Source organism: Pseudoalteromonas rubra (genome assembly GCF_005887115.1).
In the GTDB taxonomy this organism is placed as follows: domain Bacteria; phylum Pseudomonadota; class Gammaproteobacteria; order Enterobacterales; family Alteromonadaceae; genus Pseudoalteromonas; species Pseudoalteromonas rubra_F.
The window spans coordinates 57,356-163,509 of record NZ_PNCJ01000019.1 but is presented as its reverse complement, the minus strand read 5'-3'; the positions used below and the strand labels follow the sequence as shown (position 1 = coordinate 163,509).

Here is a 106,154-nt window from a genome sequence, read left to right as displayed (position 1 = left end):
TTATCGAATGAGTTGGTACGACCGAGTGGATCCGAATCACTGACTGTTGGACCGGGTCATAGAGAGTGGTGGTGCTCTAACCAACTGAGCTACGGTCGTACAAAGGTATGCGTTTTAACTTATCGTATGAGTTGGTACGACCAAGTGGATCCGAATCACTGACTGTTGGACCGGGTCATAGAGTGGTGGTGCTCTAACCAACTGAGCTACGGTCGTACAAAGGTATGGGTTTTAACTTATCGAATGAGTTGGTACGACCGAGTGGATTCGAACCACCGACCCCCACCATGTCAAGGTGGTGCTCTAACCAACTGAGCTACGGTCGTACTGAGATATAAGTTTTAACTTATCAGATAAGTTGGTACGACCGAGTGGATTCGAACCACCGACCCCCACCATGTCAAGGTGGTGCTCTAACCAACTGAGCTACGGTCGTACAATGTTGAACTGATATGACTGTTTTGTTGCATTAAGTCACTTGTCAACGGCCGATAATATATAGCGAGCGTTCGGTAGGATCAAGTAAATTTGCTAAATTAATGTTTGTTTGCACTTTTTTCGTTCATACCGGTGCAACTTTACACACTTTATAGAAGCGCTGCCACCACTGTGCATGCTGTCGGCTTGACGTTTTCAGTTCATCCATGAGCACTTCAGCATGATTTGGGTAGGGAGGATTGGGTATCGCCGCCGAAATTTTATCCACAGAGTCACTTAATTCCTGCAGTTGATCACTGAGTTGAGCCTGATAAGGTTGCAGTGTTGAAATCGAAAATTTATTAAATACATTGTGCAATATCTCGGCTTTGCGCTTGTTTTTTCCCTCAGGACATACGGCTGTTTGTAGCTCGACTTGCGATAGCCATGCCGTTAATGCTTGGTTCCAGTCTATTTGCTTGCGTGCACTGGTCAGCAAAGTCTGAACATAGTGGTTGTTATTAAGTTTCTCGAGGGCGGGTGTGACGCGCTCCGGGTCAATTTTTTCTGGCGTTGACAGGGTGCTCGCGATGGATGCCAAAGTGGCCAGGCCTTCGTTAGCTTGAATTTCATTATCGGTGCCGCGCTTATCGATTTCGCCAAATGTCAGTCTGGTAAATTGAGTCAGCTCAGCCTCTGCCGACAGCATAAAAGCGAAATACTGGCTTAAAGCCGAGCGTTTGTGTGCTGCGGCTTGCGCTAGGACTTGTTTAACTTCTGGGTCGCTGGTTCTGCTGTCCTCTACGCATTGATCTGCAAGCTGGATAAAGCGCAGCTGATATTTAAAGACCTCGCTGGGCACGGCCAGCTTGCCAAGCTGGTTATTATGCATGGCAACGTCCTGTGCCAGCGCGCAGTGTCCCAGATTAGCAAGCTGCAAAACAGAAAGTTTAAAGGACGCTAGAGGCCTGGAGGCTTTATATGGCGCCAGGGGATCAGGCTTTTCAACTTTTAATGGCGACAAGCCCAGCACATGGGCCAGTCTGTCCGCATATTCCTGGTTGGTATCACTGGCCACCGGACTGCAGGCGGCCATTGCGAGACTAAACAGGATCAGGACGTAACGCATCAAGCCGTTTCCTCACAAAATACAAAAGTAATATAGCTGCACAGGTCAAGCCGACAATAATACCAACCCAGAACCCTCTTGCTCCCATAGCCGACGTCAGGATATCCGTCTTTGCCAATACAAACCCCAGGCTGAATCCAATCAGCCAGTAAGAAACAAAGGTCACGATTGTGATGGGGCTGGTGTACTTAAGTCCGCGTAACACCCCGTTTGCAGCAACTTGCAGAGCATCAGGGAGCTGATAAATACATGCCAACACGATTATCCCGGAAGCCAGCACGGCAACCTCGGCGTTTTGAGTATATACCCAGGCAATTTCGTTGCGGATCACATAAGTAAAGGTTGCAACAATGACTGAGACTACTACGGCACAGATAAAACTGGTGTAGACTGAATTTACCAGTTGCGAATAATTGCCTGCTCCGGATAGTGTTCCAATACGTATTGCGATCGCCATAGATAAGCTTAGTGGCAGCATAAACAAAATGGTTGTTACACTGGCTGCAATTTGATGCCCAGACACTGCAATTGCACCCAGGTCGGCTATGAACAGCGGAATACAGGCAAATAAGGTCACCTCGAAAAAAGTAGCCAGGCAGATGGGCAGGCCTAATTTTACAATCTGGATAAGCGTAGTCACGTTTGGGCGCGCAAACGATTTTATTAGCCACTTTCCATCCAGATATTTGTTGTTAAAGCTATACACCAACTGAGCCGTTGCCATTACCCAAAACACCAGGGATGTCGCCAGACCACATCCCGCACTGCCAAGCGCGGGCATTCCCAGCTTGCCGTATATAAACACGTAGTTGGCTAAGACGTTGACTAACAGCCCTAACAAGCTGATGTATAGCGCAGCCTTGGTATTGCCAACCCCCTCAGTCACATTGCGATAGACTGAAAAGAGCAAGAAAGCTGGAAGTCCCCACTTTACAAAATCGATGTATTGCTGCGCTAAGCTTGTTATGGCGTCGGCGGCTCCAATTTGCGCAAATATCAATGGCGTAAATGCGCTGGCGATAAAGCCGAGTGAAGACAAAATTAGTGCCAGATATATACCTTGCTGAAAATAGCTTTTGATTCCCTCTCGCTGTTTAGCACCATCACAGTAGGCAACCATACTGGTGATGGCGAGCAAGATCCCCTGTAAAGAGAAAATCATTGGATTCCAGGTGCCGGTTGCAATTGACAGAGCAGCGAGGTCCTCTGCACTGACTTGCCCCGCCATCATGGTGTCGACAACGGACATAAGCACTAAGGTTATCTGGGCAAAAAAGACGGGGGTGGCAAGGCGTACCAGGCGCTTAGCTTCCCATAAAGCGAATTTCATACTGAATCTGAACTTTCTAAAACGTTAATCTTAAATAACTTCTCAGAAACTTACCACTTTTAACCGATGAAAGGGCTGTTTTATCTGGTGACTGTTTACGATAAACTGCGCACCATTATTCTCGAAAATCTGAGTGTTATGTTTACTGGAATTGTACAGACTCAAGCGACGGTGGTCAGTGCCGTATTGCGTAAAGGGATCATGAAGTTAGTGCTATCAGTTGATAGCCGATACCTGGAAAAGCTGACTCATGGTGCAAGTATTGCGATTAATGGCTGTTGCCTGACCGTTACTGACTTTGAAGTGAGAGGAGCTGATGTCGTTGGTCAGGTATCTTTTGATGTGATCGATGAAACGCTCACACTGACCAATCTCAGTGATTTACAACAGGGTACCCGGGTTAATTTTGAGCGCTCTGTGACGTTTGGTACTGAGTTAGGTGGGCATGTTGTCTCTGGCCATGTACATTGTCAAGCTGAAATTGAACAAGTCATTCAGGATGCAGACAATTACCGGATCAAGCTTACCCTCCCTGAACAGTGGCGAAAGTATATTCTTTATAAAGGGTTTATTTGCGTCAATGGTGCTAGCTTAACCGTTGGTAAACTAGAAGAAGGGGGTTTTTGGCTTCACCTTATCCCTGAAACCTTAGCGCTGACCAATATAGGTGTGGTTAACGTTGGTGATGCGTTAAACATTGAAGTGGACCAGCAAACGTATACGACCGTTAACACCGTTGAGCACTATCTACGTAAAAATCGAGGAAACTTCTCTTTGTAATATCAATCCCTGCTTATTTTTGTGAAATATGTCGACGAGATATGAGACTGAGGTTCGTTGTGCTTGTCAGTATAATTAAATAGCCAGTCTCGAGACGGTTAAATGTTGGCAATAACGTCGTTCACGGGTTCTGCTATTGCTGAGGTGCTGTATCTATCCGGGCGAGGCAAAGATTTGCGAACTAATGCATCAGGTAAGTGCTAAATGAGAAATCTTAGCACTGTTATCGGCAGACTTAATCTCTCCAATTGGTTATGCATTGATGCGGCTTAGGCTTAATTAAAGGTGCTTGTACACATATCGAAGAAGTATTTTAGATACGGGTGTATAAGCAGACTTGGGTTAGCACATACAGGTCCCTTCAACCAGTAGAGCGGGTGATGTAATGGCTTTTATTGATATGAAACAGGCACTGTTCGTGCCTGCTAAAACACTTGCTCGTCGTCCGAATCTACCTTCAGTTCAAGTTTGTTGATCGCATAGTCGATATGCATGTTCAAGTGAATTGGGTTGCAACAGGCTGCGCAATCTTCATAGTAGTCCTGATCACCTTCGCTGGCGTCGAGACTAACAAAGATATGATGACCGCAATGCGGGCAACTAATACGTTGGTCATACAGCTGCTTCATGAGTTTACTCCAACGAGTTTTCCATTTTTCGCATTAATAACTATAGCAGCATTGTCGATTATTACAGTAAAGTTGCACTTATTTGTATAGGGTTTCGATGTGACTGGCCGCTTGTTTCAGGTAGTCTCCTGCAAACATATTGGCATGGCACAAAAGTGGGTAAAGTTGATAGATACGGCGACGACCCTCGTATCCATCCAGACGCGGATAAACACTGTCGTATCCTTCGTAAAATGCCGGGGGTAACGGCGCAAATAGCTCACTGGCGGCCAAATCAACCTCTCTGTCGCCATAGTAACAGGAAGGACAAAACAGGCAGGGCTTACCTTGAGCAAAAGCAATGTTCCCGCGCCAAAAGTGGCCGTGCAACAAAGAAGGGGCGACCTGATGAGGGAGCATAGGCTTAACTTCCTCAACAAACTTGTCTATGTCCACAAGCTTGATGCCTTTCTCAGCCAATAGTTGTAACTGCCAGGCTATCCGTTCTTCAGCGAAAAACACTTCCCACTTTTTGTGCCATTGGTTTGGCTGCGCCAAATCAAAAAAGTAGTTGTCTTCCTCAAGGCCATACATTTGTTGTTCGTGACGTGCATGCAATTTCGCTAAAGTCGTCCCACAGGTAAACCAATCTTCTATCTCTCCCGACGTTTCTAGCCACTCAAGTACTAAAAAGCAAAACTCTATACTTGAGCCAATTGCAATCGTATCTGCTATCAAAAAATCACTATCTCGGATCAGAGTATCATGGTTTTTAGCTTCACACTCAAAACGTTCGAGCGCTTGAATGTGGTCTACTTTGACCAGGTAGCGGTGATGATCATTCTCTATCTTGAACAAGCGAGCTTGCGCATTGCAGGGCAACTGCGTTTTGCGGGTAAACTCGAAATGTTCATGAATTGCTTCACTGATATACTGATTTACGAGATTCCACATAGTACCGTCACAGATTGAACACCACACATATCCTAAACTATGGTCGATTTTTGCTATAACACAAATACTTGTAGACAGATTTAAATTCACTACAATATGCGGCCGAACAAAATACTCAGATCACAAGAGGCAATAATGAGTAAAAGTCTAGCGACGAATATCCTGGCCGCCGCGGTCGTACTCATTGGCTGGTTATTGAAAGTCGATGTTCTGTTAACTATGGGGTTGTTTGCCCTATCCGGAGCTGTGACAAACTGGCTAGCAATTCACATGCTATTTGAAAAAGTCCCCGGTTTGTATGGGTCGGGAGTCATCACTATTAAATTCAGAGAATTTAAAACGGCGATCCGCAAGCTCATACTGGAAGAGTTTTTTAATGATGACAAGCTTCGAAGTTTTGCCAAGAAGAACGAAATTCAACTGGATCTAAAGCCGGTCATAAAACAAACAGATTTATCTCCTGCATTCAATAAGTTGGTACAGGTTATTGAGGCTTCACAGTTTGGTGCTATGTTGGCGATGGTGGGTGGAAAAGAAGCCATTGAACCGATGAAAGACAGCTTTACGGATAAAATGAAAGAAGCCCTATTCGAGATCAGTGAAGGGCCCGAATTTCAACAGCAACTATCAGGGTTGCTGACCAGCGGGCAGTCGGTTGATGCGATAAAAGTTGCCATTGAACATGCCGTAGAAGAGCGTCTGGCTGAACTGACACCTGCTATGGTTAAAAGTATCGTTCAGGATATGATCCACACCCACTTGGGCTGGCTTGTAGTCTGGGGGGGCGTATTCGGCGGCCTGTTCGGCCTGATTGCAGCCTTGGTTTGAGCAGGACAGAGTGTTATCCAGAATCTAGTGATGGCGCACTGCGGTATTGCTTTTATGATATACCGTAATGCGCCAATGTTGGCTGACACTTACTTAGAGCCGTATAAGACGATGGTTTTTTGCTGTTCAGACATAGCGATATCACGGATAGAGGTATCTGTTGTGTAGTCGATATGCAGAATTCGCGCAGACCTGTCGAGGCCAAATTTTTTGGCAAACTGAGGCACGCTCATATCGTTACAGGCAAGCTTATCAGTGACGACCTTGCGGCTAATTCGATGCTTATCAAGCTCCTCGAGTAAAGTCGGGCGGTGATTTGCTCCGACAGCAACACACAGTTGGGTAGCAACACTGTTGTCTGTTCCAACAAATTTAACCCCTCCGGCATTGGCTGATATGCTTGTTGCCAGAAGTAATGGTGACAGGATTAGGATCTTAGCAAGTTTCATGATGTTCTCCAGATTTAGGTAAAGCTCACAACAAGTATTGATGCGAATAATGCAAAATGCTGTAACGGGACAATATCTGAATGTAAGTAACCATGTCGGCAGTAAAAAATTTAAGTAACGATATGATTTTAATGGTATAGTTGTGTTTGGCGTAAGTGAGTGCGGGGCGTTTCCTGGAAAAGTTTTTTTCGATTAACCATTTCTCTTTATTTCATTATAGTATTATTTTCGTTTGCTTGAACTTAGATTAATACCTGTTTCAAAGCTATGTCTATGGTTCTCAGAGTGTGTCAGCAAGGCAGGATAAAAAGGTATTCATACGAGTGTGTTGCACAGTCAAGATATTCATTTACCGCTGACAGTATTAATACAACTACTTTGTGTAATGTGGTGCACAGCTTATCTGAGTAAGTGAAACAAGACTGAGCCATTGCAAGCATATACGTTAAGCAAGAGGCGGTTAATCTGGTCGAACAAACGAGCTTAAAGTTTAGATAAATATATATTAAAGAGAGAAAACTCGAAATGTGCAGGTGGCCGAGCTATATTGTGAACTGTCGAAACTAAGTTGCAATTTTACGTCAATTGTTAGCCAATAGCCTGCGGGGTGTTCAATCACGCAGAACAATAAGAGAAAAATGATGCAAAAATTCAAGCCAACGGCGATTGTACTTGCATTAAGTACAGTTCTTCTTGGGTGCCAAGACAACGGCCCTCAAAAAGAAAAAGTCACCATTGAAAAAAATCCGTACCCAAGCACCTACCAGCCGCTGAGCAAGGGCTCTACACTTATCACCAACGCAACGGTTTTGACCGGCACAGGTGAACGTCTTGAAGAAACAGATGTTTTACTTAAAGATGGCAAAATCAGCCAAATAGGTCAGGACTTGTCTGCTCAGGCTGATGTGACTATTGATGCTCAGGGTAAGTGGGTTACGCCTGGGATCATTGACGTGCACTCGCATTTAGGTGCCTACCCCAGTCCTTCCGTTGAATCACACGCGGATGGCAATGAAATCACGAAACCGAATACCGCTCAGGTGTGGGTGGAACATTCAGTTTGGCCACAGGATCCTGGTTTTAATCGCGCCCGTGAAGGGGGGATAACAACTTTGCAGATCCTACCTGGTTCTGCCAACTTGTTTGGTGGTCGCAGTGTGACATTGAAAAATGTGCCATCACCAACAATGCAGGGTATGAAATTTCCAGGTGCACCTTATGGCCTGAAAATGGCCTGTGGTGAAAACCCTAAGCGTGTATACGGCGGCAAAGGTGTTGCGCCTTATACTCGTATGGGTAATATGGCTGGTTATCGAGCTGCCTGGGCAGAGGCGAGTGAGTATAAGCAGGCGTGGGAGCAATATGAAGCGGCCTACGCTGCAGGTCTGAATCCGGACGCGCCAAAGCGCGATATTCGTCTTGATACGCTTCGTGGTGTACTCGACGGTGAAATCCTGATCCATAACCACTGCTATAAAGCAGAAGAGATGGCGATGATGATTGATCTTTCTAAAGAGTTTAATTATCACGCAGGTACTTTCCACCATGGTATCGAAGCGTATAAAGTTGCGGATCTGCTTGCTGAAAATGGCAACTGTGCTGCGTTGTGGCCAGACTGGTGGGGCTTCAAGATGGAAGCGTACGACATGGTGCCAGAAAACGTGGCAATCGTAGATGCTGTTAAGAATTCCTGTGCGGTTGTTCACTCAGATTCAGGCACAACGATTCAGCGCCTGAATCATGAAGCGGCTAAAATAATGAATACTGCGAATCAGGCTGGTTTCTCACTGAAAGAACAAGATGCGATTAAGTGGATCACCTTCAATGCTGCCAAATCACTTGGCATTGAAGAGATAACTGGCTCACTGAAGCAAGGTAAGCAAGCAGACATCGTGATCTGGGATAAAAACCCGTTCAGTGTTTACTCTAAAGCTGAAACTGTTTATATCGACGGTGCCAAAGTATATGACCGCCATGACGAAAAATACCAGGCTGTAAGTGATTTTATGCTGGGTCAGCGCTAAGGAGTAAATGATGAAAAAGTTTAATGTTTCTTTATTGACTGGCGCACTGATGGCTTCTTCAGCTGTTTTCGCCCAGACGACGGCCATTACCAATGCAACAGTTCATACAATGACTGAGGCAGGTGTGCTTGAAGGTGCAACGGTTGTTATTGAGAATGGCACCATCACGGCAGTCAACCCAAGTAATGTGTCTGCTGATAAGACAATCGATGCACAAGGCAGAGTGCTGACACCCGGGTTTATCGGTTCTATGAATCAACTGGGATTAGTAGAAGTCAGTGCGGTTGCCGGCTCAAGAGACGGCGGGGATGACAAAGCGGGGATTGACTTTGATGCCAGCCCGGCATTTAACCCCAGGTCGTCTTTGATCCCTTACGGCCGCAAAGGGGGTATTACGCAAAATGTTGTGATCCCTCATGGCGGCAAGAGTATTTTTGAAGGGCTTGCGTTTGTCGTTGACCTCTCCGGAGAGTTCAACAGCGTACTAAAAACCAGTACTGCATTAGTCATCGATATGGATGCCAGCGGCAACGGTTCTCGTGCTATCAAGTACAAGACCTTGACCGAAAAGCTGGAAGCGCAGCAAGAAAAGTTGTCGAAAGATAAAAAAGACGACAAGAAAGACGCTAAAAAGCCAAGTCGTGAAGAGCAGGTATTGAGTGCAGTACTCAAAGGTGAGATCCCTGTTGTTGTTGAAGTCGAAAGGGCGTCGGATATTCTTGAAGTTCTCAAGGTTAAAGAACAGTTTGATTTGAAACTGGTATTGTGGGGCGTCAATGATGCTGTGCTGGTGAAAGACGAAATCGCCAAAGCTAATGTACCAGTGGTGATTAGTGCTGTTTCAAATTTACCGAATAGCTTCAGCTCATTGCATGCCGATCTTGCTAATGCAGGTGAGCTTGAAAGTGCCGGTGTTAAGGTATTGCTATCAGGGTTTGCCTTCGAAGGGGCGCATAACTTATACCAGTTGCGATTTGATGCTGGTATTGCTGTTGCCCACGGCATGAGCTATGAAGGCGCATTGAAAGCGGTAACCAGCAATATTGCAGAGACGTTCGGTCTTGATGGCGGTAAGATTGCCTCTGGTCAGCGTGCTGATTTAGTATTGTGGAGTGCTGATCCATTCGAGTTTAGTACAACCTTAGACAAACTCTGGATTAATGGAGAAGAGGTAAGTACCGAGTCTCGCCACGATAAACTCAGAAAGCGTTATACGACTGATTCAGATATGCCAAGAGCGTACACTAAGTAAACGTTAAATGTGAAAAGGCCCGGCAGGGCCTTTTTTATTATTTTGGTAACTTAATTTCGCTAAGAAATTTGCGTTTAACCGTTAGAAAAGCAAGACCGCTGGCGCTGTTGAACAAGGCCGCCATAGGATATAATTTGGCTAAGTCTTAAGAGGTTATAGCGTTTGAAGTGGCAAGCTCTGGTCGATAATCGACAGCGATTTTTCTGGGTTTTACAAATTGCAGGCTGGATAGGCTATGCATTAGTAAACTACATCGGTTCAAAAGTATTCGAAATGCGCGATATTTACGTATTTGTGATCGTGCTAAATGCTTACGCCGGTTGTTTGATGACGGTACCATTGCGCTATCTTTATCGTAAAGTATGGAATGCTAAGCCTTTATTACTCATCTTTGTCGTTTTTAGTGCTTCCTACTTCACCGGTACACTGTGGTCTGTTGTTCAAAAGTTTAATATGTGGGAAATATACCGACACGGCTATCGGCCTGAAGAGTGGTACTATTATCTGCAGCAAGGGCTAGACTCAGTTTATATTATTCTTTGCTGGAGCGGCCTCTATTTCGGTATCAAATACTATCAGTTGCTTCAGAGCGAGCGGCAGAAAGCACTCAAAGCAAATACGATGGCACATGAAGCGCAGCTGAAGATGCTACGTTATCAACTTAACCCTCATTTTCTTTTTAACACATTGAACGCTATTTCGACTTTGATTCTGGTTGAGGAGAACAAAGATGCGAATCAAATGGTGTCCAGGCTGAGTGATTTCTTACGATACACGCTAAATACTGATCCAATCAAAAAGGTGCCATTGGAGCAAGAGTTACACGCGCTGAAGCTTTACCTGAATATTGAAAAAGTGCGTTTTGATGAGCGCCTTGAAGTTGAGTTTGACATTACTGAGGACGCTAAACAGGCCTTGGTACCCAGTTTAATTTTACAGCCTTTAATTGAAAACTCGATCAAATATGCTATTGCGCATATGGCTAATGGTGGCAAAATTGAGATAAGGGCTCAGGTCTTTGCCAATGAGCTATTGTTAGAAGTAGGGGATAACGGGCCCGGTGCTTCAATCGAAAATGGCCAGCTAAGCAATGTACAAGGAGTTGGCATCGCGAATACTCAGGACCGGCTAAAAACCTTGTACGAAAACAACTATTCATTTGTGCTTGCGCACAACGCACCTTCGGGGTTGAAGGTGAACATACGAGTTCCTTTTGAAAAGGCTGAGAAGTAAAGTAATGAGCAAAATCAGAACACTAATTGTAGATGATGAGTCCCTAGCCAGAAAAGGCCTGGCGGTGCGCTTAAAACAGATTGAAGAGATAGAAGTTATCGAGTTGTGTAGCTCAGGAGAGCAGGCGCTTGAGTTATGCGCAAGTCAGCAGATAGATCTCGTATTTCTAGACATTCAGATGCCAACCATGAATGGTTTTGAAGTAGCCAGGGCGCTTAGTGAAAGTGTGAAGCCACTGCCTGCCATCGTGTTTGTCACTGCTTTTGATCATTATGCAGTAAAAGCCTTTGAAATTCATGCTTTAGATTACATCCTAAAGCCCGTAGATGACAACAGACTAAAACAGGCGGTTGAAAAAGTGCATAGCTATTTGAAAACACAACAAGACAATGCTCACAAGAAAAAGCTCGCCAGCTTCGTTGCCGGTATCACTGGTAATAATTGCGAAGAAATCCTGCGTAAACTGGCTACAGGCGACACCATTGAAGACAAGAAGTACCCTGAGTCGATTGCAGTAAAAGAGCAAGGAGAGATCATTCGTGTATCTGCTGCATCGATCCAGTGGATTGATGCAGCTGGAGATTACATGTGTTTACATTGCTCTGACGGTCAGACACACATTCTGCGCAAAACAATGAAAGAACTTGAGCAGGAATTAGACCCTAAGTTGTTTGTACGTGTTCATCGTTCTGCCATCGTTAATACCAAGCAAATTAGTAAGCTGGTAACACAAAGTAGCGGAGAGTACTTATTAGTACTGGAGAATGGTCAGGAGCTTAAAGTAAGCCGTAGTTACAGAGACAAAGTAAAAGCTGCTTTAGCAAGCTAATACGTATTAGGCAGCTCTTTGATTAAATGGTGAAGGGTAGGGTATATCCGGGCAGACATGCCACCCGGACCATCATTATTTAAACGGTGACAATTTTCATTGTATTGGTTGCACCAATAGTTTCCATAACGTCGCCGTGAGTCAGGATCACCGTGTCGCCTTGTTCCAGCGCACCTGTTTCTACCAGTGTATTTAGCGCATCGCGAACGGTTGATTCTTCACTGCATTTAGTAGAGTCAAAATAAACCGGATAAACGCCTCGATAAAGTGCGGTCTGTCCTAACGTTCTGGCATGTCGTGATAATGAGTAGATTGGCAAGCCAGAGCTAATTCTAGACATTAACTTCGCGGTATTCCCTGATTCTGTGAGTGCCACTATCGCTTTTACTGAAGTCAGGTGGTTGGCGGCATACATTGCAGACAGAGCCAGAGTCTCTGACGTGTCGGTAAACATGCTGTCCAAACGGTGCTTTGAAATATGGGTTTGTGGCTGAGATTCAGCACCCAGACAAACACGCGCCATTGTTGCAACAGTCTCTTCCGGATAATCACCAGCGGCCGTCTCAGCTGACAACATAACGGCATCTGTTCCGTCAAGAACGGCATTCGCAACGTCCATTACTTCAGCGCGGGTTGGCATGGGGTTGTCTATCATAGACTCCATCATTTGTGTTGCTGTGATCACTGTTCTGTTCAGTGAACGAGCACGACTAATGATTTGTTTTTGTTTACCAACTAATGCAGCATCGCCAATTTCAACCCCCAGATCACCACGGGCAACCATCACGGCATCCGAGGCCAATACAATGTCGTCAATCGCTTCAACAGACTCAACGGCTTCTGCGCGTTCAATTTTAGCGAGTAACTGTGCATCTGACCCTGCTTGTTCTGCAAGCCCGCGTACATAGCGCATGTCTTCACCGCTTCGAGGGAAAGAAACTGCAATGTAATCAACGCCTATCTCTGTGGCGGTGAGTAAGTCCTGCTTGTCTTTTTCAGTAAATGCAGGTGCTGTTAATCCACCACCTAGTCGGTTAATCCCTTTATTGTTCGACAGAGCGCCACCTACAGTGACGGTGCAATGTACTTTGTTACCTGCTACAGAGTCGACAGTTAATTGAATAAGTCCGTCGTTTAATAGTAGCAAATCACCCGCTTTAACATCATTCGGCAGCTCTTTGTAGTCGATACCAACTGACTCGATGGTACCTTCGCCTTTTTCTAGCTCTGCATCCAGTGTAAATTTAGCGCCTACAGCCAAATCTACCTTGCCGTCTTTGAACGTCGATACCCGAATTTTTGGCCCTTGTAAATCTGCCAGAATTGATACGTGTTTATTGAGTTTTTTTGCGATCTCTCTGACCGCCTGAGCCCGGTCTTTGTGATCTTGTGCGACTCCGTGGGAGAAGTTTAAGCGGACAACGTTTGCGCCTGCGCGAATGATTTTTTCTAAGTTATTATCTCTGTCTGTAGCTGGCCCAAGTGTTGCTACAATTTTTGTGCGTCTAAGCATCAGGTTCTCCTGTTGGCTTGTCTCGGTGACTTTTCTGGTTAACTTGCTGGGTTTTAAGAAAGAAATATCTTATAGCCCTTTTTAACATGCAAATTAAATTATATCATCTATATGAACTGATTATGACACCGGTGTCAGGTGTCGTCAATCATGACTTTTTGTCAATGACTAGCCGCACTTATTTGGTTTTGTCTGATTTTCAAACAGTTGTGTGGGTCGGTTAGGTAAGTTGTGCACTGCTGTATATCCTACTCAGCTGGGGTATAATTAAGGTGCGTTACCGATATAGTATAGAATTTGTTACCGAGGAGGAAACTTAATGCAAGTTGCATTAGTTGGTTTGGGTGTGATGGGGAAAAACCTCGCGCTAAATTTAGTAGAACAGGGCATGACATTAGTCGCCTATGATAAAAACCCGGATGCAGGCGCCGAGTTGTTGAGTTGCGCGCAGTCATTGGGTATTGCCGAGCGCCTTCACATAGTTTCCGATCTTGCTGACATGGTAAAACGGTTGGACACACCTAGATCCGTTTTGCTGTTGGTACCGGCCGGTGAGCTGGTGGATAAGGTGTGCCAGGATTTAATCGAAGCCGGTGTAGAAAAGGGTGACATTATTGTCGATTGTGGTAACAGCAACTACAAAGATGGTATTGCTCGTAAACTTAAATACCAGAATAAATTTGAGTTTGCCACAATGGGGATATCCGGCGGTGCGGAAGGTGCTCGACATGGTCCAGCCATGATGGCCAGCGGGTCAGAAGGCGGTTGGGAACGTTTGATCCCTTGGTTTGAAAAAGTGGCGGCCACACATAACGGTGAATCCTGCTTCGCGCGTGTCGGTCAATCTGCCAGCGGTCATTTTGTAAAAATGGTACACAATGGCATTGAGTACGCATTGATGCAATTGATTGCGGAGATGTATCAGTTGTTGCGGATCGGCACAGGTCGAACGCCGGCCCAGGTCGCTGAGGTATTTAAAGAATGGTCAGAAGGGCAACTCAACAGTTATCTTCTGGCAATATCCAGCCATATTCTTAGCCTGGAGAATGAAAAAAATGAGCCTATTGTTGATCTGATTGATAATAAAGTAGGTGCTAAGGGCACGGGGCTTTGGACAGCACAAAATGCACTGGAACTGGGTATTGCGGTACCTTCTTTGGTTGCAGCGGTGCAGGCAAGGCATTTGACTAATACGATAGACACACCAGCTGCGAAAGAAATGACCTATGCTAATCGTGATACGAATAGCGTAGAGCTGGACCTTTCCGAGCTACGAGATGCATTCTATTTTGCCAGCCTGCTTTGTTATCGTCAGGGCCTTGCACTTATCAAAGGTGCATCCAGATCTCACCAATGGAAAGTAGATTTAGATAAGACGCTTCAAACATGGCGCGCGGGTTGTATCATTCGAGCAGATTATCTGGATGATATCGCCAAAGGGGTTGAATTCATTGATACTCTGCAAGGGCCTGCAAATGCCCTACGTAAAGTAGCTGGGCAAGCTATTCAAAGTGGCCTTGCATTCCCTGTACTCACTTCAACGCAAACCTACATTGCGACACTGAGCACACCTAGTAATGGTCACTTAGTACAAGCACAGCGAGACTACTTTGGTGAGCATGGCATCAAAACGCACAGTGGAGAGTCATGCCATTTGACCGACCTGACAGAGATAGCTGCTAAAGTGAGATAATTGCAGAACTTCTAAAAAGCCCGGAGGTTGAAACGACTTCCGGGCTTTTTATGTATCGAGGAACTTGTTTATCGGGTCAACTCACCACGCAGGTTGTCCTGCATAAGATGGCGAACTGTCTCTAGTTCAAGGTCTTGACTGAATAGATAGTGTAATTTAGTCAAACAGGCTTCAAGTGTCATGTCGTAGCCACTAATAACGCCACAGTTAAGTAGAGCATTACCAGTCGCATAGCCACCCATATTGACCTGGCCCTGAATACATTGGGTTAAATTCACAATAACAACGCCTTTATCTGAAGCCGCTTTCAGCGCACTGAGAATATCCTCTTGCTGTGGCGCATTACCGACGCCAAAGCTGAGCAGAATAAGTGCCTTAATATCACTTTGCAGGACATTAGTTACTATGGTACTGCTTATCCCGGGGTAAAGGTGCAATACGCCGATTGGTTGTGACGCTATAGATGTAACCCGCAAGGCTTGATCGACGTATGGACTCAACTGACCTTCGATCAACTGAATATTAATACCTGCTTGTGCAAGCGGTGCCATATTCGGTGATGCAAAAGCGTCAAACCCGTCAGCATGCGCTTTTATAGCTCTGTTGCCACGGAACAATTTATTATTGAAAAACAGGCTCACCTCAGCAATGGGATAATTCGCAGCAAGGTACATTGCGTTAAGCAAATTAACCTGGCCGTCAGAGCGAAGCTGAGACAAGGGGATCTGAGAGCCCGTTATGATCACCGGTTTAGTCAGATTCTCAAACATAAATGACAATGCTGATGCTGTATATGCCATGGTGTCTGTGCCATGAAGCACTACGAACCCGTCATACTCTTCGTACTTGCTTTTTATGTCATCAGCTATCAGTTGCCAGTGCAGTGGGGACATATCCGACGAATCTATAAGCGGGCAGTATTCATGAATGTCGAACAGGGGCATTTCTTCTCGGGTAAATTCGGCATTACTTTTGACCGTTTCAGTCAAATAGCCGGCAACTGGGACATAGCCCCGGCTGGATTGCTTCATACCAATTGTACCGCCAGTGTAGGCGATATAGATTTTTTTTCTTTTCATTCTGCTACCTAAAAAAAAGCCCGGAATTCAGTCCGGGCTAATTATATCAACTGCAGCATCACAATGCAGTCAAATCAAAGAGACATTCTCTATTCTGCGACAACACACGTTGTACACAAGGTATAGATGTTGTTCGGATCATTAAACTGTGCAATTACGGTGGCACTATGCTTGACCTGATTTAGGAGCCGGTTTACGCCCTGATTTGCTAAGGAGCTTATCTGAGTTGTTTGATTGTCCGGCGTTGACAACAGTGACTGGATTGTCGCAGAGCCGAAAATATCCTGGAGCAGCTGTTCTTTTTCTGACAGCGTTTGCTCAACAGTGTAGACATCATAATGCTCAAGGTTCGCTAATTGAGCGGCTGCCTCGATCGCATCTTGTTTGGTTCCCAGTTTGTCTATTAACCCAAATTCGTGTGCCTGAGTCGCAAGCCACACTCTGCCTTGAGCAACATTATCGACATCTGAGACAGCCAGGTTTCGTGAATCTGCAATAACAGAAATAAATTTGTTATAAGCGTCTTCTACGCCCATCTGTAGTACATGTGCAAATTTAGGATCCAAGCCTCGAGCCAAAGAGGAAGATTTTAGCTCAGTGGTGGCGACACCATCTGAATAGATCCCAAGTTCTTTTAGAGAGTTTTCAAAAGTTAGAATAGTGCCGAATACACCGATCGAGCCGGTAATCGTACTAGGCGATGCCCAGATTTCATTGGCTGAAGCGGCAATCCAATATCCACCCGATGCTGCGACTGACCCCATAGAGGCAATAACAGGTTTTCCTGCGGCTTTAATGGCCAGTACTTCATTACGAATGATTTCAGATGCAAACATGCTCCCGCCACCGGAATCGATTCTTAACACAACGGCTTTTACTTTTTCGTCCAGCCTTGCTTTGCGCAGTAGTGCCGCAGTAGAGTCGCCTCCTATCATGCCAGCCTTACGTTTACCGTCAACGATGTTACCTTTGGCAACGACTACGGCCACTTTATCTGTAAATGGGTTTACGCCAAAGCCATCAGTCGACACGGCATTATAATAGTCTTCAAATGCGACTTGTTTGAACCGCTTTCCGTTGTCCTGAGTCCCGACCAAATCAATGAGCTTTTGATTGAACTCCTGATCAGTTTCAAGCTTATCAACCCAGCCATACTTGACGGCAAACTGCGCAGAGTCACCGGTCACAGAGGCCATTTTATCAACAAACTGGGTTAATGTTTCGTCAAAGTTTGCAGTATCAAATCCGCGCTTATTCGCTACATCTTGCTTGTACTGGGCCCACAGGGCATTGAGCCACATTTGATTGGCTTCTTTAGCTGCCTCAGACATATCATTACGAATAAAAGGTTCTACCGCTGATTTATAAGTGCCAACGCGGAAGATATGCTGAGTGACTTTGAGCTTTTCAAGAGCATCTTTAAAGTACATAGGATAAGAGCCATAGCCACTGATATTAATACCACCGTAGGGATGGATGGAAACTTCATCAGCATGGGCAGCCAGATAATACTGAGACTGACTAAAATAAGGGCCATGTGCGAACACTTTTTTATTAGCGGCTTTAAATACCTCTATGGCACTTGCAATGTCGCGTAACTTGTCGAGGTGAGCGTAATGCATATGTCGTAAATCTAAATAGAGTGCCTTAATACGAGCATCATTTGCGGCAATATTAATGGTATCAACAACGTCATCAACCAACATTTCTTTTGGCATGTCTTGCTTACCAAAAATGTCTCCCATTGCTGCATCAACTGGATCCACATAAGTGAGCTGCTCAACCAGTTTTCCGGATAGGTTAAGGCGCAATACACTGCTTTGTGCAATCTGTGGTTCTTTTTCCGCTGGGAGTGCAGCTATGACTGCCGCGATGATGAGGAAAAAGAACAAAAAGTTGAGAACCAGGCGGCGTGAAAAGTTCAGCGCGTGCCAGATACCAAGAAAAAATTTACCGATCAATTTCAAAGCCGTACCTCTGAATGTCTAAGTGGAATGTACTCAATATTAATCATAACTTAGTTGCTCTTCAGTCGTTAGAACAAAAACGTAACTAAGTATTATTTTGCTGATGATAGAGTGAAAAATAGCCAGGTTTTACTCTCTATATGCTATTTCAAAGAAATTAGTCGCGGTTTTTGCTTGCGAAAAAATATAAAATCGTTAATGTTCACAGGTAAGACCAGTTACATTGGGGCACGCAATGTTAGAACAAAAACTACAATTGAAGAACACTGATTTGCGAAATCGCTTGGTCATGGGCTCTATGCACACGGGCCTGGAAGAGGGATGGCATAACAGGAAACGACTTAAAGCCTTTTACGAGGAGCGCGCGAAAGGCGGTGTTGGCTTGATCATCACCGGAGGTTATAGCCCGAATTTGCGCGGCAAACTCACCCCGATATCTTCTTCGTTTAATAGTCGCTATGACATTATTAAGCACAGAGCATATACAGACGCTGTGCATGAACACGGCGGCAAGATTTGCCTTCAATTGTTACATGCCGGACGCTACGCTTATCATCCTTTTAATGTTGCACCCAGCGAAATTAAAGCACCGATTAACCCTTACACACCCAAATCTATGTCGCTGAGCATGATCCGCAACACAGTTAAAGATTTTGCAAAATCTGCGAAAATGGCTGAAAAGGCAGGGTACGACGGTGTTGAAATTATGGGATCTGAAGGCTATCTGATCAACGAATTTATGGCCGATCACACAAACAAGCGTCAAGACTTGTACGGCGGTACACTGGAAAACAGAATGCGATTGGCCGTTGAGATTGTCCGTGCTGTACGTGAAAAGGTTTCGGCCAAGTTTATCATCGTATTTCGTTTGTCAGTCATGGATCTAATCCCTAATGGTTCAACTGCACAGGAAGTTACGGCTCAGGCCAGAGCGCTGGAAGAGGCAGGTGTAGACATTCTTAATACGGGTATTGGCTGGCACGAAGCACGTGTTCCTACAATTGCCAGTATGGTGCCGGCCGGGGCTTTTCGTGAAGCCTCTAAGCGTCTTAAAGATGTCGTGAATATTCCCGTCGTTGCGGTTAATCGGATCAATACCCCAGAGCTTGCTAATGATATTCTCAACCAGGGAGAGGCGGATCTGATTTCTATGGCGCGCCCTTTACTTGCCGACCCAGAGTTTTTTAATAAGTACGCACAGAACAAGGCTGAACAAATCAATATTTGCATTGGCTGTAATCAGGGGTGTCTGGACCATGTGTTTAAAGGTAAACGGGCTACTTGTCTTGTTAATCCGCAGGCAGGGTACGAGCTGGATTATCCTTTGGAGCGCACAAACAGCCCTAAACAAGTGCTGGTTGTGGGGGCGGGACCTGCAGGGTTGTCTGCAAGCTGTTATCTGGCTAAAAAAGGCCATAAGGTGACACTGATTGACAAGAATGAACATGCAGGAGGGCAGTTTAATCTGGCCATGCGGATACCTGGCAAAGAAGATTTTAAATACACTCTGAACTACTTCCTGAAAGAAGTTGAGCGTTTAGGTGTCGAGTTAAAACTTGGCTGCGAGTATGAGTCATCCATGGCGCAGTCATACGATGACATCGTATTTGCAACTGGGGTCAGCCCTCGACAATCCAGAATTACCTGTAGCGATGGTAAGCGTGTTTTTGCTTACGATGAGGTGATCCGCAAAGAAGTTGAGCTTGGTGATAAAATCGCGATTCTTGGTGCCGGTGGAATTGGCTTTGATATGGTCGCTTTTTTGGCTGAACAGGCAGACCAAAGCATAGAAGAATTCAAAGCGCAGTGGGGAATTGAATGCCAACCGTCAGACAGTGCGACAGGTAAGAAGCTCTATATGCTTAAGCGCAGCGAGGGTCGGTTTGGTAACAACTTGGGTAAAACGACTGGGTGGATCCATCGGGCGGTCGCCAAGCACCATAACGTTGAACAGATTGCCGAGTGCGAGTATATTTCATTTGATAATAAAGGCCTGCTGGTTAAACAAGGCGGTGAAGAGCGCGTTCTGGACGTAGATACCGTGGTTGCCTGTATTGGTCAGACATCGAATGATGCTTTGTTCGACAAAGACGCGATGTCTGCTAATCAACATGTCATCGGGGGTGCCAAGCTTGCGGCCGCTATCGACGCCAAAAGAGCTATCTATGAAGCCTTGCAGGTAGCAAGAAAAATCTAATCTATGCGCCAGGCACAACAAAATACGGGTGGACTTTTTTGATGGCACCCGTATTTTGTACCAGTTAAAAGCATATCTGTTGCAATAAAAAACGGTGATTTAAGGTCTACACTCATAACATCAGTGATAACAGACTTTATATATGCTTAAATCATTCTACCTCCTTTATCGTACTCTTCTGGACAAAGTGTCTTTTCTGGATGGCGTTGCTCCTTTAATGCTCAGACTAATCTTGGCACCTGTCATGATCATTGCTGGATTCAGCAAACTGAATTTGACCAATACGGATCTTGTCTGGTGGCAGCGAGTGCTGGCCGATGAAAACGTCGTTGCCTGGTTTGGTAACGCGCAGTGGGGGCTTGGCTTACCTGCCCCAGACTTTTTAGCTTTTTTGGCTGGGTGGACGGAGTTTCTTGGAGGCTGGTTGCTATTGATAGGCCTGGCCACACGCCTGGTGTCTGTGCCACTTGCTGTGACTATGTTCGTCGCAGCAACTCAGGTGCACTGGCACAACGGCTGGTTTTCGGTGGCCCCAAGCAACCCAGATACCAGCGCTGCACAGGTATTTGCCTGGCTTGGAAGTGATGCTGCCGAGCAGAGCTTGGAAGCCAGTAAAGAGGTGGCAGAGCGGTTGTCCCGCATCAAAGAAATTGTTGAGGCCAATGGATTACCAGCATACCTTTATGAGTATGGAAACCCGGTGATCCTGAATAATGGCATTGAGTTTGCTGCCATTTACTTTGCGATGCTGATAAGCCTGATATTCACCGGCGGTGGGCGTTACGTCAGCCTTGATTACTGGATTCGAAAGTACTTGGAGCCCAATAAGAATTATTTGTCGTAAATGGTTTTTAGCAACTGCTACTAAACTTTTTGACCCTTGTCGCGTTAGAATAATGAGCGAACAAAATTTTTAGGAATTACAGATGGATGCCATTGAATTATTATTAACGCGACAATCAGACAGCAACTTGTCGTTTCCGGGGCCGAATGCAGATCAGCTTGAGGTGATAAAAAAAGCGGCGCTTAAGGTACCTGATCACGGTGGCCTAAAGCCATGGCGGTTTATTTTGGTCGAGGAGCAGGGCAGAGAGAAACTGGGAGAGATATTCTATCAAGCTGCAGTAGAGGAACAGCAAGAGCAACGCATTATCGACCGTGCAAAAGCACTGCCTGAACGTGCACCTATGCTGATCATTGCTGTTTCTCCTTATACGGAGCATCCCAAAGTGCCCAGAATCGAGCAAATTGAAAGCGCAGCCTGTAGCGTGTTTGCGATGCAGCAGGCGGCTTTTGCTCAGGGGTTATCCGGTGTCTGGAGAACAGGTTATTTTGCTCAGAGTGCATCTGTGAAGCGCCTGCTTGGCCTGAACGAACAGGATGAAATTATTGGCTATCTGTACCTGGGTACGCCGACAATTCAATGTACTAAGCCTGTCAGACATCAGCCAGAAGACTTTTTTACTCAGTTATAGTTAAATCGCCCCAGTATAGCGATGAGACTTAGTGTCAGGTTGGGGCGATTGCACCTTTCTTGTGCCTGGTCGATTTCAGGCGCATTCATCGTCTTTTAGGAAGGGTGGGCGTCTGACAAAGAAAATGCCGCCAGATGGCGGCATTGGGCTCAGATAGGAACTGTTTGTCTTTGGCTATTAGCATGTAAGATAAACAGAGCCTACAAACTTAGAAATATCCACGGATCCCTAACTTGAAGTTACGTCCTGGCAGCGGCGCTTGCTCTTTGATAAACGAGCTGTGTACGAAGCCCAGTTCATCTGTGATGTTGTCAACATTCACATAACCAACCAAGTCTACACCCGACAAGCTGAAATCATAACTGAAGCTGGCATTAAGCAAAGTATAGCTGTCCGTCTTCGTTTCTGACTGCGCCAGTTTGTCTTGTGTCATGTAATGCGTGGCGCTTAGCTCTGCTGAGAAATCTTCCAGCTCAAAACGGTAGCTTGTACCGAGCTTATTGGCTGGAATACGCGGCAGATATTCACCAGAGTCAAGCTCAGCTCTCAGGTGATCACCAAACACCTTGATGCGGTTACGGGCATCAATCTGATAGTGGGCATCAAACTCAAATCCGTATAGCTCTGCATCGGCGCTTTCGAACTGGTAGACAGGTAACGCACCATCATGGTGGTGGTCAGCCAGCTCTATTCCATGCTCGCCTGTGTACATATAACCTGTGTTGCGCTGGTAGTAGTAGTTCGAAACGTCATTGTAGAAAAAGTTAACCGTATAACCAAAATCACCAATGAAGCGTCTGAGGCTGATATCCAGGTTAGTCGATCTTTCCTGCTCTATATTTTCTGGCTCGAAATGAATCTCATCACCTTCGATGTGATAGCCAAGGCCAAGCTCATAGGTAGATGTCGCAATATGCAGGCCATTTGACAGCAGTTCGGCAGTCAGAGGCGCACGCTCAGAACGTGACAGGTTTACAGCAACATTTTGACCTTCTGCAAAATCATATACGGCGCCAATTGAAGCACTGAAGTTGGTGGTATCCAGTGTATAGTCGATAATTTCAGCCACATGTTCATCTTCATGACCTTCATGATCGTGCTCTTCGTGCTCATCATGATCATGTTCGTCGTGCTCATCGTGACCCGATGTAAAGTTGCTCGACAGTGCAAAGTCCTCAATGCGTGCGCCCAGCTCCAGAGTTACATCACCAAAACGACGTTCTTCCAGGACGTAAAAGGCATGTGTTTTGGTGTTGGTAGCAGGGGTGAATGCTTCCGCACCTTCTGCAGCATAGTCACTGTCAGAGAAGTGATAGCCAATAATGCCGTGCCACTCGCCCAGTCTGTGCTCGATATTGGTTCTCAGCTCAGTTGTTTCGTTAGTGAACGTTGTACCAACGGTACCGTGTTCAATCTCAGAGTGTTCATAATCGGTAAACCCTGCACGCACCTGAATAGACTCGATCCAGTTGTTATGCAATGCATAGTTAAATAGCGCCTGCCATCTGTCTTGTTTAACACGCGCGAAGACTGATTCTTCCTCTGCGCCATGTGCATGATCGTGCTCGTCTTCGCTATGGTCATCATGGTCATCGTGGTCGTCATGAGCATGTTCGTCGTGGTCATGGTCATCATGATCATGCTCGTCGCCATGGTCGTGATGTTCATGCGAGTGGGCAGGGATCCCATAGTCTGTTTCAATGCGACCGTACGACAAACCAACTGTCAGGTGATCGCCAACGAAGCTGGTACCGATATTAAACTGCTCAGAATCGATGAAGGTATTAGCTACACGCTCTGCGTACTCTGTTTCGCCGTGAGTCTCTTCACTGTGCTCGTCTTCACCATGCTCATGGTCGTCGTGATCATCATGGGCATGTTCATCGTGATCATGCTCATGATCTTCATGTTCTTCTCCTGGCAACGCAAAACGCGGTGTGTCGTAGTCGCCGCCTTTACGCGTTACGCCATCAAAGTGGAAGTTAAAACCGTCGTTGCCCGCTTCAAATAATGCTGCAACCGTATTGGTGTTTGAATTAGTGTCGTGGCTGAACTCAGCAGCGCCCTGAACACCCTCAATGACATCAGTGGGGATACGGTTATCTACCACATTAACTACACCACCAATAGCACCTGAGCCGTATAGTAATGTTGCTGGGCCGCGCAGCACTTCAATTTGCTGTGCTGCCAAAGAATCGTTGGTGTTTGCGTGATCAGGACCAACACGAGATGCGTCACTGCTGTCCAGGCCATTCTGAGTGATTTTAACGCGCGGACCGTCTAAGCCACGGATGATCGGACTTGAAGATACTGGTCCGAAATAACTGGCATTAATGCCAGGCAATTGCTTAAGGGTTTCGCCCAGTGTTGGTTTTGCACTGTTTTTAAGCTCATCACCACCTAACACGGCAACCGGTGATGCCATTTCGATGTTACTCTTGTGCAATGCAGAGGCATATACAACAACACTTTCTACCGAACTGGGTGCCAGTTTAACGGTCACGTAAGGAGAATCGGGGGAGACGTCAATGCGCTCATTGATAAAGTTGTCTTTGCTGACATGCAGCTGTGAATCCTGATCGACATTAATGCTAAACTGACCGTTAATATCAGTTTTCACGGACTGTGACTTACCGTGCAAATGTACGGTGGCATTAGGAACAGGTTGATTGTTGGTATCCAGCACTTTACCTTTCAGTTGTGCGGCAGAGGCTTGAGAGGAAAAAATTGCGCTGGTAATGGCAAATGTGATTAAAGACTGCTTAAACATAACACTCATTCTGGATTGTTTATACTTGCAATAATATAACACTGCATTATTGCGGTTTCAATGATGTTATACTATCTCTTTAAGTTTGCATTATTTTGACGGCTTCATATAGTTAAAGTAATAGGTTCAGGTACACATATCATGGCTGATCTCTTTGTTTTTAAAGTGCGGATGAACATTGCAGACTTGTTTCATCACTCACATCATCAGGAAGTGTTCACCGCAGCGTTGCAAAAAGCCGAAACGTTGGAGCATTTTGTGTTGAAGCTAATCGGTTTCTGTGGCTTATCGTACCTGGATAACGTGCACTGGCTGGGGGTGAAAGAGAAAAACCAACCCGACGTTTGGCTTGAAAATGCACACGGGCAAATCGACGTTGCGCTGTATGTTGGTGAGCCTAGCTTGAGCGAACTGCAAAAGTATCGTAAGCATGCAGATAAAGTGGTTTGTCTGGTAGCCGACGCAGACGCCTGGTACAAGGAACTCTCCCCCCATCTGATAGCGATGCAGGACATTCGAATTTTTTCTTTATCGGCGGACTTTGTGAGTCAGCTGGCTGGTGCGCTATCACGCAGTCTGCACTGGGATGTGATGATTGATAATGGCGTGATCAGCGTCAGTGATAAAGCAGACTACTATCAAAGTGAGATCATTAAACTACACTAGCTTAATGATCACATCGGTCACGGGCTTGCTGCAACAGAGCAAAATTTCTCCGTCACGCACAAACGCAAGTGGTTCCTGATTGTAGGCTATCTTTCCCCGGCAAAGCTTGGCACGACAAGCACCACAAAACCCCTCCCGGCATTGATAGGCAACCTCAACTTGATTCGCTTCTAGTGTAGCAAGGAGTGAAGGGGAGTGAGCCGCATGTAAAAGCGGCTCCTTTTCTGGGTCTAGAAAGATTTTTTTGACTGGCCTGTCTGTCATTACAGGTCAAAATCACCAAAGTCAGAGGCATCGACTTCTGAATCAATCTGGCCAACCAGGTATGAGCTAATCTCGGCTTCTTGTGGGGCAACCTGAACATTGTCAGAGACCAACCAGGCATTGATCCAGGGGATAGGGTTGCTGTTACTTTCAAATTGCGCAGGTAAACCCACCGCGGTCATGCGGACATTGGTGATGTATTCAACGTACTGGCACAGGATGTCTTTGTTCAGGCCAATCATAGAACCATCTTTGAACAGGTATTCTGCCCATTCTTTTTCCTGCTCTGCGGCTTCTACAAACATCTGAATTGCCTGCTCCTGACATTGCGCAGCAACGATGGCCATTTCAGGGTCGTCTTTGCCGTCTTGCATAATGTTCAGAATGTGCTGAGTACCAGACAAGTGCAACGCTTCATCGCGGGCGATCAGCTTGATGATTTTGGCATTACCTTCCATCAGCTCACGCTCAGCAAATGCAAATGAACAGGCAAAGCTCACATAAAAGCGGATGGCTTCCAGAATGTTCACCGACATAATGCACAGGTAGAGCATTTTTTTCAGCTCAAACAGATTAATATGCACTGTCTCGCCGTTGATTTCGTGCTTACCTTCGCCGTACAGATTGTACAGAGAGACCTTCTCGATTAACTCGTCATAGTGTTTAGTCACGGCCTCTGCACGCTCACTGATCTTATCGTTCTCGACGATATCATCGAAGATAAGTTCAGGCGATTTAGTCACATTACGAATAATATGTGTATAAGACCGACTGTGAATGGTTTCACTGAATGCCCAGGTTTCAATCCAGGTTTCCAACTCGGGGATAGATACAATAGGCAACAAAGCCACATTAGGTGAACGTCCCTGGACACTGTCTAACAGAGTTTGGTACTTCAGGTTACTCAGGAAAATGTGTTTTTCATGTTCGGGTAATGCCTGAAAGTCTAACCTGTCTTTGCTCACATCGACTTCTTCTGGTCGCCAGAAAAAAGACAACTGTTTTTCAATCAGCTTCTCGAAAATAGGGTACTTCTGCTGATCATAACGGGAGACATTAACAGACTGACCGAAAAACATCGGTTCCTGTAATTGATCGTTGTGGGTTCTGTTAAACGTAGAATACGACATAGATATTTCTCGACACCAAAAAAGAGCGGGTAAATTACCCGCTAACCATGATTAGATTTTACAAGCGCCGCCTGCACAATCATCGTCTTCAGCCTCAGGCTTCATTTCGTCCTGAGCATCCGATGCACCGTCACGGGTGTTGTGGTAATACAGGGTTTTTACACCCAGTTTGTATGCAGTAAGCAAATCTTTAAGCAACAGCTTCATAGGTACTTTACCACCCTCAAACTTAGTAGGGTCGTAGTTCGTGTTTGCTGAGATAGTTTGGTCAACAAACTTTTGCATAATACCTACCAGACCAAGGTAGCCATCGTTTGATGGGATATCCCATAGCAGCTCGTAGTTGCCCTTCAGTCGCTCGTACTCAGGCACAACTTGCTTTAGGATACCATCTTTACTGGCCTTAACGCTAATGTGACCGCGAGGTGGCTCGATGCCGTTAGTTGCATTTGAGATCTGTGAAGAGGTCTCAGATGGCATCAGTGCAGACAGGGTCGAGTTACGCATACCGTATTGCATGATGTCCTGACGCAGTGCGTCCCAGTCAAGGTGCAGTGGTTCGTTGCAGATATTGTCGACATCTTTCTTGTAGGTATCGATTGGCATAATGCCTTTTGCGTAAGTTGTCTCATTGAATTTAGGACATGCGCCGCGTTCCTGAGCCAGCTTGTTAGACGCTTTCATCAGGTAGTACTGAATCGCTTCAAACGTTCTGTGGGTCAGGCCGTTTGCACTGCCATCTGAGTATTTAACGCCATTTTTTGCCAGATAGTAAGCAAAGTTGATAACACCGATACCCAAAGTGCGACGACCCATAGTGGCATTTTTTGCAGCCGGTACAGGGTAGTCCTGGAAGTCCAGCAAGTTGTCCAGCGCACGAACAGCCAGCTCAGCAAGCTCTTCCAGCTCATCCAGGCTGCTAATAGCGCCGAGGTTAAACGCAGACAGAGTACATAATGCAATCTCGCCTTCTTCATCATTTACATGACTGAGCGGTTTAGTGGGCAGTGCAATTTCAAGGCACAGGTTAGACTGGCGGATAGGTGCAACTTTGGCATCAAACGGACTATGCGTGTTGCAGTGATCTACGTTTTGCAGGTAGATACGACCCGTGCTTGCACGTTCCTGCGCAAACATAGAGAACAGCTCAAGTGCCTTTATGCGCTTTTTACGGATAGACTCGTCTTGTTCGTATTGCACATACAAGCGCTCAAATTTGTCTTGGTCTTCAAAGAAAGCATCGTACAGGCCTGGGACATCCGACGGGCTGAACAAAGTGATGTAGTCATCTTTAATCAGGCGAGAGTACATGGTTTTATTGAACTGAACCCCATAGTCGAGGTGTCTGACTCGATTTTCCTCAACACCACGGTTGTTCTTCAGAACCAACAGGTTTTCAACTTCAAGGTGCCAAAGCGGGTAGAACAGCGTTGCTGCACCACCACGTACACCACCCTGTGAGCAGCTTTTAACAGCCGTCTGGAAGTGTTTGTAGAATGGAATACAACCAGTATGGAAAGCCTCTCCGTTACGGATAGGGCTGCCCAGAGCACGGATCCGGCCCGCATTGACGCCGATCCCAGCGCGCTGGCTGACGTATTTTACGATTGCTGATGAAGTAGCGTTAATCGAATCCAGGCTGTCTGCTGTTTCAATCAGGACGCATGAACTGAATTGACGCGTTGGCGTACGTACACCAGACATAATAGGTGTAGGCAACGAAATTTTGAACTGCGATACCGCATCGTAAAAGCGCTTGATGTAGTCAAGGCGCGTTTCTTTTGGATAATCTGAGAAAAGACTGGCAGCAACCAGAATATACAGGAACTGAGCGCTCTCATAGATTTCGCCAGTCACACGGTTCTGTACCAGATATTTACCTTCAAGTTGTTTTACCGCTGCATAACTGAACGACATATCACGATCGTGATCTAGAAAGTCGTTAAGTTGCTCATATTCTTCACGGGTATAATCAGTCAGCAGACCAGCATCATAGCGCTTGTCTTCAACCAGTTTTGTGACGTGGTCGTAGAGGTGAGGCGGTTCGAACTGACCATAGGCCTTTTTGCGCAAATGGAATACCGCCAGACGTGCCGCGAGATATTGGTAATCTGGTGTGTCTTTTGAAATAAGGTCGGCAGCTGCTTTGATGATAGTTTCATGAATGTCTTCTGTGCGAATACCATCATAAAACTGAATGTGAGACTTAAGCTCTACCTGAGAAACCGATACGTTATTCAGGCCTTCGGCAGCCCAGTTTATCACTCGATGAATTTTATCTAAATCAAGCGGCTCTTTACGGCCGTTTCGTTTACTGACAGATAATTGTTGGTTCATAGCTACGCCTGTATTCCCCCGGAATGCGGTAATTTTCATCGCATATTCATAATTGCTTAGCATTTCACCACTATATATGGTGTCCGCTAGAAAGAGGATCACAAGATAGTGGGGTTAGCGTCATTTTGCAATAGAACAACTTTCTATGGATTGTGGATAACATAGGGATAATATTTTTATGTTAGCAAACACTAACCTTCTGCTATCCAACGACGCTGTAAGCAAAAAAAAATCAACTCGCACCAGCCGATTTTTCGCTTTTTTTAAGAAATTTTCGCAAACTGCGCGACTGTTTTTTTTCTGCGCAAGTTTGTACTCAATATAGTATAAAACACAATATATAGTGGTGTTTTTTTACTACTGGCACTAAATATGAGGAAAGATCGATTCTGGGTTAGTAAGATCCAGATCCGCAGACCAGCTTTGTGCCTCTTCCAGGGATGGAATGAAACCCCATAAGGCGGCGGCTGATCTCATCCCTGCGGCTTTGGCTGCGGCAATATCGCGAGCAGCGTCCCCCACATATATACACTGCTCAGGGTTAACCCCTAGTTTCTCCGCCACAAGCAGTAGCGGTTCAGGGTGGGGTTTAGCAACTTCTAAGGTATCGCCACAGACAACAACCTCAATGTCCCTGAGCACGGTGATTTGTGCCAGTAAGGGTAGGGTCAGAAAAGTTGGCTTATTGGTCATTATGCCTGTTTTGATCCCTTTATGTGCAAGAGTCTCTAATAAAGACTCAACGCCTGTAAAACAGTGAGAGTGAACCGCCAGATTCTGTGCATAGTAGTCGAGCACTTCCTGCTTGAGGGTTTCGAAGTCGAATTCGCTTAGTTTATTACCGAAGCCCACTTCCAATAATGCTTTCACACCATTTGAGATAGCGGGACTGTAAACAGCAGGTTCTACTTGCGGCATGCCATGTCTTTGCAAGACATCGTTAAGTGCGGCGCCCAGGTCATCACTGGTATCAAGCAAGGTACCATCGAGGTCAAAAATTACAGCTTGTGTCATGCGAGTTTCTCGAAGTGGAGGAGGTAATTCACACTGACGTCATCGCTCAGTGTAAAAGTTTTTCCAAAGGGGTTGTAGTTGATCCCCGCAGCGCGGCGTATCTTCAGCCCTTCGGCTTCTGCCCAGCCAATTAAAGTAGAAGGGCGAATGAACTTATTATGGTCATGGGTACCCGGCGGCACCATCTTCAGTACACGCTCTGCGGCAACAACGGCCAGCAAAAAGGCTTTGTGGGTCTTATTCAGTGTGGAGAAAAACACATCGGCGCCGGGCTTGGCTGCTTTTGCCACTGCCGCAACAATAGAGGCCGGGTCGGGCACATGCTCAAGCATTTCCATGCAAGTGACGACATCAAACTGTTCACTGTGATGCGCTGCGAACTCTTCGGCTGAAATTTTGCGATAATCAATGGCGACTCCGGCTTCAAGCGCGTGTAACTTGGCTACATTGAGCGGCTCCTGGCCAAGGTCGATACCATGCGCTTTGGCACCCATTTTGGCCATGCTTTCCGTCAGAATGCCACCGCCACAGCCTACATCCAGTACTTTTTTCTCAAACAAGCCACCACTACGATCATTGATAAAGTCTAATCGTAGCGGATTGATGTCATGCAAAGGTTTAAATTCACCGTCGCGGTCCCACCAGCGCTCAGCTATCTCTTCAAACTTGGCAATTTCACTTAAATCTACATTTTGATGTTCGGTCATAAAAAACTTCCTCGTTGAACTGAGGGCATTCTATCGGTATTGGATGAAATTTCCGAGTCATTTAGCCACTGCATTAACCCAGAAACTATGATAGTATCCCCAGTCGAACTAATAATAATTGAGCCTTTTGATGTCCATAGTGTGACACAAAAGGGAAAGACTCTGAAGGAAAGTGGTATTAAATGACTGATCTTGCCAATGAAATCCTCCCGGTCAATATCGAAGATGAATTGAAAAATTCCTACCTTGATTACGCGATGAGCGTTATCGTTGGACGTGCGTTACCGGATGTCCGCGATGGCCTGAAGCCTGTACACCGTCGCGTGTTATTTGCAATGAACGAGTTGCGTAACGACTGGAACAAACCTTATAAGAAATCAGCCCGTGTTGTGGGCGACGTGATCGGTAAATACCACCCGCACGGTGATAGTGCGGTTTACGATACTATAGTTCGTATGGCACAACCGTTTTCACTGCGTTACATGCTGGTAGATGGCCAGGGTAACTTCGGTTCAGTCGATGGTGACTCGGCGGCGGCAATGCGTTATACCGAAGTGCGTATGGCGAAAATGTCTCACGAGCTATTGGCAGACTTGGAAAAAGAGACCGTAGATTATGTGCCTAACTATGATGGCACAGAGCAAATTCCTGATGTACTGCCAACAAAAGTCCCCAATCTGTTGGTGAATGGTTCGTCTGGTATCGCGGTTGGTATGGCGACAAACATTCCGCCTCACAACCTGACAGAAGTAATCAACGGCTGTCTGGCTGTGATCCAAAACCCGGACATCACAATCGATGAGCTGATTGATTATATCCCGGGTCCGGATTTCCCGACCGCAGCTATCATTAATGGTAAGAAAGGCATTGAGCAGGCTTATAAAACCGGCCGTGGTAAAGTCTATATTCGTGCCCGCGCAGAAATCGAAACCGACGAAAAAACTGGCAAAGAAACCATCATCGTCAATGAGATCCCATATCAGGTTAACAAAGCGCGTTTGATTGAAAAAATCGCTGAGCTGGTAAAAGATAAAAAGGTGGAAGGGATCAGCGCACTACGTGACGAATCTGACAAAGACGGTATGCGTATCGTTATCGAGATTAAACGTGGTGAAGTGGGCGAAGTTGTTCTGAACAATCTGTATGCCCAAACTCAGCTACAAACTGTGTTTGGTATCAACATGGTTGCGCTGGATAACAATCAGCCGAAGTGTTTCAACCTCAAAGAAATGCTTGAAGCCTTTATTGTACACCGTCGTGAAGTGGTAACGCGTCGTACCGTTTATGACTTGCGTAAAGCTCGCGACCGCGCACATACGCTAGAAGGTTTGGCGATTGCACTGGCAAACATCGACCCTATTATTGAGCTTATTCGTAAGTCACCGACTCCGGCAGAAGCAAAAGCAGCACTAACCGCACGTTCATGGGAGCTGGGTTCAGTACGTTCTATGCTGGAGCGTGCTGGCGAGGAGAACGTGGCGCGTCCAGACTGGCTTGATGCTGAACTGGGGATCCGTGATGGACAGTACTATCTGTCAGAGCAACAAGCTCAGGCTATTCTTGATTTACGCTTACACAAGCTAACAGGCCTTGAGCATGAAAAGATATTGGGTGAATACCAGGAGCTACTGGATCTAATTGCAGAGCTGCTATTTATTTTGTCTTCACCTGATCGTCTGATGGAAGTGATCCGTGACGAGCTGGCGGAAATAAAAGAAAACTATGGCGATGACCGTCGTACCGAAATTTCTGCGGCAGCGCATGATATTAGCCTGGAAGATCTAATCAACGAAGAAGATGTGGTTGTGACCTTGTCTCACGAGGGCTATGTGAAATATCAGCCTCTGTCTGATTACGAAGCGCAGCGTCGCGGCGGTAAAGGTAAAGCTGCAACTAAGATGAAGGATGAGGACTTCATTGAACGTCTGTTGGTTGCTAATACCCACGACACTATCTTGTGTTTCTCAACATCAGGACGCTTGTACTGGTTGAAAGTGTATCAATTACCACTGGCATCGCGCGCTGCACGTGGTAAACCAATCGTAAACTTACTGCCACTGGAAGCCGATGAGCGTATCACCACGATTCTGCCGGTTAAACAGTATGAAGACGATAAATTTGTACTGATGGCGACGGCCAATGGTGTAGTGAAGAAGACGCCACTGACGGCATACAGCCGCCAACGTGCAAGTGGGATTATCGCTATCAACCTAAATGACGGTGATAACCTGATCGGTGCAGATATCACTGATGGCACAAACGACATCATGCTATTCACTGACCATGGTAAAGTCGTTCGCTTCAACGAGAAGCTGCGCGATTCAGAAACCGGTGAAGTGAAGATTGACCCTGAAACAGGTGAAGAAATGCTGGCATTGCGTCCAATGGGTCGCACTGCAACAGGTGTTCGCGGTATCAAGATGCCAGATGATGTGAAAGTTGTTTCGTTAATTGTACCTAAGAATGACGGCGCCATTCTGACCGTGACTGAAAACGGTTATGGTAAGCGTACGCCACTCGACGAATACCCAGCTAAGAGTCGTGCAACCCAGGGGGTTGTGTCAATTAAGGTGACTGAGCGTAACGGCCGTGTAGTTGGCGCTGTTCAGGTTCAGGACAACGACGAGATCATGCTGATTTCGAACCGAGGCACACTGGTACGTACCCGAGTGAACGAAGTATCGACAGTTGGACGTAATACGCAGGGCGTTATTCTGATCAGAACGGTTGACGACGAGCAGGTAGTTGGTTTACAACGTATCGAAGAGATCGAAATCGACGACACCCTGGAAGGGGAAGCAGAGCTTGTTGAAACGCCTGACACTGACGAGCAGGCACCGGAGTAATCTGGTTCAAGACAAAAAAGCGGCTTAGGCCGCTTTTTTATTCTCCGACATCTAGATTCTGGGCACACAACACCATACAACGTGTGTCCATAAAAAATAATTAAGTACACTGCCTGGTGCAGTATAAAAACTGGAATGAGGAAACTATGAGCGTTTATAACTTTTGTGCAGGGCCGGCAATGTTGCCACCTGCTGTTATGAAAAAAGCCCAACAAGAATTTATTAACTGGCAAAACCTGGGGGTCTCTGTGATGGAGATCAGCCACCGTTCGGCACCGTTTTTAGAACTGGCACGCGAATGCGAAGCAAGCCTGCGCCGTTTGATGAATATCTCGGATGAATTCGAAGTGCTGTTCATGCACGGTGGTGGTCGCGGCCATTTTGCGGCAGTGCCTCTCAATCTGCACCTGGATGATGCGCCCGGTGTTTATATTGAAAATGGTATATGGTCCTGCGGGGCGACCAAAGAAGGTCAGAAGTTCACTCAGGTTGAAGCGATTGATATTCGTCGCGATCAGGATGGCGTTTTTGATGTACTGCCTGTGTCACAGTGGGATTTACCTGAAAATGCAGCATATATTCATTATTGCCCTAATGAAACCATTGATGGCATAGAGTTATTTGAGGTACCAAAGCATCCAACCGCGCCGATTGTCGCAGACATGTCATCTAATATTCTGTCGCGTGAAATGAACGTGGATGACTTTGATTTGATTTACGCTGGCGCACAGAAAAACATTGGTCCATCAGGGTTGAGTATTGCAATTGTGCGTAAGACTCTGCTTGAACGAAAAGGCCTGCCAAGACCTGCAATTCTGGATTACGCGATTGAAGCGCAACAGCAAAGTATGTACAACACGCCACCTACGTTTGCCTGGTACCTGGCCGCTGAGGTCTTTAAATATCTGGAGTCAATTGGTGGTGTTAAGGCGATGGAAGCACACAATAAAGAGAAAGCAGCGCTTCTGTATGATTACATCGACAGCTCGTCTTTCTATATGAACAAAGTTGCTAAACACTGTCGCTCCTTGATGAATGTACCATTTTGGCTGCACGATGAGACATTGAATGAAAAGTTTCTGACACAAGCGCAGGAAAATGGCCTGATTGCATTGGAAGGCCACCGTTTTGTAGGCGGCATGCGAGCCAGTATCTACAATGCCATGCCTATAGAGGGGATCAAAGCCTTGATCGCATTTATGGAAAAATTTGCCCGGGAGAATAGCTGATGGAGCAACTCAGGCTAAACGCGATTAACAAAGTGAACGGCAGCGTTACCTTGCCGGGATCTAAGAGCCTGTCAAACCGGGTTTTATTACTGGCGGCCTTGTGTGATGGTGTGACAGAGGTGAATAATTTGCTCGACAGTGACGATATTCGTCATATGTTGTTAGCACTTGCAGAGATGGGCGTGAATGTTGAGTTAAGTGCGGATAAGACGTCTGCTCGTGTGTATGGTCAGGGTGGACGTTTCAAAACACCGTCTGAAGCTTTGTTTTTGGGTAACGCGGGAACTGCATTCAGGCCACTGACTGCCGTACTGGCGGCATCAAAGGGCCAGTTCACCTTGATAGGTGAACCCAGAATGGAGGAACGTCCTATTGGCCACCTTGTTGATGCATTACATACCTTAGGCGCAGACATAAAATATCTGAAAAATAAAGACTACCCACCACTGCAGGTCAATGGAGGAGCAATTGAAGGTGGTGATGTTGAAATAGACGGAAGTATATCAAGTCAATTTTTAACCGCGTTGCTTATGGCTGCTCCACTTTTTGTAAAGGATACAACCATCCGCATCAAAGGTGAGCTCGTTTCAAAACCTTACATAGACATCACACTGGGTGTAATGGCGCAGTTTGGCGTCACGGTTGAGCATGATAACTATCAGGTATTTCATGTTAAAGGCCAGCAGGGTTATGTTTCTCCAGGCAGTATCATGGTTGAAGGGGATGCATCGTCGGCATCTTACTTTATTGCCGCAGCTGCCATCGCCGGCGGTGAAATCGAAATCAATGGTGTCGGGCGTAAGAGTGTTCAGGGAGATATCGGCTTTGCTTCTGTGATGGAGCAAGTAGGTGCGGTTATTGACTGGCATGACGAAAAGTTGGTGGTACGTAAAGGTGAACTCAACGGGGTTGATATTGACGCCAACGCGATTCCTGATGCTGCAATGACATTGGCGACCGTTGCCTTGTTTGCAAAAGGCAAAACAGCAATTCGCAACATCTATAACTGGCGTGTGAAAGAAACGGATCGTTTGTACGCGATGGCAACGGAGCTTAAAAAGGTTGGTGCTGAGGTGATAGAAGGGCACGATTTCATCGAAATCACTCCGCCTGAGGCTTTTCACCTGGCTGAGATCGATACCTATAATGACCACCGTATTGCCATGTGTTTTTCAATGGTGGCAGTAGGTGGGGTGGATGTGATCATTAACGACCCCGGCTGTACGGCGAAAACCTTTCCAACTTATTTTGACGTTTTGTCTTCGGTTAGTCAGTAACATCGAACTGGCTGTTTAGTCGTTTTAGATAACTGATATTTGTCCGCACTCTGGTAACTTGTTCCCGATGAACAGGTTGCCAGAGTGCGTTTTCACGCTGTAAATTTAAAATCAAACAAAAAGTTACATGTCAATAAGGATCTATTCAGCAAACTTGCGTATAATACTGCCGTTAATTTTTGGTGTGCATTTCGGGAGGTTTAAATGCAGGCTGCAATGCCAGTAATCACCGTAGACGGTCCAAGCGGCTCAGGTAAAGGAACGGTTTGTCGTTTACTTGCCGAAAAGCTCGATTGGGACGTGTTGGATAGTGGCGCTATTTATCGCGTTTTATCTTTGGCCGCTATTCATCATCATATTGCACTCGATAACGAAGAGGCTTTAGTCCCTCTGGCCGCGAATCTGGATGTTCAGTTTCCAATCGATGGCGTTACGAAAAAAATTAAAGTGATCCTTGAAGGTGAGGACGTTACACATACCATCCGTAATGAGGAAGTGGGCGCAGCCGCGTCAAAAATAGCCGCTTTACCCCGGGTTCGTGAAGCGCTACTGCGTCGCCAAAGAGCATTTCGCAGTGAAAGTGGTCTGATTGCCGATGGCAGAGATATGGGCACTATCGTTTTCCCAAAAGCTGAATTGAAAATTTATTTAACAGCCAGTGCACAAGAGCGTGCAAAGCGTCGTTATCTGGAGTTGAAGGATAAAGGCCTGGATGTTACACTAGATGGTCTTTTAAGCGAGATTGAAGCTCGTGATGACCGTGATATGAACCGCAAAGTCGCGCCTTTGGTGCCTGCGGATGACGCTATCGTGGTCGATACAACAGAACTGGATGCTGAACAAGTGTTTGCGAAAGTAACCACTTTGGTTCAAGAGGCGATTGCCTCCGGCAAATTGCCCGCATCGTTCTAGATATTTTTACTGCGTTGGCAGGACGCCGACGTTATATTAACCACCCCATGCAGCATGGTTGCTAATTGGAATGTTTATTTATGAGACGTATTTAGTATGTCAGAAAATTTTGCGCAGTTATTTGAAGAAAGCCTAAAGGGTTTTGAAGCAGAGCAAGGCTCTATCGTTAAAGGTACAGTTATTTCAATCGAGAACAACATTGTTCTTGTTGATGCCGGCCTTAAGTCTGAAAGTGCAATCCCTGCAGAGCAATTCAAAAATGCTGCTGGTGAACTAGAAGTTGCTGTTGGCGACGAAGTAGATGTTGCACTAGACGCAATCGAAGATGGTTTCGGTGAAACTATTCTTTCTCGTGAGAAAGCGAAGCGTCACGAAGCTTGGATCCGCCTTGAGAAAGCTTGTGAAGAACAAGAAACTGTTGTTGGTATCATCAACGGTAAAGTTAAAGGTGGTTTCACTGTTGAAGTTGATTCAATCCGTGCATTCCTACCTGGTTCACTTGTTGACGTTCGTCCAGTACGTGACACAACACACCTTGAAGGTAAAGAGCTTGAGTTCAAAGTAATCAAGCTTGACCAGAAGCGTAACAACGTAGTTGTTTCTCGTCGTGCTGTTATCGAGTCTGAAAACTCACAAGAGCGTGAAGAGCTGCTGGCTAACCTTGTTGAAGGTCAAGAAGTTAAAGGTATCGTTAAGAACCTTACAGACTACGGTGCGTTCGTAGATCTGGGCGGTGTTGACGGTCTACTTCACATCACTGACATGGCTTGGAAGCGCGTTAAGCACCCAAGTGAAATCGTAAATGTTGGTGACGAGATCGCTGTTAAAGTACTTAAGTTCGACAAAGAGAAGACACGTGTTTCTCTAGGCCTTAAGCAACTTGGCGAAGATCCTTGGGCAGCTATCGCTGGTCGTTACCCAGAAGGCGCTAAGCTAACTGGTCGTGTTACTAACCTAACTGACTACGGTTGTTTCGTTGAAATCGAAGAAGGCGTAGAAGGTCTGGTACACGTATCTGAAATGGACTGGACTAACAAGAACATCCACCCTTCAAAAGTTGTTTCACTAGGTGACACTGTTGAAGTGATGGTTCTTGAAATCGACGAAGAGCGTCGTCGTATTTCTCTTGGTCTTAAGCAGTGTAAAGCTAACCCTTGGCAGGAATTTGCTCGTCTACAGAACAAAGGCGACCAAGTTACTGGTAAGATCAAGTCAATCACTGATTTCGGTATCTTCATCGGTCTTGACGGTGGTATCGACGGTCTTGTACACCTGTCTGACATTTCTTGGAACACGCCAGGCGAAGAAGCTGTACGTGAATACAAGAAAGGCGACGAGATCTCTGCAATCGTTCTTCAGGTTGACCCAGAGCGTGAGCGTATCTCTCTAGGCGTTAAGCAAATCGAAGCTGATCCTTTCAATAACTACCTAGACGCAAACAAAAAAGGTGCTATTGTTAAAGGTAAAGTGACAGACGTTGACGCGAAAGGCGCAACTGTAGAGCTTATCGAAGGCGTTGAAGGCTACATCCGTGTTGCTGACATCGCACAAGAGCGCATCGAAGACGCAACTAGCGTTGTTTCTGCAGGCGACGAAATTGAAGCTAAATTTGTAGGTGTTGATCGTAAGAACCGTACTATCAGCCTATCTGTTAAAGCTATCTTCGAAGCTGAAGAGAAAGAAGCGCTTGAGAAGCTGAAGAAAGAAGAGCCAGCATTTGAAAATGCAATGGCTGCAGCTTTCAAAAACGCTCAAAAAGACTAATATTCAGTCTTGAATAGAAGGGCACTTTTGCCCTTCTTTTTTATCTAAAGGAAACGCTATGACAAAGTCAGAACTAATCGAAAAACTTGCTGAGCAACATATTCACGTTCCAGTCAAAGACGTTGAAAATGCGGTAAAAGAGATTTTAGAGCAAATGGCAGGGTCACTTTCAAGCTCGGATCGTATCGAAATCCGCGGCTTTGGCAGCTTTTCACTCCACTATCGGTCACCTCGTACGGGCCGTAATCCTAAAACTGGTGAAACTGTAGAGCTGGATGGAAAGTATGTACCTCACTTTAAACCTGGTAAAGAACTTCGCGACCGCGTAAACGCCAGTCTTGAAAGCTGAATAATGAGGTAACGCTTGATCCAGGTAGTAAGAAAAGGATTATTTTTGGTACTGGTGATAATCGCTTTTGTACTGGGAACACAAAACCCAGCTTTGGTTAGAGTAGATTATATCATCGCCAGTTCAGAAGTGCCGTTGGCTAGTTTAATGAGTCTATGCGTGGTCTTTGGTTTAGTGCTAGGGTTGTTACTTGGCATTGGCAAAATAACGCAGTTAAAACGGCAAATTCGCCAGCAGCAGAGAGCCAATCATTCGGCGCAAGTGCAAAGCAATAAATGATTGAGTTACTTTTCCTATTGCTTCCGGTAGCAGCTGCTTATGGCTACGTCATGGGGAAAAACAGCGCTAAGAATCAAGCTCATGAACAAAACCGAAAAATCACTTCGGAATACAGCAAAGGATTAAAGTTTCTTTTAGATAGAGAAGAAGATCAGGGCCTTGAGCATCTGATAAAATTATTAGAGGTCAGTGCTGACTCCGTTGAGCACTACCTCATACTCGCCACCTTATTCCGCAAAAGGGGGGAGCTAGATCGAGCCATCCGTATTCACGAACTTTTACTCAAACAACCCAGCCTGGATAATCACGTTATTCAATCTTGCAAGCTTGCTCTTGCCGAAGATTATATCATGGCAGGTTTGTTAGACAGTGCCGAAGAGCATTTAGTCGAGTTGGTTAAAGCAGATTATGAAGAAGCACTCACGCCCATTATTCAGCTTTACTCACAAACGCGTGAATGGCAGAAAGGCGTCAATATGTATGAGAGCCATTCAGATCTGTTTACCGAGCAAGCTTATTGTGCAGCAATTGCAAATTTCTATTGCGAAGCTGCTCTTGATAGCCCTTCGCTGGAACAATGTGATACGGAGTACTTGGAGCGAGCACTCAAATTACCAAAGACGACAATCAGGCCGCTCTACGAATTAGGCCACGATGCACTGGGAAAAGAGGATAATGTCAAAGCCATCTATTATTGGCGTAAGCTAGTTTCACAATTTCCCTGTGCCGTCCCGCTTGTATTGCAAGACCTGCAAACTTGCTACCAACGTCTTAATATTGAGCATGAATTTTATACGCTGGTAAATGATTTACTTAAAGCCAGTGGTGTGCTTGTGAAAATAAAGCATTGCGAAGGTCTTGTGGAAGCGGGTCACACAGAGCAAGCGGTTGAATATCTTACAGACACGTTAAAGCGAGAACCATCAATTCGTGGTTTCAGTTTTTTACTTAAATTGCTCGCGCACAGACAAGACAAGTTTCAGTCTGTATTAAATGAAGTAGACAACCTGGTGTCTGCCTATGTAGCAACAAAACCAGACTACCAGTGTCGCAACTGTGGTTTCACCAGCCACAAACTCTATTGGTTATGTCCTTCCTGTAAATCTTGGGAGTCAATACTGCCAAGCCAGGGTGTGGACGGGTATTAAAATCGACATGTTAAAAGGTGAAATAGGTCAACTATGTCAAACACTGAAATGAAAAAGGTGCTTATTGCACTGGATTACGACAATGAAGCTGCCGCGCTGGCATTTGTATCTCAGCTTTCTCCGAATGAATGTCGACTAAAAGTTGGAAAAGAAATGTTCACCTACTTCGGTCCTCAGTTTGTCTCAAAGCTGATCGATAAAGGGTTTGACGTATTTCTTGATTTGAAGTTTCATGACATCCCGAATACTGTGGCAAAGGCTGTCACAGCAGCAGCTGAGTTGGGCGTATGGATGGTTAACGTGCATGCCAGTGGTGGCACTGAAATGATGAGCAAAGCCAAACAAGCACTTGAGGCTTATGGAGACAAAGCTCCCTTACTGATTGCAGTAACAGTACTGACTAGTATGGATCAGGCACAGCTCAGCAAATTAGGCGTGGACAAAACCCCTCAAGAACAGGTGCTTTACTTAGCCAAACTGGCAAAAGAGTCAGGGCTGGACGGTGTAGTGTGTTCTGCTCAGGAGGCGCAATCACTCAAGGCTGCATTAGGTAATGATTTCTGTTTGGTTACGCCTGGGATCCGCCCGGCGGGGAGTGATGCCGGAGATCAGAAACGTATCATGACACCTGAGCTGGCAATAAAATCGGGCAGTGACTATCTTGTGGTTGGCAGACCTATTACCCAGGCAGCCGATCCTGTTCAGGCCCTGAGCGCCATCAACGAGTCAATTAAAGGTCTTTAAACCCAAACCAAATACGACTTCTCAGACCAGCTAACTTCAGGGAGCTGGTCTTGTTGTTCTAACCCTTTTAGCTAGGGCAGCTACCTCATTTCCTAGGTCACCTCTGGATCGATATTGCGTTGGTTACTTGATCAAGAGTAGAAAAAACGACCCAATATCTATTAGTCTGCTACACTGATATTGTTACAGGAAATTTACGCATTGGTATCAACATCAAGGAGCTGATATGGACCAGCAACAAGTGGCCAGTATAGTGCATGGCCTGGCTAATGGCATTGATCCCATCACAGGAGAAATCCTGCCCGCTCAATCGCCTTATAATCACCCAGACGTGATTAGGGCGCTTTTCCAGTCTTTACAGTGGCAGCCAAAGGCCAGAAAGGTAAAGAGAACCTTGGCTCAAAAGCAGCAAGAAAACCTTGAGAAAGGACTACCGAAAAATTACGGTTTACCCTGGTCAGAAAAAGATATAGCGCAGGTGCTGGAGCAATATAAAGGGAATACAGGGATTGATAAGATTGCAGTCAACCTGGCCAGAAAACCGGGTTCAATTATTGCTGTACTGAACAAACAAGGAGTCGTTGACGATGTGCAGGCTCAACAACTGAACCAGCAATACAGGTATCAGGTGCAACGTTAATTTTGTTCTGATGGCATCACCGAATCCAGAGTTGGGCTATTCTTATTTTGTCCTCAATTGGGTGCTAATTTGAGTGTTATTGAGGATACAGGGTCTTCAATATGCAGTAATCAACATCAGGAGTGCAACGATGGATAAATTTTTAGCGGCCGCGATTGAAGAAGCGAAAAAGGGTCTTGATGAAGGAGGGATCCCGATTGGTTCTGTTCTGGTCCATAAAGGTCAAATAATTGGACGTGGGCATAACCAGAGAGTTCAGAAGGGCAGCACAGTGCTACATGGCGAAATGGATGCTCTGGAAAATGCTGGCCGTTTGAGCGCTGCGGTATATAAAGAGTGTACATTATATACCACATTGTCGCCTTGCCCAATGTGCTCAGGAACTGTCATGCTTTACGGTATACCGAAAGTAGTGATAGGGGAAAATAAAAACTTTATGGGCAATGAAGCGTTACTTCGTGAACATGGCGTAGAGTTAGATGTCCGCCAGGCTCCTGAGTGCATCACTATGATGGAAGACTTTATCAAAGCTCGCCCGGACTTATGGAATGAAGACATAGGCGAATGACTTTATCGAAAGTGAATCCCTTATCTCGACAGCAGGCAGGTCTTTGAGACTATGATGTACGTCATTAAAAAAGGAACTTAGTCCACTAATTCTTCGTCTTGCGGTTGTTTTGTGACCTGAATATTTGTTAGGCTAAAGCTTAGCAGTCTCAGAACACAATTATAAGAAGAATAGTAATGGGCAATCTATTTTTAAAAGAACGGGAGAATTGGTGGACCTGGATTGTCTGGGGTATTTTAGGGTGTGTTTCTACTGGTATCTTACTGCCGCACATTAGCGAGGTGTGGCTAGCATTATTATCGCCAGCTTGCTTCCTGCTTATTTTAACAAGTTGGATGAGTTACAGTCGACGCTTTGACTTTAGTCGTGCATTTAAGGTGCTCAGTTGTGTGACGGTCATGTCTGTCATTCCTATTTTCATTGAACATCTGTTTCCAGTCATTGATCCAACGCAGGGCATCGTGGATATGGCTTTTGTGATACTCGTATGTGTTGGGGTGAGCCTAATCGGTGCACTGTTTGCGAGAAGACCAAAGCAGTATTATTAGCCGCTAACCCCTAAAAGTGAGCAAAATGAATGAAAGATAACCAACTAAGTATTACTTTTGCAAAATCTTGAATTAAGACTTTACATTTACGCCGCAGCACAATAGAATGCGCGCCAACAACGGAGAGATGGCTGAGTGGTTGAAAGCACCGGTCTTGAAAACCGGCATACGTTAATAGCGTATCTAGGGTTCAAATCCCTATCTCTCCGCCACCTCATTCCCAAAACCGCCTATACGGCGGTTTTTTTCGTTAGGAGGCAGTGATGACTAAGCAAGTTGTTATTCATAGTTCGTTATGGGTGATTTTCAGTTTCTTCTATTTAAGTGGTCTGCAGGCTGCGTTGGTATTGGCAATTGATGGTCAGGAGTATCCCAGTATCTGGATAACTTTGTTGTATACTTTTGCCTTCAACCTGTTGGTGGGTCACATCATCACCAAGTATGAAAAGTTATTCCCTATGATTGCTGGTGCTGTTATTTCCGTGTTTGGCGTAGTTGGCTTTGGTTGTTATTTCACCGAGCGTTTGGTGGGTTATAGTAGCGAGCTAATCATAGGTTTGACGCTCAGTTTACCGTTTGCCACTTTCATCGTCAGAGAGTTCAAACAGAAAAGTTACAGCAAAACGCAATAGGCGCAAGCTACTGGCTATAGTCGCAGGCAGTCAGGCTGCCTGCACATTACCTCCAACCCTGCTGTTTCTATAAAGTTATTCGCCTCCCTGTTAGTCATCTGTGTGCTGTGATACACTGCCGCTTCTTTTAAACTGATAAATAAGTGGATCTAATATGTCAGATTTATTCAACACAGATGCTGAAAAGGCAAGTTATGGTATTGGTTTGCAAATGGGTGAGCAGCTTAAGTCTAACCCGTTTGAAGGTTTGAACCTGAACTCGGTATTTGAAGGTATGAAAGATGCCTACGCCGGTGAAGCATTCCGTGTCGAGATCCCTGAGATCCAGGCTGCATTCGAAAAAATCAATGCAGAAATTCAACAGCGTCGTGAAGAAGAAGCTAAAGTACTGGCTGCTGAAGGCACTGCATTCCTGGAAGAAAATGCCAAGCGCGCTGAAATCACAGTCACTGAGTCTGGTCTGCAGTACGAAGTGATCGAAACAGGTGAAGGCGACAAGCCAGCAGCTGATTCAACTGTTCGTGTTCATTACCACGGTACTCTGATCAACGGTAACGTATTCGACAGCTCTTACGAGCGTGGTCAGCCTGCTGAGTTCCCAGTAAATGGCGTAATCAAAGGTTGGACTGAAGCACTACAGCTAATGTCTGTTGGCTCTAAATGGCGTCTGTATGTACCACACGACCTTGCCTACGGCGAGCGTGGTGCCGGTGCATCAATCGCACCTTTCTCAACATTGATCTTCGATGTTGAGCTGTTAGAAGTACTATAATCTAACGCCAGAGGCCGTTTAATGTTAGCGGCCTTTACTTTTACCCCTGCAGTGCTTGGCTATTCTCTCCCATTATTATAAATCTTCAATTTTAAATTTTTTGTTAACGTGATATTTGTTGTGTTTAATATTTATACAACATGGAGCACGTTATGTTTAAGAAAACCTGTCTTACTTTAGCTGTGGCTATATCTGGCCTGTCAATGCAGTCTGCATGGGCACAAGAGGCTTTCTGTCCACGAGTTGAAGGCTTTTATTCTACCTGGGATTACCCTGCGGGAGGTCAACTGGATGTTCAGGACCTGGCTACCGATAAGCTCACCCATATTATAGTGGCATTTGCCTATCCCAATGCCGATGGTACGCTGAATACACTTGAAGCTGATCGCTATATTGATGATATTGTGGCACATGCCCATGCTAACAACACAGGCGTCATGATCTCAGTAGGCGGTGCCGGCGTCGACTTTCTGTCTATGGATGAGCAGGCACGGGCCAACCTGGTAAAAAACCTGGTTGCTTACGCTGAGCTGCACAACCTGGACGGTATCGATGTCGACTGGGAAGACTGGAGTACCTACAACCAGCCAAACCCGGTAGAGAGCGGTTATTTGCTTAACCTGGTCAAAGATCTCAGAGCCGCATTACCCGCACATCTTGAAGTGAGTGTTGATGTTCAGGCCGGTGGTTGGTCGGGGATTAACTTCCACCCGGACTTAGATGAGCATGCCGATTACATACGCTTCATGGCTTATGACTATACCGGCGGCTGGGGTGGCTCACCGAAAAACCACCATGCCGCCTGGTCTTATATCCACGATGGCTTGGTTAATCCTGCACAGTGGAGCCAAAGCATGATCACTAAGTATGACGTGAGTAAAACCAGCTTAGGTATTCCTTTTTATAATAAGTCCTTCCCAGACGGGGTGAGTGGCCCTGTGATGACTTATACGGCACGAGACATTGTCGAAACCTTTGTTGACGGACTTGGCGTTGATTACAACGCGGGCTTTTATGAGCTGGATAACTATCTGCATTTTTGGGAGACACCGGAGCTGGTGCGTACCAAGTCACAGTTTGTTGCCGACAATGGTTATCCGGGCATTTTTATCTGGGAGCTGCATCAGGACGCGCGCGGTGAGAATAAGCTCCTGGATGCCATTGGGGACGTTCTACCTAAATGCCAGCCTTGTGCCGAGTCCTGGCAAGCTTACCCGAGTGTGTACCACACAGGAGATGTCGTGAGCTTTGCAGGAAAAAACTGGCGGGTTAACGGTGGTCCTTTGCATGGTGTTACACCTATGACTGAAGGGCATGCGCACAGGTACACCGAATTGGGTGCGTGCCAGAACTATGCTGTAGCCCAATAAGTCCAACAGGCATAAAAAAAGCCCCAAGCGGGGCTTTTTAAAACTAAATCAGATTAGTAAGTTGCACTACCTTTGGTGCGCGGGAAGGCGATAACGTCACGGACGTTGCCCATACCGGTTACATAAGCAACCAGGCGCTCAAAGCCTAGACCGAAGCCTGAGTGCGGCACTGTGCCGTATTTACGCAGGTCGCGGTACCAGCTGTAGTCTTCTTTATCCAGACCCATTTCTTCCAGACGCTTATCAAGCACATCCAGACGCTCTTCACGCTGAGAGCCACCGATGATTTCACCGATGCCCGGTGCAACAACGTCCATTGCGGCAACGGTTTTGCCGTCTTCGTTCTGGCGCATGTAGAAAGCTTTGATGTCACGCGGGTAGTTCTTGATAACAACCGGCGCGTTAAAGTGCTCTTCTGCCAGGTAACGCTCGTGCTCTGATTGCAGATCTACGCCCCAGTCAACCGGGAATTCAAACTTCTTACCACAGTTTTTCAGGATCTCGATCGCATCGGTATAATCAACCTGTGCGAAGTCTTTGTCGATAAAGGACTCCAGACGTGTGATTGCCTGTTTTTCGATACGTTGTGCAAAGAACTCCATGTCGTCACGGCGCTCTTCCAATACCGCTTTAAAGGCATATTTCAGCATGTCTTCGGCAAGGGCTGCAATGTCGTCCAGATCGGCAAACGCCACTTCCGGCTCAACCATCCAGAATTCCGCCAAGTGACGCGAGGTATTCGAGTTTTCAGCGCGGAACGTTGGGCCAAACGTATAGATTTTTGACATGGCGCTGGCATACGTTTCGCCGTTCAGCTGACCAGAAACGGTCAGGAAAGCTTCTTTGCCAAAAAAGTCTTCGCTGTAATCAATGTCGCCTTTGTCTGTGCGTGGTAGGTTTTGCATATCCAGTGTAGAAACACGGAACATTTCGCCGGCACCTTCACAGTCACTTGCTGTGATGATAGGAGTGCTGATCCACATGTAACCTCTTTCGTGGAAGAAACGGTGGATAGCTTGCGACAAACAGTTACGAACGCGAGTAACCGCGCCAATAACGTTGGTGCGTGGACGCAGGTGTGCATGTTCACGCAGATATTCGATGCTGTGACGCTTTGCTGCCATCGGGTAAGTATCCGGATTCTCAACCCAGCCCAGTACTTCTACTTTGTTAGCCTGAATTTCAAAAGCCTGCCCCTGACCTTCAGAGGCCACCAGAACACCGGTCACGGCCACAGAGCAGCCAGCGGTAAGACGAGTCACTTCTTCATAATTATTAAGCGAATTAGGGACTACGGCTTGAATAGGATCGAAACAAGAACCGTCATGGACGGCTAGGAATGAAATACCCGCTTTTGAATCGCGTCGTGTACGGATCCAGCCTTTTACAGTAACTTGGCTGTCTACCGCAACGGTGCCTGCTAGTAGCTCCGTTATCGCTGTGTGGCTCATCTTTACTCCAAAATGATTATTTATAATTAGTCTGTTGCGTGTGTTGTTTAACTCACTGCCATGACCACGCTTTTTGCGCAGTCAGCTATGTCGTATCTTACCTGCGATAGACGCATAAAAAAACCATCAAATGCGGGTGCAGGGTAATTTCTTTGGGCTTTTTTGCACTTGGCTGCGGTCAGTGCAAAACTATTGATTGATATTTGCGCAATATGACGTTTTGTTGTGGAAAAGTGCGATCAGATTGAAGGGCTGACACTAAAAAAGCGCGGCCTTTTGTCTGATGAATTACTTAAATGCAAAATTTATGGCATTATATCCTTCTACTACTAAGAAAAACTGGATATAAGTCGTTCAATAGATGAAACAGGCATTTATATTACGGGGATTACCTGGCTCTGGGAAAACACATTACGCTTACGCACTGGCAGATGAGCTGGTAGCAGGTGACGAAACGCAATTCATCATTTGTTCAACTGATGATTACTTTCATAATGAGCAGGGCGAATATCATTTTGAAAAGTTCAGACTGCCGGAATACCATAATCTGAACCTGGCACGCTTTATCAATGCGCTAGCTGAGGGGATCCCGCTGGTGATAGCTGATAACACCAATATCAAGCGCTGGGAGTTTGTTGCTTACACCAGTGCAGCACAGGCGATGGGGTATCAGGTCAAAGAAGTGATAGTCGGCGAAGTGAAAGATAAGTCAATGCAGCACTTATATGCCAAACGTAACACGCATGGTGTGGCACTGAGAACCATCAGTAAAATGGCCTATATGTTTGAGTGGTAGTTGCAATAAGCGATTATCTGAAAAGAAAAAGCCGACAACGTTGTCGGCTTTCTTGTAACTTGAACCCTTACATGGCTTCGTATTCGTCCTGCCAGAAGAATTTTTCCTCGCCAAATGCCGGCTTAAGGCCATCCAGCCAGGTCGCTTCTTCATCGTATTTGGCAAAGAAAGGTCTTTGCACCCAATCCGGGTTACGGGCCTGAATAAAACGTAATACAAACACTTTTTCGCCGTTGATTTCTGTTACACCAGAAACTTCAACCTTACCCGGTCCGGCACTCATGGAAGGTCCACGTACTGTGCGGCTCACACCCGATACTTCTTTATAGGCATCGCGGAAGATTTCCCAGGTCTTGTAAAGCGGTAATTCAAAGTAACGCTTTGCACCGGTATCACGCTCAATGAACATGTAATAAGGGATCATGCCCATTTGTGTTTGCTCTTTCCACATCTCAGACCACATCTTAGGGTCGGTGTTGAGGTGGTTAAGCAAAGGTGCCTGAGTACGGATCTGTACACCAGTCTTACGTAGCAATTTAATCGCTTCTTTGGCAATGTCAGTGCGTAGCTCTTGTTTGTGATTAACGTGCGCCATAATAGACACATGCTTACCGGCGTCGACCAGCTCTTTAAGCAGGGCTAACAAGTCTTGCGCATCTGGATCGGTCACATAACGGAATGGCCAGAAAGTCAGAGACTTAGTACCAATACGAATAGTACGAATATGATCAAAGCGCGGCTCTTTCAGCGCTTCCAGGTATTTACGTAGCTTAACAGTACGCATTACCATAGGGTCACCGCCTGTCATAAGCAGATCGGTCACTTCTGTGTGCTCTTCCAGATAACTGTGTAGCAGATCTTCGTCGTTGTTGTTGAAGCGGGTTGCTTTACCAACGAACTGTGCCCAGCGGAAACAGAAAGTACAGTAAGAGTGACAGTACTGGCCCTGTGCCGGGAAGAACAGCACGGTTTCTTTGTATTTGTGCTGAATACCCTCAACGCGCTCACCGTCAAAGGTGGGGACGTTTTTGTCCATCTGACCGGCTGGATGCGGATTAAGCTTTTGTCTTAACTTGGTTGATAGCTCAAAAACTTCTTCTGGCGTGTGCTCACGCTTAAGCAGTGCGGCCATTTCTTCGTACGACTCGTCGTCCAGCATGCCACGCTGCGGGAAAGTAAGCTGAAAAACGGGATCGTTAGGTACTTTGTCCCAGTCAATCAGTTCATCAATAACATAGTTGTTCACGCGGAAAGGGAAAACGTTTGCAACCACCTTCATCTGGAAGCGCAGGTGCTCAGGCAGTTTTTCAAGTTGCTCAATTTTATCAATCTGACGGTGTTGATAAACAGTAAAGCGCGGTGGCTGATAAGCTTCAGCTGGCTGCAATTTGACGGTTTGTTGCATAGTTACTCGATTCTCAACTCTATTTCGAAATTTACAATCAAAGTCGCCTAGTCTAACAAAGCCATGAAATGATTTCAGGTACAAACGATGAAATATCTTAAATAATTGCAAAATTGGCAAAAAAAGTGCCAATTTCGCTTTTATTGTCGCACTTTTTAGCTGTGCTGAGGAAAACTAGTACGCGTTCTGTGCGATGGCGTCATAAACCCCATCAGCCAGCTGCGCGATATCTTCATCCGGTGTGATATACGGAGGCATCAGATAAATCAGCCTGCCAAACGGGCGGATCCACAAGCCTTTTTTAATAAAAAAGCGCTGTATCTTTGCCACATCTATAGTGCGGTTTACTTCAACCACCCCGATTGCGCCCAGCACTCTGACATCCTGCACTGCCTCCAGTGTTTTACAACGCTCGAGCAACGTTAAACTATTTGCCAGGCGCTGGACCTGTTGTTGCCAGGCATTACTTTGTAGCAGGGTCAGGCTTGCATTTGCAGCAGCGCAGGCCAGCGGATTACCCATAAAGGTGGGGCCGTGCATCAGTACTTTGGCTTCGCCCTGACTGATCCCAATGGCTATCTCATCTGTGGTGAGCGTTGCCGACAGTGTCATGGTGCCGCCGGTGAGGGCTTTACCCAGGCACAGAATATCCGGGCTAATGTCGGCGTGCTCGCAGGCAAATAATTTTCCGGTACGGCCAAAGCCGGTCGCTATCTCATCGAGGATCAGCAAAACATCATATTGGTCGCACAGTGTGCGGAGCTTTTTCAGGTAATCCGGGTGATAGAAGTTCATCCCGCCGGCGTTTTGTACGATAGGCTCAATGATAAATGCGGCAACCTCCTGATGATGGGCTGCAAATGACGCTTCAAGTTGCGCAAGCTCTTCTTCACATGCCCGTTCATGAAAGCGCCCGGAGGGTGCTGGCACAAAAACATGCTCCGGCAGAAAGCCCTGATACATGCTGTGCATAGAATTCACCGGATCGCACACACTCATGGCGGCAAAGGTATCGCCATGATAGCCTTTTTGCGCTGTCATCAGTTTAGTTTTGCGTGTATGGCCCTGGCTCAGCCAGTACTGCAGAGCCATTTTAATCGCCACTTCAACGCTAACCGATCCGCTGTCTGCCAGGAACACTTTATTGAGGGGGGCCGGGGTCATGGCAACCAACTTTTTACACAACTCAACCGCTGGTGCATGGGTCAGTCCGCCAAACATTACATGACTCATCTTGCCTGCTTGCTCAGTAATTGCAGTGACAATGTCGGGGTGGTTATAGCCATGAATGGCGCTCCACCAGGATGCCATACCATCAATTAATTCTTCGCCTGTTTCCAGGTGGATACGGTTGTCCTGGGTATGGCTTGCCGGGTAAACGGGCAGAGGATCCTGCATGGAGGTGTAGGGGTGCCAGATATGGGCTTTATCAAAGGCTAAATCAATCGCGTTAATATTGCTCACTTGTAAACCTTGCTTGAGTGGTCCGTGTTGACAATGTTAAAGCAAGAAGTAGACTAAGCCAATCACCGTCATAACAACTGACTAAAAAATGTCAGTCAAAAGAAGAGAATAATTATGGAATTGGGCACAGTACGTCACGATTGGACGCATAAAGAAGTTAAAGCACTATTTGAAATGCCATTCAATGATCTGTTGTTTCATGCTGCGAGCATCCACAGAAAAAACTTTAATCCCAATGAAGTACAGATCTCTACACTCTTATCGATAAAAACCGGTGCGTGTCCGGAAGACTGCAAATACTGCCCTCAGTCGGGTCATTATAAAACCGACCTGGAGCGTGAACGTCTGATGGAAGTAGAAAAAGTGGTAGCACAGGCCAAGGTGGCCAAAGAAAAAGGCGCAACGCGTTTTTGTATGGGTGCAGCCTGGTCTGATCCGAAAGATCGCGACATGCCTTATATCGAGAAAATGGTGCGCGAAGTCAGAGAGCTGGGCCTGGAGACTTGTATGACGCTGGGCAAGCTTGATAATGATAAAGCCCATGCACTCAGAGAAGCGGGCTTAGATTACTACAACCACAACCTGGATACATCGCCTGAGTACTATGAGCAGATCATCACCACGCGGACTTATCAGGATCGTCTGGATACACTTGATCATGTGCGTGATGCGGGTATGAAAGTCTGTTCCGGTGGTATTGTTGGTATGGGTGAGCAAGCTTCTGACCGCTATGGTCTGCTGATGCAGCTGGCTAACTTGCCAAAACAACCTGAGAGTGTGCCAATTAACATGCTGGTGAAAGTCGCGGGCACACCACTTGAAGACGTAGAAGATCTGGACCACTTTGAGTTTATTCGCACCATTGCTGTCGCACGTATTATGATGCCGTACAGCTATGTGCGCTTGTCTGCGGGCCGTACTGCCATGAACGAGCAGATGCAGTCGATGTGCTTCTTTGCCGGTGCAAACTCGATTTTCTACGGTGATAAGCTACTTACAACGGAAAACCCGGAAGCCGATGCAGACATGAACCTGCTGAGAAAACTGGGTATGCAACCGGAGAAGCGTCAGGATTACTCAGACGAAGCTTATGAAGCGTCTCTGAATTCTGCCATTGCAGACAAAGCCACTTCTGAACTGTTCTACGAAGCCAACTAAATGGCCTTTGAGTTCATCGATGCGGCTCTGAATACCAGAGCTGCGGCATCTTTGCTGCGTCATCGTCAGTGCTTTGATAAGGTCTCTGCCCGTGAAATAGAAGTGGATGGTAAGCGTTACCTCAACTTCGCCAGTAACGATTATCTGGCACTGGCCGACCAAACACTGAACCTGACAGGTCAACCAGGCAGTCGTAGTTCCGCACTGGTGACCGGATTTCAGTCAGTGCATGCGGCGTTTGAATCGCAGCTGTGTGAAGCCTTTGGTTATGACAAAGCATTGCTGTTCGCAAGTGGCTTTGCGGCTAATACCAGTGTGCTTCAGGCTCTATTTAACGACCCGGCGGTTGGGCGCGAGTCAGAGCTGTTTCAGGATAAACTCAACCATGCCAGCTTGCTCGACGGTGCGTTGCACAGCCAGGCCAAACTCACCCGATTCAACCACAACGATGTGGGGCATTTGCGTGCCCGGCTAGAAAAATCCAAAGCAAAACATAAACTGATTGTGACGGAGGGCGTGTTCTCGATGGACGGGGACTGTGCGCCTTTAGCTGATATTGCACAGCTTGCAAAAACCCATAACGCCTGGCTGATGGTCGATGACGCCCACGCGCTGGGCGTGGTAGGCGACAACGGGCTGGGCAGTATTGAACGTGGCGTAAAACCAGAGCTTTTGGTGATCACCTTTGGCAAAGCCATGGCCTGTCAGGGGGCTGCGGTGTTATGCAGTGAACGGGTTCAGCAGTATTTATTACAGTTTAGCCGCGAATATATTTATTCCACTGCGTTGTCGCCCATGCTGACCGGCATAGCAAGCAGCCAGTTTGCTCAGTTACGCGGTGCAGTGCCACAAAGAACGGCATTAAAAAATAACATTGCCTATTTTACGCAAACCGCTGCGCAATTAGGCATTGCTGTGATGCCCTCAGATACAGCCATTCAGCCTATTGTGCTGGGCTCAGCAGAAAACGCACTGGCGGCACAACAGCAGCTCAAAGAGCGGGGCATTTGGCTCACTGCCATTCGCCCACCCACGGTGCCACAAAACGCTGCCCGGCTGCGTGTGACGCTGACTGCTGCGCATACAACACAAGATATAAATGCGTTACTCAATGCACTTAAGGAGGCGATATGAGTGCGTCTGTTAAAGCGCTGGTCGCTTCACGTTTTTCTCGCGCGTCTCAGGTTTATGTACAGCATGCCAATGTCCAGCAACAAGCCGCGGAGATCCTGCTCAGGAAAATCACCCAACCCAGTACAACCTTGTTAGACCTGGGCGCCGGTCCTATGCAGCACTATGACGCGCTAAGTGCACGCTGCGCTCAGCTGGTGGCGCTGGACCTCAGTTCAGGTATGTTAGAGCAGGGGCCTCAGGATGCTTATAAAGTCTGCGCGGATATGGACAATTTACCGCTGGCAGATAACTGTGTAGATGCCATTTTCAGCAACTTTGCTATGCAATGGAGTCAGGATCATCCGGCATTGTTTAAGGCGCTGAATCGAATATTAAAACCCGGCGGTAAAGCCTATCTGAGTGTTGTTGCCGACGGCTCGCTGTGCGAAATACAGCAGGCCTGGCAGAATGTAGATGCGCACTGTCATATTAATCGGTTTACACCCTTCGACAGTTTGCTTACCTATAGCGAAGAAGCTGGGTTTGCACTAGATGATGCCCAGCTGATGTGCCTTAAAGAAACCTTTGCAACTGCACAGGCAGCTTTTAAATCTGTGAAAGCCATCGGTGCTAACCAGTTGCAACATGAAGGCCAGCGCCGTGGCTTGCTGGGCAAGACACAATATCGTAAATTACTGGCAGGATATCCACTTACCAATGGCCGTGCCCAGTTAAGTTATCAGGTTGCGTTTATGGAGCTGACTAAATTATGAGTGCATTTTTTATCACTGGCACAGACACCGAAGTGGGCAAGACCCATGTCTCTTCTTTGCTGCTAAAACTATTGGCCCAGCGGGGGAAAAAAGCGGTGGGCTTTAAACCATTAGCGGCAGGTGCCGAGGAAGCCTTTGGCCAGCTGGTTAATGAAGATGCACTAAGCCTGATGGAAGCGGCGTCAGTGCACGGTAAATACGAGCAGATCAATCCGTTTTGCTTTGAACCGCCCATTGCACCACATATCGCTGCCCAGCGCGCAGGTGTGACTATTAGCTGTGAAGCCTTAAGTGAAAGGTATCAGGAGCTAAGCAGCTTAGGTGCTGAGTATACGCTGGTGGAAGGCGCCGGTGGCTGGGCATTGCCGATCAACGATACTCAGTTTTTGTATGACTGGATAAAGCAAGAAGAATTGCCCGTGATCCTGGTGGTGGGTATGAAGCTGGGCTGTCTGAACCATGCATTTTTGACCGAGCAGGCAATAGCCGCCGCAGGGCTAAACTGTGTTGGTTGGGTGGCCAATCAGGTAGACCCCGAGATGCAGGAATACGACGCCAATCTGGAGACCTTAAAACAGCGGTTAAAAGCACCATTGCTTGCTGTCGCACCATACAGCGAAGGCACAGCCAAACTACAGATCCACAGTGCATTGCTTGATTTACTGGGTCTTCAGCACAGCGCCAAAGCGTGACCCGAGTGCGTTGTCAGCACCCTAGTGATAACTCAGTATTGTCTGTACTGAGCTATACGGGCCTGAGTTTGGCATTTCTGCTATTGCTGTTCGTTACTCCGCGACAGCCGTCAACTCAGGCGCTTTCTGTTATCAAAGGAAAACCAATCAACCATTGCGACTATGGTTGTGCCCACGACAGAGCGATTAAAGTAAAATTGCTGGCGAGTGGCCATCTATACTTTATGTATGAGAAGGTCAGTTACCCTCTGAATGAGATCCGCGAGCTTGGTAAACTAGTAGATAAGTTGCGCATCGAAAGCCCTACGGAAAGTGTTTGGTTTTACATATCACCAGACGCGTCAGTTGAAGATGTCATTACGGCGTCAAACTTGTTCAGACAGCACTCAGTGCACCAGATAGTCATGGGCACACTTGGAGCAGGAGAGTAAGCGTATGATCAGTTGCAGTGATTATGACTACTTTGAAATTGTCTGTTTGTTTCGCTATCCGGTGACACTGAGTCTGCGAAATGGTGAGCAAGTCTCGGGCATTGCCGCTGATCTATGTCGTGATATGAACAGGGACGAATGTATTCAACTGACTGTTTCAGGCACAACCAGGCAAGTTCTGTTCACGCACATTACTAAGCTGACAGTGACCGTGGCCAACCCTCATTTTTATGAAAAACAATTTAATTAACCCATCGACTTTCTCCTTAAATTAATGAAAACTGTGTCTGAGCGTACCCATTATTGTTTTAAGGAGCATGCATGACACTCAGATTTAACGTATTTGGCAAGCGCATGTCTGTGAGCCGTATTGGAGCACAATGGCAGTTGTTTATTGACTCAGATACAGGGATCCGAGCACGCGTGTACGATGTGGTGATCCCGCCTGAGCTTGATGACGGGGAGCTGGCGAAGTATCTGGATGATATTTATCATGAACTGTCTTGTGAACGTTACCCCAGAGTCACGCAGGTTGATTAGGAGATCACTGAGGCAAAAGCCTGCCGCTCCTGTGCCTGCCACGCTAAGGCCACCCAACTAATGTCGCAGTACAGTTATTGTTGATTTTGCAGATTTTTGACTATCTTTAGTATCAATAAGGATGGCCAGTCATGGTGTACCAGATTGGCGTCATTAAGTGATCACCGGAGAAATCATGAATCTGCTTAAGCGCTTTTCCATTATTCAATTATCCATTATCAGCTCTACCGCCTTACTTATTTTCATTCTGATCTTACTTAGCAAAGTGGTTTACCAATATTGGCAAGATATTGAAGCCACCAAAAAAGACATTGCCTACATAGGGTTACTGGATGCGATGGAAAAAGTGGCACATCATCATGCTGTGGAGCGGGGCTTAACGGCGGGCTTTTTGGGTAACCCGAATGGACAAACCCGCCAGGCCGTTGCCGCACAGCGGATAAAAGCCGATGCCTCGGTTGCTGCACTGGAAGACTTATATCGCGGTGCATTTAAAGAAGATAACAAGGTGCAAAAGTGGCTACCAAATTTGTTCACCTTACTGCGAGAAAAAGATGCACTACGCCGCGAGGTGGATCAGCAACAAGGTAAGAATGCGTTCAATTATTACAGCCATGTAAATCAGCTTGCGTTAAGTACTGCGATGCGCATGCAGGCCTATGTAACTAACCGCGAGTTATCTTCGAATTTATCCATTGCTTTCTTAATGGCACAGAGCAAGGAGCGAAAAGGTCAGTTGCGGGGGAAAGTGAATGGCGTGCTGGCAAGAAAATCAGTCAATGAAGCTGTGGCGCGGGATCTCGCTTATTACCAGCTACAGCTATCGCTTCTGAAAGAGCAGCTTGAGACTGCGCTGTCTGGCGACGTGCTGAATACGTATAAACGGATCATGTCTGACAGCCGTGCACAAACACTGGATAGCGTTATCACGACGGTTTCGACGGCCGATAACGTCGATTTTTCGCGATTGCCCGATAGCAGCCAGTGGTTTGCCCAGGCAACAGGGCAAATTCAGGATGTAAAAGCGTTACTCGACAGCCAGTGGGCACATACACGAGAAATCAGCGAGGCGTATAAAGCGGATCTGGTCAATCAAATGATCTGGCTGTTTGTATTATTTCTGATCTTTATGCTCATCATCATAGTGATCAACACGCATTTGTTTACGTCGTTGCGAGACGAGCTGAACGAGTTGACCAGCATATTGACCAAAGTGGCGAATAACGGCGATCTCACTTTAGATGTAAGATTAAAAACCAGTGATGAACTGGGCAAAATATCGGAATCCATTCACAATACGGTGTATGCCTTTAAAGATCTGCTGGTTGGGTTATCTAAGTCTATTAATGTAGGTACTAAGCTTGGTAATCAGATGGAAAAAGCGGCCAGTCATGTCACGGAAGATGCTCAGCGCACGCAGAGCCTGGCAACCAATATTGCCGCGGCGATAGAGCAAATGGCCGCAACCAGCGAAGACATCGCCAAAGCGGCCTCAGATACGCTGACAGCCAGTGATCAGCTTAACGACGAATCTAAAAAGTTGCTGGAAGATAATCAGCGCAATCTGGATGCCATGAATGTGCTATCGCAAAACATGGAGCAGGTAAACGAAATGGCACTTAATATGGAGCAGCAGGTGGAGGAGATTAACACCATACTGGACTCTATTCGCAGCGTAGCTGATCAAACCAACTTGCTTGCCCTGAATGCAGCCATTGAAGCGGCCAGAGCGGGGGAACATGGCCGGGGTTTTGCGGTCGTTGCCGATGAAGTCAGAGGGCTTGCAAACAACAGTAAGGGGTCGTCAGAGCAGATCTCTACATTACTCAGCAATCTGAATGACATCAGTCGCAATGTGGTCAATGCCATTAAGGAAAATACCGGCCTGGCGAGTAGTATTATGAGTGAAGTAGAACAAACTCGCCAGGTTTCTATGCAGGTGAGCGATCACAGTAATCACGTAGAGCAACTGACTACTTCAGTGGCCACGGCGGCGCAGCAGCAGTCTGTGGTTGCACAGGATATCTCCAGTAATACCACTGCGGTATTAGATGCGGCAAATGAAGAACTTAAAACCTCTCAGGCACTGAAAAAACTCTTTGATGACATGAAACTAAACAGTGATACACTGCAACGCACGATGGACAATTTTAAAATTGACTAAAGGCGCAGTTTCAACAAGACGATCTCTGCGCAGGCGTTTAGAGAGTGCAGGTATGTTGAATAAGTTATGGCGCTGGGAAGCGGGAAGGCAAGACTCGGGCTACGATAAAATGCTGTTATGCGGCGCAATCTGGCCCATTAAATTCGACTGTTACCTGATCCATTTCCCGGCGGGCAGTGAAATTAAACAGCATGTGGATCAGGTCGACTCTGGCAAACACTACCGGCTCAATATTATCCTCAAACACGCTAAACAAGGTGGAGAGTTTATCTGCCAAAATACCCTTGTAAACTGGACAAGGGTTAAACTGTTCCGGCCCGACATAGAAGCCCATGCCGTGACTAAAGTTACGCAAGGCAGCCGCTATGTGTTAAGTGTTGGTTGGGTGAAAGAATAATAGTGACCATATTGTTTGGCCAGCCAGCTCTTTGTTCCTCAAGTAAATCTAAGTCGTGCAAAGCAAAGAACAACTAATGACTCAGCTTTAAAGGATGTTGGTCATCAATTTAATTTTCTCGCATTCAATAAGGAAAATGCATGGTCGTAAAATTCGTAAATCGTTTGATATTACTTACTCTGTTGCTCAGTACTTCCTACGTCTATGCAGATGAAGTCTATCGGCTCAGGCTGTTCTTTGGCCTGTCATTGCCAGGTGGCGGAGGCGTGTCGTTAGAGCAATGGCAAGCGTTTCAAAACGATGAAATCGTGAAGACGTTTGATGGTTTTAATGTTGTCGATTCGGTAGGTTACTATAAAGGCAAACCAGAGCGCTCGAAAGTGGTGACCGTGATAGTGGACGAGCAGGGTGTTGAAAAGGCCAAGGTGTTGGCATCTTTATATGCCCGTCGATTTGGCCAGGACTCGGTAATGCTGGTAAAAGTACCGGTTGCTGAGTGGGATTTTATCGGGCCAGATTATAAAAGCGCTACGAACGGGCAATAGTCCAAGATATGAGTGAAAAGGAATGAAATATTTGCGATCTTGCTTGAAGCGCTTTGTTGCTCTGATGAAGCTTACGTTGCTTATTAGTTGTGCCCTCTGGTCAGCTCAGTCATACAGCCAAAGAGAAATCAGTATCGAGGCTTCTTTAACAATAGAGCCAACGTATCTTGAGGAAAGTTTGGTAAAGGGGCGAGAGGTTGTTAACCAGATGGTTAAATCGGGCGTTTTCTCACCAGAGCCACAGGAAAGATTTGACTATCTTAATTTCCACTTTCCTGAAAAAGAAACGCGTGTGTTAGGGTATCAGCTTGTTTATTTTAACTACGAATATGCTGATAAGTATATAGGGTGCTGTATAAACCCTGGCGCTGCGGTTGTTCTCAGGCTCCCTTCAAATGAAGATGATGCCTATTTGCAAAGCGTAACTACTGCAATATCTCAAGAGGCAATCACATTTATATGCCAAGGGAAATACAAAAGATGATCGTCAAGCTCGGAATCTCTACTGTGAACCTGGTAGAGTTATCTTGCAAAGAGCGCGATAGGCATGAGTTTGAGCAAGAAATTATGGCTGACGGTATGTCTCAAATCGTCGATGAAAATAGCTAACTAATAAGGGCATTAGCTGTAGACCTATTATGATTAGCATGAGTGTAGAAACTGCTGTTTTATTGAGAATGATTGGCTATCTGTTTTTTTTAGTATTGCCGATGGTCATGCTCTTCTTTAAAGGCTTCAGTCGAAAACCTTTGCCGATTTTGACTAAGTATGTGCTCAGTGTTGTACTGATGTACCTCGTTATTGTTGTGCCTTTGTATAACCTAAATTATCAGCTGGATTTGGTCGTTGCACAGCTAGACAGAGATGGAGATAGGTTTATCAGCCCAAGTGAAAAAGCGACCTGGACTGAAGCGGAATCAAGAGCCAGTAAAATGTTTATCGCTGATGGTGGCAGAAATGTGGTCGGCTACTTGTTAACGCCTTATCTTGCAGCGGCCTATAGCGCGGTCGTGTTTCTGTTTAGCTACCTTTGCATATGGTTCTTCAGGAAAATCAAAGTGCGATTTTATGCCTAGCACATTAATGCGTAAAAAATTCTACCTTCTGGCACTTATGTGTGCGCTCTGTCAATCTACATCGGTAGAAGCAAAACCCTGTAAAAATGTTTCTGGTACATTATCGGTTTGGAACGGACACCCTCCGAGTTTAAGGATATCGGATACAGCGGATGGCAATATATATGGTGTTGAAGAAGCGGGAGAAGGGCCAAGCCCGGAGGCGTTACCTACTGGGCTTTATGCGCGCATTTTATCGGGCGAAAATCACATCACAGCCACTTTCTGCCTGGACATACTGAAGGAAAATCGTCGCGTTGTATACGAAGGTACGGAAATCAGATTAATGAGAATTACCAGTTATACAGAATGAAGATATTCGGTATGGTTGCGGCGTATCTTTCTTAGTTAATATTGTGCGGGTGAGCTGATGAACTCACCCTTGCTCTTTCTCTCTTGCCTGATAATTTGGCAGCAGTTCTTCGACAATGGTCTTTGCCGGGATGGTGTAGCGGACGCCACTGAACATTACTGAGGTGTTTTCTTCAATACCGGTGATCCCGGTCAGTGTCCAGCCTTCGCCTTTTTCCGGGCACCATACTTTGGTGGTGGGGGGAATGACAATATACTCTTCGCTCATATTAACGACTCCTGACGGCTGTTACTTAAGGCCCGATAGTTTATACTAATTTAGCGAAAAAGAGAGGGCTTTATTGAAAGCTTTTGGATGACGGAACCCGATGCAAATTAAAACCCCGAGATTGCTGCTAAGGCTGGTGAACTATCGTGATGTACCGGCGCTGGTGGCGCTGCTAAACGACCCCTTGGTAAGCCAGTACAATGACTATGGCGATAAGCTAACCCAGCCAGAAGTCAGGGCGATGTTGCAGGCTGATCTTGAAGAATTCTACGAAGGGCGAGGCGGGCGCTTTGCGATAGAATACAACGGTAAATTCATTGGTACGCTCGGGTTGTACGATTACGACGTCAATACAAAACACATTCATCTGGGAATTGAGCTCGCTCCGCTGTTTTGGCGCTTGGGTCTGGCCTCTGAGGCACTCAGCGCGGCTTTAAATACGCTGGAACAACTGGCTCCCGATTGCGAGGTTTCCCGGGTTATTGGCAAGGTTTCACAGGAGAACACCGGCTGTCAGCGTTTATTGCTGGGGTGCGGTTTTAAGCAAATCAGTTGCGGGCGACTATGCGTTTTTGAGCTGCACACGAGCCAATTGCCTGTGTAGCTATAAAAAATACCCGGCTATTCAGCCGGGTATCTCAAATGCGTATTAAATTAAGCGTAACGCTTATTCAAGCCCTTTTTTGCTATACAGCGTGACCTTATCCGACACCAGCGTCACTTTAATATGTTTGCTGTCGTTGCCCCAGGTGCAGTTAGTGTGCAGGGTTTTTTCTTCGCACTGATCTGCTGAGCCCAAGAGTTGTTCTAGTTCAGTTTTGTCCATACCCACTTCGATTTTGTCGTAGTTTTCCATGCTTACTTTAGAGCAGGCGGCCAGGCCGAGGAGCGCAGTCAGGATTAAAATTTTTTTCATAGTAGTTTCCGTCAGTGTCTGTATTTTCTGATTTGGAAGATAATCCCCATTTTGGGATGATCTAAATAATGGATGTCACCGCTGTATACCCGGGTAAACTGAGACATTCTGGCGCTTTCTAAATCGCCTTCATCACTTTTATAATGATAGTCAAAGTTACTGGTGACGTATAAGTAATGCCGTATATGGATTTTCATCCAGCCCTGTAGTTGCCATAGCGCAGGATCTTGCTCCCTTAGTGCACGCTCTTTGGGCTCACCCAGCAGGCTGATAAAGCCATCATCGGGCGTATCTAAGCGAGCCACATAGCTGGCGGGCTGCTCGAACTTTTGTCCGCCATAGACGAGTATGTTCGGCGCACGCTTTTTACTTTGGTCGGGAAAGCGCCAGCCGGTGTGCAGAATGGGTTCAAGTCCTTTCTTTTTTAGCTGATTGAGTACGCTGTCGAATTTAAGTTGCTCTTCGCTTAACAAGTAGATGCTTTGTTTATGCTCCTGTGGCTCGGCATAGGGCGTCAACGGCAGCTGCTGATATTTTTCCATATAATTTATGCCGTCGGCACAGTGCCAGGAGGTATCCTGCTGAACAAAGCGACTGGTTACCGTGCGAGGGTCAAAACGACTGTCACCATTCAGACAAGCCTGCTGACCTGCGCTGTTATAGCCCTTTGTCAGCAAGTCCAGTGTCCGGTTTAAATCCAGCTCAGGGTTTTCAATCGTAAAGTCTTCATTCAGCTGATCGTTTTTTTGCTGGGCAAAGGCGATCAGCTCAACTTCATACCAGCGTTTTGCACTGGCCGGCACAGAGGCCAGCAGCGCTGTGCTTAGTATCGTCAGTGAAAGGGCTGTCCTTATCATGCCACCGCCTTTTTCTGAAAGTCGTCTATCATTGCATTTACCAGTTTTAAGCGTTCCTGACCATTTTTCTCTTCGATATTAAAGCGTAACTTACTGGCACCTTCCATGCGGTACACAGCCGGGTTGCTTTGTATCAGAGCAATGATGAATGTCGGGTTAACCGTGGTACTGGCACTGAATTCAAAGTAGCCGCCTTTTTGGTTGGCTTCTACTTTGGTGATCCCAAGTTTAGCCGCTTTTGATTTCAAAAGTTGGATACTAAAGAGGTTTTTCGCTGCATCCGGCAACAGGCCAAAGCGGTCGATCAGCTCAACCTTTAGCTCGTCCAGTGACTCTTCATCATTGGCGCTGGCAATGCGCTTGTACATGCTCAGGCGCATATTGACGTCATGGATATAGTCATCAGGCAGCAGGGCGGGGATCTTCAGGTCCACATCGCTTTGCTGTTGCAACAGGTTCTCGAGCGTCGGCTCTTTGCCCTCTTTAAGTGCCTGAACGGCCTGTTCCAGCATTTCCATATACAGGGTAAAGCCCACAGTCTGGATCTGACCACTTTGTTCGTCACCCAGTAGTTCACCCGCGCCCCGGATCTCTAAGTCATGGGTGGCCAGAGCAAAGCCGGCACCAAGATCTTCGAGCGACTCAATGGCCTGCAGGCGTTTCACCGCATCTTTGGTCAGTGTCTGGCTGTTGCGGGTTAGCAGGTAGGCATACGCCTGGTGGTGGCTACGGCCAACCCGACCACGCAGTTGGTGCATCTGCGCCAGGCCCAGCTTGTCTGCGCGGTCCATGATGATGGTGTTGGCAGACGGGATATCAATGCCGGTTTCTATGATGGTGGTACACACCAGCACATTGTGTTTCTGGTGATAAAAGTCACTCATCAGTTGCTCAAGCTCTTTTTCACGCATCTGGCCGTGCGCGATGGCAATGCTGGCTTCGGGCACTAATGCGGCAATGTCAGCCGCGGTTTTATCTATGGTCTCTACATTGTTGTGCAGGAAGTACACCTGACCACCGCGTTTAATTTCCCGCAGAACCGCTTCGCGAATAACCTCATCATTGCGCTCCTGCACAAAGGTTTTAACCGCCAGGCGTTTTGCTGGTGGCGTGGCAATGATAGACAGGTCGCGCATGCCGCTCATGGCCATATTCAGGGTTCTGGGAATAGGTGTTGCGGTGAGCGTGAGTATATCTACATCCGCGCGCAGTTGCTTGATTTTCTCTTTTTGTCTGACCCCGAAGCGGTGCTCTTCGTCGACGATCAGTAGCCCTAAGTCTTTATACTTGATGCTCTGCTGCAGCAGCTTGTGCGTACCAATGACAATATCGAGTTGGCCATTTTCGAGTTTATCCAGGGTATCTTTTTGCTCTTTGGTGCTGTTAAAGCGAGATAATACGCCTACCTCGATAGGCAAAGACGCAAAGCGGTCACGGAAGTTTTCGTAGTGCTGTTGGGCCAGCAAGGTGGTCGGCACCAGCACGGCCACTTGTTTGTTGTCGTTAATGGCCACAAACGCGGCGCGCATTGCCACCTCGGTTTTACCGAAGCCAACGTCACCACAGACCAGCCGGTCCATTGCCAGCGGGGTTTGCATATCACCCAGTACGGCATCAATGGCGTTGCGTTGGTCGTCGGTTTCTTCAAACGGGAAGGTATCACTGAATTCCCGATAGGCCTGACCATCGAGCTTAAACAAATGACCGGGCTTGCTCTGGCGCTTAGCGTAAATGTCCAGCAGCTCAGCGGCAACATCACGGACTTTTTCGGCCGCGCGGCGCTTGGCTTTTTCCCATACATCAGAGCCGAGCTTATGCAGCGGCGCCGAGGCTTCTTCACCACCAGAATAGCGGCTTAGCATATGCAGCGCCGATACAGGTACATATAACTTGGCGTCGTTGGCATAGATGATGGTTACAAACTCAGTGGCAACACCAGCGGCGTCAATCGTTTGCAGGCCAAGGTAACGCCCAACACCATGGTCCAGGTGCACAATTGGCTGGCCTTCTTTAAGTTCGGCCAGGTTGCGAATGAGGGCATCCTGACCCTGATCGTATTTATGCTTGCGACGGCGGCGCTGCGACACCTTAATACCCAGCAGCTCTTGTTCCGTCAGTATGCTCAGTGGTTTGGTACCATCAAGCAATACTGAACGCTCAAGGGGGCTGACGATCAGGCCCACATCGTTGCGTGCAGCGACAAAGTCACTAAAGCTGTCGAATTCTTTGAGCTTAAGACCGCTTGGTTTGAGCAAGGTCATCAGGGATTCACGACGACCATCCGACTCAACACTGAACAGCACACGGCCTTTGTTCTTCTTCTGAGTGGTAATGTAATCCAGCAGTGGCTTGTATGGGTCGCTCTGTTTATGATCAACACGGACATCGGTCACTAAACTGGCACCGAGGTTAGTATGACCCGCCTTAGTGCCTAAGCTTGCTTCACTCAGGCGAATTCTGGGGTAACGTGCAAAGCCTTCAAACAAGGTTTCGACATTTTGATACAGGCGCGCCGGATCCAGCAGAGGGCGTAGTGGGTCAACCCGACGGCTTTCATAGCGTTTGTTAACATCCAGCCAGAACTCCGAGGCGGCTTGCTCAATATCACCCTGATGCATAAACACTGCTTGCTCGGGCAGATAGTCAAAAATCGTCGCAACTTGCTCATAAAACAACGGCAAATAATATTCGATACCCGCCGGCCAGTTGCCCCGGGTAACCTGCATATAAATGGAGTCCTGTTCGCTGCTTGCGCCAAAGGTCTCCCGATACGCAATCCGAAAACGCTCTATGTCTTCGTCATTAGTGGGGAATTCATGGGCCGGTAGCAGGTCTATTGACTTGATCTGCTCACTGGAGCGTTGGGTTTCAATATCAAACAGCCGGATGCTGTCGAGCTCATCATCAAAAAAGTCGAGTCTGAATGGCGTGGTACTGCCCATCGGGAACAAGTCTATGATAGAACCGCGCACGGCAAATTCACCATGTTCCATCACCTGTTGTACGTTACGATACCCCGCCTGTGCCAACGTTTCTTTCAGCTTTTGTGCATCCAGCGAGTCGCCAACTTGAAACTGTAAGGCATTGCCGTAAATAAACTCTGGCGGTGCGGTGCGCAACATTAAGGTCGACACGGGCAGCAACAAGACGCCCTGATGTTGATGGCGTAAAGAGTTCAGGCTGGCAAGACGCTGTGAAATAATGTCCTGGTGCGGCGAAAAGTGATCGTAAGGTAAGGTCTCCCAGTCGGGAAAAACATGGACTTTGTCTTCGCCCAGCAAGTAACCCAGCTCAGTTTCCAGGCGCAGCGCGCTTGGTGTGTCAGGGGTTACGACCACAACTAATGCATCATGTTGTCTTACGCCTTCACTGATGGCAATGGACATGCTGCTACCGACCAGCTGGCCCCAATGGATTTTATCCTTTTGTGATTTGACCCAGGGAAGTTGGTTCCACTGCGCTGTTGCCATTCATATACTCCTGTTACTGCACGTTGTTTTTATTACACTGCGTTCTGTTCACCGCGTTTTCGCGATGATAAAACAGAACGGCCTGACAGAGTGTCTAGGCCGTTTGATGGGATGGTTTAGTCCCGATAGATTTTGCAAAGATCCTGATAGTGGTCAATGCGACGATCTCTCAGGTACGGCCAGATGCGTCGTACCGACTCGCTACGGCTCTGGTCCAGCTCAACGACTAATAGCTGCTCTTCTGTCTCATTGGCGTGTGCCAGTAGTTCACCCTGAGGCCCGGCGACAAAGGAGTTACCCCAGAACTGGATCCCTTCGCTTTGGGCGCTGGGGTCGGTTTCGTGACCGACACGGTTGACACTCAATACTGGCAGGCCATTAGATACGGCGTGAGCGCGCTGTGCGATCATCCAGGCGTCGCGTTGACGAACTTGCTCGTCCTTATCATCGCGCGGATCCCAGCCAATGGCGGTGGGGTAGATCAACATGTCAGCACCGGCCATCGCCATCAAGCGTGCGCCTTCCGGGAACCATTGATCCCAACATACCAGCACACCCAGTTTACCGACTGAGGTTTGAATTGGGGTAAAGCCCATGTCGCCCGGTGTAAAGTAGAACTTTTCATAAAAGCCCGGGTCGTCAGGAATGTGCATTTTACGATATTTACCTGCAATGCTGCCGTCGGCTTCAAACACGACCGCCGTGTTGTGATACAGGCCGGTCGCGCGTTTTTCGAAAAGCGAGGCAACGATCACCAGGTTCAGCTCTTTGGCTAGCTGGCAAAATAGGTCTGTACTTGGGCCTGGAATGGTTTCTGCCAGGTCAAACAAATTGGTGTCTTCGGTCTGGCAAAAATACAGGCTGCGATGAAGCTCTTGCAATACCACAAGTTTAGCGCCCTGGGCCGCCGCATCGCGGATCCCCGCAATGGACTTGTCCAGGTTGTTTTGTATATCTGCACTGTTGCTATGCTGAACCAGTGCGACTTTTAACGTGTTGTTGCTCATTAAAATTAGTCCTGTTTTAAAAGTCCGGCGGGTAGTTGCATCGTAATGCAGTGCAGGCTGCCAAACTGATGAATAATAGGCAGGCAGTCAATGCCAATCACGGTACGTTCCGGGTGAGCGCTTTGCAATTGAGTCAGTGCTTGGGCATCTTTGTCATCGCCGTACAATGGCATTAAAACGGTATCATTGATGATCAGATAATTTGCATAGGTGGCAGGTAAACGGTCGCCCTCATCGTTAAAGACCGCTTTGGGCCAGGGCAGGGCAACCAGGTTGTAAGGTTTTCCTTGCGGGGTACGAAACGACTTAAGTTGTTTTTCCATGGCGCTCAGGGCCGCATAATGCTCATCCTGCGGGTCATCACAGCTGACATACACCAAAGTATCATTGGGGGCAAAGCGCACCAGCGTATCAATATGGCTGTCGGTATCGTCACCTGCCAAAAACCCGTGGTCGACCCAAAGGAACTGTTTTGCACCCAGTGTGTTAGTTAGCTCCTGCTCAAGTTCGGTTTTGCTCAGGTGCGGATTACGGTTTGGATTGAGCAAACACTCAGAGGTGGTTAACAGAGTACCTGCTTCGTCAATTTCAATACCGCCGCCTTCAAGTACCAACTCGATGCGTTCGTAGTGGTTCGCGGGGTTGACGACTTGAGCGTGAAGCTGCGCGTTTATCTGATTATCCAGCTCGGCGGCAAACTTATTGCCCCAGCCATTAAAGGTGAAGTCTTTCACTGACAGCTGACCCGATGCGTCACGTGTGGTGAGTGGGCCATGATCGCGGGCCCAGGTGTCATTGCAGGGTGTATTCACGAACACAATTTGCGTCATGTCGACGTCGGCTGCAATCAGCGCTTCAGTAATGTGTGCTCTGAGCTCGTTGCTGTGCGCCACAATAACCACTTTCTCTACCTGAGAGATGTGCTGACATAAGGCGATATAAACGGGTTCAACCTGGGGTAAAATATCTGCCCAGTCGGTATCTTGATGTGGCCAGGTGAGCATCACCGCATCTTGCGGCGCCCACTCAGGTAAAAGTGTAAAACTCATGGTGTTATCAATCAAAATTAGTAGACGACTAGTTTAGCACTGACAGCTTGGCTGTCAGCTATTTTGTTCGTTTTCGTCAGGCGACTGACGCTTTTTTAGCTGCCGGGTCTGTGCGTGTAAACTGGCTCGGACCAGCAGTTCCTGATCGTTATCGCGGATCTGGGTAAAAGCCAGGGTATAGCGAAAGCCCGAGTCTAGGGTTTCTTTGTCTATGGCCTGCGCATAACAGAATATGGCGCTGGCTTCGTGTTGCAGAAATACCTTGGTCCTGAAGTCTTGGCCAATGTCATAGTCCTGCTCAAGCGTTGCCGTAATGCCGCCTCCGCCGTAACTGTCGCATCTCAGCAATTCGTCTTCAGGTTGTTCCGTGGCCAGGATATGGCTCATGATTAAGTCGATTTTTCGTGACTGGGCCTGCAGATAGGCGGCGAGATCACTGGCCACATCGCCAAGGTTACGCAATGGCCTTAGCGCATTTAAATCTAGCTCATTGATTTCATTTGCCAGCCTGAACAAAGGCGGAATGGCAGCTTCAAGCTGTGCCTGGCTCTTTGGTACCATGTTGGCATCTACCGGGTACAAATTGATTTGGTTTGATTCGGCAATCTGGAAATATTGCTCGAATGTCTCTTTAAGGTCGCTATGCATATGCCGAAATGATACTGATACTGTCTTTATATCCATATACTAGCGAGTTTTGAGCGCACTCGCTAGTATTATGCTGTGGCAAATCAGACTCTGAATTGTTCTAACATATTTTCCTGCTTGGCAATTTTCTCTACCTGAGACTGCATGGTGTGATCAACGGCCTTAGCTTCATCAAATACGGTGTCTGACAGATTGCGAATTTGCGAGGCGTTATTATTCACTTCCTCTACTACATGCTTTTGTTCACTGATCATACCCGCAATACTGACGTTTAAATCCACAATGCTTGCTATAGACTGGCGGATCGACTCAAGGGCTTCACGGGTGTCGTTGGCTTTATTGACCGACTTCTCTACTATGGTCTGACTCTGATTCATCACACCTACCGCACTTTGAGCACCACTTTGTAGCTGATCGATCATGGCCTTAATTTCTGTGGTGGCTTCCTGAGTGCGCTGTGCCAGAGTCCTGACCTCATCGGCAACAACGGCAAACCCGCGACCCGACTCGCCAGCACGAGCGGCCTCAATGGCAGCGTTAAGTGCCAGTAGGTTGGTTTGTTCGGCAATGCCATTGATCACAGACAAGATCTGTTCAATGCCTGAAGAAGAGACTTCCAGCTCTGCCACAACGTCAACCGCACGTTTAATTTGCACCGACAGCTCGGTGATGGCATCAGTGGACTCAGCGACGATGGTTTCACCGTTACTGGCAAGGTTGTCGGTGTTCTGTATGGCATCTGCAGCCTGTTGAGCGGTATCCGCTACTTGCTGCTCTGTATTTGACATATTACCTGTTGCGGTGGCCAGCGTATTAAGCGCATTAAGCTGCTCTTCGATAGCCATGGTTGCCTGGTTTGCACCTGTTGAAGTCTGACGGGCATCTTCTAAGACTTCATGACCAAGTTGCTGGATATCCGCAATCAGATTTTGCAGACGAGAAGTAAAGCGATTGAAATTCTCTGCCAATGAGGCGAATTCTGGCTCGTTAGAGGCCTTTAAACGCACAGTTAGATCTGCGTGGCCTTGCGCGATATTCGCCATGGCGACATTGATGTCTTCAAGCGGTTTTAGTAGCAAGTTTATGACTAAAGAAAGTACGACCACCGCGGCTATCACGGCGATAATTGAAAATAAAGTGGCGTCTTGTGCCATGGTATCAACTGCACTAAATACTTTGTCTTTCTCTAGCGCCACACCAACATACCAGTCCAGTCCTTCCACATCTTTAAAGGTGACCAGATAGGTGAGGTTGTTCATCTCAACTTCCTGCACCATTTGTGATACCTGGGTACGGCCCAAAAACTCGCTAGCTTGTTGGCCATTAAGCTCAGTAGTGGGGTGAGAGATAATAGTGCCATCTTTACTGACCATAAAGGCAAAACCTGAATCGAACAATTCGAAAGAATTGATCATGTTACCGAGCTTTGCCAGACTGACATCAAAAAAGATAGCGCCATGGAAGCGGCCCCCTTTTTTTACTGGCGTACCCACAGACACCACAATTTCTTTGGTGACTGAATCTGCATATGGGGCTGTAACTATCAGCTGATTTGCTTGTTTTGCGCCGGCAAACCAGGGTCGCACCCGCGGATCCCAGGTCGAGCCTGGATCCCAACCCGGATCACTGGCTACATAGTTGCCGGTTGCGTCTTCGCCATAGCCTATCAGTAAAAAGGTCTCTTTCAGCTTTGGCTGTGAGATCAGTGGCAGCGCATCTTGCAGTGTATCGCTTTGCTCTACCAGGCCGGTGGTCAAAACTGCCAAATCAATGGCACCTTGCATTTGTGAGGTCACCGTATTGCTGATCCCCTGAATGATTTCTCCCACACTATCATTAACTTGTTGTTGTAAATTATCTTTCAGCAAAAAATACTGTTTGAGTGATAGTAGTAACAAGGCCAGAAAGAGCACTGAGGCTGAAACGGCAATTACCTTAAATTTGAACTTCACAGGCATATCTCCTAACTGCTTCCCTCTATAAAGGTAAATCATTGAGGGAAACTTTCAATTATTTAGGTATTTAAATAGCCTGGAACGTGACTATTCACCCCAAAGTTCATCCAGCTCTTCATCGGATATTTCCAAATAATCCATCACATCATCTTTGATCACTTGCCACTCGGGGTTTTGTTCGCTTACAGGATTAGTAGACAAATACGTTTTGTGACGGGCTATCTTTAAAATGGATAGCAAGTCGTTGCCAAGACTATCTAGTTCCCCTGAAGTGAGAATCCCGTCAACGTCATGTTGATAATAAATCACATTAATGACTATCTTTGGCAAACGCCATTGCTGCGCCAGTAAAGCGCCTATGGTGCCATGGCTGGTATGATATTGTGCGAATTCAAACTGGCTTGCCTCGGTCCAGCCATCGGTTTGCGCTTTGTCTAATACACTCTGATAGTCATCAAAATGCTGACATAATATCGGAATGCCAACACCATGAAACAATCCAAGCATATAGGCATGATTGGCCAGTGCTGGGCGATTAAGGCGATTGCAGATCAATGAAGCATGCTGTCCTATTTCAGACTGGGTTTCCCAGAAATCACTGAGCGCTGGTGGCAAGTCAACGGATGACTTCAAAGCAACGGCCTTAACCAGGGGAATCAGACGCTTTAAACCCAGAATCATGACGGCCTGTTCGATGGAATCAATCTCGCGAGAGCGCCGAAAGGCAGCGGAATTGACCACTTGCAAAATGGCCGCACTGATCGCTACATCGCTTTGTAAAATCTCGGAAATCTTAGTGATGTTAGGTTCGGGAAGTTTCGCTTCTTCTGAAAACTGCAACAGTGCCTGGGGGCGCGGAGGAATATTGACCGTTTTTAAAATAAGTTTTTCTTGCTGTGTGAGGGAGATGGCCATGCAACACTACCTGTACGACTGACTATTATAAAAAGATAGTCAATAATCTGTGGTGCAGGCAACTCTCTGTTTCAGGGTGCTGTAAAAAGCAAAAAGCCCCGCGTGAGCGAGGCTTTTGAAACGCTATGCGTATCGATTATACGTTAGCAAGCGCTGCACGTGCGTCAACATACTCCATGTTGAAACCCTCAGCGACTTCTTTACAGGTGATCTGACCTTTCATGACATTCAGACCATTCAGGAAGTGCTGATCAGCAAGCAGGGCTTCTTTGTAACCCAAGTTTGCAAGCTTGATGATGTAAGGCAGAGTTGCATTGTTCAGTGCGAATGTAGAAGTACGAGGTACGGCACCTGGCATGTTAGCAACACAGTAGTGAACTACGTCGTCAACAATGTAAGTAGGCTCTGCGTGTGTAGTTGCTTTAGAAGTGGCAATACAACCACCCTGGTCGATAGCAACGTCAACAATGGCAGCACCTGGCTTCATTGCTTTGATGTGATCCGCAGTAACCAGCTTAGGTGCAGCAGCACCCGGGATAAGTACACCACCGATAACTAAGTCAGCTTCCAGTACGTGCTTCTCAAGCGCATCAGCAGTTGAGTAGATCACTTTTGCCTGGCTGCCGAACTGAGCGTTCAGGCTGCGCAGTACGTCGATGTTACGGTCAAGGATAGTAACGTCAGCACCCAGACCAACTGCCATTTGTGCAGCGTTACGGCCAACCATACCACCACCGATAACAACTACTTTAGCAGGCTCTACGCCTGGTACGCCGCCTAGCAACATGCCACGACCTTCACGAGATTTTTCAAGCGCCTGAGCACCAGCCTGAATAGACATACGGCCAGCCACTTCTGACATAGGTGCAAGCAGAGGTAGACCGCCACGTGCGTCAGTCACTGTTTCGTATGCAATACAGATTGCGCCGCTCTTAACCAGGTCTTCTGTCTGAGGCAGATCAGGTGCCAGGTGCAGGTAAGTGAACAGGATTTGATCTTCACGTAGCATCGCGCGCTCAACAGCCTGTGGCTCTTTCACTTTCACGATCATGTCTGCTTCTTCAAATACCTGCGCTGCCGTATCACGGATCTCAGCGCCTACCTGAATGTAGTCTTCGTCAGTGAAACCGATACCGATACCGGCATTTGTTTCTACTATTACCTGGTGGCCGTGATTAATCAGTTCACGAACACTTGCTGGAACCATACCAACACGGTACTCGTGGTTTTTTATTTCTTTAGGTACACCAATAATCATAACAATTCGCCTCAATTAAGAACGGGGTAAAAATTTTCGACCATTATAGATATGGTTTGCTAGTATGTCCTACCTTTTTTGATATACTCAGTAGTTATTAACACTGTATTAAGTAAATATTCAGGATAAAAAACTGATCATGCATACTCAGTTAGATAGAACCGATAGAAAGATTTTAGTTGAACTGCAAAAAGACGGACGAATTTCTAATGTAGAATTGGCCAGAAGGATAGGGCTCAGTGCAACACCTTGCCTGGAGCGGGTCAAAAAGCTTGAGCGTGAAGGCTATATAAAAGGTTATAAGGCGGTTGTGGACCCGGTAAAGTTGGGTCAGGGTTTGCTGGTGTTTGTTGAGGTCACGGTCAACAAAAACTCGCCTGATGTATTTGATCGGTTTAATCAGGCGGTAAAGCAACACGACGAAATTATTGAATGCCACCTGGTATCCGGTAACTTCGACTATCTATTAAAAACCCGGGTAACAGATATGTCTGAATACCGAGGTGTTCTGGGTGAGATACTATTGAAACTGCCTAGTATTAGCGAAAGCCGCACTTATGTTGTTATGGAAGAAGTCAAAGGGGAGCAAGGTGAAGTGATAAAACCTTGTGCACCCTAAGGAAATTCTTGCTAAGGTGTGCAAAAAGTCATGTTAGAATTAACTAAACAGTATTTAGGTATTACACAATGCGCTTAAATGGTATCCAGCGCCTGCTGGAGACTGGCCTGATCATCAGTACGGCGGCGGCAATTTTTACGCTGTGCGCACTCATCAGCTTTGATCCGGCCGATCCCGCCTGGACGCAAACGGGCGAATTTATCAAAGTTAATAACATCACGGGTGCAGCTGGCGCCTGGGTTGCCGATATTCTGCTACTCAGTTTTGGTTGGCTGGCCTTTCTGGTGCCGGTTTTTATTCAGTTATTCGGCTACTTGTTGTTTAAAAAACCACACAAATTATTGCAACTCGATTATACCACGCTGGGGTTAAGGCTCATTGGCGGTACCTTGTTTATCACCTCTGCCAGCGCTATCAGTAGTATTAACTTTGATGATATTTACAACTTTTCTTCTGGTGGGGTAGTAGGGGACGTGGTCGCCAGTGCCATGATGCCTGCGTTCAACTTTACCGGCACCACTATCTTATTGTTGTGTTTTTTCTTTGCCGGTTTAACCTTACTAACGGGCGTCTCCTGGGTCGAGTTCGTTGACTACATTGGCGAAAAGGTAGTGGCATTTTGTAAGTGGTGTTTTGCAAAGATTAAACAACGTGCAGAACACGTGTCTGTTACAACACCTACACCAGACAATATCAGTGTAGATAGTGAGGCTCCGAGGCCTGAACCTGTCCTGATAAACACTACGGATAGAGAAACCGGGCCTGATAGTGGACTCAATGTTGATGTATCTGCAGAAAATGAGTTGGATATGTCGACCGAAGCAGAGCAACCAGAATCAGAAGAAACTAAACCGAAGAAGCTCAAAGACAGATTGTTTGGCCCCAAAGCCGAGCCCGTCACAGAATCAGTTCCAGACAGGGTGCCGGAAACAGATAAACGCTCTGGAGACGATATCGCAGTAGCACCAAGTGTGTTTGATGAACTCGATGATATTCTTGAGCAGGAAATTAATTTTTCAGCAGTTGACGACGAAGCATTTGATACGGTTGCTGCACTCAATGCGCTTGATGACACGCCTGCGCCCGCAGAGACCAAGGTCGTTTCGCCGGCCAGACCATTAAAGCCTAAGGAAAAACCAGCTTCTGGTTATCAACCGCCACCAAGCGCCAAAGAGCAGTTTGAGGCTTTATTAGAAGCTGAGCCACCGAAAGATCCGCTGCCCTCGCTTGACTTGTTGGATAGACCTGACAAGGCGAAGAATCCGATATCCGAAGAGGAGCTCGAAGCGGTATCTCGTCTCGTAGAGGCTAAATTACTGGATTTTAATATCCAGGCAAAAGTAATGGGGGTTTATCCTGGTCCTGTTGTTACTCGTTTTGAGCTAGACCTGGCGCCAGGAATAAAAGTAGCGAAAATTACCGGGCTGGCAAAAGATTTGGCGCGTTCACTATCAGCTGTTAGCGTTCGAGTTGTCGAAGTGATACCAGGTAAGACCTATGTGGGTCTGGAATTACCAAATAAAAATCGTGAAATCGTGCGTCTTTCAGAGGTCATAAACGCACCTAAATTTGAACAAAATGCCTCGCCACTGACCATGGTATTGGGTAAAGACATTGCAGGTCAGCCTGTGGTGGCCGACTTGGCCAAAATGCCGCACCTGCTGGTGGCAGGTACAACCGGTTCAGGTAAGTCAGTGGGCGTTAATGTCATGATATTAAGCTTGCTATACAAGTCGCCGCCAGAAGATGTGCGGATGATCATGATTGACCCGAAAATGCTTGAGCTGTCGGTGTATGAAGGTATTCCACACTTGTTGTGCGAGGTGGTGACCGACATGAAAGAAGCTGCCAATGCGTTGCGCTGGTGTGTGGGTGAAATGGAACGTCGTTATAAGCTGATGTCGGCACTGGGCGTGCGTAATCTCAAAGGCTATAACCAAAAAATATTGGATGCCAGAGAAGCCGGACACCCCATTATGGATCCGCTGTTTAAAGATACCGATGGCATGGCGGATGAGCCCCAGGAACTCGATAAGCTGCCAAGTATTGTGGTGGTGATTGACGAATTTGCTGACATGATGATGATTGTGGGCAAAAAGGTGGAAGAGTTAATAGCCCGGATCGCTCAAAAGGCGCGTGCAGCGGGTATTCATCTGGTACTGGCAACCCAGCGACCTTCTGTCGATGTGATCACGGGGTTAATCAAAGCCAATATCCCAACGCGGATGGCATTCCAGGTATCGAGTAAAATAGACTCACGTACAATTTTGGATCAGCAAGGCGCCGAAAACCTGCTGGGTATGGGTGATATGTTGTATCTGCCACCTGGTACCAGTGTACCAATCCGCGTACATGGCGCGTTTGTAGACGACCATGAAGTGCATGCGGTTGTGAGCGACTGGAAAGCACGTGGTAAACCGAACTATATCGACGATATCTTGTGTGGTGAGGCAACAGAAGATATTTTACTGCCAGGCGAGACAAGCGAAGGTGAAGATGAAGAATCGGATCCGCTCTATGATGAAGCGGTGGGATTTGTGATTGAAACTGGCAAGGTATCAGTCTCAAGTGTTCAGCGTAAGTTACGCGTGGGCTACAATCGCGCGGCTCGTCTGGTCGAACAAATGGAAATGTCCGGCGTCGTTAGTGCGCCAGGACACAATGGTGCCAGAGAAGTTCTGGTACCCAAAGGTGGAGCGAATTAATGAAGTTACAACCACTTATTCTGGCCCTGTGTATTATCGGGGCTACACCTGCTGCTTCTGCGGCGGAACAAATAAAAAGCAACCAGCTCGTCAGTGCGGCTACTCAGTCATTAAAAGACAAACTAAAGGGGCTGCATAGCTTTCGGGCTCAGTTTGAGCAAAGCGTTATCGATCAGGATGGTCACCTGATCCAGTCCGGTAAAGGTATAATCGCCTTGCAATATCCAGCAAAAATACGTTGGCAGCAGGATGAACCTGATGAGACGCTGCTGGTCTCGGATGGTTTAAGAACGGTCTACTTCGATAGCTTTGCAGAGCAGGCAACTATACTCAATACGCTTGGCCTGATTGATACCACGCCTTTTGTCTTGTTAACGACCCAGGACCCAAAACAATGGCAAAAGTACCAAGTTGCTGAGATTGCCGGAGGCTATAGGATAGAGCCTGTTCAGTCGGGCGCTCAGGTGGAGCGTCTGGATGTTTTGTTTGCAGACAACAGTCTGAAGATTGGTCAGCTAAACGTAACAGACTCATCGGGCCAGATCTCCAGCTTTAAGTTTAGCGACTCGCAGGTTAATGTACCAATCGATACAGCGCAGTTTAAGTTTGTGATCCCAGAAGGAGTGGTCGTCGACGACCAGACACAAAGTGACTAATCTGGGGTTTGATTTTGCGCCAGATGTGCGACCTTTGGCGGCGCGGATGCGTCCAACCGAGCTGAATGGTTACATCGGTCAAAGCCACATTCTGGCGTCTGACAGCCCGCTGCGCCGGGCCATTTCTCAGGGGCGGTGTCATAGCCTGATTTTATGGGGGCCGCCTGGCGTGGGCAAAACCACGCTCGCTGAAATCATTGCTCACCACGCCAATGCACAGCTATGTAAGTTGTCTGCGGTGACTGCCGGTGTCAAAGAAATACGTGAGCAAGTCCTTGAAGCAAAAAACCGACTGGCCCAGGGGGGGATGCGCACGATACTCTTTGTAGACGAAGTGCATCGTTTTAATAAGTCGCAACAAGATGCATTTTTGCCTCACATCGAAGATGGCACCTTTATCTTTATCGGTGCGACCACAGAGAATCCATCATTTGCACTGAATAACGCGATTTTATCCCGTGCCAGAGTGTATACCCTTAAACCACTGAGCCTGGATGAGCTTGGTCTGGTGTTACGCCAGGCACTGGCTCATGATAAAGAGCTCAGCCGTCAGCAAATCACGCTGGATGATGCCGTTGTGGATGCCTTGTCTCATGCAGCGGACGGAGACGCCAGAAAAGCACTAAACCTGCTGGAACAGGCCACTGATCTTGGTGCCAATGGGGAAGGGCAAATTGTTATTAATGAAGCTGTGTTAAAACAAGTGTTGCCGTCACATCTTGCCAAATATGATAAGGGTGGCGACATCTACTATGACTTGATCTCGGCGTTTCATAAGTCTGTGCGCGGGAGTGATCCGGATGCAGCGTTATACTGGTATTGCCGCATTCTCGCGGGTGGCGGTGATCCTCTGTACGTAGCCAGACGCTTATTGGCGATAGCGACAGAAGATATAGGCAATGCCGATCCTCGTGCCATGCAGGTGGCGCTCAATGCCTGGGATATTTATCACAGAGTGGGGCCCAGTGAAGGCGAGCGAGCCATCGCACAGGCGACCGTTTACCTGGCCAGTGCAGCCAAAAGTAACGCAGTTTATAGGGCATTTAATCAGGCTAAACAGGATGCCGCCAGTGATCCCGATTTTCCGGTGCCGGAACATCTGCGCAATGCGCCCACTAAACTGATGAAAGAGCTGGGCTTTGGTGAAGAATATCGCTATGCGCATAATGAACCAGGGGCGTTTGCCGCCGGAGAGTGTTATTTCCCTGAGGATATTCAGCAGCGCCGTTACTATGAGCCCAGTGATAGAGGTCTTGAAAAGCAAATCTCAGAAAAACTTCGTTACCTGCGCTCATTGAATGAACAAAGTGCGCAAAAACGCTATCAAGACCAAGATGAGCGCTGATGGACTTGCTTAAAACTTACCTGATGATCGCAACTGGTGGCGCATTCGGTGCCTGTCTGCGCTTTTTTATTAGTGATATCACCTTAAAACTCTTAGGTAAGGGATTCCCTTTTGGCACGTTGACCGTTAATATTCTGGGTTCACTGTTGATGGGCATTCTCTACGGACTAATTGATAAGCAGATCATAGAAGTATCACCGGCTAAAAGTCTGGTCGGAATTGGCTTCTTGGGTGCTTTAACGACATTCTCTACCTTCTCTATGGATTCTTTGCTGTTACTTCAGCAAGGCCAGATTGTGAAAATGGTACTGAATATAGTGTTGAATGTCGTGATGTGTATTTTCATGGCCTGGATAGGCCTGTGCTTAGTCATGCAAAAAGGTTAAAAGAACAAACTATGTTAGATGCAAAGTATTTACGCCAAGACATTGAGGAAGCGGCAGAGCGTTTGAAAAGACGTGGCTTTGAACTTGATGTGGCAGCGATTAACGCGCTGGAAGAAAAACGAAAAACACTGCAGACCAAAACTCAGGAGCTGCAAAGTGAGCGTAACAGCCGTTCCAAGGCGATAGGCCAGGCCAAAGCAAAAGGTGAAGATGTTCAGCCATTACTCGATGCGGTTGCAGACCTGGGTGATCAGCTCAGCGCAGCAAAAACTGAACAGGATGAAGTGCTGGCTCAGTTACAAGATATTGCAGCAACTTTACCTAATCTGCCAGCCGAAGACGTACCAGTCGGCGCTGACGAAAGCGACAATGTCGAAATTAGTAAATGGGGCGAACCTAAATCGTTCGACTTTGAAGTAAAAGACCACGTTGATCTGGGTGAAGCGCTGGGTAAGGGTCTGGATTTCGAAACCGGTGTTAAGTTAAGCGGCTCACGCTTTACCGTGATGCGTGGTGGTATTGCTCGTCTGAATCGTGCGTTATCTCAATTTATGCTTGATACGCACACAGATAAAAATGGTTACACTGAGATGTGTGTGCCTTACCTGGTCAATAAGGCAAGCCTTTATGGTACTGGTCAGTTGCCTAAGTTTGCAGAAGACTTGTTCCACACTGAGGCGCTGAGTGAAGATCAAGACGGCTACAGCCTTATTCCTACTGCCGAAGTGCCTTTGACTAACTGTGCCCGAGATGAAATCTTCGACGAAAAAGAGTTACCTGTTCGTATGACTGCTTATACGCCTTGCTTCAGAAGTGAAGCAGGCAGCTATGGCCGTGATACCCGTGGTCTTATTCGTCAGCACCAGTTTGATAAAGTAGAATTGGTTCAGTTGGTTAAGCCCGAAGACTCAATGGCAGCGCTTGAAGAACTAACAGGCCATGCTGAGGGCATTTTACAGGCGCTGGAGCTACCTTATCGCAAAGTGGTCTTGTGTACTGGTGATATGGGCTTTGGCGCAGCTAAAACCTATGACCTGGAAGTTTGGTTGCCTGCCCAAAACACCTACCGTGAAATCTCTTCTTGTTCAAATATGCAGGATTTCCAGGCTAGACGTATGCAGGCTCGTTTTCGTCGCGCAGGTGAAAAGAAACCAGAATTACTACATACACTAAATGGTTCAGGGTTGGCAATTGGCCGTACCTTGGTTGCAATATTGGAAAACTATCAACAAGCAGATGGTTCTATTATCGTGCCAGAGGTGTTGAGACCATACATGGGTGGTCTTGAGAAAATTCAGTAACACGCTTAAAGCATTGATCTAAGGCCGCATTCCTGCGGCCTTTTTTATTACAAATTAATGAATGTTTTTTTACGGTCAAATGCTAATAAATAAGCTGCAAAAAATAATTAATTGAATAAAAAATACAAAATAATTGGAATTTCTGTATTGTTATCTCTTTTCTTTCATTTTGATTATTCTCACTCACCGCCAGGATGTTGCATGTCAAAACGATATATGATTTATTGTTTTTGAAGGTTTGGCCAATCCTGAATTAGTCGACGTGTGTCTGGCAAAAAAGTGCATTCGCAGTCGGCCGTTGTTTAACCATATGCAATAGTAAAAATGTTGGTAGTTAAGTGAAATTCGAGCTATCGGCTGCCAGGCAGCCTGCGGCGAAGCACTGAATCAAATTGTACAGAGGACATTGTCGTGTTTCGTACGGATTGATATTTACGAATTTATTAACTATTTATTAAATGTGGATGTCGTAACGACGAAAGCAACTTGAAAAATATGAAGGTGAGGAATTTACCTATGAAGAGACAGAAAAGAGACCGTTTAGAAAGAGCACATGCCCAGGGATTCAAAGCAGGTTTAGCGGGCCGGTCCAAAGAGTTATGTCCATATCAGCAAGTAGAGCACAGATCAGAATGGTTGGGGGGATGGCGAGAGGCCATAGATAACCGCAACATGTACAAAACCTAAATTCCTATAAATATCTAATGACTAAGCAATGTCAAAAGCCCCTTTGAAGGGGCTTTGTTTTTATAGACGCCTGAACATTAGAATGCGCTAGTGTCCTGGAACAAGCCAACTTTCAAGTCTTTTGCTTCGTAAATAACCCGGCCGTCAACCTCTACTGTGCCGTCTGCAAGACCCATGAACAGCTTACGCTTAATAACACGTTTCATGTCTACACGGTAAGTTACTTTCTTAGCGGTTGGCAGGATCTGACCTGTGAATTTAACTTCACCCACACCCAGTGCTCGACCAAGACCCGGACCGCCTGACCAACCCAGGAAGAAACCGACTATTTGCCACATTGCATCCAGACCCAGACAGCCTGGCATGACCGGGTCGCCACGGAAGTGACAGTCGAAAAACCACAGATCAGGGTTAATATCTAGCTCAGCAACGATTTGACCTTTACCGAATTCACCACCATCTTCATTAATCTCGATGATACGATCCATCATGAGCATGTTATCGATTGGCAGACGACAGTTGTTCTCGCCAAACATTTTGCCTTCAGCGCAGAGGATCAGTTCTTCTTTTGTATAGCTATTTTTTGGTTCCATAATCTTCAATCTTAGTCTTAAATTGCCGCTACTTTAGCTTACACTTGTACGCCAAACAACTCTGAACAGTTAAAAATTGCCTGTTTTGTGAGCGTCTTAACGAATTAGTACACCTTTACATGCAGTCTAGTCATATTTGAGTGCTTCTCAGGGGCTTTTAATGAAGTACCATTCTGAGGAAACATGATAACTACAGCTGTCGGATGCGCCAGAGCGAATGAAAATTATTCAAAGTATCTATCAGCGTCGATAAATTCTCTATTTATCGACCTTTCAAGGCGATTTTTACTTTAAAAATCACTATAATTGCCCCAGTCGTTTTTAATAGTAACGGAAGTTTATGATCCTTTTTGTAGATGCCTTGACGGTAATTGATTTTTCTTACTTGTGTGGTAAACGTGGCGCTGTTGGTGAGAGCTGGATTGTTGATATGACACTTCATGGCCAGTTGAATGAAGAATCTATGGTGCTGGACTTTGCCAAAGTAAAGAAACAGATCAAAGCCATTATCGATGACACAATAGATCATAAACTGGCTATACCAAGTCAGCTGCAATGCAACTTTTCGGAGCAAGATGGCAGGGTAAGCTTTGATGGCGAGTTTGGTGGTCATCACCTCGCAATGAGTGCGCCTGAAGAGGCGGTTTGTATCGTCGAAGGTGACGTTATCAACGAAGAGAATGTGATTGCATTTTTGAAGCAACAAATCTTGCCTAACATGCCTGAAAATGTGAAGGACGTCGAGATTGAGCTTCGCCCGGAGCCTAGCCGCAGTTTTTACTATCATTACAGTCATGGCTTGAAGAAACATGACGGAAATTGCCAGCGTATTATTCACGGTCACCGCTCTGACATTGGCATTTATCTTGATGATATCAGTATGCCTCGCTTGCAAAAAGAATGGGCGGAGCGCTGGCAGGATATCTACCTGGGCAGTGAAGAGGATCTGATCGAAACAGGTGCACTGCAACATATCAAAGCAAAAGCCGGCGATTATGCCTTTGCTTATACGGCTTCTCAGGGCTACTTCGAATTGGCTATCAGTAAAGCACGGTGTGACTTGATCCCCTGTGATAGTACCGTTGAGTGTATTGCAGAGTATCTCGCCGCTGAGATCAAAGCACAGTATCCAGAGCGAAAAGTGAAGGTGAAGGCGTTTGAAGGCGTTGGAAAAGGAGCAATCGCTTATGCCTGATTGGCTAAGTAAAGCAAAGAAAACGGCCATGTTTTTGGCCGGTTTATGCCTTGGTATGGGATCTGCTCATGCCATTGAGCTTAAAGGATCACTCACCCAGGGTGGCATGGTGATTGGCAAGTTGGCAGGTGTGCAGTCAGCGCGGCTTAATGACAAAGAGCTGGCTATCTCTCCTGAGGGAAAATTCGTATTTGGGTTTGGCCGGGACGCAGACGTGGAGCACACTTTAAGTTGGGTTGATAAAAATGGTAAAACACACACTAAGTCATTACTGATCACGTCCCGAGAGTACGATATTGACCGTATCACAGGCGTAGAGAAAAAGTACGTGTCGCCACCAAAAGAGGTCCTGACACGGATCCGCAAAGAAGGTGCGCAGGTCAGCGCCGCCAGAAGTAAACTCAGTACACTACCGTATTTTGATGACCCTGTGTATCGACCTGCAAAGGGCAGAATATCGGGTGTTTACGGTAGCCAGCGCTATTTTAACGGTAAGCCAAGAAGACCCCATTTTGGATTGGACATTGCCAATAAAACTGGCACACCGGTATTGGCCCCTGTATCAGGCAAAGTTGTTTTTGCTAATCCAGATCTCTATTACAGTGGCGGTACCCTGATCCTGGACCACGGATATGGTATTACCTCTACCTATATTCATCTGAACAAGTTACATGTAGAAGAAGGGCAGTTGGTAGAACTTGGCGACCATATTGCCGATATAGGTGCAACCGGAAGGGTAACCGGACCTCATTTGGACTGGCGTTTTAATTGGTTTAATGAACGCTTAGATCCTGAACTTCTAATGATTGATAAACTCGCAACGAAAAGCAGTAAAGAATGACACAAACAGATAAAGACGCAGTAATAGCTCAACGAATTAAAGACTCGCAAACCTCTGTAACTAAGACGGTGTTTCCCGGTCGCACTAACCATCATAATACGTTATTTGGTGGTGATGCATTAGCCTGGATGGACGAGGTGGCCTTTATTGCTGCAACACGTTTTTGCCGTAAGCCCTTGGTGACTATTTCATCTGACCGGGTGGATTTTAAAGAGGCCATTCCTGCTGGTACATTCGCTGAACTTGTGGCAAAAGTCGCCCATGTTGGTAATACCAGCTTGAAAGTAGAAGTTCACATATATCTTGAAACCATGCACAAAGACGACAAGCATCTGGCTATTTCTGGCAGCTTTACATTTGTAGCTGTAGATGACAACCACAGACCAACCCCAGTAGTTTGCGATCAAATGCTAAATGGCTTTAGCTAATAGACGACAGTAATCTAATCAGCATCATCTTTATATCGGAGTCAGTAAGGCTCCCCTTTATCTCGAGGAACACATCATACTTATGTTTGAATTTGATAAACTTAGCTATGACTAAAAAGAGTACCTATTTTTTAGCAAGCTGGTTTAAAGTATTATCAATGTGCTGGCAGGGCGTTTTTTGCTGTGCCCAAAAACTCAAAAAACAGGATAGTGTATTGGCTGGAAGGGATTCATGGATTACGACATTTCACCCTCTTTAACTCTTACTCCTCTAAACATAAAACAAGCGAATGTACTTCTGGAAGCTGTGGACAAGAGCAGAGAGAGCCTGGAGATTTATTTGCCGTGGGCGCAAGCTGTTACGGATCTGAATAGCGCCAAACAATACATCACAGAGCGCCAATCCATCCGAGGCAGTCACTATTTTTCGATCGTGTACCATGAACAATTTATTGGTGTTTTTGCGGTTAAATCGGTAGAGGCACCCAATACCTGTGAAATCGGGTACTGGCTTTGTGAAAAAGCACGCGGTAATGCAATAATAGATCAAATTCTCCGCGTCATGTTGCCCAGATTAAAAGAAGAGCTAGCAATGCGGCAAATTGAGTTTCATTGTCTGGATTTCAATATTCCAAGTATTAAAATCGCTCAGCGGGTAGGGGCTAAACTGACCCGAAGCTATTCTGTCACAATGCAAGATAAACTATCAAAAACTATGTGTATATATACCGCTGACTTGTCATAAAGGGTTATATGAAAGAGTTGATTAACAAAGGCAAAACGATGTTGTCTGACATGCCGGAAAAAGTGTCAGCAGATCTTGCGTCAGGCTTTCAGTTTGTAAAAGAGAAGGTGAATGGATTGCCTATTTTTATGTCTGTTGAGAGGACCACGAGTAGCAACGCCACAAAGTATGATGAGAAACACTATTTTGTCGTACCCTTCGCCCTCAGTGAACATGGTTTTGCACTACATACTATAAGAAACCTGCCTGAAGGGGTACCTGAAGTTAATGCGCTGCCAAAAAGGCGTATTTTTCACTTTCCAACCGTTCATGCTGAGACAATGTTAAGAGAATATATGGTGAACTGCGCTGCACAGCTCGCTATCGAACGAACCAATGAGGACCCTAATTCACTTCATTCTCTCGCAGATCAAATAGATGCATTAGACCGTAAACTCACCTATGGCATGCTTTTGATTGGCGGTATGGCGGCTTTAACTAACCCCTTGCTAGGTGCGGGCATCGCTGCCAAGGCACTACTCCCGGGTGTTGCAGGCATAGTCTCTAAATTCACACTCAGGCCAGCTGCGCAAAAGCTGACTAACCATAAAGAAATAGCAGCCATCAGGCAAGCAGAAGAAAACATACTGAGAGAATTCGGCGACGCAAGCACGGTTAAGGTTATCAACCCGGTTTTACAACAGCTAGATCTGGCGTTACGCACCACGCAGAGTCAGCACGACCCTTTGCTAGATTTTAATTTTAGTACCACTGAAATAAAGGAGCTTGATGGCAATAAGTGGCGTGTACTCACGGAAATTGCTATCTATCATATCTACAAAGATGTGTATCATGACCCATTTCTGTACAAACAAGCACAGCTCGGCCCTGAGGATATTCGTTGGTTTGATGTTCTGTTTAGCGATTTAAAAGGCAGCTGAAGGTGTATAGGGCTTTGGCTGATGCCCGGAAAAGAAAAAAGTCGACCTATGGGTCGACTTTCTCTGTTCTATAGCACCATTGCCGCAATCCAGCCAAAGAGGAGCAAAGGGATGTTAAAGTGAATAAAGGTTGGGACGACTGAGTCCCAGATATGATCGTGCTGACCATCGGCGTTTAAGCCGGATGTCGGTCCTAGGGTCGAATCAGACGCCGGAGAACCCGCATCTCCCAACGCTCCAGCTGTTCCTACAAGGGCAACTGTTGCCATAGCAGAAAAGCCCACTTCCATAGACAGAGGCACAAACAAAGTAGCGATGATTGGTACCGTTGAGAAGGAGCTACCAATGCCCATGGTAATGAGTAAACCTACCAATAAAATCATCGCAGCGGCCAGTGGTTTATTCTCCCCAACAAAATCAGCACATGCACTGACCAGGCTTGCAACATGACCCGTTTCCTTCATAACAGACGCAAAACCTTGCGCAGAGATCATTATAAAGCCAATCATTGCCATCATAGCAACGCCTTTACTAAAAACATCTGAGCTCTGGTCCCACTTAACAATACCAAACAGGCTGAACATCATAACGCCTACCAGACCGCCCAAAATCATCGAACCACTGACGTTCTGTGCTAGTAAGGAACAGACAATCGCAAGAGTACCGGCAATGATAACCTTACGTTTTTCCTGAGCATCATGGGCCTTGATACCGGACTGGGGCATGTTTGGCTTAACTTCATCATGTGTATATTGACGTTTTTTACGGTAACTGATGAACACAGCAACGATCAGACCAATAAGCATCCCTAATGCTGGGATCACCATTGCATACGGAACTTGGGTATTGACTATTTCTAGGCCGTTATCAACCAGGTTTTTATGCAGGATTGAGTAAAGGTAGATACCGCCAAATCCGTAAGGTAAAACCATGTAGGATGTTGCCAGACCAAAAGTCAAAATACAGGCAATGGCTCGGCGGTCAATATTCAGCTGATTAAATATCACTAACAATGGTGGTATAAGAATTGGGATGAAAGCGATATGCACCGGAATAAGGTTTTGTGATGCAACAGAGCAGCCCAGAATAATAACCATAATCAGCATACTTAACAGTTGACTGGAACTTTGCTGACTACCGTGGACGAGTGACAACAGCTTGTCAGCTAGGATCTGGGTTAACCCAGATTTAGAAATGGCCACTGCAAAGGCACCTAACATGGCATAGCTCAGTGCAATTTCTGCACCACCGGAGAGGCCAGAATTAAAAGCATTGAGTGTATCTGACAACCCAAGACCGGCACTTAACCCTGCAACCATGGCACTAATTGTCATTGCCACAATCACATTTACTCTAAATAGTGTCAGGCCGAGCATCAGCAAAACACCAATAATGACAGCATTCATAATATTATTTTTTCGCCTTTTTTATTATTAAACGACCCAGCGCCTTCATCCTTGCTGCTTCCGCCTTGGTTAACGGCGCGCGGGAAAATCTCGATTTTACAAAGTATTGGTTAAACTCTTCCAGCTCCTGCGATAAAGCGGGGTATTGAGACTGTAATGCAGACAAAGCTTGTGAGGGGGTGACTTTGTGAAGCCCATCTCCTCCAAGACGACACACTGCGTGATGTAGCCTGACAGCTGCAGGTAATTTTACAATCTGCTGTCGTTGCAGGTACCAAAAGCGTACGATAAATATCGTAATTAACAGTAAGAATACGCTCAGCTCAGGTAACACTTTGTGATATTGCCCGAATAAGTCTCTCAGCAGTCGTGATTGCTTCTGGTGGTCGAAATTTAGCACCCAGCGTGTCCACTGATAATCTAGTTGTTCAATCTGAAGTCTGAGCCAATTTACCACCGCCAGATTTGAATAAGACATCAAGCTCAGGCCCAGGTTGTCTTTAAATTCCTCCTCAAGTTCCGTCAATTCAGACAAAGAGCCGGTTAGTCTGTCTGGTGCCACCCAGGCTGTGGGGTCGAGACGATACCAGCCTTGCTGTGGCACATAATACTCAACCCAGGCGTGGGCATCATACTGATAAACGCTATAATAGCCGCGCTCTTCGTTATATTCACCCCCCAAATACCCTGACACCAGACGCGCGGGGATCCCCGCTGCACGTAACATAAAGGCGGCTGTTGCGGCGTAGTGGCCACAAAACCCTTCCCGAGTCTGAGTTAAAAACACGTCAATGCTATCGGACGCACTGATTGTGGGGGGCTTGAGTGAATATCGAAAACTGTTCTGAACAAAGTATTGCTTCATGTGTTCAATAAATTCAGCGGTGTTGTCGGCGCGACTATCCCATTGCCGGGACATCTCAGTAGCTAGCGGGTTTATTTCTTCCGGTAATGCGGTATTGACTCGATACTGCCAGTTTACTAGCCCAGAGTCTGTTATATGGATGGGGGTAACTTGATACTCAATACTGCTACTGAGGTGCTTTTGCATAAACAAGGTACCAAAATGATTGGTATTAACCCCGCGTGTAGCCGACTTCGCCTGACCCAAACTATATAACCAGGTTTTACCCGAAGCTCTGGCTATCACAGTATAGCTTTCGCCGACTGCTCTATACGGCGCTTGCAACTGTACGTCATGATGGGGTGATACACGCCATCGTGTGCCGTCAAACTTATCGTGTACTAAAGTGCGCCAGTAAAACGGCGGCTGCATCTGTGCATTACTGGGTAAGATAGCTCTGAATACCAATTCGTCTGAGCGAGATAGCTCTGAAATCTGAAAGGGGTCGATATCCTCAGATAATCCCGTTTGCGTTTTTTTTGCACCTGGGAGTTGCCAAAATGGTGAAACTTTGGGGAGTAAAACAACCATGATTGCGGCAAGTGGTAATGCAAGTAAAAGGTGTTTAGCTGCTTGTTTTGAGGCGCTGCGGATCTCAATACCATGTTCTATCCAAAGCATTTGAGCCAGGTTCACCACCAAAAGCACAAGTACAAACAACAGTGACAAAACATTCTGAGAAAAGATAAAAAAACAAGGATAAACAAAGAAATTGAGCAATTGTACAGACATTGCCTGCTTCTTGGTCTTCGCCTGGATGGTCTTCAGTGCGCACGCGCCTAGTAGCAAGGATACGAACATTTCGACCAGATTTGAAAAACCTATTGCTACAAATACGACCAGTATAATGGTAAAAGCCAACAGGTTGATCAATGTCTCAGAGGGGCCTTTAATCAGACCACGATATATTGCCAGCTTAAACAATACGATAAGCAACATAGCACAGGTAAACACAACCCCAAAGTGGTTGAGCAGTAAGAAGCTGACTAAACCATATACTATCGTTGTGATTGAGGTTTGTGCACCAAAGAGTTTGTCAGAAGTCACTTAGTGCCTCCAAACATGCTTCTCGATGTTTGTCACCACGATCAACGCCGACCTGAACTGCATTGCTCAGACGCAATGCGAAAGTGTCACCTAGCTTGTCTGCTTCAAGGATCTGGTAGCAAAGTTTTGATAACCGGATTTCTTTGTTGCCATCGTGAGCGGCGTAATCAAAAGTATGTTGGGAATAATAACTGTCGCCACTGTATTGTTTTACCAAAAGTTGCTGATTTTTAGCAAAGTGTCGCCAAGATATTCTGTTTTTACTTATTCCGGGTCTGAACCGCTCAAGGCCGTCAAAGTTCTCATGACTTTGTGTATCCTGATGAAGGTACTGACCCTGGGATTCAGTCGCTTCCTGAGTACTGAATGTCAGTTGGCAACTGAGTGGAGTAGGGTAGATACAAAATGTTCTGTCTACATTCAGGTAGGTCCAGACCCGCACCAAACCGAACGGATAGCGACTAGACAGCCTAATTCTGCCAAGCTGGTATCGGCCCCTTTTTTCGGAATGTAAAAAAAGGGAAGAGACTGTTGCTCCCTGCTGATAGTTGCTGTTGCTGGGGCTAGAGTCATACATCTGACTTGCTACATCCAGAGAATAGCAATCATGAGGAGCAGTAAATTTGAGACGTACTTCGACAGGCTTAGATGCAAAATTGTTCTTAATATCCAGCACCTGAATCGTCAGGCCATGCAAATTTAGGTACCCATATATCAGCGCAAGTACCAGGATTAAAAGCATAATATATGCGACACCGAGTATCAGGTTGTTCTGATAATTACTACCTAGGATAAAGTTCAGGATCACCATACATAGAAAGAATCCGCCTTGTCTTGACGGAACAATATAAATGTTATGGTGAGAAAGCGTGATTTGCACAGCGCTGTGTTTGCGCTTGATAATGTCAGCCAGCCAGGACTGTAGCCAGTCACTGCGCATTGTTATAATACAACCGGCACGTTATCAAAGATCCCCTTGACCATATCGTCCAGCTCGTGTGTGGCAATATTCAGACGATGACCGGCAACGGCACCAAATACGGCTTGCACATCATCAGGTAATGCATAGTCTCGCCCCAGGGTTAGTGCATAAGCACGAGTTGCCAGGCCTAAAGCGATACTGGCACGTGGTGAAAGGGGGTCACTAAATTGTCCGCTAAAACGTGTGAAATTTACCAGGTTGATAATGTATTGTACCACGGAGTCAGACAGATTGATGGAGAACACGTCTTGCTGTAGTGCAGCCAGCACGCTCATGTCTAATACACATGGTATCTCGTTTAGAGTCTGTCTTTGCAGATTATTACCTAAAATAAGACTTTTCTCTGCTTGTTCATCTGGGTAGCCTAAGCTGATCCGCAAAAAAAAGCGGTCCAGCTGCGACTCTGGGAGTGGGTGAGTCCCAGACTGATGCAACGGGTTTTGTGTAGCAATGACAAAAAACGGGTCTGGCAAAGGGTGCGTCTTGCCATCAACCGTGACCTGGCGCTCCTCCATGGCTTCAAGTAATGCGCTTTGTGTTTTTGGACTGGCTCGGTTAATTTCATCGGCGAGCAATACCTGACTAAATATAGGTCCGGCGTGAAAGTCAAAGCTTTGCTGTGAGGTATTAAACACACTAGAGCCGGTAATATCGGCAGGCAACAGATCACTGGTGAACTGAACTCGCTGATAACTCAATCCAAGCACATTGGCAAGCCCGTGGGAGAGGGTGGTTTTGCCCATGCCGGGCAAGTCCTCTATTAAAAGGTGTCCCTTGCAAAGCAGACAAACAACAGCGAGCCTGATCTGCTCTTCTTTTCCCAGTATCAACTCTGAAAGCTGGCTGATTATTTTTTCGGTGGTTTTATTCATGCAATCATTTCGAGTCTTTTCATTACTGAATCGACTTTTTTAGCGTTAAAAGGTTTAGCAATAAAGCCTTTTGCGCCCAACTCCCAGGTATTTTGCACGTTCTCGAGGCTATTATGACCAGAACACATAATGACATGAACATTGGGGTAATTGTCATTGATGTATTCAAGAATTTGTGTGCCATCTGTATCGGGCAATTCTATATCCAGGAAAATAACATTGGGGGATTTTTCAGCCATCAAAGGCATCGCTGACTTGAAGTCCTCAGATTCGTAGACTTCTTCAAAACCCAGGTTTTCAAGAATGTCTATCAGGTAACTACGTACATCTTCGACGTCATCGATGATCAAAATTGGCTCTAGGGGTCTGACAAGTTCCATATTGTATTTACTTCTTTTGAACGACAAGGCTAATACTAAGACAAGCGTAAAGTGAGCTCAATGGCATTTTATCAATTAACTGTAAATTCATCTTAACGATAAGGTGGCTAGCACATTAAGCAATATATACGTACTGACAAATATGACAGGAAAGAAGGTTGACCAGCTTACTTCACAGCTCTGGTAGCACAAATATTTTGAATATCAGGTTTCGGGCTCACACTTTGGTAAAGCGGGTGTTCATAGGTAAATCATAATTCAAAGTGGTCATGGTAATAATCATGACCTTTGAGGTTTGTCCTTAAGCAACTTCATTCAGCAAAGCACAAAGTTAATTACGTCTTGAGTGGAAAAAGATACAAGCTAATATCTCAGGGCAATGCAGATTTTTGCGGTCAAAGAGCGAAGTCAGGTCGTAAATATCTGATCAACTCCGAACCCTTAATGTCCGATACCGTCTAGTATAGGACATAAGAGCTTTACAGACGCACTCAGTATCACCTCAAATCTCTCTATTTAACACTTCCTATAATTTACGTTATGTTAAATAAGGTATCTGTGACAAGTTTGCAGTTAATGACTAAGCTTATGCTAATAAGTCTGAGGGTTTGATTGCAATGCCGTATGCTTTGTCCTTATATCTTTGTTTTATTTTGCTCTATCCACTCAAAAGTCTGGCTACTGCAAAAGAACTGAGTGTTACATATCGCGATTATAAAGGCACTCATACCGTGTCTGGTGAAAAAGTCAGTGATGGGACCTTTCGCTACAATATTCAAGCTGACAAACAAATTAAGGTTACCACTTTAGAATGGCAACCCTATATTGGCTTGAACTTATGTAAGCAAGGTTGGGTAATGCAGGCCACAATTGCTTTACTTCATAGCCAAGGCTATGGCGCAACCGTTACTTTTTATCCATGGGCACGCGCTGTTGCGTATGCCGAAAACGGAAAAGTAGATTTGCTGGTACCTGAGTATTTCATTGAGCCTGAGTCACCTTCGGATACGTTTCCTGGCACACGCCGATTGGATCATCTTACTCTCTCTGAGGCATTTGGCTGGGGTCCGATCGCATTATACAAACGCAAGGATTATAACACAGACCATTTTACCAGCCTGCCTGCACTTGCTGATGAACGCATTGGTGTAGTTCGTGGCTATCAAAACACACCGGAGTTTGATCGACTCATGGACGCAGGTAAATTTAATGTCATGGAAGCCGTTGATGATGCGCACAATATCAGGTTGCTTATGGCTGGTCGTGTCAATCTTATCGTTGGCGATCCTGAAGTTATCAAGATGGAGATAGCTTCTTTTGCGCAACAAAGTAATACTGAATTGGCAAATATGGCTACCAACTTGGTGATGGTTGAACCCATTTTACAAATGAATGGCCTGTTCTTCGCTGTCTCAAAACACAACAAATACGGTAAAACCCTGCTGTTTGAACTGAACCAGGCCATAGCCGAATTTAAAAAGCACGGTGTCCTGGACGAGATAAAATACAACACGGCCAATAGTTGCAAGCAGTAGTAACTAGCTAACTTGCATAGAAAAATGCAAGTCCCCTACTGTTTGCTGGCCGAACTTATACACTCGTGTTATGTTGAGGTCGGTAAAACGTACAGTGGGTATAATGTGAAATTAGATATTTATCAGGTTGATGCGTTTGCATCTGCGGTGTTTGAAGGTAACCCGGCTGCTGTGTTACCTTTGAAAAGTTGGCTGCCAGACGACTTACTACAAAAAATAGCGGAAGAAAATAATTTATCGGAAACGGCCTTTTTCGTCTTGGAAGAAAACAACTACCAACTACGCTGGTTTACGCCTAAAGGTGAAGTGGACTTATGTGGTCATGCAACCCTGGCCGCCGCTCACGTTTTGTTCACTCATTTAGGCTATCGTGGTCAAACGCTCCATTTCCAAACACGTAGTGGCTTACTCTTGGTGACAAAGGTGCCTGAGGGATACAGTATGGACTTCCCCGCTACACTTCCTCAACCTGTTGAAGAACCCGATAAACTTCTGACTGGTCTGGGTATTTCAAGTGCTGAATGTGTGTTGGCGGGTTTTGATTATATTGTTGTGCTAAGCAATGAGTCTGAAGTCAAAGCGATTGTGCCAGAATTCGAGAAGTTAGCTCAGCTTGAATTACGTGGTGTTGTTGTTACAGCCCCCGGAGACTCCGTTGATTTTGTCAGTCGCTGTTTTTACCCGAAACTTCGTGTCAATGAAGATCCCGTTACGGGCTCAGCTCATTGTCAGCTGGCACCTTACTGGCGTGAGCGACTAGACAAAAATAAACTGACAGCACAGCAGTTGTCTGAACGAATCGGGAAGATAAAGTGTACGCTTGTCGAAGACAGAGTAATACTTGAAGGTGATGCTGTAGATTATTTGCAGGGTCAAATTTCTATCTAAACACGACTGAAAGTGGTTCATAAAAATAAAAAAGAGAGCAGCAACCTTCTCTCTTTTTTATTTGCCATTTAATTTAACATAATGAAAAATAGAACTTTTTAGCCCTATTTTTATACAATTAATGCAATGCAGCGGTAAATGGTATACTTTCGCAGATTTCAGCTTCTGCAATCAGTATTTCTTCCAGGCGTGCATCGATAACCGCTTTGTCAAAGTACTCGTAACTCAGCTCGACAAACAGGTTTTTGTGTTTTTCTTCCGACTTGGCAATAGTCACGTAAAAGTCTTTTTCTTTGCCTTCTGGTAAGGCTTCCGCAACCAGCGAAAAACGCTCGTGACCTCGCGCTTCAATCACAGCTGCTACCAACAAGCGATCAATTAAAAATTCATCTGAGCCCTGACGAAATAGCGCACGCATTTTTTTAATATAGGGATCGGCTTTGTCATTGCCCAAAGTGACCTGGCGATCAGTCAATAACTTGAGTACCTGTTTAAAGTGGATCATCTCTTCAATGGCAAGGTCTGCCATTGCTTTTACGAGTTTGATTCGATCCGGATAATGGCTCAGCATTGACATGGCCATACCGGAGGCTTTTTTCTCAGCTGCAGCGTGATCCTGTAAAAAGATATCAAACTCAGCCATGACTTTATGCGTCCATTCGAAAGGGGTGTGGAATTTTAGTTCAAACATCTGTCATTTATTCTGTTATCGATTTTCCGGGTATTTTACCCAAGAATGGCCGTAATATCCAAACCAGGAGCATAGGCCCTGCCCTTGTGTTTACACAATACCTACGGTGATAGTATCGGACATTTAATTCGACATCACTAAGCCGTGCTATAAAGAAGACTGTCTCTGTCTGCTTTTCCGTTTCGGGTAGATTCTATTTTCAGTGGGTGATCAATTTGCTTCCACGCTGTCACTTTTCCTCCCTGATTAAGGTTTGGCATGGTCATCGCGTGATCAGTTTGAATACCAAGAAAGTCCTTCAGTGTATGTAAGCTGTCTGGTTGAGCTACGTCCAATATCAGGTGTTTTTGCTGCTTGCGTTCTAAAAAGCTAAGGCAATCAATTCGGTGTTTTTGGTAGATATCTATCAGGTATTGATCGCATGCAATATTGTCAGCGCTCAAGTGTTCAAAGATATCAAAGTAGCAACGTTTCAAGGTGTCATTGAAGCCGCCCTGCTGGGTTTCCAACCTTGGTAACATGCGGGTTAGTAAGCGCCTTATTGAGGGAACCCAGCTTGACATGGCCCTGTCCAGATAAACAAAGCGGCTGTTTGGGTACAGCTCTGACAGTGTTTTGTAGTCATTGAACACAGGGGTATCAGCTATGACCTGAGCTTGAGAAAATGTTTCTCGGGTATAGGCTGTATGTGCTGTTTTAAAACCTAGTTCTAAAAAAGCAGCACATACACTAGTAGTACCGGTCCTAGGCAGTCCGGTAATAAAAATCTTTTCCATTAAACGAAGTAACAATAGATATTAATAATTGACAGTGCTAGTAGTGACAAAAAGCTTAATGCCATGCCCAAAACGCGTAGCTTCAGGTTAGCCATATTCAGCGCGAATGAGTGTAAAATACGGCCGATTAAGTAAGTGCTGCCCGTAATGTATAGCCAAATTGCCTGACCACCTTGAAATTCTAAAGCAAATAACAGTATCAATAGTAAAGGCGTATATTCCATGAAGTTGCCATGGGCGCGGATCGCTCTTTCTAAGGCGGGGTTTCCACCATCTCCAAGCGCAACTTTGTGTTTGTGACGTAAACCTATGATATCAAAACTGAGTTTGATATAAAAAAGCGTAAATATTGCAGCAAAAAATCCTGTTATCATAACGCAGACCTACTTGTAAGTATTATAAGTAGGTCCAGTATAGAGAGTTTACTCGATAAAATATACCGCATACACTTCAGCTGTGAGTGTTGTATCTCCGGTATTGTAAGCCTGACTGACATCCATAGATTCTGCTGCCATCATTTTACCACGGGCATAAGGCTGCACAGGCACATTCATAGGTGAAAACGACACGGAATATAATCGACCCAGCTCAACGTCAAAGTCATCTGCAAGCTCTCTGGCTGCAGCTTTAGCCTCTTCAATGGCTGACTTTTTAAGCTTTTTCATGTACTCGGCTTTGTCTTCAACGACAAATTCAGTGTTATTAAATTGATTAATGCCACTGTCTACAAACGCCTGTAGCAGGTTTGGGTATTCTGCAAGGTCTTTTAGCTTTACTGTCAGACTACGGCTAACCCTGAAACCATCGAACTCTTCTTCGTTGTTGGCTCGATTGTAGCGTGTCTGGCGATGGACATTAAGCTGCTCCGCATGGATATCATTGGTTTTTATATCAAAATCTCTGGCTATCTGAATCGCCTTTGCCATGATTTGATCAACATTTGATTTCGCATCTGGTAATGACTTGTGTTTTTCAGTTATCGCGACACGAATAATGGCTGCGTCAGGCTGTACTTCCAAGGAAGACATTCCTTTAACATACAAGTGCGGGCCTTCGGGCAAACTGCCTGCTTGTGCGCTGGTGCTGATCGCAAAAATTGCAGCGGCTAAAAGTGAGCGCATGGACGCCTCCTTACTTTAATCAAATAAGATAAAATAGTGTTGAATTATAAAACCATAAGAGTTGAGTCAATTAAAGCATAAGTTTGTTAATCAATGCTGAATGTTATACGCTTTGTGTAAAGAGCGAATGATGAAGGGTTCTTCTTGCTCAAAGAATAACCCAGTATGGGCGCTAAGAATTGCTTGCTGCAAATCTGGTCTTTCAAGTGCAGACTGTAATAGGTCGATAGCTTTCTTTCCCTCGTTGGATTTTGCACACGCTATGTAGCCAAAAATTGTCAACCCAGCCTCTTCGATGGCATGGAAACTGTAGCTGTTCAGTGCCTGTGCCGAAGGGTGCTCGGTAATAAATACAGAGCTGTACTCTATTATTCCATCCAATTTTCCTTGACTTAGCATCACCCTAAGCCGGTAAGCACTTTGATTACCCTGTGCGACCCAAAAAGCGGATTGGTTTGCGGCGATAAAATTGTCAATTTCCAGTCCATAAGAGCGGCCCTCTGATACGCCGATATTTAACCCCATTCTGACGACTGTCCCCAGTGAAATCGTATCGGGAATATTAGATTGATCTTTGAGTATTAAGCGATTGGCAGGAAATGACATTAACGGATAAGGTGTAAATAAAGCCATGGCTTCTCGCTCGGGTGTCTTAACTTTGTTGTACAGGCACGCTCTAGAATTACGAACCAGTTCTCGCCACTCCCTTTTTCGGCTGGCTGGCATAAAGGCCAGAACTAACTTTCCCTGAAGCGTTTGCTCCAATTTAAGGAGTAGCTGGGTCGCTAGATCGGCGGGGGCTTTATTTGAATCTGGAGAGTAGTCTGAAATAATATCTACGTAGATAGGTTCACTTCTTACAGTAACAGACATGACCAACAAAACAGCGACGATAGCACAGCGCATTCAGTTCACCTAACTCGAACATCTATGCAAAACCGGTTTTGCTGGGTTCCTGCTTACAAGCAAAAAAGGGGGTCGGATCTGCAGAGACTTTCTATCAGTGCTCCATGCACAACCAGCACTGATCGATCAGCGCTCAATATAAGTGTGGCTCAAAAAGAAAGAAAGCGCCATAAGCAATTTCACGGGTATATTCTGGCATTGGATATTTAATTAGTGCTGCCTGTACAGCCACGCATAATGCCTTTGCATCTCAACTACACCAGTGTTGGGGAGGCCGGTTCAACAATAATAAATATTGCTATTCAACTAGTGGGGATGAGTTGCAGAAAAAAGGCGCGAGTTTCTTTATCGCGCCTCAATTTAGTTACACACTACAACGCTTGTAGTTGCGGTACTCTGGTAACCAGTAATTTTTCTCAATGGCTGTCCAGATGAGATCTTCCGGCATCTCCAGTGCAACGCCTTCTTCCATCGCTTTCTTGGCCACAGCAAATGCGATTCGCTTACTGAGTGGCTCAATTTCAACCAGCGAAGGAAGCAAACTGCCTTTACCTGTATTAGCCCATGGTGAAGACTCTGCAAGTGTTTCACTGGCAATCATCAGCATAGACTCTGTGATGCGTGAGGCCTTAGCTGCCAAAACGCCCAGCCCAATACCCGGGAAAATGTAGCTGTTGTTACACTGCGGAATCGTAAAGATTTGACCGTTAAAATCGACAGGTTCAAACGGACTACCTGTTGCGACGATCGCCTGACCTTCAGTCCACTCAATCACATCTTTTGGATGTGCTTCAACCTGACGCGACGGGTTGCTCAGTGGGAAGATAATTGGACGTTCACACCCAGAGTGCATCGCTTTGATAACCTGCTCGGTGAATAAACCAGGCTGACCGGATACGCCGATCAGAATATCTGGCTGAGCGCAGTGCATCACATCAAGTAAAGACGCAAATTCACCACTGAAGTTCCAGTTTTCAAGCGCCGATTTTGATTGAACCAATGCTGCCTGGAAGTCGCGTAATCCTTCCATGCCTTCGGTCAGAAGACCATAACGATCGACCATGAATATCTGGCTACGAGCTTGCTCGTCAGAAATACCTTCGGAAACCATTTGTGCAATGATCTGTTCTGCAATACCACAGCCGGCAGAACCCGCTCCAACAAACACCACCTTTTGCTCAGATAACTTTGTACCTTTAACGCGGCAAGCCGCCAACAAAGAGCCAACGGTAACTGAGGCAGTACCTTGTATATCATCGTTGAAACAGCAAATTTCGTCACGATAACGACCCAACAAAGGCATTGCATTGGGTTGAGCAAAGTCTTCAAACTGGAGTAAAACGTTTGGCCAGCGACGCTTAACGGCTTTGATAAATAGATCCAAGAACTCGTCGTATTCGTCCTGAGAAATGCGTTTATGACGTGCGCCCATATACATGGGGTCATTCAGTAACTTTTCGTTATTTGTTCCTACATCGAGCATTACTGGTAAGGTGTATGCTGGGCTGATCCCACCACATACAGTGTATAATGCCAGCTTACCGATTGGGATACCCATTCCACCGATCCCCTGGTCACCCAGACCCAGAATACGCTCACCGTCGGTCACTACGATAACCTTAACCTTATTTTTGGTCGCGTTACGTAAAATATCGTCAATTTGATGGCGTTCTTCGTAAGAAATGAATAACCCGCGCGAGCTGCGGTAAATGTCGGAAAACTTTTCGCATGCATCACCTACCGTTGGCGTGTAAATGATAGGCATCATTTCTTCCAGGTGATCACGCACAAGACGATAATACAGGGTTTCGTTGTTGTCCTGTATAGCACGCAAATAAATATGCTTGTTAAGGTTATCGCTGAAACTTGAGAACTGCTGATAACAGCGTTCGACCTGCTCTTCTATGGTTTCAAAACGGGGAGGAACGAGACCTGTCAGGTTAAAGTTTTCTCGTTCGCGCTGACTAAATGCACTGCCCTTATTTAATAGCGGAGTTTCTAAAAGCGTTGGGCCAGAGTATGGAATGTAGAGATAATTGGGATCGGATTGTTTAGTCATATTTACAAGCTGTGACTCGTTAAATTAAGTACAAGGAATTATTATTGCGCAAATGCATTAAAATTCAATGAATTTTAAGCATGTCAGACCAATAAAAAACGGCTCTGTTCAGGCATGGTCAATGCGTAAACAGAGCCGTACATTATACGGTAAATCGATCTTAAGCGCCAAACTTACTCGCTGGATTCTCCCATTGCGGCGCCTTCCCTGCGTGGATCAGCCCCTCCCAATAACAGATCTTCTGTCACTGCGATGGCATGAATACCCGAATTGAGGTCTCGGACTCTGACCGTATGGCCCTTTGCTTCCAGCAGCGGTTTTAACTTGGCCACCTCAGTGCCTTTTTCCAGCGTGGTGTATTGGTTACGATTTGTTATCCTTGGCAGGTCAATAGCCTGTTGTGGTGACATGTCCCAGTCAAGCACACCAATCACTGTTTGGGCCACATAATTGATGATGCGACTACCACCCGGTGAGCCAACAACAAGTTTCAATGAGCCATCCTTGTTGAATACCATGACAGGAGACATTGAGCTGCGTGGACGCTTGTTAGCTTCTACTCTGTTCGCGACCCAAAGGTCTCCAATTTTTGGAGACAACGCGAAGTCGGTCAGTTGGTTGTTTAACAGGTACCCGTTGACCATGACGGTTGAGCCAAAGGCCATTTCAATAGAAGAAGTCATAGAAACCGCATTGCCCTGTGCATCCACAATCGATAAGTGTGTGGTTGATGGCAACTCGTAGCTGTTGTCTTGTGCGTAAGCCAGCTTGCCCATACTAGGGTCGCCAATAGGAACCTCTTTATTGTCTTTATCCGTGATAAGTGCGGCTCTTTGCTTTAGGTAAACGGGGTTCAGCAAGCCCTGAGTTGGCACTTCTACAAAGTCAGGATCGGCAATATAATAGTTACGATCAGCAAAAGCCAACCGAGAAGCCTGAGTAAATAAATGGAGGGCTTCAGGGTCATTTGGCTTATATTGACTAAGCTTCTTACCCTCGAGTAGTTTCAGGATCTGCAAAACGGCAATCCCGCCACTGCTTGGTGGGGCCATTGAACACACCCTGTAACTGTGGTAGGTGGTACAAATGGGGGCACGCTCTTTACTGTGGTAGCTTTTAAGATCAGATAACGACAATACACCCGGCGCAATCGCCGATTTTTGGACTGCGCGCACTATATCATCGGCATTTTTACCTTCGTAAAAACCTTTCAAGCCAAACTCTGCAATCTCTCGGTATAATCTCGCAAGTTCTGGGTTCTTTAACAGAGTACCGGCTTCCAGTGCTTTGCCTTCAGGATAAAAATATTCTTTGGCTGGGGATAATTTGGTCAACCCAGGGTTAAGCTCTTTTTTTAACAGCATATGAAGTCGTGGAGATACCAAAAAACCGTTTTCAGCAAGCTCTATTGCAGGCTTAAACAGATGGCGCCACTTCAATTTGCCGTATTTATCATGCGCTTGCTTCATTGCATGTAACACACCCGGTGTGCCAACAGAGCGCCCTCCTACAACGGCTTCTATCCAACGTACGGGTTTACCTTCTTTGTCTAAGAACAATGAGGGAGTTGCTGCTTTAGGTGCCGTTTCCCGACCATCGAACGTTGTCAGGTATTCATTTTCTTTGTCGTAATGAAGAATAAAGGCACCTCCCCCGATCCCCGAGGACTGGGGCTCTACAAGCGTTAGCACCAGTTGCGCTGCAATGGCAGCATCAATAGCACTGCCACCCTGTTGTAACATGAGCTGGCCGGCTTTGCTCGCATGTGCATTGGCTGCAACGACCATATACTTTTTGGCCGTCTTCTCTTTTTTTAGCTGTAAGCCGGTTGCGGCTTCGGGTTCTCTGACTTCTCTGGTGTTATTGTCTAGGGCTAAAGAAGTGAATGGTAACGCGGCGCCAAGCGCCAGTGCGGCAAGTGATAGGCGATATTTCATAGAGTCTGGAAATTCTTCTGATAGATGATTGGCATCATAAAAGTAAACAGGCACAATATGCAAAAAAATTCTAAGAAATATTATGTTTGAACTCCCTTTGGCGCCTCGTTACCTTCTTCCGCCGCTCGTTTTAATGTTGTTTTGTACTTTACTGATGATCCCATCAATCAGGGAAATACTGGTTTTTAACCGAGAGCTGATTGATCAGGGCGAGCTATGGCGGATATGGACCAGTCAGTATGTTCATACCAACTGGATGCATTGGTTACTGAACGCAGTTGGCGTTGTGTTTATCTGGGTACTCCATGCAGAGTATCGTACTCCTAAAGTTTATGCACTTCACCTCTTGATACTTGGATTGTGGACCGGAGTCGGGATCTGGTTATTTTGCCCGGATATTCGTATTTATACGGGACTCAGTGGCCTGTTGCACGGCGTTATTGTCTGGGGAGCAGTCAAGGATATAAAAGTGGGCGAAAGAACCGGTATCCTGTTATTTCTTGGTATTGCTGGCAAGCTGGTGTGGGAACAATACGCTGGCCCCAGTGAAGATGTAGGTCAACTCATTTCGTCTCGTGTTGCCATTGAATCACACTTAATTGGTGCCGTCGGAGGGCTGGTACTGGCGATACCTCTGTTGTGGCAGAAAAAGTGAACGTTTAACAGCGCAGATCGACAGATCTGCGCTGTACATTAACTATAGATTTTCTTTAAACAATTTGTAGATGCGGCGGTATTCATCTAACCAGCTCGAGGGCTGCACGAACCCGTGTGGCTCTACAGGATAAATGGCCGTTTCGAAGTTCTCTTTCTCAAGTTCAATTAACCTCTGTACCAAACGTACAACATCCTGAAAAAAGACATTGTCGTCAATCATAGGTGCATTGATCAACATAGGTTTATTTAGTCCCTCAGCAAAATATATGGGCGAGCTGCGGCGATACGCAATAGGGTCATCTGCTGGGCGATTCAAAATATTCGAGGTATAGGGGTCGTTATAATAGGCCCAGTCAGTAACGGGTCTAAGCGCAGCACCCGCCTGGAACAGCTCTGGCTGAGTAAATAAGGCCATGAAAGTCATAAACCCACCATAAGAGCCACCATAGGTACCAACAGAGTTTTTGTCGACGTTGACGTTTTCGACCATCCAGTTAACGCCATCTGCCAAATCTTCTATCTCTGGTTTACCCATATGGCGGTAGATAGCTGTACGCCAGTCTCGACCGTAACCTTTTGAGGCCCGGTAGTCCATATCCATCACGACGTAGCCTTCGCTGGCAAGCAAGGAGTGGAACATAAATTCACGAAAATACACAGACCAGCCCATATGTGAATTTTGTAGGTAGCCGGCGCCATGGTTAAAGATCACGGCTTTGCGTGTTTTGCCCTGCTCCCCTTCCTGATAGTCAGCTGGATAGTATACCTTGGCATAAATCGGTTGCTCGGTATTGCTTGATGGCACAGCCACCACTTTTGGTGATATCAGTTTTTTATTCAGAAATTCCTGAGACACAGTATGGGTGATTTGTTTTGGCGTGCTGCCTGGTTTAGCATCAGCAATAAACAACTCAGGCGGCATGACAATTTTTGAATGCGTCAGTAGCAGTTTGCTTTCATCAGGGCTCAAAACATAATCGGTCATACCATCAAGGTTTGTGAGTGCTTCAACTTCACCTGATTGCAGCGCAACTCGGTAAATTTCATAGATACCAGGGTGCTTGATGTTTGCCTTAAAGTAGATGGACTTGTTATCTTTTGTCGGCGTAAGCTCTGATACCTCATATTTTCCTGAAGTCAGTTGCTTTGCATCACCGTTTAGTGGCTTAGTATACAAATGACTGTAACCTGACTCCTCTGACAGGTAATACAGCGTATCTTGGTTATTAAGCCAACCAAAATCATTGTGCGTGTAATTTACCCAGGCTTCATCGTGCAAACGATGCTGCGAAACCAGCTTATTGTTATTAAAATCGACGCTTGCAATCCAACGGTCTTTATTGTCCCAGGACTCTAGCATGACAGCCACCTCAGAGCCCTGAGTATTCCATTGAATTGCAGACTGATCCCACGCCCAATCAAGCATCAACGTAATATGTCGGGGCGCTTTTTTACTGGTATACGATTTACCAAGTGCCAGCGCATTCTCTTTCCTGACTTCTGCCAATACATCTTCATCAAATCCCGGTAAAGTGTCGTAGGGCAGCGTGTTTTGTTGCTTGCTATTGAGATCTATATACACGAGGCTATGCTCGACAGGCTTATTATCTGCTACGCGGCTTCTTGCTTCAACCGGATCAATATTACCGTCCTGAGACACATAGTTAGGCATGATGTCCTGTTCACTACGCTCAGGAGCGTCCTTGGTTATTGCCACGATCAATTTATCCCCAGCTGGAGATAAACTGGCTTCAACAATACGCTGACCTGTACCCAGGTAAAACTTGTTGTCGTCAAGGGTTGCGTTTTGCTCAACCAGCGCTTTTTTGCGGTTTTGTACATCTTTTGCATTTTTATGTTGTAGCGCCACATAGTCAATTAGCTTGTGCTGTTCCTGAGCTATATAACCTTTTGGCTCCAACACACCTTCAGGTGGATTACCAAGTACTAGCTTAGCTATTTCGGTTGTAAGTCCAGACTCCAAGTCTATAGTGTAAAAAGTGTTGTCCGTTAAATAAGCAAGATCACCGGATGTCAGAAACTGCACTTGTTTTGCCGTCCGACTTGAGCGAGTTAACTGACGAACTGCATTGGTCGTAATGTCTTTTACAAATACATTACCCGCAAAAATGTAGGCTTGCAGTTTACCATCGTGAGAATATACCGCGTTTAGGGCACCTATCTGATGTTTGTCAGATAATGCGACTTGCTCAAGACCTTTTTCGCCATATTTGAAAGTATCTCTCAGATTACTACCCACTTGTTTTTGTTCAAACAGCACAGATTGACTGTCTGCACTCCAGAACCCCTCTTCGGGCTTTCGACCAAGCCAGTCAGGATGAGCCATAGCCTGTTCTAGCGTGATCAATTCAGACCCTGTGACTGCTTTAGTTGTCATCACATTTGCGGGTTGGGTTTCGTATGAGGTCGAATTATTATGACTTGATTGGGTGACCTGACATCCGGCTAGGAACAGCGCTGACGCCACGGCAAGAGAAGTTAGAGATTGTTTCATTATATGAATTGTCTAAGATTGTTATTGTGGGCTAATTTAAGCAGAAGAATACGGAGAATTCGAACAATTTAAGATAAACAACCTAACAGAACGATTATTGCAAAAAAAAGGCCAGTAAAAATACTGGCCAAATACTCTCTGCGCTCACATAGTCGTTGATGGACAACGAGTATGAAATGAGGCCTATCCACGCCTCATTAAAGTAGACCTGATACTGGCGTAATAAGTTCCAAAAAAATTCATTTATTTTATTTTTTTTGTAACGCGTTGATCTATGCCAGGAACGACCGTTAAGTTTGGCTCACCTCACAGTGAGATCAGGCCGTCCAGGATCAGTAACAACATCACGCCACTGACAATAAACCAAAGCACGGAAGCCATCGCAAACGGTCGCCAACCACTTTGACGTAACATTGACATGGATACACCACTGCCTATCAAAAACAAGCTCGCTACCAGAACTGACTTTGCACCGCTATAAAGTACAGTCCAGACAGGTTGATAGCCAGGCAACCAAGTATTTATCATAGCCGCTACAATAAACCCGATGATGAATAAAGGGATACTTGCTTTTTCGGATGAACGCCAAAATACACCGGCAATAGCTGCATAAGGGACAATCCACATAGCTCGGGTCAGCTTAATTGTCGTAGCCATAGTTAGTGCGACCGGACCATAAACCGCGGCAGCAGCCACTACACTGCTGGTATCATGAATTGCTAGCGCACTCCATAATGCAAATTGACTTTCAGTCAAAGAAAAGTAATGCCCTAGCCAGGGAAAAATCAATAAACCAAGTGCGTTAAGAGCAAAGATAACACTCAACGAAATTGCAATTTCTTCTTGTTTTGCTTTGATCACAGGCGCCATAGCAGCAATTGCACTGCCACCGCAGATAGCCGTGCCAAATGAGATAAGTGTGCCTGTGTTGCGGTTTAACCGGAACACCTGACTTAAAATTTCACCCAAGCCAATCGTCGCTGTAATACTGATAATCGTTAATACGAGAGAACTACGACCGACACTCAATACCTCCTCAATATTAACGTTAAACCCCAAGCCAATGACGGCTAACTTTAATAACCATTTTGAGCCAGAGTTGGATAAATCAGGACAAGGGTTACCCAAAAACAACGCAAACCCCAGGCCAATGAAAAGTGCCAAAGAGGCGCTGGCAAATGGAGACAACGCAAACAAGAACGCAAACAGAAATAAGGCGCGGTGTAAACCAGGTCGTTTTAATAACACGTTATTACTCCCCAGCAGTCATCAGGTAAAAAACGCCGGGTAAACCCGGCGTGATGATAGCCCTAATTAAGGATCAGGGCATGGCTTGTCTGGGCAATGCCGGGATAATCGGCTTCGGGGAGTATCTCAGCAAGTTCAGCCAGCCGCTCGCCCAATTGGTGCAAGCTATTCGCAGAAACGTTAATGTGCCCCATTTTTCTGCCGGGCTTTGCCGTTTTACCATACCAGTGACTGGTAACGCCGGATATACTCAACACTTCTGTCGGTATACCATCCTGACCGAGCACGTTGATCATCGCAGTCGGTCTTAGCAAGCTAGTGTCACCCGTGGGTAAGCCTGTCACTGCACGCATGTGGTTTTCAAACTGGCTGACGTGGCAGCCTTGCTGAGTCCAGTGGCCAGAGTTGTGCACCCGCGGCGCGATCTCGTTAACCAGCAAAGTACCGTTGACATCAAAAAACTCTATCGCCAACACGCCAACATAATTGAGCTCATTGGCAATCGCAGCAAAAGCGGATTCTGCCTGTGACTGGATTGCGGACTTTTCTTTGCCAGCAACAGACAACGTCAGTACGCCGTTGGTATGCTGATTCTCAGTCAAAGGGTAAATACGGCATTGACCGCTATGGTCCCTGACACCAATAATGGATACTTCGCGGTCAAATGGGATCATTTGCTCGGCAATAATCGCATGCGGTGCAGTGTCTGTGCCAGCGGCAAGAAACTCAGACATTTCCTGCCAAATCGCCTCTACTTCGTCATCAAGTTTGACACGCCACTGACCCTTACCGTCATATCCAGCCTGACATGTTTTGACGACAAGCGGTTTACCTAGTTTTTCAATGGCGGCAAGAAAATGGCCTTTTTCAGTGATCAATGCATAAGGAGCACACGCAACTTCCGCCTTTTCTAGCAAAGCTTTTTCTTTGGCGCGATCACCGCCTGTCAGTATGGCTTCAGCACCGGGATAAAACTTCCCCGACCTCTGACACACAGACAATATGTCCGCAGGGATATGCTCAAACTCTGCAGTAATCGCGTCAACATCAGCAATAGCTTGCTCAAGAGTGGCACTATATGCTTCGAATGTTACTGGATTTGTGACTTGCTGGGTCGCCACATCGTAGGCTGAAACCTGAATATCTAAGTGCGTGGCAGACAAGCTCATCATACGAGCTAACTGGCCTGCGCCTAATACTAATACTTTCATTACTACTCTGCTGGGTTAGGGTTTGCCAGAACGGTGTCAGTTTGTGCCTTGCGGAACGCCTCAACTTTCTCAAAGATTTCTGGCTGCTGACAGCCCAGAATTTGTGCGGCCAGTAAACCTGCATTGGCCGCACCTGCGTCACCGATTGCTAGAGTGCCGACTGCGACCCCTTTAGG

The 106,154-nt window shown here is 46.3% G+C and carries 101 protein-coding genes and 5 tRNA genes (1 of these 106 cut by a window edge); 58 read left to right on the top strand and 48 right to left on the bottom strand.

All coding sequences use genetic code 11. The features are described 5' to 3' along the window. Window positions 1-13: 13 nt before the first annotated feature. The 6 genes from CWB98_RS15035 to CWB98_RS15010 all read right to left on the bottom strand — a co-directional run bounded on the left by CWB98_RS15035 (window position 14) and on the right by CWB98_RS15010 (window position 2,876). Window positions 14-99: transfer RNA gene (locus tag CWB98_RS15035), tRNA-Glu, on the bottom strand. Between the two features lie 33 nt (window positions 100-132). Further along, a tRNA-OTHER gene (locus CWB98_RS15030) sits at window positions 133-216 on the bottom strand. Window positions 217-249: 33 nt separating this feature from the next. Then, window positions 250-326, bottom strand: a tRNA-Val gene (locus tag CWB98_RS15025). Window positions 327-359: 33 nt separating this feature from the next. After that, window positions 360-436, bottom strand: a tRNA-Val gene (locus CWB98_RS15020). Window positions 437-562: 126 nt separating this feature from the next. Continuing rightward, window positions 563-1,546 carry a DUF3080 family protein gene (locus CWB98_RS15015; RefSeq protein ID WP_138545593.1) on the bottom strand — a complete coding sequence of 328 codons (984 nt, stop codon included), beginning with the start codon at window positions 1,544-1,546 and terminating at the stop codon, window positions 563-565. After that, on the bottom strand, window positions 1,521-2,876 hold the full coding sequence (locus CWB98_RS15010; RefSeq protein WP_138545592.1) for an MATE family efflux transporter: 1,356 nt from the start codon (window positions 2,874-2,876) through the stop codon (window positions 1,521-1,523). Before CWB98_RS15010 ends, CWB98_RS15015 begins: the two co-directional genes overlap by 26 nt. A gap of 138 nt (window positions 2,877-3,014) precedes the next feature. Between CWB98_RS15010 and CWB98_RS15005 the strand changes: the two genes are divergently transcribed. Further along, complete coding sequence (locus CWB98_RS15005; RefSeq protein WP_138545591.1) at window positions 3,015-3,656, top strand: riboflavin synthase subunit alpha; 642 nt, start codon at window positions 3,015-3,017, stop codon at window positions 3,654-3,656. A gap of 425 nt (window positions 3,657-4,081) precedes the next feature. Here the strand turns inward: CWB98_RS15005 and CWB98_RS15000 are convergent, their stop codons facing one another. Next, a complete protein-coding gene (locus tag CWB98_RS15000; protein WP_138545590.1) occupies window positions 4,082-4,285 on the bottom strand; it encodes a CPXCG motif-containing cysteine-rich protein in 204 nt (67 codons plus the stop codon). Window positions 4,286-4,363: 78 nt separating this feature from the next. Next, window positions 4,364-5,218 carry a fructosamine kinase family protein gene (locus CWB98_RS14995; protein ID WP_138545589.1) on the bottom strand — a complete coding sequence of 285 codons (855 nt, stop codon included), beginning with the start codon at window positions 5,216-5,218 and terminating at the stop codon, window positions 4,364-4,366. Between the two features lie 135 nt (window positions 5,219-5,353). Between CWB98_RS14995 and CWB98_RS14990 the strand changes: the two genes are divergently transcribed. Then, window positions 5,354-6,046 carry a DUF445 domain-containing protein gene (locus CWB98_RS14990; protein WP_138545588.1) on the top strand — a complete coding sequence of 231 codons (693 nt, stop codon included), beginning with the start codon at window positions 5,354-5,356 and terminating at the stop codon, window positions 6,044-6,046. A gap of 89 nt (window positions 6,047-6,135) precedes the next feature. Here the strand turns inward: CWB98_RS14990 and CWB98_RS14985 are convergent, their stop codons facing one another. Continuing rightward, a complete protein-coding gene (locus CWB98_RS14985) occupies window positions 6,136-6,495 on the bottom strand; it encodes a DUF3718 domain-containing protein (RefSeq protein ID WP_138545587.1) in 360 nt (119 codons plus the stop codon). 641 nt (window positions 6,496-7,136) lie between these two features. On the opposite strand from CWB98_RS14985, the gene CWB98_RS14980 reads away from it, so the two are divergent. The 4 genes from CWB98_RS14980 (at window position 7,137) to CWB98_RS14965 (ending at window position 11,833) form a co-directional block, all read left to right on the top strand. Then, window positions 7,137-8,519 carry an amidohydrolase gene (locus CWB98_RS14980; RefSeq protein WP_138545600.1) on the top strand — a complete coding sequence of 461 codons (1,383 nt, stop codon included), beginning with the start codon at window positions 7,137-7,139 and terminating at the stop codon, window positions 8,517-8,519. A 10-nt stretch (window positions 8,520-8,529) separates the two neighbouring features. Beyond that, complete coding sequence (locus tag CWB98_RS14975) at window positions 8,530-9,771, top strand: amidohydrolase family protein (protein ID WP_138545586.1); 1,242 nt, start codon at window positions 8,530-8,532, stop codon at window positions 9,769-9,771. A gap of 162 nt (window positions 9,772-9,933) precedes the next feature. Further along, window positions 9,934-11,004 carry a sensor histidine kinase gene (locus CWB98_RS14970; RefSeq protein ID WP_138545585.1) on the top strand — a complete coding sequence of 357 codons (1,071 nt, stop codon included), beginning with the start codon at window positions 9,934-9,936 and terminating at the stop codon, window positions 11,002-11,004. Window positions 11,005-11,008: 4 nt separating this feature from the next. Further along, window positions 11,009-11,833: a LytR/AlgR family response regulator transcription factor gene (locus CWB98_RS14965; RefSeq protein ID WP_138545584.1), complete on the top strand. Its 825-nt coding sequence runs from the start codon at window positions 11,009-11,011 to the stop codon at window positions 11,831-11,833. Window positions 11,834-11,912: 79 nt separating this feature from the next. Here the strand turns inward: CWB98_RS14965 and pyk are convergent, their stop codons facing one another. Beyond that, window positions 11,913-13,346, bottom strand: a complete 1,434-nt coding sequence (gene pyk, locus CWB98_RS14960; protein WP_138545583.1) for a pyruvate kinase — start codon at window positions 13,344-13,346, stop codon at window positions 11,913-11,915. A 319-nt stretch (window positions 13,347-13,665) separates the two neighbouring features. Between pyk and gndA the strand changes: the two genes are divergently transcribed. After that, a complete protein-coding gene (gene gndA / locus CWB98_RS14955; RefSeq protein WP_138545582.1) occupies window positions 13,666-15,039 on the top strand; it encodes an NADP-dependent phosphogluconate dehydrogenase in 1,374 nt (457 codons plus the stop codon). Window positions 15,040-15,107: 68 nt separating this feature from the next. Here gndA and ansA read toward each other — a convergent pair whose 3' ends face one another. Both ansA and sppA read right to left on the bottom strand, forming a co-directional pair. Continuing rightward, window positions 15,108-16,118: an asparaginase gene (gene ansA, locus CWB98_RS14950; RefSeq protein WP_138545581.1), complete on the bottom strand. Its 1,011-nt coding sequence runs from the start codon at window positions 16,116-16,118 to the stop codon at window positions 15,108-15,110. 89 nt (window positions 16,119-16,207) lie between these two features. Further along, window positions 16,208-18,079 carry a signal peptide peptidase SppA gene (gene sppA, locus CWB98_RS14945; protein ID WP_138545599.1) on the bottom strand — a complete coding sequence of 624 codons (1,872 nt, stop codon included), beginning with the start codon at window positions 18,077-18,079 and terminating at the stop codon, window positions 16,208-16,210. 241 nt (window positions 18,080-18,320) lie between these two features. Between sppA and CWB98_RS14940 the strand changes: the two genes are divergently transcribed. The 3 genes from CWB98_RS14940 (at window position 18,321) to CWB98_RS14930 (ending at window position 21,757) form a co-directional block, all read left to right on the top strand. After that, window positions 18,321-20,282, top strand: a complete 1,962-nt coding sequence (locus CWB98_RS14940; RefSeq protein ID WP_138545580.1) for an FAD-dependent oxidoreductase — start codon at window positions 18,321-18,323, stop codon at window positions 20,280-20,282. A 142-nt stretch (window positions 20,283-20,424) separates the two neighbouring features. Beyond that, a complete protein-coding gene (locus tag CWB98_RS14935) occupies window positions 20,425-21,126 on the top strand; it encodes an HvfX family Cu-binding RiPP maturation protein (protein WP_138545579.1) in 702 nt (233 codons plus the stop codon). An 82-nt stretch (window positions 21,127-21,208) separates the two neighbouring features. After that, the gene (locus CWB98_RS14930; RefSeq protein WP_138545578.1) at window positions 21,209-21,757 is read left to right on the top strand and encodes an NAD(P)H nitroreductase; all 549 of its coding nucleotides are present in this window, start codon (window positions 21,209-21,211) and stop codon (window positions 21,755-21,757) included. 208 nt (window positions 21,758-21,965) lie between these two features. Here the strand turns inward: CWB98_RS14930 and CWB98_RS14925 are convergent, their stop codons facing one another. Then, on the bottom strand, window positions 21,966-24,527 hold the full coding sequence (locus tag CWB98_RS14925) for a TonB-dependent receptor (protein WP_138545577.1): 2,562 nt from the start codon (window positions 24,525-24,527) through the stop codon (window positions 21,966-21,968). Between the two features lie 141 nt (window positions 24,528-24,668). Here CWB98_RS14925 and CWB98_RS14920 point away from each other — a divergent pair, with 141 nt between their 5' ends. Then, window positions 24,669-25,193, top strand: a complete 525-nt coding sequence (locus CWB98_RS14920; protein WP_138545576.1) for a YaeQ family protein — start codon at window positions 24,669-24,671, stop codon at window positions 25,191-25,193. Here CWB98_RS14920 and yfaE read toward each other — a convergent pair. The 5 genes from yfaE to ubiG form a co-directional block, all read right to left on the bottom strand. Next, on the bottom strand, window positions 25,185-25,457 hold the full coding sequence (gene yfaE / locus CWB98_RS14915) for a class I ribonucleotide reductase maintenance protein YfaE (RefSeq protein WP_046004362.1): 273 nt from the start codon (window positions 25,455-25,457) through the stop codon (window positions 25,185-25,187). The two genes, CWB98_RS14920 and yfaE, sit on opposite strands and share 9 nt — an antisense overlap. Further along, entirely contained in the window at window positions 25,457-26,587 is a 1,131-nt protein-coding gene (gene nrdB / locus CWB98_RS14910; protein WP_125717593.1) for a class Ia ribonucleoside-diphosphate reductase subunit beta, read from the bottom strand. Before nrdB ends, yfaE begins: the two co-directional genes overlap by 1 nt. 51 nt (window positions 26,588-26,638) lie before the next feature. Then, on the bottom strand, window positions 26,639-28,924 hold the full coding sequence (gene nrdA / locus CWB98_RS14905; protein ID WP_138545575.1) for a class 1a ribonucleoside-diphosphate reductase subunit alpha: 2,286 nt from the start codon (window positions 28,922-28,924) through the stop codon (window positions 26,639-26,641). Between the two features lie 366 nt (window positions 28,925-29,290). After that, the gene (locus tag CWB98_RS14900; protein WP_138545574.1) at window positions 29,291-29,938 is read right to left on the bottom strand and encodes an HAD family hydrolase; all 648 of its coding nucleotides are present in this window, start codon (window positions 29,936-29,938) and stop codon (window positions 29,291-29,293) included. Further along, window positions 29,935-30,645, bottom strand: coding sequence for a bifunctional 2-polyprenyl-6-hydroxyphenol methylase/3-demethylubiquinol 3-O-methyltransferase UbiG (gene ubiG / locus CWB98_RS14895; protein ID WP_138545573.1), 711 nt, complete (start codon window positions 30,643-30,645; stop codon window positions 29,935-29,937). Before ubiG ends, CWB98_RS14900 begins: the two co-directional genes overlap by 4 nt. Window positions 30,646-30,827: 182 nt before the next feature. Between ubiG and gyrA the strand changes: the two genes are divergently transcribed. The 16 genes from gyrA to CWB98_RS14815 all read left to right on the top strand — a co-directional run bounded on the left by gyrA (window position 30,828) and on the right by CWB98_RS14815 (window position 45,723). After that, entirely contained in the window at window positions 30,828-33,491 is a 2,664-nt protein-coding gene (gene gyrA / locus CWB98_RS14890; protein ID WP_138545572.1) for a DNA topoisomerase (ATP-hydrolyzing) subunit A, read from the top strand. A gap of 146 nt (window positions 33,492-33,637) precedes the next feature. Beyond that, the gene (gene serC / locus CWB98_RS14885) at window positions 33,638-34,720 is read left to right on the top strand and encodes a 3-phosphoserine/phosphohydroxythreonine transaminase (protein ID WP_138545571.1); all 1,083 of its coding nucleotides are present in this window, start codon (window positions 33,638-33,640) and stop codon (window positions 34,718-34,720) included. After that, a complete protein-coding gene (aroA, locus tag CWB98_RS14880) occupies window positions 34,720-35,997 on the top strand; it encodes a 3-phosphoshikimate 1-carboxyvinyltransferase (RefSeq protein ID WP_138545570.1) in 1,278 nt (425 codons plus the stop codon). Before serC ends, aroA begins: the two co-directional genes overlap by 1 nt. Window positions 35,998-36,201: 204 nt before the next feature. Continuing rightward, on the top strand, window positions 36,202-36,909 hold the full coding sequence (gene cmk, locus CWB98_RS14875) for a (d)CMP kinase (protein WP_138545569.1): 708 nt from the start codon (window positions 36,202-36,204) through the stop codon (window positions 36,907-36,909). Between the two features lie 96 nt (window positions 36,910-37,005). After that, window positions 37,006-38,673 (top strand): 30S ribosomal protein S1, encoded by a 1,668-nt coding sequence (gene rpsA, locus CWB98_RS14870; RefSeq protein WP_010384522.1) that lies wholly within the window; start codon window positions 37,006-37,008, stop codon window positions 38,671-38,673. A 58-nt stretch (window positions 38,674-38,731) separates the two neighbouring features. After that, on the top strand, window positions 38,732-39,022 hold the full coding sequence (gene ihfB, locus CWB98_RS14865) for an integration host factor subunit beta (RefSeq protein ID WP_046004371.1): 291 nt from the start codon (window positions 38,732-38,734) through the stop codon (window positions 39,020-39,022). 15 nt (window positions 39,023-39,037) lie between these two features. Beyond that, window positions 39,038-39,301: a lipopolysaccharide assembly protein LapA domain-containing protein gene (locus CWB98_RS14860; RefSeq protein WP_138545568.1), complete on the top strand. Its 264-nt coding sequence runs from the start codon at window positions 39,038-39,040 to the stop codon at window positions 39,299-39,301. Beyond that, on the top strand, window positions 39,298-40,449 hold the full coding sequence (lapB, locus tag CWB98_RS14855; protein ID WP_138545567.1) for a lipopolysaccharide assembly protein LapB: 1,152 nt from the start codon (window positions 39,298-39,300) through the stop codon (window positions 40,447-40,449). The genes CWB98_RS14860 and lapB overlap by 4 nt, the downstream gene beginning before the upstream one ends. 33 nt (window positions 40,450-40,482) lie before the next feature. Continuing rightward, window positions 40,483-41,193: an orotidine-5'-phosphate decarboxylase gene (gene pyrF / locus CWB98_RS14850; protein WP_138545566.1), complete on the top strand. Its 711-nt coding sequence runs from the start codon at window positions 40,483-40,485 to the stop codon at window positions 41,191-41,193. 226 nt (window positions 41,194-41,419) lie between these two features. Next, window positions 41,420-41,833, top strand: a complete 414-nt coding sequence (locus tag CWB98_RS14845) for a hypothetical protein (RefSeq protein WP_138545565.1) — start codon at window positions 41,420-41,422, stop codon at window positions 41,831-41,833. A gap of 130 nt (window positions 41,834-41,963) precedes the next feature. Next, window positions 41,964-42,401: a nucleoside deaminase gene (locus tag CWB98_RS14840; protein ID WP_138545564.1), complete on the top strand. Its 438-nt coding sequence runs from the start codon at window positions 41,964-41,966 to the stop codon at window positions 42,399-42,401. A gap of 176 nt (window positions 42,402-42,577) precedes the next feature. Next, window positions 42,578-42,949, top strand: coding sequence for a hypothetical protein (locus CWB98_RS14835; protein ID WP_138545563.1), 372 nt, complete (start codon window positions 42,578-42,580; stop codon window positions 42,947-42,949). 121 nt (window positions 42,950-43,070) lie between these two features. Continuing rightward, window positions 43,071-43,161 (top strand) — tRNA-Ser (locus tag CWB98_RS14830). Between the two features lie 51 nt (window positions 43,162-43,212). After that, on the top strand, window positions 43,213-43,581 hold the full coding sequence (locus CWB98_RS14825; protein WP_138545562.1) for a hypothetical protein: 369 nt from the start codon (window positions 43,213-43,215) through the stop codon (window positions 43,579-43,581). Window positions 43,582-43,735: 154 nt separating this feature from the next. Beyond that, the gene (locus tag CWB98_RS14820) at window positions 43,736-44,353 is read left to right on the top strand and encodes an FKBP-type peptidyl-prolyl cis-trans isomerase (RefSeq protein WP_138545561.1); all 618 of its coding nucleotides are present in this window, start codon (window positions 43,736-43,738) and stop codon (window positions 44,351-44,353) included. Between the two features lie 152 nt (window positions 44,354-44,505). After that, window positions 44,506-45,723 (top strand): glycoside hydrolase family 18 protein, encoded by a 1,218-nt coding sequence (locus CWB98_RS14815; protein WP_138545560.1) that lies wholly within the window; start codon window positions 44,506-44,508, stop codon window positions 45,721-45,723. 53 nt (window positions 45,724-45,776) lie between these two features. On the opposite strand, the gene asnS is transcribed toward CWB98_RS14815, so the two are convergent. Then, window positions 45,777-47,174, bottom strand: a complete 1,398-nt coding sequence (gene asnS / locus CWB98_RS14810; protein ID WP_054015032.1) for an asparagine--tRNA ligase — start codon at window positions 47,172-47,174, stop codon at window positions 45,777-45,779. Window positions 47,175-47,535: 361 nt separating this feature from the next. On the opposite strand from asnS, the gene CWB98_RS14805 reads away from it, so the two are divergent. Next, window positions 47,536-47,970, top strand: coding sequence for an AAA family ATPase (locus CWB98_RS14805; protein ID WP_046004386.1), 435 nt, complete (start codon window positions 47,536-47,538; stop codon window positions 47,968-47,970). Between the two features lie 67 nt (window positions 47,971-48,037). Here CWB98_RS14805 and CWB98_RS14800 read toward each other — a convergent pair whose 3' ends face one another. Together CWB98_RS14800 and bioA are read right to left on the bottom strand one after the other, a co-directional pair. Further along, entirely contained in the window at window positions 48,038-49,375 is a 1,338-nt protein-coding gene (locus tag CWB98_RS14800) for a KamA family radical SAM protein (RefSeq protein WP_125717577.1), read from the bottom strand. Between the two features lie 174 nt (window positions 49,376-49,549). Beyond that, entirely contained in the window at window positions 49,550-50,839 is a 1,290-nt protein-coding gene (bioA, locus tag CWB98_RS14795; protein WP_138545559.1) for an adenosylmethionine--8-amino-7-oxononanoate transaminase, read from the bottom strand. Between the two features lie 114 nt (window positions 50,840-50,953). Here bioA and bioB point away from each other — a divergent pair, with 114 nt between their 5' ends. The 14 genes from bioB to CWB98_RS14730 all read left to right on the top strand — a co-directional run bounded on the left by bioB (window position 50,954) and on the right by CWB98_RS14730 (window position 60,080). After that, window positions 50,954-51,997, top strand: coding sequence for a biotin synthase BioB (gene bioB / locus CWB98_RS14790; protein WP_046004389.1), 1,044 nt, complete (start codon window positions 50,954-50,956; stop codon window positions 51,995-51,997). Then, a complete protein-coding gene (locus CWB98_RS14785; protein ID WP_138545558.1) occupies window positions 51,998-53,131 on the top strand; it encodes an aminotransferase class I/II-fold pyridoxal phosphate-dependent enzyme in 1,134 nt (377 codons plus the stop codon). Beyond that, on the top strand, window positions 53,128-53,883 hold the full coding sequence (locus CWB98_RS14780; protein ID WP_138545557.1) for a methyltransferase domain-containing protein: 756 nt from the start codon (window positions 53,128-53,130) through the stop codon (window positions 53,881-53,883). The genes CWB98_RS14785 and CWB98_RS14780 overlap by 4 nt, the downstream gene beginning before the upstream one ends. Continuing rightward, entirely contained in the window at window positions 53,880-54,575 is a 696-nt protein-coding gene (bioD, locus tag CWB98_RS14775; RefSeq protein WP_171045662.1) for a dethiobiotin synthase, read from the top strand. Before CWB98_RS14780 ends, bioD begins: the two co-directional genes overlap by 4 nt. A 5-nt stretch (window positions 54,576-54,580) precedes the next feature. After that, window positions 54,581-55,006, top strand: a complete 426-nt coding sequence (locus CWB98_RS14770; RefSeq protein ID WP_138545555.1) for a hypothetical protein — start codon at window positions 54,581-54,583, stop codon at window positions 55,004-55,006. 4 nt (window positions 55,007-55,010) lie between these two features. After that, window positions 55,011-55,256, top strand: a complete 246-nt coding sequence (locus tag CWB98_RS14765; protein WP_138545554.1) for a Rho-binding antiterminator — start codon at window positions 55,011-55,013, stop codon at window positions 55,254-55,256. Between the two features lie 71 nt (window positions 55,257-55,327). Next, on the top strand, window positions 55,328-55,546 hold the full coding sequence (locus tag CWB98_RS14760; protein WP_046004394.1) for a DUF7661 family protein: 219 nt from the start codon (window positions 55,328-55,330) through the stop codon (window positions 55,544-55,546). A gap of 175 nt (window positions 55,547-55,721) precedes the next feature. Continuing rightward, window positions 55,722-57,710, top strand: a complete 1,989-nt coding sequence (locus tag CWB98_RS14755) for a methyl-accepting chemotaxis protein (protein WP_138545553.1) — start codon at window positions 55,722-55,724, stop codon at window positions 57,708-57,710. A gap of 52 nt (window positions 57,711-57,762) precedes the next feature. Continuing rightward, the gene (locus CWB98_RS14750) at window positions 57,763-58,107 is read left to right on the top strand and encodes a 2OG-Fe(II) oxygenase (protein WP_138545552.1); all 345 of its coding nucleotides are present in this window, start codon (window positions 57,763-57,765) and stop codon (window positions 58,105-58,107) included. Between the two features lie 140 nt (window positions 58,108-58,247). Further along, window positions 58,248-58,652, top strand: coding sequence for a DUF3574 domain-containing protein (locus CWB98_RS14745; protein ID WP_138545551.1), 405 nt, complete (start codon window positions 58,248-58,250; stop codon window positions 58,650-58,652). A 22-nt stretch (window positions 58,653-58,674) separates the two neighbouring features. Further along, entirely contained in the window at window positions 58,675-59,136 is a 462-nt protein-coding gene (locus tag CWB98_RS14740; RefSeq protein WP_138545550.1) for a hypothetical protein, read from the top strand. Further along, the gene (locus CWB98_RS24610) at window positions 59,133-59,261 is read left to right on the top strand and encodes a hypothetical protein (RefSeq protein WP_283241208.1); all 129 of its coding nucleotides are present in this window, start codon (window positions 59,133-59,135) and stop codon (window positions 59,259-59,261) included. The genes CWB98_RS14740 and CWB98_RS24610 overlap by 4 nt, the downstream gene beginning before the upstream one ends. 38 nt (window positions 59,262-59,299) lie before the next feature. After that, complete coding sequence (locus CWB98_RS14735; RefSeq protein ID WP_138545549.1) at window positions 59,300-59,728, top strand: hypothetical protein; 429 nt, start codon at window positions 59,300-59,302, stop codon at window positions 59,726-59,728. Further along, window positions 59,721-60,080 (top strand): hypothetical protein, encoded by a 360-nt coding sequence (locus CWB98_RS14730; protein WP_138545548.1) that lies wholly within the window; start codon window positions 59,721-59,723, stop codon window positions 60,078-60,080. Before CWB98_RS14735 ends, CWB98_RS14730 begins: the two co-directional genes overlap by 8 nt. A 63-nt stretch (window positions 60,081-60,143) precedes the next feature. On the opposite strand, the gene CWB98_RS14725 is transcribed toward CWB98_RS14730, so the two are convergent. Then, window positions 60,144-60,347, bottom strand: a complete 204-nt coding sequence (locus CWB98_RS14725) for a hypothetical protein (RefSeq protein ID WP_054015048.1) — start codon at window positions 60,345-60,347, stop codon at window positions 60,144-60,146. A gap of 100 nt (window positions 60,348-60,447) precedes the next feature. Here CWB98_RS14725 and CWB98_RS14720 point away from each other — a divergent pair, with 100 nt between their 5' ends. Then, a complete protein-coding gene (locus tag CWB98_RS14720; RefSeq protein WP_138545547.1) occupies window positions 60,448-60,951 on the top strand; it encodes a GNAT family N-acetyltransferase in 504 nt (167 codons plus the stop codon). A gap of 63 nt (window positions 60,952-61,014) precedes the next feature. Here CWB98_RS14720 and CWB98_RS14715 read toward each other — a convergent pair whose 3' ends face one another. From CWB98_RS14715 to ald, 9 genes are all read right to left on the bottom strand, one after another. Next, on the bottom strand, window positions 61,015-61,263 hold the full coding sequence (locus CWB98_RS14715; protein ID WP_054015058.1) for a hypothetical protein: 249 nt from the start codon (window positions 61,261-61,263) through the stop codon (window positions 61,015-61,017). A gap of 11 nt (window positions 61,264-61,274) precedes the next feature. After that, window positions 61,275-62,120: a CsiV family protein gene (locus CWB98_RS14710; RefSeq protein ID WP_138545546.1), complete on the bottom strand. Its 846-nt coding sequence runs from the start codon at window positions 62,118-62,120 to the stop codon at window positions 61,275-61,277. Beyond that, a complete protein-coding gene (mfd, locus tag CWB98_RS14705) occupies window positions 62,117-65,590 on the bottom strand; it encodes a transcription-repair coupling factor (RefSeq protein ID WP_138545545.1) in 3,474 nt (1,157 codons plus the stop codon). Before mfd ends, CWB98_RS14710 begins: the two co-directional genes overlap by 4 nt. A gap of 116 nt (window positions 65,591-65,706) precedes the next feature. Further along, on the bottom strand, window positions 65,707-66,597 hold the full coding sequence (locus tag CWB98_RS14700; protein WP_138545544.1) for a carbon-nitrogen hydrolase: 891 nt from the start codon (window positions 66,595-66,597) through the stop codon (window positions 65,707-65,709). A gap of 5 nt (window positions 66,598-66,602) precedes the next feature. Continuing rightward, the gene (locus CWB98_RS14695) at window positions 66,603-67,646 is read right to left on the bottom strand and encodes an agmatine deiminase family protein (protein ID WP_138545543.1); all 1,044 of its coding nucleotides are present in this window, start codon (window positions 67,644-67,646) and stop codon (window positions 66,603-66,605) included. 54 nt (window positions 67,647-67,700) lie between these two features. Next, entirely contained in the window at window positions 67,701-68,294 is a 594-nt protein-coding gene (locus CWB98_RS14690) for a PilZ domain-containing protein (protein WP_138545542.1), read from the bottom strand. Between the two features lie 83 nt (window positions 68,295-68,377). Beyond that, entirely contained in the window at window positions 68,378-70,252 is a 1,875-nt protein-coding gene (locus CWB98_RS14685) for a methyl-accepting chemotaxis protein (RefSeq protein WP_138545541.1), read from the bottom strand. Window positions 70,253-70,336: 84 nt separating this feature from the next. Beyond that, the gene (locus CWB98_RS14680; RefSeq protein ID WP_138545540.1) at window positions 70,337-71,164 is read right to left on the bottom strand and encodes an HDOD domain-containing protein; all 828 of its coding nucleotides are present in this window, start codon (window positions 71,162-71,164) and stop codon (window positions 70,337-70,339) included. 136 nt (window positions 71,165-71,300) lie between these two features. Continuing rightward, a complete protein-coding gene (ald, locus tag CWB98_RS14675; RefSeq protein WP_046004416.1) occupies window positions 71,301-72,422 on the bottom strand; it encodes an alanine dehydrogenase in 1,122 nt (373 codons plus the stop codon). A gap of 139 nt (window positions 72,423-72,561) precedes the next feature. On the opposite strand from ald, the gene lrp reads away from it, so the two are divergent. The 7 genes from lrp (at window position 72,562) to rmf (ending at window position 80,121) form a co-directional block, all read left to right on the top strand. After that, the gene (lrp, locus tag CWB98_RS14670) at window positions 72,562-73,041 is read left to right on the top strand and encodes a leucine-responsive transcriptional regulator Lrp (protein ID WP_046004417.1); all 480 of its coding nucleotides are present in this window, start codon (window positions 72,562-72,564) and stop codon (window positions 73,039-73,041) included. Between the two features lie 68 nt (window positions 73,042-73,109). Then, window positions 73,110-75,746 (top strand): DNA translocase FtsK, encoded by a 2,637-nt coding sequence (locus CWB98_RS14665; protein ID WP_138545539.1) that lies wholly within the window; start codon window positions 73,110-73,112, stop codon window positions 75,744-75,746. After that, on the top strand, window positions 75,746-76,402 hold the full coding sequence (gene lolA / locus CWB98_RS14660) for an outer membrane lipoprotein chaperone LolA (protein ID WP_138545538.1): 657 nt from the start codon (window positions 75,746-75,748) through the stop codon (window positions 76,400-76,402). The genes CWB98_RS14665 and lolA overlap by 1 nt, the downstream gene beginning before the upstream one ends. Further along, complete coding sequence (locus CWB98_RS14655; RefSeq protein ID WP_138545537.1) at window positions 76,395-77,747, top strand: replication-associated recombination protein A; 1,353 nt, start codon at window positions 76,395-76,397, stop codon at window positions 77,745-77,747. Before lolA ends, CWB98_RS14655 begins: the two co-directional genes overlap by 8 nt. A gap of 5 nt (window positions 77,748-77,752) precedes the next feature. Continuing rightward, entirely contained in the window at window positions 77,753-78,133 is a 381-nt protein-coding gene (crcB, locus tag CWB98_RS14650; protein ID WP_138545598.1) for a fluoride efflux transporter CrcB, read from the top strand. 11 nt (window positions 78,134-78,144) lie between these two features. Beyond that, window positions 78,145-79,434: a serine--tRNA ligase gene (serS, locus tag CWB98_RS14645; protein ID WP_138545536.1), complete on the top strand. Its 1,290-nt coding sequence runs from the start codon at window positions 78,145-78,147 to the stop codon at window positions 79,432-79,434. Window positions 79,435-79,950: 516 nt separating this feature from the next. Then, on the top strand, window positions 79,951-80,121 hold the full coding sequence (gene rmf, locus CWB98_RS14640) for a ribosome modulation factor (RefSeq protein WP_046004422.1): 171 nt from the start codon (window positions 79,951-79,953) through the stop codon (window positions 80,119-80,121). A gap of 77 nt (window positions 80,122-80,198) precedes the next feature. Here rmf and fabA read toward each other — a convergent pair whose 3' ends face one another. Next, entirely contained in the window at window positions 80,199-80,714 is a 516-nt protein-coding gene (gene fabA, locus CWB98_RS14635) for a bifunctional 3-hydroxydecanoyl-ACP dehydratase/trans-2-decenoyl-ACP isomerase (RefSeq protein ID WP_010384707.1), read from the bottom strand. 340 nt (window positions 80,715-81,054) lie between these two features. On the opposite strand from fabA, the gene CWB98_RS14630 reads away from it, so the two are divergent. From CWB98_RS14630 to CWB98_RS24425, 5 genes are all read left to right on the top strand, one after another. Further along, on the top strand, window positions 81,055-81,909 hold the full coding sequence (locus CWB98_RS14630; protein WP_138545535.1) for a 6-carboxytetrahydropterin synthase: 855 nt from the start codon (window positions 81,055-81,057) through the stop codon (window positions 81,907-81,909). A 28-nt stretch (window positions 81,910-81,937) separates the two neighbouring features. Next, entirely contained in the window at window positions 81,938-82,750 is an 813-nt protein-coding gene (locus tag CWB98_RS14625) for a M23 family metallopeptidase (RefSeq protein ID WP_249364686.1), read from the top strand. Further along, window positions 82,747-83,178: an acyl-CoA thioesterase gene (locus CWB98_RS14620; protein WP_049864149.1), complete on the top strand. Its 432-nt coding sequence runs from the start codon at window positions 82,747-82,749 to the stop codon at window positions 83,176-83,178. The genes CWB98_RS14625 and CWB98_RS14620 overlap by 4 nt, the downstream gene beginning before the upstream one ends. Window positions 83,179-83,410: 232 nt before the next feature. Next, window positions 83,411-83,923, top strand: coding sequence for a GNAT family N-acetyltransferase (locus CWB98_RS14615; protein WP_138545533.1), 513 nt, complete (start codon window positions 83,411-83,413; stop codon window positions 83,921-83,923). An 8-nt stretch (window positions 83,924-83,931) separates the two neighbouring features. Beyond that, window positions 83,932-84,843, top strand: a complete 912-nt coding sequence (locus CWB98_RS24425) for a hypothetical protein (protein WP_249364685.1) — start codon at window positions 83,932-83,934, stop codon at window positions 84,841-84,843. 68 nt (window positions 84,844-84,911) lie between these two features. On the opposite strand, the gene CWB98_RS14605 is transcribed toward CWB98_RS24425, so the two are convergent. From CWB98_RS14605 to CWB98_RS14585, 5 genes are read right to left on the bottom strand one after another with little or no spacing between them, the layout of a single operon-like run. Further along, window positions 84,912-86,249, bottom strand: a complete 1,338-nt coding sequence (locus tag CWB98_RS14605) for a Na+/H+ antiporter family protein (protein WP_138545532.1) — start codon at window positions 86,247-86,249, stop codon at window positions 84,912-84,914. Window positions 86,250-86,253: 4 nt separating this feature from the next. Next, window positions 86,254-88,200, bottom strand: coding sequence for a transglutaminaseTgpA domain-containing protein (locus CWB98_RS14600; protein ID WP_138545531.1), 1,947 nt, complete (start codon window positions 88,198-88,200; stop codon window positions 86,254-86,256). Next, entirely contained in the window at window positions 88,190-89,140 is a 951-nt protein-coding gene (locus CWB98_RS14595; protein WP_138545530.1) for a DUF58 domain-containing protein, read from the bottom strand. The genes CWB98_RS14600 and CWB98_RS14595 overlap by 11 nt, the downstream gene beginning before the upstream one ends. A gap of 2 nt (window positions 89,141-89,142) precedes the next feature. Next, window positions 89,143-90,054: an AAA family ATPase gene (locus CWB98_RS14590; RefSeq protein ID WP_138545529.1), complete on the bottom strand. Its 912-nt coding sequence runs from the start codon at window positions 90,052-90,054 to the stop codon at window positions 89,143-89,145. Then, entirely contained in the window at window positions 90,051-90,434 is a 384-nt protein-coding gene (locus CWB98_RS14585; protein WP_046004429.1) for a response regulator, read from the bottom strand. Before CWB98_RS14585 ends, CWB98_RS14590 begins: the two co-directional genes overlap by 4 nt. A gap of 617 nt (window positions 90,435-91,051) precedes the next feature. Between CWB98_RS14585 and CWB98_RS14580 the strand changes: the two genes are divergently transcribed. After that, window positions 91,052-91,969 (top strand): substrate-binding periplasmic protein, encoded by a 918-nt coding sequence (locus CWB98_RS14580; protein ID WP_138545528.1) that lies wholly within the window; start codon window positions 91,052-91,054, stop codon window positions 91,967-91,969. A 105-nt stretch (window positions 91,970-92,074) separates the two neighbouring features. Beyond that, on the top strand, window positions 92,075-92,857 hold the full coding sequence (locus CWB98_RS14575; protein WP_138545527.1) for a PhzF family phenazine biosynthesis protein: 783 nt from the start codon (window positions 92,075-92,077) through the stop codon (window positions 92,855-92,857). Window positions 92,858-92,975: 118 nt separating this feature from the next. Here CWB98_RS14575 and CWB98_RS14570 read toward each other — a convergent pair whose 3' ends face one another. From CWB98_RS14570 to ggt, 7 genes are all read right to left on the bottom strand, one after another. Next, on the bottom strand, window positions 92,976-93,548 hold the full coding sequence (locus CWB98_RS14570) for a tRNA-(ms[2]io[6]A)-hydroxylase (protein ID WP_138545526.1): 573 nt from the start codon (window positions 93,546-93,548) through the stop codon (window positions 92,976-92,978). A gap of 137 nt (window positions 93,549-93,685) precedes the next feature. Beyond that, entirely contained in the window at window positions 93,686-94,324 is a 639-nt protein-coding gene (locus CWB98_RS14565; RefSeq protein WP_138545525.1) for a sulfotransferase, read from the bottom strand. After that, window positions 94,324-94,698: an MAPEG family protein gene (locus tag CWB98_RS14560; RefSeq protein ID WP_138545524.1), complete on the bottom strand. Its 375-nt coding sequence runs from the start codon at window positions 94,696-94,698 to the stop codon at window positions 94,324-94,326. The genes CWB98_RS14565 and CWB98_RS14560 overlap by 1 nt, the downstream gene beginning before the upstream one ends. A 48-nt stretch (window positions 94,699-94,746) precedes the next feature. Then, window positions 94,747-95,445 (bottom strand): SIMPL domain-containing protein, encoded by a 699-nt coding sequence (locus tag CWB98_RS14555; RefSeq protein WP_138545523.1) that lies wholly within the window; start codon window positions 95,443-95,445, stop codon window positions 94,747-94,749. Between the two features lie 90 nt (window positions 95,446-95,535). Further along, the gene (locus tag CWB98_RS14550; protein WP_138545522.1) at window positions 95,536-96,351 is read right to left on the bottom strand and encodes an ABC transporter substrate-binding protein; all 816 of its coding nucleotides are present in this window, start codon (window positions 96,349-96,351) and stop codon (window positions 95,536-95,538) included. Between the two features lie 364 nt (window positions 96,352-96,715). After that, window positions 96,716-98,410, bottom strand: a complete 1,695-nt coding sequence (locus CWB98_RS14545; RefSeq protein WP_138545521.1) for an NAD-dependent malic enzyme — start codon at window positions 98,408-98,410, stop codon at window positions 96,716-96,718. A 173-nt stretch (window positions 98,411-98,583) separates the two neighbouring features. Next, on the bottom strand, window positions 98,584-100,347 hold the full coding sequence (gene ggt / locus CWB98_RS14540; protein ID WP_138545520.1) for a gamma-glutamyltransferase: 1,764 nt from the start codon (window positions 100,345-100,347) through the stop codon (window positions 98,584-98,586). Between the two features lie 82 nt (window positions 100,348-100,429). Between ggt and rrtA the strand changes: the two genes are divergently transcribed. Beyond that, a complete protein-coding gene (gene rrtA / locus CWB98_RS14535) occupies window positions 100,430-101,002 on the top strand; it encodes a rhombosortase (RefSeq protein ID WP_138545519.1) in 573 nt (190 codons plus the stop codon). A gap of 42 nt (window positions 101,003-101,044) precedes the next feature. On the opposite strand, the gene CWB98_RS14530 is transcribed toward rrtA, so the two are convergent. The 4 genes from CWB98_RS14530 to purE all read right to left on the bottom strand — a co-directional run. Continuing rightward, complete coding sequence (locus tag CWB98_RS14530) at window positions 101,045-103,519, bottom strand: S9 family peptidase (protein ID WP_171045661.1); 2,475 nt, start codon at window positions 103,517-103,519, stop codon at window positions 101,045-101,047. A 306-nt stretch (window positions 103,520-103,825) separates the two neighbouring features. After that, complete coding sequence (locus CWB98_RS14525) at window positions 103,826-104,767, bottom strand: YeiH family protein (protein ID WP_138545517.1); 942 nt, start codon at window positions 104,765-104,767, stop codon at window positions 103,826-103,828. Between the two features lie 62 nt (window positions 104,768-104,829). Then, complete coding sequence (locus CWB98_RS14520; RefSeq protein WP_138545516.1) at window positions 104,830-105,978, bottom strand: 5-(carboxyamino)imidazole ribonucleotide synthase; 1,149 nt, start codon at window positions 105,976-105,978, stop codon at window positions 104,830-104,832. Between the two features lie 2 nt (window positions 105,979-105,980). Beyond that, window positions 105,981-106,154, bottom strand: the 3' portion of a protein-coding gene (gene purE, locus CWB98_RS14515; protein ID WP_138545515.1) for a 5-(carboxyamino)imidazole ribonucleotide mutase. The gene runs 309 nt beyond the window's last position; the window shows 174 of its 483 coding nt (coding positions 310-483); its start codon lies off the right edge, out of view; it ends in the stop codon at window positions 105,981-105,983.

What these genes read in the sequence shown, in the direction of transcription:
- CWB98_RS15015 (WP_138545593.1), bottom strand. Translation starts at nt 1,546, where the DNA reads ATGCGTTACGTCCTGATCCTGTTTAGTCTCGCAATGGCCGCCTGCAGT.
- CWB98_RS15010 (WP_138545592.1), bottom strand. Translation starts at nt 2,876, where the DNA reads ATGAAATTCGCTTTATGGGAAGCTAAGCGCCTGGTACGCCTTGCCACC.
- CWB98_RS15005 (WP_138545591.1), top strand. Translation starts at nt 3,015, where the DNA reads ATGTTTACTGGAATTGTACAGACTCAAGCGACGGTGGTCAGTGCCGTA.
- CWB98_RS15000 (WP_138545590.1), bottom strand. Translation starts at nt 4,285, where the DNA reads ATGAAGCAGCTGTATGACCAACGTATTAGTTGCCCGCATTGCGGTCAT.
- CWB98_RS14995 (WP_138545589.1), bottom strand. Translation starts at nt 5,218, where the DNA reads ATGTGGAATCTCGTAAATCAGTATATCAGTGAAGCAATTCATGAACAT.
- CWB98_RS14990 (WP_138545588.1), top strand. Translation starts at nt 5,354, where the DNA reads ATGAGTAAAAGTCTAGCGACGAATATCCTGGCCGCCGCGGTCGTACTC.
- CWB98_RS14985 (WP_138545587.1), bottom strand. Translation starts at nt 6,495, where the DNA reads ATGAAACTTGCTAAGATCCTAATCCTGTCACCATTACTTCTGGCAACA.
- CWB98_RS14980 (WP_138545600.1), top strand. Translation starts at nt 7,137, where the DNA reads ATGCAAAAATTCAAGCCAACGGCGATTGTACTTGCATTAAGTACAGTT.
- CWB98_RS14975 (WP_138545586.1), top strand. Translation starts at nt 8,530, where the DNA reads ATGAAAAAGTTTAATGTTTCTTTATTGACTGGCGCACTGATGGCTTCT.
- CWB98_RS14965 (WP_138545584.1), top strand. Translation starts at nt 11,009, where the DNA reads ATGAGCAAAATCAGAACACTAATTGTAGATGATGAGTCCCTAGCCAGA.
- pyk (WP_138545583.1), bottom strand. Translation starts at nt 13,346, where the DNA reads ATGCTTAGACGCACAAAAATTGTAGCAACACTTGGGCCAGCTACAGAC.
- gndA (WP_138545582.1), top strand. Translation starts at nt 13,666, where the DNA reads ATGCAAGTTGCATTAGTTGGTTTGGGTGTGATGGGGAAAAACCTCGCG.
- ansA (WP_138545581.1), bottom strand. Translation starts at nt 16,118, where the DNA reads ATGAAAAGAAAAAAAATCTATATCGCCTACACTGGCGGTACAATTGGT.
- CWB98_RS14940 (WP_138545580.1), top strand. Translation starts at nt 18,321, where the DNA reads ATGTTAGAACAAAAACTACAATTGAAGAACACTGATTTGCGAAATCGC.
- CWB98_RS14935 (WP_138545579.1), top strand. Translation starts at nt 20,425, where the DNA reads ATGCTTAAATCATTCTACCTCCTTTATCGTACTCTTCTGGACAAAGTG.
- CWB98_RS14930 (WP_138545578.1), top strand. Translation starts at nt 21,209, where the DNA reads ATGGATGCCATTGAATTATTATTAACGCGACAATCAGACAGCAACTTG.
- CWB98_RS14925 (WP_138545577.1), bottom strand. Translation starts at nt 24,527, where the DNA reads ATGTTTAAGCAGTCTTTAATCACATTTGCCATTACCAGCGCAATTTTT.
- CWB98_RS14920 (WP_138545576.1), top strand. Translation starts at nt 24,669, where the DNA reads ATGGCTGATCTCTTTGTTTTTAAAGTGCGGATGAACATTGCAGACTTG.
- yfaE (WP_046004362.1), bottom strand. Translation starts at nt 25,457, where the DNA reads ATGACAGACAGGCCAGTCAAAAAAATCTTTCTAGACCCAGAAAAGGAG.
- nrdB (WP_125717593.1), bottom strand. Translation starts at nt 26,587, where the DNA reads ATGTCGTATTCTACGTTTAACAGAACCCACAACGATCAATTACAGGAA.
- nrdA (WP_138545575.1), bottom strand. Translation starts at nt 28,924, where the DNA reads ATGAACCAACAATTATCTGTCAGTAAACGAAACGGCCGTAAAGAGCCG.
- CWB98_RS14900 (WP_138545574.1), bottom strand. Translation starts at nt 29,938, where the DNA reads ATGACACAAGCTGTAATTTTTGACCTCGATGGTACCTTGCTTGATACC.
- ubiG (WP_138545573.1), bottom strand. Translation starts at nt 30,645, where the DNA reads ATGACCGAACATCAAAATGTAGATTTAAGTGAAATTGCCAAGTTTGAA.
- gyrA (WP_138545572.1), top strand. Translation starts at nt 30,828, where the DNA reads ATGACTGATCTTGCCAATGAAATCCTCCCGGTCAATATCGAAGATGAA.
- serC (WP_138545571.1), top strand. Translation starts at nt 33,638, where the DNA reads ATGAGCGTTTATAACTTTTGTGCAGGGCCGGCAATGTTGCCACCTGCT.
- aroA (WP_138545570.1), top strand. Translation starts at nt 34,720, where the DNA reads ATGGAGCAACTCAGGCTAAACGCGATTAACAAAGTGAACGGCAGCGTT.
- cmk (WP_138545569.1), top strand. Translation starts at nt 36,202, where the DNA reads ATGCAGGCTGCAATGCCAGTAATCACCGTAGACGGTCCAAGCGGCTCA.
- rpsA (WP_010384522.1), top strand. Translation starts at nt 37,006, where the DNA reads ATGTCAGAAAATTTTGCGCAGTTATTTGAAGAAAGCCTAAAGGGTTTT.
- ihfB (WP_046004371.1), top strand. Translation starts at nt 38,732, where the DNA reads ATGACAAAGTCAGAACTAATCGAAAAACTTGCTGAGCAACATATTCAC.
- lapB (WP_138545567.1), top strand. Translation starts at nt 39,298, where the DNA reads ATGATTGAGTTACTTTTCCTATTGCTTCCGGTAGCAGCTGCTTATGGC.
- pyrF (WP_138545566.1), top strand. Translation starts at nt 40,483, where the DNA reads ATGTCAAACACTGAAATGAAAAAGGTGCTTATTGCACTGGATTACGAC.
- CWB98_RS14845 (WP_138545565.1), top strand. Translation starts at nt 41,420, where the DNA reads ATGGACCAGCAACAAGTGGCCAGTATAGTGCATGGCCTGGCTAATGGC.
- CWB98_RS14840 (WP_138545564.1), top strand. Translation starts at nt 41,964, where the DNA reads ATGGATAAATTTTTAGCGGCCGCGATTGAAGAAGCGAAAAAGGGTCTT.
- CWB98_RS14835 (WP_138545563.1), top strand. Translation starts at nt 42,578, where the DNA reads ATGGGCAATCTATTTTTAAAAGAACGGGAGAATTGGTGGACCTGGATT.
- CWB98_RS14825 (WP_138545562.1), top strand. Translation starts at nt 43,213, where the DNA reads ATGACTAAGCAAGTTGTTATTCATAGTTCGTTATGGGTGATTTTCAGT.
- CWB98_RS14820 (WP_138545561.1), top strand. Translation starts at nt 43,736, where the DNA reads ATGTCAGATTTATTCAACACAGATGCTGAAAAGGCAAGTTATGGTATT.
- CWB98_RS14815 (WP_138545560.1), top strand. Translation starts at nt 44,506, where the DNA reads ATGTTTAAGAAAACCTGTCTTACTTTAGCTGTGGCTATATCTGGCCTG.
- asnS (WP_054015032.1), bottom strand. Translation starts at nt 47,174, where the DNA reads ATGAGCCACACAGCGATAACGGAGCTACTAGCAGGCACCGTTGCGGTA.
- CWB98_RS14805 (WP_046004386.1), top strand. Translation starts at nt 47,536, where the DNA reads ATGAAACAGGCATTTATATTACGGGGATTACCTGGCTCTGGGAAAACA.
- CWB98_RS14800 (WP_125717577.1), bottom strand. Translation starts at nt 49,375, where the DNA reads ATGCAACAAACCGTCAAATTGCAGCCAGCTGAAGCTTATCAGCCACCG.
- bioB (WP_046004389.1), top strand. Translation starts at nt 50,954, where the DNA reads ATGGAATTGGGCACAGTACGTCACGATTGGACGCATAAAGAAGTTAAA.
- CWB98_RS14785 (WP_138545558.1), top strand. Translation starts at nt 51,998, where the DNA reads ATGGCCTTTGAGTTCATCGATGCGGCTCTGAATACCAGAGCTGCGGCA.
- CWB98_RS14780 (WP_138545557.1), top strand. Translation starts at nt 53,128, where the DNA reads ATGAGTGCGTCTGTTAAAGCGCTGGTCGCTTCACGTTTTTCTCGCGCG.
- bioD (WP_171045662.1), top strand. Translation starts at nt 53,880, where the DNA reads ATGAGTGCATTTTTTATCACTGGCACAGACACCGAAGTGGGCAAGACC.
- CWB98_RS14765 (WP_138545554.1), top strand. Translation starts at nt 55,011, where the DNA reads ATGATCAGTTGCAGTGATTATGACTACTTTGAAATTGTCTGTTTGTTT.
- CWB98_RS14760 (WP_046004394.1), top strand. Translation starts at nt 55,328, where the DNA reads ATGACACTCAGATTTAACGTATTTGGCAAGCGCATGTCTGTGAGCCGT.
- CWB98_RS14755 (WP_138545553.1), top strand. Translation starts at nt 55,722, where the DNA reads ATGAATCTGCTTAAGCGCTTTTCCATTATTCAATTATCCATTATCAGC.
- CWB98_RS14750 (WP_138545552.1), top strand. Translation starts at nt 57,763, where the DNA reads ATGTTGAATAAGTTATGGCGCTGGGAAGCGGGAAGGCAAGACTCGGGC.
- CWB98_RS14745 (WP_138545551.1), top strand. Translation starts at nt 58,248, where the DNA reads ATGGTCGTAAAATTCGTAAATCGTTTGATATTACTTACTCTGTTGCTC.
- CWB98_RS14740 (WP_138545550.1), top strand. Translation starts at nt 58,675, where the DNA reads ATGAAATATTTGCGATCTTGCTTGAAGCGCTTTGTTGCTCTGATGAAG.
- CWB98_RS24610 (WP_283241208.1), top strand. Translation starts at nt 59,133, where the DNA reads ATGATCGTCAAGCTCGGAATCTCTACTGTGAACCTGGTAGAGTTATCT.
- CWB98_RS14735 (WP_138545549.1), top strand. Translation starts at nt 59,300, where the DNA reads ATGAGTGTAGAAACTGCTGTTTTATTGAGAATGATTGGCTATCTGTTT.
- CWB98_RS14730 (WP_138545548.1), top strand. Translation starts at nt 59,721, where the DNA reads ATGCCTAGCACATTAATGCGTAAAAAATTCTACCTTCTGGCACTTATG.
- CWB98_RS14725 (WP_054015048.1), bottom strand. Translation starts at nt 60,347, where the DNA reads ATGAGCGAAGAGTATATTGTCATTCCCCCCACCACCAAAGTATGGTGC.
- CWB98_RS14720 (WP_138545547.1), top strand. Translation starts at nt 60,448, where the DNA reads ATGCAAATTAAAACCCCGAGATTGCTGCTAAGGCTGGTGAACTATCGT.
- CWB98_RS14715 (WP_054015058.1), bottom strand. Translation starts at nt 61,263, where the DNA reads ATGAAAAAAATTTTAATCCTGACTGCGCTCCTCGGCCTGGCCGCCTGC.
- CWB98_RS14710 (WP_138545546.1), bottom strand. Translation starts at nt 62,120, where the DNA reads ATGATAAGGACAGCCCTTTCACTGACGATACTAAGCACAGCGCTGCTG.
- mfd (WP_138545545.1), bottom strand. Translation starts at nt 65,590, where the DNA reads ATGGCAACAGCGCAGTGGAACCAACTTCCCTGGGTCAAATCACAAAAG.
- CWB98_RS14700 (WP_138545544.1), bottom strand. Translation starts at nt 66,597, where the DNA reads ATGAGCAACAACACGTTAAAAGTCGCACTGGTTCAGCATAGCAACAGT.
- CWB98_RS14695 (WP_138545543.1), bottom strand. Translation starts at nt 67,646, where the DNA reads ATGAGTTTTACACTTTTACCTGAGTGGGCGCCGCAAGATGCGGTGATG.
- CWB98_RS14690 (WP_138545542.1), bottom strand. Translation starts at nt 68,294, where the DNA reads ATGCATAGCGACCTTAAAGAGACATTCGAGCAATATTTCCAGATTGCC.
- CWB98_RS14685 (WP_138545541.1), bottom strand. Translation starts at nt 70,252, where the DNA reads ATGCCTGTGAAGTTCAAATTTAAGGTAATTGCCGTTTCAGCCTCAGTG.
- CWB98_RS14680 (WP_138545540.1), bottom strand. Translation starts at nt 71,164, where the DNA reads ATGGCCATCTCCCTCACACAGCAAGAAAAACTTATTTTAAAAACGGTC.
- ald (WP_046004416.1), bottom strand. Translation starts at nt 72,422, where the DNA reads ATGATTATTGGTGTACCTAAAGAAATAAAAAACCACGAGTACCGTGTT.
- lrp (WP_046004417.1), top strand. Translation starts at nt 72,562, where the DNA reads ATGCATACTCAGTTAGATAGAACCGATAGAAAGATTTTAGTTGAACTG.
- CWB98_RS14665 (WP_138545539.1), top strand. Translation starts at nt 73,110, where the DNA reads ATGCGCTTAAATGGTATCCAGCGCCTGCTGGAGACTGGCCTGATCATC.
- lolA (WP_138545538.1), top strand. Translation starts at nt 75,746, where the DNA reads ATGAAGTTACAACCACTTATTCTGGCCCTGTGTATTATCGGGGCTACA.
- serS (WP_138545536.1), top strand. Translation starts at nt 78,145, where the DNA reads ATGTTAGATGCAAAGTATTTACGCCAAGACATTGAGGAAGCGGCAGAG.
- rmf (WP_046004422.1), top strand. Translation starts at nt 79,951, where the DNA reads ATGAAGAGACAGAAAAGAGACCGTTTAGAAAGAGCACATGCCCAGGGA.
- fabA (WP_010384707.1), bottom strand. Translation starts at nt 80,714, where the DNA reads ATGGAACCAAAAAATAGCTATACAAAAGAAGAACTGATCCTCTGCGCT.
- CWB98_RS14630 (WP_138545535.1), top strand. Translation starts at nt 81,055, where the DNA reads ATGATCCTTTTTGTAGATGCCTTGACGGTAATTGATTTTTCTTACTTG.
- CWB98_RS14625 (WP_249364686.1), top strand. Translation starts at nt 81,938, where the DNA reads ATGTTTTTGGCCGGTTTATGCCTTGGTATGGGATCTGCTCATGCCATT.
- CWB98_RS14620 (WP_049864149.1), top strand. Translation starts at nt 82,747, where the DNA reads ATGACACAAACAGATAAAGACGCAGTAATAGCTCAACGAATTAAAGAC.
- CWB98_RS14615 (WP_138545533.1), top strand. Translation starts at nt 83,411, where the DNA reads ATGGATTACGACATTTCACCCTCTTTAACTCTTACTCCTCTAAACATA.
- CWB98_RS24425 (WP_249364685.1), top strand. Translation starts at nt 83,932, where the DNA reads ATGAAAGAGTTGATTAACAAAGGCAAAACGATGTTGTCTGACATGCCG.
- CWB98_RS14605 (WP_138545532.1), bottom strand. Translation starts at nt 86,249, where the DNA reads ATGAATGCTGTCATTATTGGTGTTTTGCTGATGCTCGGCCTGACACTA.
- CWB98_RS14595 (WP_138545530.1), bottom strand. Translation starts at nt 89,140, where the DNA reads ATGCGCAGTGACTGGCTACAGTCCTGGCTGGCTGACATTATCAAGCGC.
- CWB98_RS14590 (WP_138545529.1), bottom strand. Translation starts at nt 90,054, where the DNA reads ATGAATAAAACCACCGAAAAAATAATCAGCCAGCTTTCAGAGTTGATA.
- CWB98_RS14585 (WP_046004429.1), bottom strand. Translation starts at nt 90,434, where the DNA reads ATGGAACTTGTCAGACCCCTAGAGCCAATTTTGATCATCGATGACGTC.
- CWB98_RS14580 (WP_138545528.1), top strand. Translation starts at nt 91,052, where the DNA reads ATGCCGTATGCTTTGTCCTTATATCTTTGTTTTATTTTGCTCTATCCA.
- CWB98_RS14570 (WP_138545526.1), bottom strand. Translation starts at nt 93,548, where the DNA reads ATGTTTGAACTAAAATTCCACACCCCTTTCGAATGGACGCATAAAGTC.
- CWB98_RS14565 (WP_138545525.1), bottom strand. Translation starts at nt 94,324, where the DNA reads ATGGAAAAGATTTTTATTACCGGACTGCCTAGGACCGGTACTACTAGT.
- CWB98_RS14560 (WP_138545524.1), bottom strand. Translation starts at nt 94,698, where the DNA reads ATGATAACAGGATTTTTTGCTGCAATATTTACGCTTTTTTATATCAAA.
- CWB98_RS14555 (WP_138545523.1), bottom strand. Translation starts at nt 95,445, where the DNA reads ATGCGCTCACTTTTAGCCGCTGCAATTTTTGCGATCAGCACCAGCGCA.
- CWB98_RS14550 (WP_138545522.1), bottom strand. Translation starts at nt 96,351, where the DNA reads ATGCGCTGTGCTATCGTCGCTGTTTTGTTGGTCATGTCTGTTACTGTA.
- CWB98_RS14545 (WP_138545521.1), bottom strand. Translation starts at nt 98,410, where the DNA reads ATGACTAAACAATCCGATCCCAATTATCTCTACATTCCATACTCTGGC.
- ggt (WP_138545520.1), bottom strand. Translation starts at nt 100,347, where the DNA reads ATGAAATATCGCCTATCACTTGCCGCACTGGCGCTTGGCGCCGCGTTA.
- rrtA (WP_138545519.1), top strand. Translation starts at nt 100,430, where the DNA reads ATGTTTGAACTCCCTTTGGCGCCTCGTTACCTTCTTCCGCCGCTCGTT.
- CWB98_RS14530 (WP_171045661.1), bottom strand. Translation starts at nt 103,519, where the DNA reads ATGAAACAATCTCTAACTTCTCTTGCCGTGGCGTCAGCGCTGTTCCTA.
- CWB98_RS14520 (WP_138545516.1), bottom strand. Translation starts at nt 105,978, where the DNA reads ATGAAAGTATTAGTATTAGGCGCAGGCCAGTTAGCTCGTATGATGAGC.